Consider the following 115,343-nt stretch of genomic DNA (forward strand, 5'->3'; position numbering starts at 1 on the left):
ACGCTGTTGTCTTCAGTGTTAATGATGGGTTCCTCTTCACAGGAGATATGCCTCCAACGAAGCAGGTATACGACGAAGCCAATAATATAAGAGTGATATAGAAGTGCTGCTAGCAGCAGTGATAGTATGATCCACAATGCGACGATGTCATCGCTGTAGAACGTAATGGATGCACCTGTAGGCAAAGAGGCTTGATAAATCGACTGACTATTTCCACCTAGATTCAAAATATAGTAACCATCCTTTTCGATAGTTACTGAATCAATAAGCAGTGGGATTAACGAATTTCTGTAGCGTGCTTCGATAGCGCGCTTAGCAATACGAGCGGTGAGATCAATATTTTGCTCAGGGAGCACGAATCGTGAATAAGCGAAGTCCAAGCTATTGTAAAATTCGTCAATTTTATCGAGCTCCACTCTTTTTGAGCGTGTGGTGGAGATGTAGCATGAGCCAGAGGGGGTCGTCATCACAATCGAATCAAGATTGAGAGAATGTCTCATCGCGTGTACAGAACCATCGCTTCCGCAGCCATAATTCATGATCTCTTCTACTATAAGCTTAGTGTTTTCACTGTATTCGTCTGCAATCTTTGTCGTGTAAAGGATTTGGAAAAGGTAAACAACGAACAAGAAAAATGCAGAAACTGTGAATACAACGACCAGAGCTCTGATGAAATCTCGGTGGTAAGTGTTGAACATCAGCTTTAACATTTTGATGTGGTTTGGCTTAAATTTGTTGATATTGTACTTTGGGGTTATGCGGTCTGCTGAGCTTTTATCGAGATCAATAAAGTAACCCACTTTATAAAGATTAGAGATAAGTTCATTGTCGTTATTCACTTTTGCTTTCTTGCAGAGATTACGATACTTCTTTCTTATTGAAGCGATAATGTTTTTTAATGCGTATAGGCTGAACTCTTCATCAAAATGTGCTTTAAAAGATTCTTCAACATCTCTCGCGGATTGCGGGTTTGATATTGATGAGTTTTCAATTAAGTATTTAAATACGAAACTCTCTTTACTATTTAGACTTTCCTCTGATATCTTATTACTGTTTCTTTTTATATAGATCTTTTCTTCATTATAAATAAGTTGCAAGCTCTCATTATTGTTGTTTATATTGAAAGAACAGTGCATAGCTCAACTCCTAGGCGATCGTTGTTATATTTTCGTGATTGATGTGTAGTGACTGGGATTTTCATTCAACCCAAGAGTCCTTTCTAAATAACATAACTAAAATGTCACCATTCTCTCTCAAGATGTTGATATTAATCGCAGAATTCTGATTTTAATGAAAGGTTATGGAGATGTTCATCCAAAACCTGAATTTATAAATAAAAGCCGATGATTTACAAGGGATAAAGAGGATTTATCCATTTGTTTTAGCATTTATCCATTTCTCGCGTTACATTTTGCCGCTTTCATGTCGATATTTAGGGTTTGCTAATTTAGATGTTGTTTCTATTATCAAGGTTTATTGTTATGTGAGATTTATCAGAAATTTTCAGGATAAAATTAATTTATTAATATTTACATTACTAATTAGGATGTATAAAATTTAAGCTAATACTTTAAACATACTAGTTTTACGGTATTGATTTAAATATAAATATAAATATAAATATATTTTGTGTGGGTAATTTATAAAAATGGATTTGAAGGGGTTTTATTGGTTGGAGAGTATTGTGCTGATCTTAAGGGTAGATAATTTTAAATTTAACGTAGAATACGTATTGGCTGTATTTTGCTAGCACGTGCATTGCCTTGGATATTTAATAACTTCACCATCGAAGCGGCGGAAATCAACCCTAGAATTAATAAACAGGTGATAATTTACAATAAAGTGAAGCCACGTTGTTTTCTCATTTTCTTTAATTTCTTCTTAATATACAATTATAGGCAAAGGGTAATCTAAAAACTTATATCATTACAGTTAGTAGGTATAATGTTTGAGCTGTTTTCTTATCGTTTTTTTAACTATATTAAACAGTTGCTTATGAAACATTGTAATCTTGTATTTACTTATGCAAGCCTTTGTAAGCGTGACTTATGTGTGTAACAAGTGGTCACTAAGAAAGCGATTTTCTACTTCACTAGATGGTATAGGCTTGCTAAACAAGAATCCTTGCAAGTACTGATAACCACACTCTACTAAGAAAGCCTTCTGTGTTTCTGTCTCGACTCCTTCTGCAATCACTTTGAGCCCTAACTTTTCACATATAGCATAGGTCGCTTGAACAATAGCCTTACTTCCTTTGTGTGACCCGTGGACAAAGCTTTTGTCTAGTTTAACGGTACTAATGGGTAAGTCATGGAGCATTGAGAGCGATGAGTATCCGGTGCCAAAGTCGTCTAGATGAAGTTCTACTCCTAGCTTAGAAATGTCGCTTAATGCTTGTCTAACTTCACCATGTTTAAAAATCATTGACGATTCAGTGATCTCAAGTGCGATATTCTGAGGTTGTATGTTGTAGAAGTTGAGCATCGCAGATAGTTGTTGGGCGAAACTTGCGTGCATCTGGATACTAGAGATATTGATGCTCATCATTAACTGATTATCAAACTCTCTATGCCACATCGAAAGCTGTTTTAGCGCAGAATTAAGAACCCACCTCCCAAGCGGTACAATTTGCCCAGTTTCTTCCGCTAAGGTAATGAATTCATCAGGGCCAATGTCACCTAAGTCTTTGTCAGACCATCGGAGTAGAGCTTCAAACCCTTTCACTTTATTACTGTTAGTGTTCATGATGGCTTGGTAGTGCAAGTTGAGCTCATCATTTTCTAAGGCTTGGGCCAAGCGATGACGGATTTCAGCTTTGCGGTGAAGAGTTTGTGCTAAGTCGGGAGTGAATGTCTGAAAGCGATTTCGACCATTCGCTTTGGCTATGTGCATCGCCATTCCCGCTTGCTTCAACAGTGATTCTTGATCAACGGCGTTATCTGGAAAATGTGCGGTACCAATACTGCATCCTACTGACAGCGTTCCAATACCACTGATATGAAAGCTCCGGTTTAATGCATCAATAATGCGAGAACAGAGTAGTGGGATATTATGATTACGGCAGTTATGAGCGATTACAATGAATTCATCGCCTCCAAATCGGCCGATCATGCAGGTTTCATCTACCAGTTGTTTAAGACGCTCACCAACTTGTTTGAGCAATTGGTCACCGGCACTGTGTCCATACGTATCATTGACTAATTTGAAGCCATCAAGATCGACGAACATTAGTTCAAATGGCGCACGGTAGGCGATGCTGGTTTCCAATAAATTAGTAATGCCCCGCCGATTATACAGTTCGGTTAGACAATCGTGTTCAGCGTTGTACTTAGCCTTTATCAGGCGCTCTTTTTGCTTTGTTGTGCATGTCAGGTTTAGCAGTAATTCACTTTTATCGAATAGCCATTTGCCTTGAACATCAAAGTGATGAGTCTTTTCATCAATTTTACAACTGACTTCTTCTAAAATCTCTCCCCCCTTACGAGCGTAAAACAACCATTGTGCAGCGATCTCTTCGCTTGAAACGAAATCAGAGAGGGTAGTAAATGGGCTACCATAGTTTTGGTAAAATGCTGAGTTAGCGCTCACTACTTTTCCTGACTTATCAAATAGGAGGGATAGGTTCGCACCGTCAGAGCATGCTAGATCATGTTTGAGGCTGCCTTCTTCAGCTATGACTTGAACTAACATACCGGTACGGTCATCGGGCAGTGGAATCCCAGAAAACAAACATAATGCCCGTTTAGAAATGTATCTAGGTGTGAAATTCCACCATGTCTTGATGCTTTCATTGCGCAGAAATTGCCTTTGGTATTCTTCCAGTGTTGCCTCTATCGCTTTTGACATCTCTACACTAAAATCGCGAGATGTTAGCTCAAATAAAGACTCCGATTCCCACAAAGGGAGGGCACTGGTATTTGCCCAAGTTATTCTTTTATTATCAATGTCATAGATCCAGATTGGACATTTGAGATGTTCGAAAGGTTGATAACTGGTCATCATGTTGAGCTCTACATACTGATTTTTTGGTCGCACGATGCCTACCGAACTCATTCATTCAGTTGGTCGCGTATTCAATTGGATTCTGGCGTTTAATAGCCAATGCGAAACCGTGTGTTAATGAAAGAATCTATGAAAGGAAAAGCAATATTTTCAATGAGAACACGTGTTAAAGGTTTAGAGATCGGATGATCTTGGTGACTTTACCGTTTGGATTGGTTTCGATGGCATAGCCTTTCTTATCATCAAAAATTTCACCATCGATGAAGTGCCACCCGTTAGAGACCTCTAAGGTTTCTTTAGTGAAATTATCGTCGAACATAGAATGGTTTGGGTATACCGTTTCAATGGCTTCGAACAACAGTTGAGCTTCATCTCTATTGGTAGCCGTAAAGTCTTCTTTTAGGCACATTGTTAACTCCGGTAGAGGCTGAGTGGTAAAGGGTTCTGTCATTGACCCCAACACACCGTTATACGAGTAAAAGCGGTAGGATCCCGAATTACTTTCACTGCCGTCCGGTGATTTGATGTAAGGCGTTGCATTATAAAAGTCACAGGTGAAGACCATCTTTTGAATAATGCTGCTTTGTGAGATGACTTGAATGTCTATCCAAGACTTAACTTGATCTTGAATCTTACTGACCATTTCTTGCGAATGGGTATCAGCAGCGAGTGGTGTTGATACGAAAGTAGCAGTAGTCAGTAGTAATGACAGTGATTTAATCATTTGAAAAGTGGCCCTGTGAGGAAAGTCATTATTGCAAAATATTGTCTCTATTTGTTATTTGATTGGATGTTACTTGAAGAATATATGTCTTAACAGACGGCGCCTTCTTTCTAACAATCTAAAATACTGCAATGGAAATGACGCAACCGTTTTTATTGCGTTTTTGGTATTCTTGATAAGATTTATAATCTTTTAATTTCATATTTTATGGTGATATTAACTAGTATATAGGTGGTGTATGGATGGTTGATTTGAACGGTTGTTGTAAAGATCTGAAATGTAAGTGTGAGTAAGAAAATAAAGCAAATGTAAGGGCTGTAAAGTTACTTAAAAACTCGAGGAGGTATCCGCTCTAAACTACGGAATTTACGTAAATTAGAGTGAACTGATAGCTCATTGCTATGCTTTGTAAATGTATATTTACAAAAATGATTATTATGTTTTGCGTACGGTAAAATCGATACTCTAATAACAATATTGATGATATATGATCTGTATATATACTGCCTTTGCTTTTAATTAATACGGGTGATATGAATGTTGAAAACCAAAGTGCTCATTGTCGAAGATGACCAAGAGATAGCTCGTTTAACTACACTTTATCTTGAAGCTGAAGGCTACAATGTTAGCGTTGTTCATGAGGGTAATTTTGCTCTTGATGCAATCCGAAATATCGAACCAGATTTGGTCTTATTAGATTTAATGCTTCCAGGTATGAATGGTGCACAGATTTGTCGCCAAGCTCGTGAGTTTTACAATGGGATGATCTTGGTCTTGACGGCTTCTGCTGATGAAATGAGCGAAGTAAGCTTATTCAAATTTGGTGCAGATGATTATGTTGCGAAACCGATTCGTGGTCATGCGTTATTGGCGCGAATTGAAGCGTTATTACGCAGAGCTTCTCCTGTTACTGCTTCTATAGAATCTGCCCCTGAAAAGCAGTGTGATATCGTGATCAACACGACCGCCCAAAGTGCTACTCTGTATGGACAAAACCTCAAACTTACTTCTGCTGAGTTTGAAATCTTAAACCTTCTGGTTAATAACATCAGTCAAGTCGTTACTCGAGATCAATGTTGTCAGTTGTTTAGAGGGATTGATTACGCCTTCAATGACCGTTCGATTGATATGCGAGTCTCTGGTTTACGACGAAAGTTACGTATTCATGCAAAAGATAAGCAGTTGATCCGTACGGTTCGTAATAAGGGATACATGTTAGTTGCGTAAATTCATAGCGGCGAAACTTCGCTCTGTTTCAATGTTTGCCCGCTTGTATCTTGGGATTGTTGTGGGCATGTCGGCAACGATCTTTTTGTTTGTGAACCTAGGCGAAGGCCACATGCGAAGAACTGAGATCGAAACCTTCCTGAATGATGGTATTTACTTCGTTGAGCAGTATACCCGTCAACATAATCAAGAAAACTCTCTGTATAAAGAACTCGACAGAACAGGCTACCAACAATTTTATATTTTCAATTTACGTCTGTTAGATAATTGGTCGGGAGAGGCTCCTTGCCAACGATGCGAGTTATTTACTACTTTAAACGGTGTGCCAATATACCTTAGTGATAACAATCTGTATTCGGCGGTATTCCAACTTCCAAATTCTAAATTTAGTTTCGCATTTAGTGAGGTAGGGGATTTCTTCTCTCCTGAAATTGAATGGTATGAAGATTCAGAAAGGAATTTTTTGCTTGGGCTTTTGTTGGCCGTGATTGTCTCAATTGGGGCGAGTGTCTACTTACCTGTGAGGCGTTTTCAAGAAAGAATAGAATTGTTGGTTGAGAAGCAGAAACAGTTTGGCAAGGGGAAGCTCAGTACTCGCTCTGACCTCGACGACATTCATCCTGTGTCTGATTTAGCCTGCAGCTTTAACTTTATGGCGGAAGAGATCGAGAGCAAGGTGAAACAAAGCCACATCTTTGCTCAAGCTATCCCACATGAAGTGCGAACTCCGCTGAGTCGTATTCAATTGGCAACTGATATTTTGAGAAGAGGCGCGCCTGATCATCATCAAGCGCTTTTCGATGATATTGATACTTACATTGAAGATATCAACGATCTCACTTCAGAAATCATCATGCTGTCAAAATTGAATGTCATGGACAACTCATTCTTTGAACTGGTTAAAGTGACCTCTGATCTTCATGAGTACTGTCTCGATCGGACTCGTTATTCGCAGTTAGATGACGTGACCTTTGATTCCAAAGTAGGTCAAGATTGCAAGATTAAGTGTGACTGCTCGATGGCACGTTTGGTTTTCGATAATATTCTAAAAAACGCTGGTAATTACACACACGATAAAGTGTGGATGACACTGGATGAGAATTCAGAAAATTGGTTGGTGGTTATTGAAGATAATGGTTCAGGAATCCCAGAGGACAGGCGTGATGATGTGTTTCTTCCGTTTGCGCGCCTAGATTCAAGCAGAGCTTCTACAACAGGTGGCTTGGGGTTAGGGCTTGCTATTGCCATGTCGGCGGCTAAAAAACTCACTTGGGATATCAAAGTCAACGATAGTAGATATGGTGGCGCTAAATTTAGTATTGTGATTCCTAAGTGCATATAACGGGTTGATTTAAGAGCTACTTTGGTTCATAAAATAACAAAGTCACGGTTCAATATTGTGGCTTTGTTATTTTTAATCGACATGTGTTTATCGCTTTGAACGATGTAGGCCATAAATAGCATGGTCTATGATTCGGCCATTCAAGTTCTCATTACGAGTGATGATACCTTCTAACGTGAATTGTAAGCGCTCACAAACTTTACGGCTGCTCATGTTCTCAGTCGCGGCTGATATTTCAATCTTTTCCATATCTAACTCTTCGAAAGCAATCTCAATCAGTTTTTGAACTACACGAGTGACAATACCTTTGCCTTGTTTAGTCTCTGATAACCAATAGCCAACCGTTACCTTCTTTGTACTGTGGTCAATTGTATTGAAGCTGCAGTTTCCGACGACGTTGCCTTTATAAATAATCGCACATGTCATGCTTTTACCTTCAGCATAATCGTGTAACGAACGTTGAATGAAGATTCTAAAGTCTTGCGCTGTTTTACAGTGTGGTGGCCACGCAAGCCATTGGCTTAGGTACTCGTTTTGGCTCTGTGAGATTTCCGCGTAATGAGAGGCGAAATTCTCTTCAACCAATGCGATGGATAGTTCGTTATCTATTATAGTCTTAAACATGTCTTTCCCTTTTTGGCTGTTTTGCTCAGTGAATATTTGCCAGCAGAATATAATGTCGGATGATTTTCAATATGCAACCAATTGTGGCACGAATTTTTCGTGATACGTTAGGTCAATCACGAAACTCATTAATCCTCACAATAATTGTGTATATAATCATTAACTATGCATTAGTATTAGCAACCTAAATATATAAAAACTATAAAAATTCTAGGCTTAATTAATGAATCTACATTGCCAAAATGTAACCGTAGACCTAAGGAAGGCTCTATTTGGTATAGCGAAGGCGCTTGATAACGTCGGTTTTGAAAGCAAAAACCATGGACAAAGAGTGGGCTATATCGCCTATCGGTGTGCTTTGAGTGTAGGGTGGGAAGAAGAGCAGGCGCAACTCGCGTTTTCTCTAGGCTTAATTCACGATTGCGGTGTGTCACAAATTGACGAACAACTCAGTTTGACCTCAGTGTTTATTCCAGACTCAAGCTACCACCATTGTCAAAAGGGCTATCAGATTCTAAAAGAGTGCCCCGTCCTTTCAATCTTCTCTAAACCTGTACTTTATCACCATACTCCTTGGATTGAGTTAAAGACAATGCCAATCAGCGAGCTGGAAAAAGAGTTGGCTGCAATTGTGATGCTAGCCGATAGAGTAGATTATCTTTACGGTGTCACTTCTTCAGATCGTTACGGAAACCTGACACCAGATGGCAAGGCGAGCATTATTGAACGTTTGACTGAACAAGCCGATGAGATGTTTGAAACTAACCTCGTTCAACACATGTGTGAGTTAGTTGATTTAGATGATTTCTGGTTTTCGATGGAGATCCCTTACATCGAAAATATGAGGGATAATTTTGAGCCAGTCCCCTTCTTTTCTCAACAAATGTCATTGGATGAGACGGTTGCCTTTGCTGAATTTATTGCTAATGTTGTGGATACCAAAAGTTCGTTTACTTTTAAGCACTCCTTGAAGGTTGGGCAACTTTCAGAATATTTAGCCAAACAGCTTGGTTACTCCTACACCACTCAACGCAAACTCTATTTAGCAGGGTTAGTTCACGACATTGGTAAATTGCAAACGCCAGGTGATATTCTCCATAAGCCTGACTTACTGACTGATGAAGAGTATTGCTGTATTAAGAGGCACGCCACGGACACTCGATTCGCGTTGCAGGAACTGTTTAGCTCACCTCAGGTTTGTCAGTGGGCATCGAATCATCATGAAAGGTTAGATGGATCAGGCTACCCTATGGGAAAAACCGCTGAAGAGTTGGACCAACCGAGTCGAATTGTTGCTGTGGTGGATGTTTTCCAAGCATTAACGCAATCTCGACCTTATCGTAAGGGAATGACACTACAAGAGGCTCTCGCTATCTTAAGAGCTTATGTTGATAGCTATAAGTTGGATCGAGAAGTGTTTGAGTGCCTTGAAAAACACGCACAATATTGCTTTGAATTATCGACTGATAAAAGAATGTATGCGTTTTGATGTTAGTGGATGCTGAAAGCAGTAAAGCATTTGTAAGTCATGTTCGAAGATAAATGACTAGACAATAAAAACAGAAAAGCGATGGCCGAGGCTATCGCTTTTTAATGGGGGCTGTTAGGAGATAAAGATTAAGATCTATAGAGCAAATTAGTATCGTTTTAAGATCTCGATGATCTCTTGCTCTGTTTCCGCTGCAATGATGGCATCAATGTCATCATCATTCTGGAACAACTCTGATAGCGCCATAATGGTGTGGATATGGCTATCTGAATCCATTGCAGCCAGAGTAATTGAAAGGTAAACGTCACCGTTGTCTTCCGACTCTAAATCAACCCCTTTCTTGAACACGGTCACTTGCAGTGATGCCTCGTTCACACCATCTTCAGGGCGAGCATGAGGCATCGCAATCTTTGGTGCTAGCACATAGTACGCGCCAATGTCTTTATGCTTTTGTTTAATAGCATCAACATAGCCTGCCTCGATTTTGTTGTGTGCTAGCAGTCTTGAACAGGTCACATCAAGCGCAGCGTCAACGGTTAGGTTCTCGTCAGAGTTGATGATAACGCCTTGGTTACCAATTAAATCAAACAGGCTCATGAAACAATCCATCCTAGAATCAGACCAACAACGCCGAAGTCGAAGTCAGCAAATGTTGTTGCTTCAAGACCAAGGCCACCCAGTACTGGAAGTAGCAGCATCGGTAGGAAAGAGATACATAGACCTTGCGTGAATGAACCTAGAATTGCACCACGTAGACCGCCAGTAGCGTTACCGTAAACACCAGCTGCGCCACCAACGAAGAAGTGAGGAACCACGCCTGCTACAATGATGGTCCAGCCAAGCGCGCCTTGAACAGCCATTGCTAGTAGGCCAGCTGCGAAAGAACAAAGGAAACCGATAAGTACCGCGTTTGGCGCTACAGGGAATACCATAGGGCAATCAAGAGCAGGTTTTGCACCCGGTACTAGTTTGTCCGAAATACCTTTAAATGCAGGAACGATTTCAGCAATTAGCATCTTCACACCTTGCAGTACGATGTAAACACCACCCGCAAAGATGAGAGATTGCATGAAGGTGAAGACAACCCAGTTCTGACCACTTGATACCGTTTCTACAAACTCACCGCCAGCAATAATAGACGCAAGCATGAAGAATATAGCCATGGTTGTTGCAACAGCAACAGGCGTATCACGTAGGAACATCAGGCTTTTAGGAACTTGAATATCTTCCGTTGTTTTCGATGTGTCACCAAACTTGCTACCAATGAAACCAGACACGATGTAAGAAAGGGTAGAGAAGTGACCGATAGCCAGTTGATCAGTACCCATCACTTTCTCTGTGTACTTTTGGCCTAGTGCTGGCATCACAACCATCAGTGTGCCCACAATGAGCGAGCCGATTGCGACTAGAGCAGTGCCTTCAATGTTTGCTGTAGACAAAATTACGGCTACTAGCATAGACATGAACATTGTGTGGTGACCCGTTAAGAAAATATATTTTAAAGGAGTAATACGAGCCAATAAAATATTCACAACGAATGCGAAGAACATAATTAGAGCCATTTCATAACCGAATGCTTCTTGTGCTAATGCAACAATTGCTTCGTTATTTGGAATAACACCACTTACGCCAAAAGCTTCAGTAAATACAACCGAAAAATTATTTAGTGCGCCAACAAGAGCGCCAGCACCAAAACCTAAAATTAGGAAACCCATCACGGTTTTAATTGTGCCTTTTAAAATGGTGGAAATATCTGCTTTTTGTGCAACAAGGCCAATGAAAGCAATTAAACCTACCATGATTGCTGGCTCTTTTAATAAGCCAAGCATGAACTCGAAAAAGTTTTGCATAAATTTGACCTTACATGAAAGTTTTTAATTGTTCTTCGATGGATGCTTTGTCAAAAATATTTTTAAGGCTGATGATATTCTCTTTTCCGCCTTCTTTTAACTGGTTTGCAACATCTGTTGCTGCTACCCAAATATCAGCATTACTTGAAGCCGCAGATGATAGATCTTCATGATCGACTTCTGCTTCAAAACCCATTTTTTTAGCGACTTCTTTTACTGCCATTTCCATCATAAGTGAAGTACCAAGGCCATTACCGCAAACTACAAGGATCTTTTTCATAATATTTGTCTCAATTGGATTTTAAAGGTTGAGAAGCTTCGTTCTCTTATTGTGTGAGAGCATAGTAATGGAAATATTACGAATTCAATAAGATCTCCATCACAAAGTCAAAATGAGATTGTGATGGGGGTCTCGTTAATTTTCAGCAAAGATACAGAGTGAGACTTTGATCAAATTTAACTTTTTTATTCGAATATGCAATGTATTTTATTCAAAGAGATTGGCTTATTTATTTGAGGCGTGCGGGTGTGAACATCGAGCGGCTTTATTGAGGAAAATAGACAATTAATCGTATCGACCGTAATCGGTAAGCATTTTCTTGAGCATGCTATTAACGTCTTTGGTCTTTTTGCTTCTTTTTGTTAATTGGCTAAGTGAGGTTGGTTTTGGATTTTCAATTTTTTCATTATCTATATCTTCAAGCTTGTCTTTCATTTTTTGTACTGCGGGTAAGAGCATGCGAATTTCTTCATTATTCGCATTAGTCAGCACAACAATATTTTCAGATTCGACTTGGGTGATAGTAAGAATACCGTGTTTTACAGATTCAACTTGTTCACCAATCATAATTGACTCAGGAGCTACTGAACGATCGGTAAGTTGACCTGTACGTAATTTCGCCGCACTAATAGCGCGAATATTTCCAGTATTTTCAAACGCAACAATAACAGTATGTGTATTGTAATATTCAACTACTGTCACATAGCCGTGTCTATTTGTTTTGAATCTAGCTCCATTGTTCATGTCGTGCGGAGCTTCCATTTTCTTCACGTGTGTCCTCTCTTCGTTTTGATGGCTGTTATATCTAATCAGCTCTAATTTTTATAGATAATGAATGGGTGAGTTAATACAAAGTATATACGCATCTAAACTTAAGATGAATCTTGAAGTGGCGGTAAATGAGGCACAACACAGAAAAGGGGTAATAATTACACAGAATTAACTGCACAATTACTCTGCTCACTACAAGGCATAAACATCTCGCGCTCATTTCATAAAGCTTGTTTACAAGTGACTGTTAGGTAGCTTTTTATTAGGTAATTGGTCAATAAATACAGGTAAATATGTGATGAAATCTGCATTGATAGTAGTTTTGTAAATTATTGATTTAATGAATGTTTACTGATTGCGTCTGTTTTTGTTAGAACATCCTATTCAAAACAATAAGATAGGTAAATATAATGAAAAAACTCGTCAGTTTACTGCTCGTTGCAGTATCGCTTGGGCTTTCTGGCTGTGCAACTGTATTAACTGCGGAACAAAGTGCTCCGCAATTGAGTGTGGTCCCACAAGAAAAAGCGCTGACTATTGCTGTCATTGATAAACGTCCATACGTTCTAGACCAAGATAAAGAACCAAAGTTTGAGGGCATTATTCGCAGTTCATTTGGGATACCTTATTCATATAATACGGCGACTCAGCAACCAATGTCTCAGTTTTTGACTGATAGGCTCGTTGCAGGCTTAAAGAAGCAGCAAGTGACGGTGGACTCAGTCGAGACGACACCAAACGAAGACATCACAAAAGTCGTTGAGCAGATGAAAGCGTTCGACAATAAATCTATGATGTTCGTCTTGAATGAATGGAAGTATGATTTCCACGCGTTCACAGATAACTCTTGGTACAACGTTAATGTGATTATTTATGATGAAGCCGGTAAGAAGTTACTGAGTAAAAACTTCCAAGGTGAGAATGATGTTCCGGATGGCGGCGCGATTATCAATGAGATGCAGCTTATCTATAAACAGCGTTTTGAAGAAATCTTTCAAGATGTTGAAGTAAAAAGTGCTTTGCTAAACTAGTTACTGGTATTTTCTTTTATATTCTAGAAAAGCCACGTCCTGTGGCTTTTTATTTTAACAATAGATCTAGTTAACTTATATCTGACTGCTCCGGTCGATCTCACCGATAAACACTCCGTTTTGCGCAATCCTTAACCGCGCGATCGTTTGCGTCAAAATATGTGATGAAAGTCTCATTTAACTGTCTATACTTCTCTTCCGGTTTTAAGCCGGTGCTTAGCCAATACAAGCCGTCACATGGATATGTGAATGACCCCACGGACCGGACCAGCTACGTTCCACTGCTTGTATAAGGTGATCTTTACATGAACAACTCGTTGTTACATTCGCTAACTTTGTTAGCTCCTTCATCGCGTAGCGTTTTGCTTGCGGTTCTTTGTCCTATTCCTTTGATGTCATTTATTTGGCTCATGTTCACTCTTTAAGGGCTACTAGGACACATTATGAATATTCTATTTGGTCTTGTCGGTGTGATTGCACTGATTGCTTGTGCGTGCTTGTTATCTGAAAGTCGTTCTGCGATTAACTGGAAAACGGTCTCTCGTGCACTATTACTTCAAATCGGTTTCGCAGCCCTAGTGTTGTATTTTCCATGGGGACAATTGGCACTAACGAGCATGAGCAACGGTGTTTCTAGCCTGCTTGGTTTTGCGGACGCTGGTATCGCTTTTCTTTTCGGTGATCTAGCCACTGATGGTTTTATTTTCGCAGTTCGCGTACTTCCAATTATCATCTTCTTCAGTGCTTTGATCTCCGCGCTTTACTACTTAGGCGTAATGCAAAAAGTGATTCAAATTCTTGGTGGTGCCGTGCAGAAACTGCTTGGTACCAGTAAAGCAGAATCTTTGGTCGCTACGGGCAACATCTTCCTTTCTCAGGGGGAGTCTCCTCTTCTTATTCGACCGTTTTTAAAATCTATGACTCGTTCTGAACTGTTTGCCGTCATGGCTGGTGGTATGGCATCGGTTGCGGGTAGCGTGCTAGGTGGTTATGCCGGATTAGGTGTTGAGCTTAAATACCTTATCGCAGCAAGCTTCATGGCGGCTCCTGGTAGCCTTTTAATGGCGAAGATCATTGTTCCTGAGCGCAGTACGCCAAGTGATTACGAGCACATTGAGCTAGATAAAGCAGACCAAAGCAATGTGATCGATGCACTGGCAAGTGGTGCAATGAACGGTATGAAAGTGGCAGTCGCTGTCGGTACTATGTTGATAGCCTTCGTGAGTGTGATTGCGATGGTAAACACAGGATTAGAAAGCTTGGGTGAAACGTTTGGTTTTGCGGGTATTACGCTGCAAGCTATCTTCGGTTACCTGTTCTCGCCTTTAGCATGGCTCATTGGTATCCCGAGTGATGAAGTTTTGATGGCGGGTTCATACATCGGTCAGAAGATTGTAATGAACGAGTTTGTTGCTTTCATCGATTTCGTTGAGAACAAAGCGCTGTTATCTGAACACAGCCAAGTCATCGTGACGTTTGCTCTATGTGGCTTTGCTAACATTGGCTCTATCGCAATTCAGCTGGGTTCAATCGGTGTAATGGCACCAGAGCGTCGTGCTGAAGTGGCAAACTTAGGCTTGAAAGCAGTAGCTGCTGGTACGCTTGCAAACCTAATGAGTGCGTGTTTAGCGGGTATCTTCATCCTGCTTTAAGCGAGATTCAGTTGAAGCGAATATCTTTCTTGCGGATTCAACGTGAGAAGGGTGTCCGCTTTTTTGTGCCTGCTCGTTAAGTTGATTCAGATTCAAGCTAACACTTTCATAGCTCTGCAGTGTACAAGGTTCACTCGGAAGAGTAATAGAGCAAGTCTCTCTTATCCTATATACTTGAATATCATTAGGTTGCGATTAATGTCATTCTGTTTCGATTAATAGCATTCGGTTTCGATTAAGCACATCCGTTTTCGACGAAGGATAATGGCAACCAAGTCCAATAAATCAAAGGTCTCCCCATGAACATGCGCGTTCTCATTGGTATTATCACTGCTTTTATCGGCTTGTTTGCGATGGTTTATCTTATTGCCGGTGGCACTCAGTTTCCCATCTACCAGTGGCCGCAAGAAGCGTATCTCGGTTTGGTGTTTAGCGTAGTATGGGGCGCTGGCGTCGCAGCATCGGTGGCTTATGTCTTCTCAGCTTTGGTGTTTGTGACTGTCGCGGTGGTTTGCTATGCGATCGGTTATAAAATCGGTGGGCTCTTTTCAAGCAAGCCGGAAGCTTAAACCATAAGTTCAAACAGACGACTCTTTGCACGTTCTTTTGGGGTTAACACTCGCCTTAACCCTCTCTTAACCCCCAACTCATTATCTTGTCTCCATTCTTACAGGAGACAAGAAGATGAAATTGAATCTTCCTTTAAAACATTCCCTTATTTCACTTGCTCTAATTGGTTTGATCGGTTGCACGACAACCAGTCAGACTGACTATGTTTCGCTAGCTGAGCAAAGCACTAATCAGACACAACAAAGCTTACTCGCAGAGCTGATTCAACTGGCTTCTAGTGATCAAGCGTCTACTCAACAAGATCTAGACGCTAAGAACCTACAACTCACCGATTTAGTGAACGCACCGGAGCTCGATCTCTATATCGAACGCGCTCTGAAGAACAGCCCAAGCCTCCAACAAAACATCACAGCACTCAAAATAGCCTATGCGCAGCAAGGTGTAACTTCAGGTGATCGCTTACCAACCGTCGATGCGAGCTTTTCTGGTCAAGCTGACGAGGGCACTAACGGTTCAAGCACCACTGAAACTTATACCACGGATGTCACCGTTGGTTGGGAGTTGGACCTATGGCAGAAATTAGCAGACACAAACAATGCAGCTTTAAAAGACATTGCGACGTCTCAGGCTAACCTTCAGGGCGCTCAAGATCTTTTGGTCGCGAGTGTGATGAGAGGTTGGCTTGATATCAGTTTGAAGCAACAGCTGGTCGATATTGAAACGCAGCGCTTGGTGATTCTAGAAAACAACGAAGAGCTAGTTTTAGAACGTTACCGCGCAGGGCTGGGTAGCCTTGAAGATTTAGATAACGCGAAAACGAGCAGCGCATCGACTCAGGCAACCTTGGCCGATTACCAAGAGCAACTTGCACAAAGTCGACGTGGGTTGGTTTTGTTAACGGGGCTGTGGAGTGGGGGGTCTGATGAAGCGTCTCTCACTGATCTCGGTTCATTTCCAACCATAATTAATCCATTAGATAACATTCCGACGCAAGATCTGGCAGGTCGTCCCGATCTGCAAGCGGCTTTCTTTAATATCGAAGCGGAAACTCTGCGTGCTGATGCTGCATATAAAGCAATGCTGCCGTCTATTAGCTTATCTGCAAGCCTAACCGATATGGCGGAGTCACCGAGTGAAGCGTTGCTTACCGGGCCTTTGTGGAGTGCGCTTGGCCAAGTATCCGCACCATTGTTTCAAGGTGGAAAGCTCAAAGCCCAAGCTGAGATTGCAGACCTGACTACAGAAACAAGCTACTGGGCTTACCAAGAAACACTGTTAAATGCGGTGAATGAAGTGGAAAACGCAATGGGGCAAGAATCTTCACTGACACTTCAACAGCAGCACCTAGCAAACGCATTAGTAAGCGCACAACGTAGCTTTGCCAGTTATGAAGAGAAATACCGTCAAGGTTTGGTCGATATTTTTGATCTACTTTCTGTTCAGCAACAAACCTACGACCTTGAAGCACAGCTAGCACAAACCATTTATAACCGTCTCGTAAACCGAATTTATTTAGGCCTAGCTCTGGGCTTGGGAGTATCCTCATGAAACTAAATACCATCACTATTGCAATTACTCTAGTTGCTGGTTCAAGCATCTTTGCAGCCCTTGCTTACAATGGTTCTCAAGTGCAACCTTCGCCTCAGAATACGAATGAACTGACAGTTTCAGATCCTCAAACTGAGTCTGTTACCACTAAGTCTATTGGAAGTAAGTCTATTGCAGTAAAGACTTTACCTGTTTCACAACAGCAACAGGTGTCGGTTGTTGCTGCAACTTTAGGCGATTATTTAGCGGAAGTTGTGGGCTATGGAGAAGCGAAGTCACGTTATGAACTGATGTTCTCAACAGAGGTGAGTGGTCGAGTCGAGGCGATCAGTTCACAGTTTGAAACTGGACAAGTAATCGGCAAAGGTGAGGTGATCGCCAATATTGATTCGACTAGCTATCAGCAAGCTGTGACAGAAGCAAAAGCGAATGTTGCTCAAGCTCAACTGGATTTATTAGAAGAACAAAGGGAAGGTGAACAAGCCAAATCTGAATGGAAACGTTCTGGTTTATCTGGCGAGCCTGATTCACCTTTGGTATTGCGTGAACCGCAATTAGCACAAGTCACCGCAGCTCTAGAGAACGCCAAACTCGAGCTAGCTAAGGCTGAACAAGACCTCGAAAAAACAACTTTGGTTGTCCCTTTTGATTCGTTGGTCGTGAGCCGTGATGTTCAACCCGGAAGCTATGCACAAACGGGTACTCAGATCGCTACGCTCTATAGCATTGATGAGGTTGAGGTATCAGTGCCGCTTTCTGAAAGCCAATGGTTGAGCTTACCAAACAGCGATAATTCGCAACTGAAACAGCAACCATGGCCAGTGACTCTGTCAAGTTCTGATGGCCAGTTCCAATGGCAAGGTTATGTCGAGCGAGTTGAGCAGCATTTACAGCAAGACACACGTCAACGTTCTTTGATCGTGAAAGTCGATAATCCTTTGGAACAACAGAAAGATCTTTACCCGGGCACATTTGTAAAAGCAACGATCTCTGGTAAACGACTCACTCAATTGTGGCAGCTTCCCGCTTCCGCAATTTCTCAGCAGGGCGACTTGTGGTTTGTCGATGCAAATGGCCAGCTTTCGAAATCAAACGCGAATGTGGAGTTTGAAAAAGGTGGTTTGATTTATGTCGATCCAACTAAGTTGAATAACCCAAACGTATCAAATAGTGACAGTGTACAAGTGGTAAAACGTCCATTAAGTAGCTTCAAAGTAGGTATGATCGTTCTGGCTAAGGCGGAGGGTTAAATCATGTCGAACGATAACCAAGCACGCGCTAACCAGACGTCGAGCAAGCCACATGCGGGTGCGATTGCCTGGTTTGCCAATAATTCTGTGGCGGCGAATTTACTGTTAATGGGTGTGATCATTACTGGTCTGCTATCGCTTAACACGTTGCGTAAAGAAGCGTTCCCAAGTCTTGAGCCTGATGTCGTGTCGGTATCGGTCACCTATGACAGTGGCGACCCTATTCAAGCGGAAGAAGGCCTTGCGATTAAGATTGAAGACGCGCTAGAAACCGTGCCGGGCATTAAACGTATAACGTCAACTTCTGACGCGAACGGTAGCTATGTTTCTATTGAAAAAAACAGCACTTATGATCTTGATACTTTGTTGACTGACGTGAAGACTAAGGTTGATGCGATTAACAACCTGCCTGCCGACGCTGATAACCCAGTGATTGATAAAGCTCGAATGCAAGATCACGCCTTGTGGGTACAGATTTATGGTGATGCAGACAGAGCAACGCTGCAGAGTTTAGCTGAACAGTTGAAGTCAGACTTATTGAGCCAGTCTGCAATCAGTGATTTGGAAATCAAGGCTAAGGCTGACCCTATGATCTCGGTTGAGGTTGATGAAAACAAGCTTCAAGCTTATGGGTTAACACTGACCGACGTGTCAGAAGCAATCAATGCGGAATCTTCTGCAGCTATCTCGACCAGCCTTCGCAATGGTGAAAAAACCGTTCGTTTGAAGGTGTCTGAACAAGCGTATGAATTACAAGATTTTGATGCGATTCCTGTACTGACGACTACCGATGGCACTCAAATTACCTTGGGTGACATCGCCCATGTTGAAGACATGTTTGCTGATGATACTTTTGTGCTTTCTCGTTATAACCAACAGAATGCGATGGCTATTGAGATTGTGATGGATGAATACGGAGACGTAGTCAGCATTGTTGAACAGGCTCAACAAGTGGTAGAGCGCTGGGAAAACAGCAACATGCTGCCTAGTGATGTTGAAATCGAAACTTGGTACGACAAAAGTACCATGATCAAAGATCGCTTGAGTCTATTGGTAAAGAATGCGTTAACGGGTATTGCTCTGGTATTCATCGTACTAGCGGTATTCTTAAACGTGCGTGTCGCTTTCTGGGTAGCTGCGGGCTTACCGTTTGTCTTTTTTGGCACCATGTTCTTCATGACAGATAGTTTCATGGGGTTAACCATTAATGAGATGACCACCTTTGGCTTTATTATGGCGCTCGGAATTGTGGTTGATGATGCCGTGGTGGTCGGAGAAAGTATTTACTCGACACGTAAAGAAGACGGGGACTCAATAGACAGTACTATTCGCGGTACGATGAAGGTGGCATCTCCAACCATATTTGGTGTTTTGACGACAGTCGTTGCTTTTCTCGCGCTTGCTAGCGTTGAAGGCAAAATGGGGCAGATTTATGCTCAATTTGGCACTGTCGTGACGATCTGTTTACTGCTGTCTTTGGTTGAGTCTAAGTTCATTCTGCCTTCGCACCTTGCACACATTAATACTAAGCGAAGTGAAAAGAAGGGGATGTGGGCTCGTGTTCAACATACTGCCGATACTGGGCTAGGTTGGTTTAACAAGCGCATCTATTGCCCTGTGATTGAATGGGCGCTAAAGCTGCGTTATGCAGTGGTGATGGTTTTCTTATCACTGCTTATCTTGGTGTCCGGGTTGCCTATGACGGGCGCGGTTCGTGTGGCGTTCTTCCCAGATATGCCGGGTGACACAGTGACAGCCGATATGTCGATGCAAAACGATGCCAGCTTTGGTCAAACACAGCAGAACTTGTTGGTGCTTGAAGCGGCAGCAAAACAAACCGATGAAACACTGAGATCTCAATACGGTGCTCAAGGTGAACCATCTGAATTGCTTAGCCTTCAGGTTATCGCCGATGCTGATGATTCGGGTCAGGTAAGAATTGAGCTCGACAGCGACAGTGTTTACACATCCAATGAATTTGCAGATTCGTGGGAAGAAACAGTTGGCCAAATGGAAGGCGTTAAGAAGCTGAAAGTCTTGTCTAAAATGGAGATGGTCGACAACTTTAAAGTTGAACTGAAAGCGTGGAATGAAGAATCAGTAACGGCTGCGGGCAATGAGTTCTTAGCCAAACTGCAAACCATCGACGGTGTGAGTGGCATTGACCACAACTTGGACCTTGGTGAACCTCAGTATCGCTTTGAATTAACACAACAAGGCCGAGCATTAGGGTTTGATACTGCAAGTCTTTCACAACAAGTGTTACAAGCGTTTGGTGGCGACATCGTTCAGCAGTTCCAACGTGGTAAAGATGAGGTGAAAGTTCGAGTTCGTTACCCAGAATCCGATCGTCAAACCATTGCTGATATTAAGCAGTCTAGTGTCAGAACCAACGATGGTACTGTGGTGCCTTTAAGTTCGGTTGCTGAAGTGCATTCAGATTACCAAGTTTCAGAGATTACACGTATTGATAGTCAGCGAGCGGTTTATATTAGTGCTGTATTGGATAAAGATGTAGTTGCACCTGCAGAATTGGTTCATCAGTTGCAAGATACTTTGGTACCCAATTTAGAAGCGCAATACCCGGGGCTAACGGTGGACTTTGCTGGCGAAACCGAAGAGCAAGAAGAGACGGCCAGTTCCATGATGAGTATGTTTGTGCTCGCGATGATCGCTATTTATACCTTACTTGCTATCCCGTTGCGTTCATACATACAGCCAATGATCATCATGACCGCGATTCCATTTGGTATTGTCGGTGCAATCTTAGGACACTGGTGGAATGACTTAACAATCAGTATCCTATCGTTAAATGGTATTTTAGCGTTAAGCGGTGTGGTGGTGAATGATAGCCTGCTATTGGTGTCTCGTTTTAACGAGTTAATCAAAGAAAAAGGCAAGTCAGTTCACGATGCGATTGTGGAAGCGTGTTCTAGTCGTCTAAGAGCGGTGTTACTTACATCTGTCACCACGTTCGCAGGTTTGACTCCACTATTAAGTGAAACGTCTTTACAGGCTCAGTTCCTTATTCCTGCGGCCGCTGCGCTAGGTTACGGTATTTTGTTTGCTACGTTCATTACGCTGATTTTGACGCCAGCGCTATTACTGATTCAATGCGAAATTAAATCGCTGATACTTAAAGCAACTCACCGAGTTAAAGGCGTCGAGCAAACGGCTTAATAAAGGCTAAGCTAATGATGATATCTAGGCTGATGGCTGCCGAGTTAGTCTCAGAAATATCGGTCTAGATTCGTTACAGATCAAAATATTAAATCGCCGCATAACAAGCCACACTACAAACAATAATAGAGGTCGTCACGATGGCAGAATCCGTCACCAATAAACTCACAGATAAGCTCCAATTGCTTTTGGTTGAAGATGACCTCGATTTGGCTACTGCGGTTATTGATTACTTAGATTTGGAAGATATTCAATGCGACCACGCGGCGAATGGATTAGCTGGGCTCAATCTCATCGAAACAAACCGCTATGATGCGGTGATCCTCGATCTTAACCTGCCTAAAATGAACGGATTGCAAGTCTGTGAAAACCTGAGAACGCAAGGTATTGATACGCCTGTATTGATGCTCACAGCGCGGGATACCCTAGACGACAAGCTGATCGGCTTTTCCAAAGGGGCCGATGATTATTTAGTGAAGCCATTTGCGATGGAAGAGCTGATTGTTCGAGCGCAAGTCTTGGCCAAACGACGCAGTGGGCAGGTAAGTCGTTTATCCGTTTGCGACTTAGAAATTGACCTTAAACAACATCAAGCTTATCGTGCCAATTCTCCTTTAAAGCTTTCACCGACCGCATTGAAAATATTAGAGATCTTGATGCGCTCTAGTCCTACCCCAGTTTCACGAGAGACGATAATGCAAGGGGTGTGGGGGGACGAACAACCGGACAGCAACAGCTTAAAAGTACATATCTTTAATCTGCGCAAACAAGTGGATAGCGAGCAAGAGAATAAATTACTGCATACTATTGCTGGCAAAGGGTTTGCGATTAAGGAGTTACCTGAAAGATGAAGATTAGGCCAAGTTTAAGAATCTACGTCCTGCTGGCGATTTTGGTTACTGGAGTGACGACCATTCTGGTGCTATCGGCGTTGAGCATCAATTACTTTATTTCTGGGATGGATGTGGCTATGCGTGGCTCTATGATTGCTCAAGCTCAGCAAGAGGCAGTTAAGCCAGGTGAGCCAATGACCAATCAAGAGTTTACGGTTGCTACGCGCTGGAGCGATTTACCGCAAGGTATTCGAACTCATATTGAGCAGAGTAACGTTGAGTTAAACGTCATCTCGAAAAAGATTCTTGGCAAGTCGATATTTGCACCGCCAAAAGAAGGTTACTTTGTCATGAAGGTGATGAAGGGAGACCAAGTGCGTTACGTTTCGGCTGTGTTTGACCAAAGACAAGACCACTTTTTAGAAGACAAAGCATTGCCTCATTTTGTGACGATTTTTCTGACGGCGTTAGCCGCGATTATTCTGTTTTTTGCCATTTTAGTTTTGATACTACGAAAGGTAGCATCGCCCGTTGAACAACTAAAAAATTGGGCTAAATTGTTAGATAAAGATAACCTCTGCGAACCTACACCAGATTTTCATTTTAGTGAGTTGAATACTTTGGCAAATATCATTCGCGACAGCTTAAGTTCAGTTCAGAGTGGTTTAGAACGAGAGCAGAAGTTTTTAGGCTATGCCAGCCACGAGCTGCGCACGCCGATTGCAGTCACAAGAACCAATAGCGAACTGCTAGAGAAGTTGATTAAAAAGGGCAAGAGCCAAGAAAAGCAGCTTGAAGTGATAGACCGAATCAAGCGTGCAGGCTTTACCATGACAGATTTAACTGAAACCTTGTTGTGGCTAACCCGACAGCAAAATAAAGACCTACCAGTTGAGCACATACATCTTGGCGAATTGCTGCGACAGATAAACCACGACTTAACCTATCTATTAAATGGAAAAGCTGTGGTTGTAAACCTTGAAAGTGACGACACGCACTGCCAGTTACCTGTTGGGCTTACTCGCATTGTGCTGACTAACTTAATCCGAAATGCATTCCAACACACTGGCAGCGGTACTGTGCGTATTGTTCAATCAGGCTCAAAAGTCACCATCGTTAACCACAATACCGATGGCACAATCGAAGATAATCATTTGGGCTTTGGCCTAGGTCTGGAGTTAACTGAAAAGCTTCTGGCACAATATCAATGGCAATACCACAACCAAGAACAGGCTGGTGGACGTGAAGTGTGGGTGGATTTCTCATAATGCATTGGCTTGATCGTTTTAAAGTGTTTCGTTATCACCGAAAACAGACCCATCGTTGGAAAGGTAACAAGGCAAAGTCTTTGGGATGGACCAGCGAAGAGAGCCAACTGTGTCGCTTTGAAGTTATTGCGCGTTCGGCAGACTTTGAGAAAAAGAGTGTTTTAGATTTAGGTTGTGGCTATGGAGAGTTGTTTGAACTGCTTGATAGCATCTATCGAATTCGCTCATACACAGGCGTTGATCAACATACCGATTTTTTAAATAAGGCCAAGCAAAATTACACAGAACAACGCTGCGAGTTTTTATCGGGTGACATGAGCAAGATGAACCTCGAGCCACACGATATGGTTATCGCCAGTGGCTCATTGAACTACATCTCTCGTGATACAGCTTACCTAACCAATATGATCACTCGTATGTTTGGATTAGCGAATCAGACTGTGATTTTTAACCTTCTCAATTCAAGTCAATATCCATCTCGCAATACCTTGATGAGTTACCACCCTGATGGCGTATATCGTTTCTGTAAAACGCTTTGTGATGATGTCTCGTTAATAGAGGGATACGCAGAAGGGGATTTCACGATAGTGATGAACAAAAGCGTATGATGACCTTAATATGAGCCAAAGCAACCACCTGAAATAGACAAAAGCCGCAAACCTAAAGAAGGGTGCGGCTTTTTGGGCTATTTAGACCAACTTATCTGTTACCGTTAACTTAACGAATGTTATTTAGCAAACGTAAATTCATCAACAGTCGTTATTGACTCAGTGGTTTGTTTTCTACGAGCCCATAAGGGATATTACTAAACACCTTAGGGTTGCCTTTTAGGGTTGGCGCTTCGTTTACTTGCTGCCAGTCGAGTAACATGATCGCCAGCACGTTGCGGTGTTCACCGTATTCAAGATCAAAATCACCAGTGATCGAAGGGATCATGCCGCGTTGCTTGTCGATAGCGGATTGTATTGCGAGACGTGTTTTCTCAACAACGGGATCATTTTCTAAGCCTGCCAATAAGAAAGTTAACCCAACCTCAGCAATCACATCTTCTTTAGCACGTAGCAAAATCGTATCAATGTTCTCTTTGAAGTAATCGTAGATCCATTGATGTTCTTGTTCACTCACTTGGTGTTGATAGTACTCTGAGTCACCAAAGATCACGTGTGTCATGCCATAGAGTTTATTGCCGTACTGCTGGGTCGAAAGCTTCTTATCTTGCTCATCTGGGTAGGCCTTTTTGAAGGTATCGATGAACTGCTCGACAACATCTTGCTCTCCTAGTTGGCGTAGCCAATAGACCTGATTAGCTAATTGGGCAGCCCACGCTTTAATCATGTCTTCATTGGTCACGTATCGTGAGAAGTCATAACGACGAATGATTTCACGCAGTTCGGCATCATTGTTGTGTTCTAAACCGTATTCATTGGCTCGCGCCATAGAGCCTAGAAGGTCAACGCCAAGATAAAGGTATTCTGGCATGTGTTTGGTGATGTTGTAGCGTCGAACACTGCGCTCATCGTTATCGCCAACATAAGAAGCAACGCGCTTCTCTGAGTAGAGTACGATTTGCTCCATGGTATGAACGTCGTTCGATAGGGTGCTGAGTTTACTCGCTACACGTGCCATATCACTCCACACCGCAGCCGAATATTTATCGTCTAATGTTTGGCGATACATGCGCAGCCCGTAGTGACCTTCTTTGAAGGCGGGCAGGGTGTAAAGTTGAGTTTCGTATGTAGTGCGAATGAGGTCAGCTGATTGCTTAAAAGATTCTTTCTGAGATTGGAGATCATCAGCTTGGTATTGAGTCTCTGTTGCGCTTGGTTCCTGAAGCGTTTCCTGTGCGTGAACCGCAATTGCAAAGGAGGCTGATAACAAAGTGCATAGGGTTATGGTTTTTAACTTCATGTCGTAAGGTACCAAGCTGATTAATAGTACAAGTAAAATAACATTGATGAATCCTTTAATGTAAGGTTTGGGTCAATACAATGTAAGCTTTATAAGGTTCATTGAGGATTTTTGATTTAACAACCGGAGTGACTAATTGGCTTATCAGTGATGAATGACTCAATAATTAGTGGAGACCGGACGCTAAATGTGGATTTTTAACGACTTGACGGCATACTTGAAGAGTAAGCCAGAAATGAGCCAGTTAAAGGCAGTAAACAGAACAAAAGTGTTAGAGGTTCGTGAATGCCAAGTCGTTCTAGCAAGCAGTGGCCTGCCAAATTATTATCTTTGTTGTTTTTCTTGTTGGTTGTGAGCGCCATAGAGTTCTTTCACACCAAACAGTTAGTCTTCCTACAAAATGAATCCTATTCCGAGGCAAAGAGACAGCTCTCTATTATCCGATCTCGCATAGAAGCGACGATCGTTTCCGATATGTATATTCTCAATAGCTTATCAACCCTTGTATCCGTAAACCCTAATAGCGACCAAAAAGACTGGGAGCAAATTGCGCAAAATATTATTCGAGATGGTTTCCATATTCGATTGATAGCTTTAGCTGAAGATGATGTTCTAAATTTCGTTTATCCAATGGAAGGCAATGAACAAATCCTTGGCATTGACTATCGCGACCACCCAACCCAATGGGAATCGGTTGAAATTGCTCGTAACATCGGCAATACATTTATTGCTGGCCCATTTGAGTTGTTTCAAGGCGGCCAAGCCTTGATCACACGCACGTCTATCTTTAGAGATCCCCCTTTTAATCAAGACTATTGGGGAGTTTTGAGTGCCGTGATCGATTTAGATTCACTGCTCGAGGATGTTGGGGTCGATGGAATAGAAAATAAATATGAGTTTGCGATTTGTGGTGCAAATAGTATGGGCCAAGAGGGCGCTGTTTTCTATGGCAAAGAAGATGTGTTCAATAATGCCTTTACGACCGAGCAAGTAAATTTTCCATACGGTGGATGGTACCTTGCTTTATCTGGGAATGAGCATGTGCTTATGGATGTGCCTTGGTATCGTATCCATGGTGTTAGGCTTGTAGGCTACACTCTGATGCTTATTCTTGCGATTGCTTATATTATGATTTACCGGCTTTATCGTGTTGCGGATAGCCGATCAATGCATGATGAATTGACAATGTTGCCGAATCGACGCTATTTCATGTATAGCCTAAAGCAAGCATTTAAAACGGTTCAAAAACAGAGAACACAGACCTTTGCTGTGGTTAATATTGACCTCGATGGCTTTAAAGCGATTAACGATACTTATGGTCATGCAGCGGGCGACAAAGTTTTAATTGAATGTGCTAAACGGATAAAAAGTAAACTGCGCACCTCTGATATTGTTGCAAGAATAGGTGGGGATGAGTTCTTAGTGTTGTTGCCACGTATTATCGATGATCAACACGTGGCATCGATTACAAGTAAGCTACAAAGTGCGATTTGTGAAACTCCAGTCGTTTACGACGGGCACTCGATTTATCTCAGTATCAGTGTTGGTTGGGTAAGTTATAATGACAACTTCAATGATATAGATGGTCTATTGAAAGCTGCTGACGAAAAAATGTACCAACAGAAGCGCCAAGTCACCTAAGTTGAATCTGGTCTATGATTAGAATTTAGTTGCTGAAAGTGGGGAAAAGCCTCAGAATACCGCGCTTTGCTTCGTATCAATGATTTGATAAGCAAAAGCTGAAGCAACGCATTTTTATCGTGTTGCTCATACTAAATGTTATTCAACTGAGAAAATAATCTATGAGTTTTACCTCCCTTGGCCTTTCTGAACCGATCCTTAAAGCTATTGAAGCACAAGGTTACGATAAGCCATCACCAATCCAAGAGAAAGCCGTGCCTGCTGTCCTAACGGGCAAAGATGTTATGGCCGCTGCTCAAACAGGTACAGGTAAAGCTGCAGGCTTCACGCTACCTATTCTTGAAATGTTATCAAAAGGCCCTCGCGTACGTCAGAACCAAGTTCGTGCGCTAGTGCTAACACCAACACGTGAGCTTGCTGCGCAAGTGAACGGCAGCGTAGTTAAATACGGTATTAATTTACCGCTTACTTCTACCGTTGTGTTTGGTGGCGTGAAAATTAACCCTCAGATGCAAAAATTGCGTAAAGGTAGTGATGTGCTGGTGGCAACACCAGGTCGTCTACTTGACCTATATAACCAAAATGCTGTGCGTTTTGACCAACTTGAAATTCTAGTGCTAGATGAAGCTGACCGTATGCTAGACATGGGCTTCATTCGTGATATCCGTAAAATCTTAGCATTTTTGCCTAAGAAGCGTCAGAACTTACTGTTCTCAGCGACTTTCTCTGATGATATCCGTAGCCTAGCAAAAGGCTTGGTGAACAATCCTGTTGAGATCTCGGTAAGCCCTGCAAACTCGACAGCGAAAACGGTTGAGCAAAGCATCTACCCAGTAGACAAAAAGAAAAAGAGCGCCATGCTAGCTAAGCTGATCAAAGATAACGATTGGCGACAAGTGTTGGTATTCAGCAAAACAAAACACGGTGCAAACAAGCTTGCTCGTTTCCTTGAAGAGCAAGACATCACAGCCGCTCCTATTCATGGTAACAAGAGCCAAGGTGCGCGTACTAAAGCCTTAGAGAACTTTAAAACAGGTAAAGTGCGAGTGCTTGTTGCGACCGATATAGCTGCTCGTGGTATCGATATCCCACAGCTACCTCAAGTGGTTAACTTCGATCTTCCGCATGTATCAGAAGATTATGTACACCGTATTGGTCGTACTGGCCGTGCTGGTGAAGTCGGTAAAGCAATTTCATTGGTGTGTGCTGATGAAGTGGGTGAGCTGTTCGGTATTGAACGCCTGATTCAACAGGTGCTAGAGCGTCGTGAACTTGAAGGTTTCTCCCCAGTAAATAAGTTACCTGAGTCTCGACTCGATTCTCGTCCAATTAAGCCTAAAAAACCGAAGAAGCCTCGTGAACATTCTGATGGCCAACGTTCAGGTGAGAACGCTCGCGGACATAAACCAGCAGGTAAAAACAAGCGTCATGTCTCTGGTTCAGGTTCTGCTCCTAAGCGTAAGCCAAATTCAGCTAAGAAGGCGACTGATGGCAATTCAGCCGTTGCAACGGATGATCAGTCAGTAAGAAATAATGGCAGTAACTATAAACGCGGTAATGCGGCTAACAAGCCTTCTGTGAATAACTCAGGTTCTCAAAGTACATTGGGTAAACCTAATGCTTCTGGTAAACCGAACAACTCTGGCAAGCCAGCAGGCGCAGGGAAACCTAAGAAGACAGGTTACGGTGGTAGCTATGGTTCAAATAAGCCTTCGGCGAATAAGCCAGCAGCGAATAAACCATCTAGAAGCCGTGCTAAGCCAGCACCTCAGAAATAGTTTTTCTTTGGTAAGTCGATAAGCAGATAGGTTAATAAGATAAGTGTTGTAGAGGTTCTGTAACAAGAATTGCTTTTTAGGATAATTCTTGTTCATTAGTCACTTTCTGCTACTTAACTCAAATAAACGCGAATATTGAATTTCAATGTTCGCGTTTTTTTATGGGTGTTGTTTAACAAACTAGCAGGGATTTATTTGTGTTTAAAGTCATTGAATCTAAGGGAAATAAGGTATGTAGAGGAAGGTTAATAAATCTTTAATGGTTCATTAATAACAACATAATCACTAGCGTTTTTGTTGGTTTTTGCAATTTGCAATTTCAGTTTGCAAAACAAACAAGGATTTACGTCTAATACGTGTCCAGATGCGTAGAAAATACGGGTTTTTAAAGTTGGCACGCATAGTGCATTAGTATTAGTGACCCTTCTTAAGCCGAGGGTCACCTAGCCAACTGACGTTGTTAGTGAACCCTTATTGTTCACACAAAATATATGACCAATCACCCTTTTGTGATTGGTTTTTTTTTGCCTGAATTTTAGGTCCCATTTTTTGTTATTACTTTTTACTCCCCGCACTTCGAGTAACAGCTTGGTTGGCGCGGGCATTCTCCTCCTCTTGAGCAGATAAGCCTCGCCTCTGTCTCTATCCCACGTTCAATCCAATTTATATTTAGAATCTTGGCTATTGTCGTGAGATCTTTCTTGATGTTACGTGGGATAACCACAGAACCGCCGTTATTAACGCATGACGCTTTAAGTTGCTCTGCTATGTCTCTTGAATTACCGCCTTGAGCATCAATCGCAGGGTTGAGATCTATACCAGCACATAACACGCGATTGTTGCCGGCAGGATCCGTCATATTGATAGATTCACAGCAGTAGATCCTTGGCTCATCGCCCACATTCAAAATGGAGATTTGAGCCGAGCTTCCCGCTCGAGGTTCTGATAATCGACGGAATACAGCCCAATGTTGACATGGATCAGCCACCGTTCTCATATTTCCCCAAGGTAGCGGAATCCCGTTCCCGCGGTAAACTGCCTTGAGTTTCCCCGGCCCATAAGCATCAAAGTAGTGCCAGTGAGGGTAGGGCGATACTACCGTCATTCGACGCATCGCAACAGAGGGGGAAACCCCTGCTCTTTTGTGAACGTCGATTTCGTAACCAGTACGGTCGAGTAACTGCCTAAACGGGACTTTTGGGCACAACAATGCCCCAGCAAAGAAGCTGGATTCAAAATCTCGCCATGCTTGTAGAATATCTTGAGAGTTGAGCTGTGAAGATCCTGATACCTGGTTGTCGTCCCATGTGTTGTTGTTACCGACCGACAACACACTCTTTAGGCCTTCTTTGCTGTGCAGAATGCAATGGCCGATATAAACCGAGAGGTCGTATTTCAGACGGGTAGGGTACTCTTTAAGAATCTCGTTCAAGAAGATCGTACCGGGAGGCTCAAAAAACGAGGTGACTAACTGCTTGGCATTAATCCCTAGCTCATCAACAACGTCTTGTGGTGTACGAGTTACCCAGCGGATGTTGATTCCTAGGTTTCTAGCGATGTCTATAAGGTCTTCTACGCTGAGGTTAAGGCGTTTTAAGCCCACTTCCTCTGCGGCGCGCTCAAGGTCGGGGAAGTGGTTCTGGTTGCTCTCTTGGTGTGCCCTAATCAAGAGATGCGCAAACTGACGGCCCGAGATTCCCGTTTGTGACAGCATTTCAGGAATAGCAATTTGTAGGATGTCGTTGGAGAAAAGGAAACTAGGCTCAAGTGCCATGCCACTTATCCCACCACGATTCCCTTTATCAGGGGCAATGGCTTGTTGTTCAGATTCATCGTCGAGGAACCAGGTTGGGTTCTTCTGAAAGACCTGTGCTACCACCTCCAGCATATCAATGCTTGGAACCCGCTTTCCACGTTCAATCATTGAGAGGTAAGAAACGGAAGGTGCGTATTCTGGGTTGATTCTAATACAACGCGCAGACAGATCTTCCATCGTTAAATGGTTACGTTTTCTTAGGTTTCGTATTTTCGTACCCAGGAAGTGTGACTGACGAACTAAACTTTTTGACAAGGCCATATTTGTAAAATTCACATTGTAAAATTTTTGTTGTGAAATTGTATGTAAAAAAGCGCTAATCTACAAACTAAGCAATTCACAAAATGACAAATAAATTAAACGTTAGTTTGGAATAATTGCTCTAGGACACATTTTTGCTGTAGAAATCGGTGGTTACCACCGGACTTGTCAAGAGGGAAAGACTATGAATATGCTGACATTCGATAAAACAGAAATCCAAAAACAATCAAAGCCATTTATCGCTGAAGCTGTCTTTGCCGTGGAGACAATCAGTGCCAACCAGCAAACTGAGAAGCAAGTGAAAGCGAAGCAACTGCTTGATAGACTTTTTCCGTTAGAGAACGGCTCACATCAAGATGTGACTAGCTACGTAGTCGATTACCGCCATATCATGGCTTACTTTAAAGATGGCCAGCACAGTGGCTTAAAGCACCCTAAACAGTTTGTAGCGTACATGGGTGAGAAGAATGACCCAGACTCTATCTTGTTCCGCGATAGTAGCGGAAGCCACTTAGAGGTGATGATTGGTTGCCATAAAGGAACGGGTTGTATTGAACTGGTTGAGATTAATGGTATTCAACTTGAGTCTTGCACAACCTTTGGCCAGTCGCCAATGGAAGCTACGACCACAATGCGTGAAGAGACTATCGCAGCAATGCGCCACTGGATAAGTTTGATTCAAGGTGATGCGAAGGGTAAACCAAAGGCATGCAGTGAAGACAAAGAGTTCAGAGCAAAAAGTGGTGAAGATTACTGTCTAAATTATTGTTACCAAATCTAGTTACATGAAATAGGGTTGAGATAACTATAAAGTTAAAGCCAGTAGATAATCAATCGATACGTCTACTAACGAGAAAAGCCCCAAAGATTAACGCAGTAGTTAGTCTTTGGGGCTTTTTGATGCTCTTCTCAACGTATATTGATTAATGCTTCACTGGCTCTAGTTGAGATTTACTAGTGATAACCTTAAAGAGGCATGACTCGGTTACGGCCAAGTGATTTCGCTTCATAAAGTAATTTATCCGCGCGTTCAACTAATGACTGGGCTGATTCGCCTGGTTCAAGTTCAGCAACACCAAACGAAGCGGTAATATTACCAACCTGTTTTCCACTACGGCGATCTTTAATCGACAGCTTTTCTAGAGAACGTCGGTTGGTATCAGCAAGTTGGCGAGCTATGCGTAGTGATTTGTTTGGAACGATAAGAGCGAACTCTTCACCACCAAATCGGTATGCTGAAATACCTTCTCGGCAACTTAATTTCAATTTACGAGCAATTCCTTTAAGAACCATGTCACCAAACAAGTGGCCATACGTGTCATTGAAGTTTTTAAAATGATCGATGTCGAGCAGAATTAAACACAGAGATTGTTTCGCTTCACACAAGGTTTCTATATCACGGTCGAAAGACCGACGATTATAGAGCGTCGTTGTGCTGTCAAAAAGCGCATCTTTCTGTACTTCTACCAATTGGGTCTTCAGCTTGGTGATCTCTGACGTTGCAGAATTCAACTGAGAATTGAGAAATTGGGTCGAGTGACGGATATTCCGAGATTCTGAAACAAGTTGGCGAACCAAAGACATGACTTCATCGATAGACAAACTATCATTGTCAACACGAGCTAGATCCTCGAAGCTTTTATCGATCATATCGGAGAAAGCGGAGGTGTCAGTGAGCGTATCGTTCATCGAGTTCGAGACTTCAGAAACCAACAATTCTAAGTTTGCGCGAAGATCGTTGATGTTGGTTTCGGATTTGCTAGCAACATAATTGTTGTAAAGTTGCTCACCAATAGCTGGTGGGCAAATGCCGTAGCTTTCCAAAATACCATCCATGTCTTGAGTCAGCTGCGGGATAGCATTATCGACATAGGTGTACCAAAGTGCATAATTTGCAGGTGTGGTGGACACTCTGTTCTTCATCATAAGAGGTACCGCTTTTTTTAGATTAGCGGTGGATTTCTGAAATTCGTCTTTTTTCATTATTTTTACTGCAGATACCAAACTAACTCAAGCCACTTTCGGACAAGATTAGCGGATTTCGAAGGTCTTTGCTTCAAAAATTATATGATTAATGGATGAGGGTTGGATAAATTACTTATTTTTATTATGAATATCGATTGCGCATTGATTAATGGCAGGTAATGGATTGTTCTTTAAACATATTTTGGGTTGATTTTTTTGAACGAAGATTGGGTTTTTATAAAATTACAAGTGAATATGAGTGTTGTAATACTTCAATGATTCTCACTAAGTGACGTTTAGAAGCTATGTCCGAATAGTAGACGCCTAATACTAATCAAACTAAATAATGGGTCATCCTAGCTTGTTAAAACACTCGATAACATCGCTAGAAATTTTGATTGATGAAGTTTGACTCGTTAGGTATATACCGATTTAAACTTACATCGAAGGAAGGACAAAGATAGGGGAGATTTATAAGCAGACATAAAAAAGCGCCGATAAAAATCAGCGCTTTAAAATTCTTTTTAGCTAAAAGCTAATTATTGAGCAACAACGTTTGCTGCTTGTAGGCCTTTTTGACCGTTTTCAACTTCGAAAGAAACCTTTTGGCCTTCTTTCAGAGTTTTGAAGCCTTCTGAAGCGATTGCACGGAAGTGTACGAATACGTCAGCACCGCCGTTGTCTTGAGAAATGAAACCGAAACCTTTCTCTTCGTTAAACCATTTTACAGTGCCAGTATTTGTGTTAGACATAATTTGTCCCTTATTCATAAATTTTCTAAATTGTTGATTGCATTACTGCAATGCGCTGATAATTGAATTATTTAATATTGCTAAGAAATAAGGAAAAACTACTTACAAAAACGGGTAACGATTTTACATGTCATTTTTTACTATTCATCTAACTTAAATAACTCCGGCTAACAGAGCGAGTGCATGTTAACACAGTCTTTCCGATTGTACACTCATTGATTGATAAATCATCGAGTTTTTTTGTCATGTTGTGCCAACCGACATAAACTACCCTCAATAGCTGATAGTTTTATAGGGTTTTGCTGCAGTGACAAAGTAAAAAGGAAGCCTGTAGCTTCCTTTTCATCATTAGTATAGACGATCTTAACGTTTGAAGTTGATATCTTCGATTTGATCTAAGTTAATTTTTGTTTTTGCAGGTTGCGTTTCAGCAATTACCTTGCCGTGTCGAACTGAGTATTGAACTGGTACTTGGCGACGAACAGCATCAAAGCCATTGTCAGCAGGCAAGATCAGAAGGCTACCTGGTTTACCTTGTTCAATACCGTAGTTGTTTTGAATGTTTAGAGTACGAGCTGAGTTCTTGCTGATCAAATCAAGTGAGGTATTGATTTGGTCATAGCCCATAACTTGTGTTACGTGCAGCCCCATATGCAAAACTTGAAGCATATTTGCTGTGCCAAGCGGGTACCATGGGTCAAACACATCATCGTGGCCAAAACAAACGTTGATGTTTGCTGCTAGCATCTCTTTCACACGAGTCACGCCACGGCGTTTTGGGTAATCGTCGAAACGGCCTTGTAAGTGAATGTTCACTAACGGGTTTGCTACGAAATTGATACCAGACATCTTCAATAGACGGAACAGACGAGACGCGTAAGCACCGTTGTAAGAACCCATCGCCGTTGTGTGGCTTGCTGTTACCTTTTCACCCATCTCAAATTTATGAGCAAGGGCTGCCAGTGTTTCAACAAAACGAGATTGTTCGTCGTCGATTTCGTCACAGTGAACGTCGATCAGACAGTCGTACTTGCGTGCAAGCTCGAACACGTAATGCAGAGATTCAACACCGTATTCACGAGTGAATTCGAAGTGAGGGATAGCGCCAATAACGTCAGCGCCGATCTTCACTGCTTCTTCAAGCAACTCTTTGCCGTTAGGGTATGAAAGAATGCCTTCCTGAGGGAATGCAACGATCTGAATGTCGACCCACTCTTTCATCTCTTCACGAACTTCAACCATCGCTCTTAACGCAACTAACGTTGGGTCAGATACGTCAACGTGAGTACGCACGTGTTGAACACCGTTAGCGATCTGCCATTTCAGTGTTTGCTTCGCACGAGATTTAACGTCTTCAATTGATAGCAGTTCTTTGCGCTCAGCCCAACGCTCAATACCTTCAAACAAAGTGCCAGAGATGTTCCAGTTAGGCTCACCAGCGGTTTGAGTGGTATCTAGGTGGATGTGCGGTTCACAGAACGGTGTAACTGCAATGCCACCTTCAGCATCAAGAATGTCACCTTGATGATTAATTTGTGCGTCATTATCGAGAATGCGAGAAAATTGACCATTTTCAATCAGAATCTGTTTCAAGCCCTCTTGGTCTTGAAGTTTCGCGTTCTTGATTAATAAGGTTGTCATAGTGTGTCCTTAAGCGGCCTGAGATTTCAGAGCTTTTTTGTTCAATAGAGGATTAAGCACGAGGTAACTGATTGCACCACCTAACACTGCGTTCAAAGGAACAACGCCAGGAAGGAAATGACCAGCGGCTACGCCTGTTGCTACCGCGATAATGCCAGCCCAATTAACGGTTTGGAACTCTGCATTTGCAAAATCTTTGTAACGTTTACGATTCGCAAAGAAGTCGGCGATGATTACGCCACCAATTGGTGGAATCGCCAACGATAGGAAGGTTAGCCAACCTACGAAGTTGTTGTACAACCAAAGCGCGAAAATCGTACCGATGATGCCGTTAATGATAGACATTGTAGTACTTGAGCGACCAGTGATGTTAGATAAACCAAGGCCAGATGCATAAAGAGCGTTTTCATTGGTTGTCCAGATGTTCAAGCCAAGCACGATGATCGCTGGAAGCAGCAGCCCTTGTGCGATCATTACATCTGAAATGTCTGATTGGCCTGTTGCTGCTGCACCGGCTGCACCGAAGATAAACATCAGTGAGTTACCGATGAAGAATGCAACCATTGTGATTAATACTGCGCTCACTGGCTTTTTACCAAAGCGAACAAAATCGGCCGTTAGCGTACCTGCACTAACAAATGAACCTACAACCATTGCTAAGGCCATTGAGAAGTCCATTGGAGTTTCTGGTTTAATCAGTTGTAGCTGTTCTAGTCCGCCAACGCTGTCTACCGCAGTCAACACTGAGTAACCACCTAGAATTGCAATCGCTGGAACAGCAATCGCTGAAAGCACCATTAGCGCTTTAATACCGAAGTACACCGTACCTGTCATCAAAAGGCCTGACACAATAATCAAAGTGTTGGTATCAATGCCCGTCGCTTTCTGTACTGGAATTGCGAACATCGCTACACCTACGCCAAACCAACCGACTTGTGTACCACCAAGTAGAGCAGAAGGAAGCCATGAGCCTTTTGTACCGAAAGAGAAACGAGCTAGGAGGTGAGTAGAGAGGCCAGTAGATGAGCCGATGTAGCCAAGAAAAGAAGTGTAAATACCAAGAATTAGGTTACCGATGAGAACGGCGAGGAAAAAATCGTTGAATGAGAGGCCTGTCCCGAGTGAACCACCTGTCCACATACTTGCAGAGAAGAAAGTGAGTCCAAGCATTACCATGGTGAGTGAAGCAACTCCTTTCCTAGCCGATGCTGGAACCGGCCCAAGACTGTAGTTATTATCCGCAGCCATCTTTTACCTCCGCAATTGATCAAAATTAAAAATAACGGTTGCCGTATTGCAGGCAAACGAGCGCATTATGGTGGTATAAATCACATAGTCAATGCTATTTTTGTCAATAGTTGTACATCTGAGTAGGTTAACGAATTAATTATCTTATATAACATGGGGTTATTTTTTTTATTGTGCCATATAAATAAATAGAAAACGTTTTCTATAACGCATTACTTGTCTAATGTCGGGTGTTGGATGTTAATGTTGGTTATTATTATTTTGAATGGGTGTCTGTATATTTAGGAGGGGGGTTAATCAAACGACAGGCAAAAAAATAGCCAATCGCAATAACCGCAATTGGCTTATATATTTTGTGAACAAGAAAGGTTCACTAACAACGTCAGTTGGCTAGGTGACCCTCGGCTTAAGAAGGGTCAATATATACATTGCAGGTAGTGTGCCAACTTTTAAAACAGCATGAAACGGTTGTTTTATAGCAATTTGGTGCGTATTTGAGCGTTTTGTTCGCTTTTTTGGAATTCGATATCGCATTTTGCAATTGCAATTTGCAAGTGCTGGTCGTTTGGTCGCCAATAAGAGTAAACGGTAGAGGCGCTGAGGTTTCTGCATTTTTAAGTTCTTTTAGACCTTTATTAGATAGAATTTGTAGCCGAAAAAATAGAAAAAACTGAAAGTTAAAAAAACAGAAAGCCCGTAATATCTGAGAACGTACGGGCTTTCTTTTTTTGACTAATGAGGCGTGTTAGATGGAGTAAAAGAAGTATAGTTGAGACTTCATTCGAATGATGATTCCACGAATCACATCTAGGAAACCCATAAAGCTAATTGGCTTTTCACCGCTTACCCATGCTAGTCCAACAGAACCTACTGGTATATCGTAACCTTCCGCTTCATCAATTTTTAGACGGACAAAGTGATGCTTGTTCTGAAGGTTTCGACCTGTCGTTACACGAACTTGCTCATCGAGGCCTAGTAAGTTAGCTTGTGCTTCGCCTGTCGCTTCTACAATACCTTCTACGGTCGCAGAGAATATTTTCCCCGGGTATACGGCGGTAGAAAACTCTGCGGGTTGGCCAACCTTTACGTTACGAATCGCTTGGTGATTCACTCGCATCAATACATACTTTTCTTCGGTATACATTTGGATACGAGGCATCATTGAAACTCGCTGTCCTTCACGAAGGATAAAGTTTGTCACAAAGCCGTCGGTTGGAGCGGTTACCTTGGTGCTGTTCAGATCCCATTGTGCTTGTGCCAACGTAGCCTTTGCTGAATCGACTTCAGTTTGCTTTTTACTCACATTGGTTTCTGCTTTGTGGATGTTTAGTTTCGCATTTTCGGCATCGACTTCTTTTTTACTGAGCTGAGACTCTAGGGTTGTGACATTATGAGTTGCTAAGTCTACCTTTGCCGTTTGTTGGTCGATGTCAGTTTCAGTAATCGTATGTTCTACGACACTGTTTTGCTTCTGGTAACGATCAAGCGTTTTTGATTGCAGTACTAAGTCTGTTTTTGCTGATTCTATTTGTGCAATCGAAGCCTTGATGTCTTCAAGCGCTGATTGGTAACTGATTTTAGCAATACTAACTTCTTGATGAGCTGTGTCTAAAGCGACTTCCGTTGATTCAAGTTGAACACTTGCTTTGTCTCTTGCGATTACATATTTAGTGTCATCAATCTCATAAAGAAGCTGCCCTTCAATGACATCTTGGTTTGGACTGATGTGAACTTTAGTCGTTTTCCCTGTTACCGCTGTTGAGTCCGGACGTAACTGAATATGTGGAGACTGAACAACTGAACCACCCGACAGATCCATCGGAGTGTAGTTGATCAATCCAACCCACACGAACATCAACCATGACGTACCACCGAGATAAGCGAACGCCTTAGTGCCTTTGTTCCACGGCATGCCCACTAGTCTCAGTAAATAAATGAACAGTGCCCAAATAGCTAAACCTTCTAACATACTGGGTTCTCCTCATTTTTATCGTTTTGTTCTGGTTGAACGTCAGGTTTAGCTGGCGCTTTCCATGTGTCCCTCAGGTTAATAATGGCTTTTTCCATATCAACAAAGGCCAATATGACGGCAAGTACCCATACCCAATGCCAAATAAAACCAATCCATGTTAATGCGGTGATTAAGCCGAGTTGTTGATGCTCTTTACTGTGAGCTTTATTGATTGGTAATTCATGAACACGCCAGAATCCGTAACATGCAGCCGCGATAGTTGCGACTAATACAACGCCTGCTACGACGTGCAATGCGGTATCGGCACCGGTTCCGACAAATGGGACACTTAATAAACTCATTGATAAATCCTAAGCTAAATGATGCGCCGAGTGTGATGGACGTCGGATTTATAGGTTGTAAATTTACCAATTATTTCGATAATAGTGTTTATATGATTTGATCTATCATTAAACTTCTAGGGGGCAGCGACGAATGAACCATTGTAACTTCTTAAGAGCGTTAGGAATTTTGGGTATTTATCAGCATGCAGTGACGAATCCCATGGTTAATGTGGAGCGTTTAGGTATTCCTAAGTCGGTATTTAGTAACTCGATGAACCTCATTCCGGTGAATGAAGTTGATAAATGGTATGACTTGCTTGAACAGCAAACTAATGATCCGGATATCATATTGAAATTGGCCGATCGTGTCGATATTGAAAGATTAGGCCCGTTAACGAATTGGTTTTTTTCTGGTCACGATCTTGCGTCGACGATTCGTAGAGTCAACATCGGACTGCACTGTTTACAGTCGGGTGCTTTCTTATACGGTGCTCAAGTCGGGACCATGATTAAATGGTGCTACGACAATCCCGCTTACACGGAAACGGGCAAAGTACACGACTCAATAAGAGTGGCAATTTTCATTATGAAGATTTTGCGCCGTTATTTAGGGGATGATTTTAAACCTGTGGCGGTATCAATTGCCGGCCATCGAGATAACGTTGATCTTTACCATGAGTATTTCGGTTGCACGGTTCAATGGGGGCAGCCGCGTACAGAGGTTTGGATACGGAGTGAGTCTAGGTTATCCATTAATCAATCACCATCGAACAGTAAAACGAATCTGGCGATGAATTTTCATGACTTAGACAATTATCTCAATATGCCGGATGCTGGTGATGAACATAAGGTGACTTATGAGATGATCAATTATAGTCGTCATTTTGGTTTGCCTACCTTACATAAAGTTTCCAGTTTACTCGGTCTATCTGAACAGCAGTTCCAGCGACGATTACACAAATTGGGTGTTAACTTTTCTACCATAATGGGATACGCGTTAAGCAACGTGGCCGTGGAACTGTTGTTGTATTCAGTGCCGATAGAAGAAGTTGCAACGAGATTAGGTTATACCAATGTCGCGAGCTTTAATAGGATGTTCAAAAAACACCGAGGACTAACACCTAAGCAGTATATTGAACGTTTTGATAGTGAATGCTGATCATTACTTTTATTAGCCTTTGACTCGCTTTTGAAAGTGAGTGGTTAAATAAACGATAACCCAAGTACTAAGGATAAAAGGAGCCGTCAGCGGCAGTAGTGACAATTCATGAAAACCGAGTGTGATGAGGCTGCTCAAAAGAATGCCTAATAGGATTAACGGCCATGGGATTCGTGTATAAAGCACAAGCGCAAGAGTCGAAAGAATGGCATTGTACCCATAAAGACCTTGCTCAATTAGCGCGCCAGAAGCGCCAATTATATGGCTAAAAGCTGTGCTGAGAACGACCGAAGCAACGACCCACAGAGCATGTTTTAGGTTGTTAAGTGCGATGGCGATTAAGATAACTAGCCCCGACAATGCATTTTCGATAAAGCTGACTTGGCTGATCCCTTTTAAGAGCGGGATCACCACTGCTGACAAATTAAACCATGAACCTTGCTCAATACTGATTATTGGAACGAATACAGAGGTGGGGGTAGCAAAGGCCGATAGATCTAAGGTCGATTGGATAACATAAATTAGCCAAGATGTGAGGACAAAAGCGCTGGTGTAAGCGCGATACTTCTTAAAGCTGAATACAATGTTGGCTATGGGAACGGTGAGCAACGCGCCGAACACAGTGACTAGGACCAATAATGGTGTGACACCAAAAAAGTTACCGATAAACAAACCAATTAAAGCGCCATTTAATGCGTACATGCCGCTACTAATGTTGTCAACTGACTTGTTTGTGTTGCTGAAGGTAAATATATAAAAGACCAATGCATAACTGCAACTTGCACCAAGCAGGGTTAGGCAAGCCAGTGCCAGTGATTCAATAGAAATAGCAAGCAACAGCAGAAGTGACGTCATGACGGACGGTGTGAAATAGACTTGCCCAATACCATTGAGCAAGCCTTTAAGTGGGAGAGTGTCCTTATTCATCGTCATCATCTGATTACATTATTGAGCCATGTTAATTTTCTGTAAGTCAGATTGTATATAACTCCGTTCCGTTGACCATATTGGTGTGTTAATTTTGATACCAACGTTCGCCATAGGCTGCTTGATAATCTGGTTTTTCGATGAGGCCTTTCTGCTCGGGAACCGTTTCCAGTGGCCCTACAACGGTGCGATAAGGCAACACACCCGCCCAGACGGGAATATCCATATCAGTTTTATCATCATTTACACCATGTTTACCAATCTTCACGGATGCTTCCGTTAAAGGTATCGCCAATAACTCGGTCGCCTTGAGCTCTTTCTCATTACTGAGCCTGACTTCGCTGGTTCTTCCCGGTGCGATTTGCTCGATAAAGATATTCAACAAGCGATCCTTTTCTTGATTGTCATCGATGACTGAGAATGACCCCAATACAACAGCAGAACGATAATGCGCGCTGTGATGAAATGCAGAGCGTGCTAGCACCCATCCATCAAACAAAGTGAACGTTAGGCAGGTTGGTTCTCCCTTTTTTAAGCCTTTTAATAATCGACTGTTTTTAGCGCCATGAATGTAGACCATGTCATCTACTCGCCATGCGAGCATCGGAATTATCATCGGACCTTGATCACCCTGTAATGCGATATGTGCGATTAAGCTCTCGTCGATGATTTGATGCAGTTTTTCTGTGTTAAATACGGCCTTGTGAGCCCCTTTCTTAATCGTTGTTCTTTTCGTGTTAGATAACATAATCGCTCCTTAATCATTGCCTTTTGATCAATGTATCGATTAACTGGTCTATTAAATAGAGCCACTTTTAAACACTATTTGGATCCAGTTATGCAGCCTATTGATGTCGGTGACCTACAGTTAAACGATCAACATGAAACTCGTCAAACCGCCTTGTTTCATGCAATCAGAGAGAAGATCGTTCAAAATTTATGGAGCAGAGGCTATAAGTTACCTTCAACGCGTAAATTGGCTATTGAGTTGTCTGTGAGCCGAAATACGGTGATTTACGCGTATGAACAGCTGGTCACAGAAGGCTATATCGAGAGCAAGAAAGGTTCAGGCTTTTATGTGTCGGTTGAGCAGCCAGAGTATTTCTTGAGTTTATCTCAATCGAACGGTATTCAGAGTTCACATGATGTGAGTGCAGAGGTTGATATGCCAAGTAGCGCGCGAGTGACACCCAATGATATCAACCGAAGTTTTGCACCGGGAGTTCCTGACTTGAATGCTTTCCCTTTTACTAAGTGGCAAAGACTGTTACAACGCCACTCTGAGCGTCAGAGCATCGCGGGGAATCAAGACGTCCAGGGAAGTTTGGCATTGAGAGAAGCGTTGAGCGGTTACCTTGCAAGTAGCCGTTCAGTTCGCTGTCATGCCGATAGAATTATTATTACGGCAGGTGCGCAGCAAGCGATTTCAATAGGTTTAATGGCGACGTTGGAGGTGGGCGATAAGATTCTTATGGAAGAGCCTGGCTATCGACAAGTACATAAAATTGTTGATCTATTCAAGCTTGAATTGGATGGTGTGAGTGTCCGAGAAAAAGTTGGCCTTGATATTGAAAAAATACTCGCCAGCGATGCTAAGGCCTTGTATGTCACCCCCAGTAATCAATACCCGATGGGTACAACACTTAACACAGATCAGCGTTTAAAACTTATCGATTGGGCCAACAAACATGAGTCTTGGATCATTGAGGACGACTACGACAGTGAGTTTCAGTTTGCTCATCGCCCTTATACCAGTATGCAAGGCTTGGCAGGGAAACTGGGGTTTGATGATCGAATCATTTATGTTGGCTCGATGAGTAAGGTGATGTTCAATGGCCTTCGCTTAGGTTACTTGGTGGTACCAGAACAATTAGTTACTAAGTGTTTGGAGATTAAAGACGCGCTCAGTGGAGACACGGCCTCACATACGCAAGCAGCATTAGCTGATTTTGTTCGTGAAGGTGACTTATTAAGACATATCAGAAAGATGCGTCGTTTATACAAACTCAAATATGAAGCGATGATCGAGGCCATTGATAGCGAATTTAATGGTGATCTTGAGGTGGTCAGTCAAGCGGCAGGGCTACATGTTATGGTTAAATGGTTAAATGGGATATCAGAGCAAGAGTGGAGCCGTAAAGCAGAGCAAGAAAATATTGTGATTCGACCGTTTGATTTTTACGAATATGGATCGAGTGCTGGGCGTGATTGGAGCGCGGTGGTATTGGGTTTTGGCAACATCTCGTTAGATGATGTGAAGCCGAAGATCAAAGAGATCGCTCGGCTTTTTTATCAATAGTGCTCTGATTTTGACATTATTGCTGTGAATTTGATAGGCGGCTTCTAAGCTTTATCAAGAATGGTTGCGAACGTTACCTTACAATTTGTCGATAGAAACCGTTGGTTTACCTAGCCACTTGCGCCAAGGGAGTGACAGTGTCACAAAGGTGATAACCGCGTAGAGCATTGACCAACCTAAGCAGATAAAAACCAAGGTACAAATAACGAGAGCAACCATAGCTGTGTATCTCGATGTTCCAGTTAACAAGCGACAAGCCGCTAACATTGCGAGCAGATAAACCAGAACAAAAATACCATTAGCAAGCTTGAGAAAGAATTCAAGATCCAAATCAGATAGTTCACCAATTACGCACGATATAAGCGCAATAAAGCCAATCGCTAGGGTTGGGTAAAGCGGCACGCCATGGCTGTTAAGTTTTGCCATTCGGCTTTCTGGTCTGTGTTGGCGTGCCTGAGCCCAGATCATTCTAGATAAGCTTTGAGTATAAAGGTTTAAGCTCGCAAAACATGCGAAGAATCCTAGAACGCTTATCACCGTTTTAAATCCATTACCAAACAGTTGTTCCGTAACCCATGGGATTGAAGTCGCATCAAACTCAGGCGAACCGTAAGCACCCACTTTGATGATGACCACCGAGCAAGCCCAATAGACGATGCCCGCGACAAAGCACCCAGCGATGATCGCGATTGGAAAATCACGTTGTGGGTTTTTAAACTCTTCACCCATGTGAGCAAAAGCTTCTATGCCAACAAAACACCAAAACATCACCGCAAGCGCTGCACCAATTGACCATATTGAATCTGATGTAATTGCAGGAATAACAACATCAGTAGCCCCGATATCAGCTTTCCAGACAAAAGCGCTGACTAAAGCAAATATTGAAAGTGCAATAATCGTTTGCAGTCGGCCAGACGACTTGCTGCCCATGAGGTTAACCACAATAAGCAGTGCAACGGTAATGAATTGCGCTCCAAGAGGCGTATCTAGTGGCGCAGGTAATAGCTGTTGAGCAAAACCTCCGGCTAATGCAATGGCGGCAGGTATACCCACAGGAACGACACTTACGAATAACCATGCAACACTTGTTTCTAAACGTTCGCTGAATGCCTGACGGACAAAATAAGCTGTGCCACCCGCATTCGGGTAGCGTTTCCCTAACGCTGCAAAGGTAAGCGCAATTGGACAGATTGCGATAAATAATATCAACCAAGCTAACAGTGATAATTGTCCTGCGATTCCTGCGGCGATGGCTGGAATCATAAATAACCCAGTACCTAGTAAAGTGGTTGAGAGTTGTCCGATTCCTGAGATCAAGGTGATCTCTTGTTTGAGTTGCGTCATTCGCTGTCCTTGCTGATGGTGCGGTGTTGTTTTCAGTTAGAATTGAGGTGCAGAGTGCATATTCTGCATTGTGATTGAAAGCATACATTGTCGCTATCAATAATGCAGCTAGCGAAACGTCTTAAGAGGCGGTCATTTTAACGGTATTGATTCAATTCAACGTGAAAGTGTCGGCTGTTCTATCGAGGAAAACTGTGTCAAATTAGTCCCTATAAATAGAACAATAATGGAAGTCATCGCAATCATGGATAAATTTGATCGGCAAATTTTAGATATCCTCAAAATTAATGCTCGATGCTCAGTGAGCGATATTGCTAGAGACGTGAGCCTTTCTCGCTCTGCAGTCAATGCTAGAATCAAGAAATTAGAAAACGATAAGGTGATTACAGGGTATTGCGCGCAGATAGCGGAACCTGATCAACCTAAGAATGTGTGCGCTTATATTACATTGAAGTTTGATCTAGCGAGTAGTAACCACAGTTGTGAGTCTTACGCGAAACGTATCCAGAGTATTGACGGGGTTCAATGGTGCCATTCGATCAGCGGTGAGACTGATATGATGTTGTACATCGAAGTGGAAAGCATGAAGCACTTGAATCAAGTCCGCGATCAATTGCAAAGTTACCCAGATCTTCGCCACCTAATGACGCATACGGTTTTGACCGAGTTTTTTAACAAACAGAATTCGTTAGGCCGTTCATGTTAGGAGTGATCGACTGCGCTAAGAGCGTCAACATGGTTAGGAGCTTCAATCTTGCTAGGAGCCTAAATTTTGCTAAGTAATGTAAATTTAAACTTGCTGCGCTCGCTGCATGTGCTCCTTGAAGAGTGCCATGTAAGCCGTGCAGCTCAGCGCCTGCACATAACGCAATCGGCGGTGAGTCGCCAATTGGCTCAACTTAGAGACTTGTGTGGTGACCCTCTCCTTGTTCGTGATGGCAACAAGCTGGTTCCTACCAATCGAGCTCTGCTTCTCAAGGGAAAACTGGATGATTTGTTGGGTGAGTTCGACCATTTATTGGATGATAAACCCTTTGAACCACAAGACTGGCAGGGTGAATTGGTGTTATCGTCCAGCGATTATGTTGCTCAGTATATTCTTCCTGTCATTGTCTCTGAAGTCTCTGCAGAAGCCCCAAATATTAATTTGGCTTACCGTTTATGGCAGCCCAATTATCTTGAAGCGCTAAACGAGTCGGGTATTCATTTAGCTTCCAGCATGTTTCCCAAAAAACCAGAGCAAGTATCGAGCATTAAGCTTGGTGAAGATAAATCGGTGTGTTTGATGCGTAAGTCTCATCCGCTCGCTCAGCAATTAGCCTTGAGTGCGAAGGATATCGTTAATTACTCACATATTAAAGTGACGGGTGGCGGAGACAAAGACAGTTACGCGGATATTGCATTAAAGAAACAAAATCTTAAACGTAGAGTTGCTTTACAGGTTCCGTTTTTCTCGTCGGCAGGTACGGTGTTGATGCAAGAGGATTATCTAATGATTGTGCCTGAACATATCGCTCATAACTTAGGACGACACCTAGAGACTACTTATTTTTCTTTGCCGTTTGATACTGAAATGCATACCTATTGGCTGATGTGGCACCCTAAGTATGACAACGACTCTGCACACAAATGGGCACGAGAGAAGGCATTCCAGGCTATGCAAAAATCGAGTTACAATATAAGTATGATTTCAAATCATAACTATGATGATGATCTTTGATTTCAAAGAATACTTTCTGCGAATTATTGTAAATAGCAAGTACAAGGCGTTCAGTCAGAGCGTATGTTTTTACTAGGAATGGAATGATGACAGTAACAATTTGGTTTTCTTTATTGGCGATTTGTTTATTGGGCGCGATGTCTCCAGGCCCAAGCTTAGCGATGATCGCTAAGCATAGTTTGGCTGGTGGCCGTATGAATGGGCTTGTTGCTGCTTGGTCACACGCCGCTGGCATTGGTATTTATGCGTTCGCAACGATTGTTGGTTTGGCGGTGTTACTTGAACAATCACCAATGTTATTTAAAGGTATCAGTATAGCGGGCGCTGCGTATCTGCTATATCTTGGTGTGAATGCGTTGCGTTCGAAAGGTGGCGTAGCTGCGAAATTGGAAGCGGGTGAGCAGATGAGCTACATGCAATCTGCGCGTGAGGCTTTCTTGATCTCTATTCTGAGCCCAAAGATCGCGCTGTTCTTCATCGCCCTGTTTAGCCAATTTGTTGCACTAGGTAATGAGCTAACTAATAAAGTAATTATTGTTTCAACCCCGTTGATTGTTGATGGCCTTTGGTACACCTTCATCACATTGGTGTTGTCTAGCCCATTGATTGTTGAGCGTATTCGCTCGAAAGCTCAATTGATCGATCGACTGTCTGGTGTAGTTTTGATTTTGTTGGCTGTTCGTGTGGTGTGGACGATTTAGAAGTAAGTCATTTCTCGCGATAACAGGTTTCTATTAAAAAGGCTCACTAGACGTTGTCCAGTGAGCCTTTACTTTTCAAATCAATGGATGTACTAGCCTTCCGAGTTCAGCACTGCATCAAGCTTCGTCATTGAGTCCGAAAAGTAAGGGTTGTAGGTTAGGCGTGCATGGTTTTTCCCATCCTCAATATAACCCCACGCTGAGTACCAAACTTCACTATTATCGATACATTGCTCTTCATAACCTTCTGCTTGTCCGTTAGAACAAATTCTCTTACTACCATTGACTCCGTAGTACGGGTTGTTGGGTGAGAACAGTAAGCCCATGTGAGAACCATTAGAAATGCGCTGATCTGGAATCTTCATACTGTATTGAATAGCGCGAGGATCTTCGAGTGTCGCTTCCCCTAGCCAAATCAACACATTGTTTGGGTTTGGCATCGATCGACTAAACGCTTGCTGGACAAATTTGGTGTCAATGACACTATCGCCTTCGCTCATCATAATAAAAACAGGTTTGTTGAAGTGTTTATCTTGTAGATCTTCACGAACCACTTCTGATGTTTCATAGTAAACCGAAGCGCCATTCATTGGCAGCGAGTTATAGCGCAGTATATTGTCTTCAGGATCTTGGTCAGCCCAAGTAATAAAATAACTTGCTAGACCTGCGTATTGCACGGCTGATGAGCTTGGTTGAAATGCAGGGGAGAATAGCAATAGCCCTGAGATCTTTGGGTCGTTCATCGCCTGTGAAGTCACTAGATTTGCACCTGTTGAATAACCGCCAAGCCACACAGAATCATATTCCTGCTCAAGTAACTGAGTATGGTGAGCTACGACACCTTGCCAATCTTCCAAGCTTGGTTGCATTAAGTCGCCCACACGACTGCCGTGACCGGGAAGTAATACCGTTCTCACAAGGTAACCTTGTTCTGCTAGATGCGTGGCGATGTCTTTAAATGAGTAGGGTGAGTCGCCTAATCCATGGACTAACAATACGGCTTTCCCGTTAGGAGAAACGGGTTGATATTCTGCCGGAGAATTAAGTTGAATCTCTAACTGCTTATTTTCGGTCATGAACACGCGATTTCTCAGCAACCAATCTTGAGTGTCACTGATGTATGCGTCAAAAGTATCTTGTTGATATTCAGGCAAGTTTGGGGAGGTTTCGTAAGCGGGTTCAATGGTCTCGCTGGAGCAACCAACGAGACCTAAAGTCGTTAAGGCAATGAGCGTAATAATGGTCTTTCTGGTCATTATTTAATGTTGTCTCTATCGTGTTTTATTTTGAAGCAAAAGCTTAGACTATTTTTTGTTTGAAAGGTCTTCGTATTCGCCTTCAATAACACCAGCATCACTGGTTGATGACTGACGAGTGTTCATATGAGCTGAGAAACCTTGTTTCTTCATTTGATTCTGAATGCGCTTGCCAGTAATTAAAGCTGCAATAGCTAAAGGAATAGCAAGGAGCAAGCTAGTGAATAACGCCAATAGGCCAGTAAACAGCGCAACAATCGTAACTAATATATTTTTCATATTCATTCCTCTTTTCTCTATGTTGTTACTATATCGCTTCTATTCTGAACGAAACATGAACATCGTTAATTAATCTCATAGAGTCACTATGACACAGGTGTGTTTGAATTGAGGGTTTATATGTAGTCATAATCACGCACTAAAAATATGGGATTTACTTTAGCTGTTTAAAATCAGCCACTTAAAAGTTGGCACGCTTGATGCTCTATAGGGTTTGGAATAAGTCACTGTAAGCAAAGTACTTACAGCTAATAAAAATTACTGGGAGCCCTATATGTTCTGTATTCAATGTGAACAAACCATTCAAACCCCAACCTTAAAAGGCTGTTCTTTCGCACAAGGTATGTGTGGAAAAACGTCTGAAGTATCCGATCTTCAAGATGTGTTGGTGCATTCTCTTCAAGGTGTTTCTTTTTGGGCAAATTTAGGTCGCGCTTGCGATGTTATTGATACTGAAATTGATGAGTGGGCGCCAAAAGCATTCTTCGCAACACTGACTAACGTTAACTTCGACCCTGCGCGTATTATCGAGTTTGCACAACAATCTCACGAGTTTAAGCAGCGTCTAGAGCAACAGGTACGTGCGGCTGCTACATTGATCGGCTTTGAAATCCCAACACTTTCGGCTGCTGCGCAATTCGATCTTCCAACAGATTCTTCAGAGCTATTGGCACTTGCACCTCAAGCTGCGGTAAACCGTGGTCACGACTCTCAACATGAAGATGTGATCGGTCTTCGCCTTCTTTGCCTATACGGTCTAAAAGGTGCGGCAGCATACATGGAGCACGCGCGTGTTCTTGGTCAAACTGACAATGCTATTTTTGCTGAATACCACGAAATCATGGCTTTCTTAGGTACTGATCCATCTGACCTAAAACAACTGCTAGATACATCTATGCAGATTGGCTTGATGAACTACAAAGTAATGGAAATGCTGGATAAAGGTGAGACAGATACATTTGGTCACCCTCAACCAACAACCGTGAACGTGAAGACTAAGAAAGGTCACTGTATTCTTGTTTCTGGCCACGACTTGCATGATCTAGAAAAGATCCTTCAACAAACGGAAGGCAAGGGTATCAATGTTTACACTAACGGTGAGATGTTACCTGCACACGGCTACCCTGAACTGAACAAGTACCCACACCTTGCGGGTAACTACGGCAGCGCTTGGCAGAACCAGCAAAAAGAGTTTGCGAACTTCCCTGGTGCCATCGTAATGACATCTAACTGCCTACTTAACCCAGATGTAGGTTCTTACGCAGACCGTCTGTTTACGCGTAGCATCGTAGGCTGGCCGGGTGTTGCACACCTTGAAGGCGACGATTTCAGCGCAGTAATCGACTGTGCACTGGCGCAAGAAGGTTTTAAACACGACGAGATCGAGCAAATGATCACTGTCGGTTTTGGTCGTAACGCATTGATGGAAGCGGCACCTGCGGTTGTTGAGCAAGTGAAAGAAGGCAACATCAAACATTTCTTCCTAGTCGGTGGTTGTGACGGTGACAAATCTGAACGTAGCTACTACACAGACTTCACAGCTCAAGCGCCAGAAGATTCAGTCATCTTAACGCTTGCGTGTGGTAAATTCCGCTTCAACAAAAATCAATTCGGTGACATTAACGGTATCCCACGTCTGCTCGATGTAGGTCAATGTAACGATGCTTACTCAGCTATTCAGCTTGCTCTAGCACTGTCTAAAGAGTTTGATTGTGGCATTAACGAACTTCCGTTAACGCTGGTTTTGTCTTGGTTCGAGCAAAAAGCGATTGTTATCCTGCTTACTCTGTTCGCTCTTGGTGTGAAAGGTATTTACACGGGCCCAACAGCGCCAGTTTTCCTAACAGAAAATCTACTAAAGATTATTCAAGACGAGTTCGATATGCGTTCTATCTCAACGCCAGAACAAGATCTTAAAACAATCTTAGCGGCTTAATTTAGGCCAACTCAAAGCCCCGTTGTTGTGACGTTTTTCTAAAACAGACAACGGCGGGGTTTTTTAGATTTAAATCTTTAGTCATTTAATCATTAGCAAGGTACACGAACTATGTATGCATGGTCGGATAGCGATTCAATCAATTTAGTGTGTTTAAAGAAATGGCACGAGACGCCAGATACGGTCAGCTTTGAGCTTGGCCGCATTCCACAAGACTTACATTTCAACTTTAAGCCAGGGCAGTTCATTACCTTGGGTTTGGATATGCCGACGAAAACCGATTACCGTGCCTATTCTGTAGCATCTTGTCCTGAAGATAACCGCCTGAAGCTGACGGTAAAGCGTGTGGAAGGTGGTTTGGTTTCGAACTTTATTGTTGATGAACTTGATGAAGGTGATGAGGTTTCTGTATTGAAGCCAGCAGGTACGTTTAACTGTATTGATTGCATGCCAACGGCAACACAGAAAGTAACGCTAGTGAGTGCAGGTTGTGGTATCACACCTGTGATGGCGATGGCAAAGTATTGGTTGGCTCAAGGTAGTGATATTGAAATCGATTTTGTTCACATGGCACGTAATCGACGCGAGACCATCTACTTTGAAGAGCTTAACCAACTTGATGAGACACATGCGAACTTCAATTTAAGATTACTGCTGAAAGACAGTGAAGGAACAAAGGCTCCTCAAGGCCGATTAGATAAGAATTGGTTAGTGAAACTGAGCCCAGATATCTTAGATAGAACGGTTTATCTGTGTGGGCCTGTAGGCTTCATGCAAGACATAGAAAACTACCTGAAAGAACTTGAGTTCAACATGGATAACTTTTATCAAGAAAGTTTTACTCCAGCGACTCAAACTAATGATTCACTAGCCAATAGCAATACTGCTTCAGAAGAATCACAAGCGGAAGCGTCTGCAGATTCAAATGGTGCCGTTAAGGTGTTTGTTCCTGCCTTTGGCGCAGAAGTAGAAGCGGAGGCGGGCACACCACTCGCTGATTCATTAGAGAAAGCAGGCGTTCCGATTATTATTGCTTGTCGCAGTGGGATTTGTGGTTCGTGTAAGTGTAAAGTAACCAAAGGTTCGGTGGAGTCAAGCAGCCAAGAGACTTTGACGCCAGAACAGATTGAGCAAGGTTATGTACTCGCGTGTTCGAGCTCGATTCAGTCAGATGTTGAGATTGAGTTGTAACAGACGTGAAGTGAAGCTTTCCAAGAGTGATGAGGATAAAGTTCTTGTAATAGCGATAAAAGTTAGCTTGCCAGATGTAAAAAGGCCACTTAGATCAGATAGAGAGAGCAGATCTAAGTGGCAACCTTCCTATTTATACGGGGGAGTAAAACAAGAAGGGTTGCAAAGCCCGTTACAGACCCTGCAGATATAATTATTATGTTGTGGAGCTGGTTACCTAAAACTGTTTATAGAATCTAAGGAAGTCATAGAATCTAAGCAATTTACAGGTTCTAAGCAGTTTTTATACTTCAGGGTAAGTCTTGTAGCGCACACCCATCATTTGTTCCATACAGTGAACAACCTGACAGCTGTAGCCAAACTCGTTGTCGTACCAAATATACAACACGGCGCGGTTGTCTTGTGCGATAGTCGCAACACCGTCAACCACACCAGGGTGGCGAGAGCCAACCAAGTCCGTCGATACAATCTCAGTCGAGTCTGTGTAATCGATTTGTGCAGACAAAGCAGAAGACAGCGCCATTTCACGCAGGTACTCGTTCAACTCTTCTTTGTTTGTGCCTTTCTCAAGGTTTAGGTTCGCAACTGCCATTGAAACGTTTGGCGTAGGTACGCGAATCGCATTACCTGTTAGCTTACCTTCCATTTCCGGCATCGCTTTTGATACTGCTTTAGCAGCGCCAGTCGATGTCAAAACCATGTTCAGTGACGCAGCACGACCACGACGATCACCCGAGTGGAAGTTATCGATTAGGTTTTGATCATTGGTGAATGAGTGCACCGTTTCGATGTGACCAGACAGCACGCCAAACTTGTCGTGAACCGCTTTCAATACTGGAGTGATTGCGTTAGTAGTACAGCTTGCTGCAGAGATGATGGTGTCTTCTGGCTGAATAACATTTTCATTCACACCAAATACCACGTTCTTGATATCGCCTTTACCTGGCGCAGTCAGTAGAACTTTCTTCGCACCATTACACGCAACGTGTTGGCTTAGGCCTTCCGCATCACGCCATACGCCTGTGTTATCAACCACAAGTGCGTTTTCAATACCGTAAGCCGTGTAATCCACGTCTTCTGGTTTGTTTGCGTAGATAACTTGGATGAAGTTACCGTTAACGATGATCGCTTTGCGTTCTTGGTCTACAACAATGCTGCCGTTGAATTGGCCGTGTACAGAGTCACGACGAAGCAGGCTAGCACGTTTTTCTAGGTCGCCATCTTTGCCGCCACGTACAACGATTGCACGCAAACGCAGTGGATAACCCGGGCCACTTTTCTCGATCAACAGACGAGTGAGCAGTCGGCCAATACGACCAAAACCGTATAATACAACGTCACGAGGTTCTGTCATCGCATCGCCTTTAAGCGATTCAATGAGTGCAGTTTGTAGGAAATCATCCAACCCGTTTGTGTCTTCGCGATCTTGCCAGAATGCATGAGCAAGACGACCAACATCGATGCGACATGGAGATAGATCCATAGAGATAAGGTGTTGAATGATTGGTTGAGTCTGTTCTGCTGTAAGAGGAGAACCAGTGTAACGTTTTGCGATACGGTGAGCTTTGATGATGTCGATAGTTGTCGCGTTAACCAGGGTCTTACCGAAGAGGATAACCTCTACGCCTTTTTGACGGTATAACTGACCTAAAGTTGGGGCGATGGATTCAGCAATAGTTTGACTAGTTTGCCAGTCTAGGAGGTGCTTTTCGGGACTCATCTTTACTCGGGACCTTTCACGTTAAGTTTCTGCATTCATGGCGGTTGTAGGGAAGCCAATCAGCATAGGGGATTTGAGGCATCAGGCTGTGGTCTTTATTGCCACTTAAATGTGCTTGATATGCCTTGTGTGCAACTTGTAATTTTTATGTGGCAGGATTGTAAGGTACGACGGGTTATTCTGCTAGGAAAAATAAATGCAGATAAATTATCTATAAAATTCCGATAGAGTAGCCAGAAATCAACATTTTAGTGTTAATAAAGGCTATTGACTTTAACAATCTGTAGTACTTATTTTTCGACAAAAAATACTTATCTCAAAATATGATATGAAAACCTGGCCATGGTGAACACTAAAGGTGTGATCATGAACACGAGTTACACGTAAAAAGTAAACGACAAATAAGGCAATCAACGAGTTTTCCTATTCGACCTTTGAACAAGCTGAAGTTGAGTGCGGAAAGTACGTAACGCAAGCGTTTAGGTGTCACAAATTTAACCCAACTAACGGCTTGGTTAATATGTAGAATTATTATTGACTGCTGAATCAAACCAATGAGCTTTCCGGTCCACGCGTTCTATGAGTGATAATAACTCGATAATGCGTCGTTTCTTTAAGCTTCAATTGTTTAAAGCTCAGTTATATACACTCTTCATGCTGATACCTCATTTGTTTTTGGGAGTCGTTCTCCCTTTACCCTCTGATATGGATACCAGCGGCGGCTAATTTGTCATTCTGGGCTCGGAGTATCGTTTGTTCATATCCAATTTGATCAATAACTCCGGTTAATGTCCTATTCTTAACTTAGGCTAGAAAAAATCACTTACGGGAAGGGAGTCGTTATAAAAATGATAAACATGTCAATTAGATGGCGTCTTATTTTTCTTTCCACCGTTTCTGTATTCATCATGCTTGGATTTACAGTCAATGAAGTGTTGAAGAACGATAAAAAAATGAGTCACCTTGAGACAACCCGCATTAAGGTTGAAGCGCTTCAATCTTTTAATACTATTTCAAGTGATGCGTATCGATGGTTGGTTCTGTCTAATGATTCCCCCGAAAAAAGCCAATTACTATCAAGACTGCAAACTGAACTTGATAGGCTATCTCAGTTCGAGAGAAGACTTCAATCGCTCGACATTACTTGGACCGTCGAACCACAATTGTTAGAACTGAAGCGTGTGTTAGTTAGCCTAGGTGGAGCTGTAAAAAGTACAGGCGCAATTCCAAACAATGACAATACACAGCTAACAGAGCGCGCTTTCGATTTGCTAAAAGATGTATTAATGGAGTTGTCCGAATATCACATTAATTTAGTCGATGAAAAAATCAGTCAAACCGATGCGGTGTTTATCAATCTCACTAATTACGTATTTTGGACACAGAGAGAAGCGTGGTTAAGTTACCGCTTATATCGTTCTCCAGAACTGAAAGATCAATATCTGTTGAGTTATGTGGGTGCTTTAGAAAGGCAGCAACAGCTGCTAGCGACGTTTTTTCGCTCGGGTAGTCGCTCGCCTGAAATTAGAACACTATTAAAGACGTTTTCCAAAGACGAATTTCAAGACAGTTTTACTGCACGAATTCTGAAAGGAGATTTCTCGTCACCTGAAATATATGAGCATGTTGAAGGTTTAGAACGAAAGAAGCAGGCCATTTCAGAAGCGGTGAGTGCTTACACTCAACAACTTCAATCTGATTTGACTAGAAATATTGCGTTGCAGAAAAGACAAACTTTGATTATGACATTATTGATTCTTGTCGTTTCAGGTGTTTTGCTATGGTTGGGTATCGCGACTTCTTTACGTTTAAACCGAAACTTATCACTCATTTTAAAAGGGGTTTCTGAATGTGCGGATAGTTACGGTAAGCCTACGGTTATTGAAGTGAAAGGTAACGATGAGCTAGCCGAGTTTACTCAAACCCTGAATCGAGTAATGGAGCGTAATCATCAACACAATAAAGAGCTAATTGAAGCAAAAGAGGATGCGATTTCGGCAAACAAAGCGAAAAGTGCGTTCTTAGCTAATATGTCTCATGAGATACGAACGCCGCTCAATGGCATTATCGGTATGGCCGAGATCTTATCCCAGAGCCAACTGAGTGCTAACCAACAAGAGGTACTCGAAGATATAGAATCGTCTTCACATTCGTTGTTGGTGCTGCTCAATGATATTCTCGATCTTTCTAAGATAGAGTCTGGCAACCTAATGCTGTCGCCACATAATGCCGATTTGCGAGAAGCGGTTTATGACTCAGTGAGTGTGATTTTGTCGAAAGCGATAAGTAAAGATATTGAACTCGATATCAATATTGACGCTCAAACCCCACGACAACTGTTTTTCGATGAATACCGCGTTCGACAAGTGCTGACAAACCTGTTGTCTAATGCCATCAAATTTACGTCTAAGGGAATCATTACAACGGATATTGCTTATACACCGATGTCTATGGGCAGAGGTAAGCTCGAGTGTAGTGTATCTGATACCGGGATTGGAATTGAGCCTGAGAAGTTAGAATCCATTTTCGAACCCTTCACCCAAGAAGATGGTAGCATTACACGCCAATTTGGCGGCACAGGGTTAGGGCTTGCGATTTGTCGTCAACTTGTGGATTTGATGGGCGGTTATATTACCGCGCGTTCGCTGAAAGGAGAGGGCTCGACGTTTACTTTTTGTCTGTATGTCGATGTCGTTGAAACTCATGTCCAAACTTTCGAGACTTTAAGTTATGCGACTATTATCTCGAACTCTTTTAATTATCTCGATCAACTGGTTAAAGAGTGTGGTCGCTTGAACATCAAACCTAACGTTGTTTCATCTATATCGGCACTTGATGAGAGCTTAAAAGAAAGTGACTTGGTTTTTTATTGTCACACGCTACATCACTCTATGAGGAAAGATCTTGCAGCGTTAAAGGAGTTATATCCACTGACACGCGTCATTGTGTGTCAGCATCATTTATTTAAAACCAATCTCATACCAGAATCGGTCCACTCGACCCATACATTACCTTTTTTAGGAAGACGATTCCTAAACAGCCTGCAGTCTCTTGATATAGGTGAAGAGCAAGCACCACAGGTGGTATCAAAGGATGAAGAAGTTCGTGCCTTGAATCGACGTATTTTAATTGTTGAAGATAACCTGATGAATCAGAAAATAGCCAGTTTCTTCTTGGAGCAAGCGGGCTATGAATATTTGATTGCCAGTAATGGGCAAGAAGCGGTCGATGTGATAACCCAAGGAGCTCAGTTTGATGCAATCTTAATGGATTGTATGATGCCGGTTATGGACGGTATAACGGCAACTCGAGCGATCCGACAGTGGGAACTCGATCAGCAAGCTATACCACTGCCTATTATTGCGTTAACCGCTAGTGTATTAGAAGAAGACATCAAAGATTGCTTTGAAGCAGGAATGAACGCTTATTTACCGAAACCTTATAAGTCTCATCAGCTTTATGATCTCTTTAGTAGTCTTGATATCGTCTAGTCGTTTTGTTGCCGAGCTCAGTTTTCATTGAGTGATGTTATTGTGAAGCGCCTTTAACGTTCTCTATAGCGCCATAGAGCTTCATTATTAAATGAAGAATAGGGTTATCTCCAAACGACTGCTAAGTATCTAGCGAACTTCCAAGCCAAGGTTGTACTGGGCAAGGCAACGACCTACGTAACTTATTTTTAGTAATGCAGCTACCAATATGGTACTGATGTGTGCGACGATCTGGATGGACAAAGAGAAATGGTCGGCCAAAGGATAGGCAATGATAATGCTCAGTAGCATGAGCAAGGCAGTAATCGCTAAACTGAAGTTTGATACAGAAAGTAGAGTTTGAAAGCGTTGAGTCATTGTCTTCATATTGAATTCCTAATTGCCAATAATAATTATGATACTTGTTATCAATAGCAATTAGCGTTCCAGTTGTTCTAAATTAATATTATCAATGCTTTATATTGAATTTAAATACCAATAGGGTCAAATTGACTCTGGTGGGTTTGCGGTCAATGTGACTCGATCGTGTGCTTAATTACCATTGTCTAAACCCGCAAGTATCGATATGGAATCGAACTCCAGAATATAGCCCCAATCCAACGTTGTTTTTTTGCCCGAATTCAGCATGAATCTTTTTAAGTTTAACGTGCAGATCGCTTCGAGAAATGCCGTTGGCAGGAACGAGATCTAAGGCACAGAATTCCAAATGTTTGCTTTGCAGAGCCCCTCCAGCCTGCTGGTTGTAAATCTTAGAACGTTCGCCTGAAACAGGGATAACAATACCAATTTCAGGCTCGATGTATTGTTGTATGTATTTCAAGGTATTGATCATGTTAGGCACGTTTTTCTTATTGGGAAGGGTAAACAAAGTGGTGTTACTCATTGCCCAGTCTGTTCCTTGAAGTAGCACTAAATGCAATGGCATACTTTTGGTCACACCAGCATCTTTGAGCTGTTGCCCAACTTCCTTTACTTTATCTTCTGCATGATTAAGAAGCATCCAACCTCGAAATGCCGATCGAGTCGGAACCTTGTACCCATGAACATCGACAACGAGATCGTCATAAGTAATTTCTGTCTCTTCGGTATACAGTCGTTCAAATTCTTCAGGGTAGGGCTGTGCGGTTGATAAAGCTAAGGTAATCAGAATACTTGCGTACATAAGGTCTCTCCATCGCTGATGTTCACCTAGTTATTTTTGTTCCTACGGTTGCTCTGTTTTCTTTAGTTTTTCAGTGTTCTGTAGTTGTTCAGTTTCATGCGGTTACTTAGGTATGCTTAAGTATAGACGTTAGAATCTAGGTACAAAAAAACCCACTACAAAGAGTGGGTTATGAGGGCGTGTTGACCTTTCGAGCTGGTTTTTGCAGCGAGTTGCTGGGTATTTATACAAGACAGAGGCGTCGATGTGTAGACAGCCTACATGAGAAGCCGATAACGCAGTAGAAATGACCAGCAAACGCTGCCCGAAGGGTTCGGCTAAAAGCGCTTTACTCTTTGTTGAGGGAGATTTGCTTAGAATGACTAGGCTACTTCTCCCTTGCCGCGATTAAAACGCTTTTATCTCGAACAAAATTTAACCTCGAAAGGTCAACACGCCCTAACATTATTGCAAGTAAATTCGCTAGGTTAGATTACTTCTTACCTTGGGTTTGCTTGTCTTCTTCTGTTAGTTCACGAATACGACGGCTGATATCGCGACGCGCTTTAGAAATCTCTGCGCTCTTAATGATGTGGTCATCAACACGGTCTTCGTAGTCTGCTTTCATGTTTTTGATAATGCCTAAGATTTCGTCATGAGTCATTTCTGGCTTGATGTAATCAAGTAGGTTATCAAGGAGGTCGACACGCTTGCGGTTGTCGCGAACTTTCTTTTCGTTGTCTAAAAGTTCACGCTTAAGTTTGTTCTTACGTCGTGCTTGGTTAACAATTTCAAATACGCTGCTCATAGATTCCTTTTCCTATTCGTCAAATACGTTGTCTGGTTCTGATTAAAGCACATCAATTGATGATGTAACAGTCTTTAGATCAAAGCGAAAGTAAGCTTGTATAATTATTCGGCAGTCTCGCTGATACGTGATTGTTTTTATCTAAGTGTTCACGTTAGTATCCAGTATAGATACTGCATTGATACGAAATGTTAAATGAAAGAACAACAATTGGAAATAGTAGATTCGGTGGAGCATGCGACTGAATCTTCAGTAGAGAAAAACAAGCTTCGTGAAGCATATGTCCAAGAGCGTACTTATTTGGAAGTCGTGGAAATAGAGCTTAATCGTTCTAAGATCATATTGATTGATGAGCAAGGTAGAAAGAAACGAGTACCAATTTTGTCTGAGCACTAGCTATTACTGGCTGAATTGTTAAGTGTTGAGGTGGAATTATCAAAAATAATAAAAAGGAAAAACGATGAACACAGTACTTTCCCCAATTGAAGCGAGAATCATTGGTTGTTTGATCGAGAAAGAAGTGACTACTCCCGATCATTACCCACTGACACTGAATAGCTTAACAACGGCTTGTAATCAAAAGAGCAATCGTGACCCAGTTCTTTCTCTGTCAGAGTCAGATGTTTTAGATGCGGTTGATGGTTTGATTGCGCGTCGCATGGTGAGTGATGAAAGCAGCTTCAACAGCCGTGTTAATAAGTATCAACATCGTTTCTGCAATACTGAATTTGGTGATCTGCAGTTTACCGAGCAAGAGCGTGCGATTATTTGCTGTATGTTACTTCGCGGTGCGCAAACACCCGGTGAACTTCGAACTCGAACGGGCCGCCTAGCGAATTTCAATGATGTGAAAGAAGTGGAAGCTACGTTAGAGAAATTAGCTGCAAGAGAAGCTGGTGCATTAGTGGTCAAACTTCCTCGCGAAGCGGGTAAACGTGAATCTCGTTACCAACACTTGTTGAGTGGAGAAGTTGATGTTGAAGCGTTTGAGACGGCATCTGTTGGCGCGGCTACGCCATCTGCGACGAGCGAAAAGTTTGAAGAACTTGAATCTGAAATCGCAAGCCTAAGAGCAGAAGTGGCGGAGTTGAAAGAGTTGGTTGAATCACTGCTTTAAATGACGACGTCTAATAAAGATGCGGATTGGGTCGTGTATCTGATCCGCAATAAAAACAACGCGCTCTATTGTGGAGTAACTAACAATTTAGAGCGTCGTTTTGAACAACATCAGCAAGGTAAAGGTGCAAAGGCCTTAAAAGGTAAAGGTCCACTTAAGCTAGTTTGGAGTTTTAGTGTCGGGTCTAAAAGTGAGGCATTGAAAACCGAATACGCGATCAAACAATTGCCCAAATCTCGTAAAGAAAAATTGGTATCACTCAAATTAATCATTGAGTGGCAAGAAGATAAAATTCAATATACCGAAGTCTCATAAATCATAGCTAAAATATTCACTATTGAACTAATTATTAAGAATGAAGAATTGTACGATACTTTTTAAGTTATTGATTTTTAATAAATATAAACCGTTTTGTTGTCTTTTTGATACTTGCATTAGGGCCATCAGTTTTTATATCAATATCAGATTGACTAATTACTAATTTGGAATGTCGTTCTAATTAGTTTTAGACGCTATCATTTATCGTCGTTGTCCTACATAATATATTTCAGCCATACAAAGAGATGGTGTCATGCTAGGTTAAAAAATGAGCCAAAGTAGCTCATATAAAACGAGAAAAATATGAAACGTTTATTGATGTTGTTTGGACTTGCCGTATTTTCTGCGTCCGCTCTCTCCCACGGTACCCGTGTCCTCAATGGGTATTGGGAATACCAGGATTATCTTGCTAAATTTCCAGAACAAAAAGCGCTGACGGATAAGATGGTCGAAGCTGTACAAAACCACCCCGTGCCATTAAAGCGAGCTCAAGATAGACCGATCACAATTTCTGTTGTTTACCCTGGCCAACAGATCTCCGATTATTGGGTCCGAAATATCCAAGCCTTTGAGAAACGTCTCGACAGGTTAAGAATTAATTACCAAATAAACCAAGTGTTTACTCGTGTCAATGCGGATATATCTCAGCAGAGTATTTCTTTGCAAGAGGCGATTGAAAACAAGACGGATTACTTAATTTTTACGCTAGATACAACTCGACACCGTAAATTTATTGAGCATGTATTGAGCTCTACGGATACCAAGTTGATCCTGCAAAACATCACCACTCCAGTACGTGCGTGGGCAGACAGGCAGCCATTTATGTATGTGGGTTTTGACCATGCAACAGGCAGCTTGAAGTTGGCGGACTATTTTAAACAAGTGACACCTCCTAACAGTAAGTACTCGGTTCTATATCGTTCAGAGGGCTACATTAGTGATGCTCGTGGCGATACCTTTATCCATGATGTAAACACAGATACTAATTTTGATCTCAAGTCTTCTTTCTACACTAAATCAGATAAGGAAAGTGGTTACCAGGCAGCTAAAATCAGCATTGCGAACAATAAGGATCTAGACTTTATCTATGCATGTGCAACTGATGTCGCTCTAGGTGCTGTAGAAGCGATTCGTGAGTCGCGTAAAGATATCTTAATTAATGGCTGGGGAGGCGGTTCTGCTGAACTTGAAGCGATTGAGAGAGGTGACTTAGATGTTACTGTCATGCGAATGAATGACGATACGGGTATTGCGATGGCAGAAGCTATCAAATGGGACCTTGCTGGGTTGGAAGTTCCTACCGTTTATTCTGGTGAGTTCGAAGTTGTCACCAAAGAAGACTCTCCAGAACGTATTTCAGAACTTAAGAAGCGTGCATTTAGGTACTCAGGCCAATAATGAAGAAAAGCTACGCCAATACACCAAGAAACACTTTAGCCAAATTAATTACCCGTATTATTATTTTAGTGATAGGGGTGATGGCGCTTGGCGTGCTTATTCATAATTATGAGACCAGTAGTAATATTGTGAAACAAGAGACCAATCGAACCGTTCAGCAAACATCAAGCCTGATCCAAAACATGTTCGACTACCGTTTGTCTGTTCTTCAAATTCACCAAGATAGTAGTTCACACAGTCAAACTTTAAGAGGGTATTTTGATACTCATAATGAAGAGGCGTTGAGCTATTTTTTCTTTGGTGTTGATCAGCGGGAGCCTGCTCACGCGCCAGATTTACGCTTTATTTCTACTCATAATGGTCTAGTTTGGGACGATGGAAATGGTCAGTTTTATGGTTTAGACAATACGTCATTAGAGAGTATCTCTAATGAAGTATCGTTCAGTAGTAATTGGCATTTTTTGAAGCTAGCCACCGATATTGGCGACCGCCATTTATTGGCACGAAGAACACCCATTATTGATAACGCGACCGGTGAGGTTCTTGGTCAGTTATATATTGCCATTGTGCTAGACAATAACTTCTCTCTTGCAGAATCTATCCAACAAGGAAGTAATTGCGAAAATATTGTCATCGAGGCTAATGGAGCGCCAGTTACTTCAACGTTCAGTGGTGACGAAAGCTATACGATAACGGATATTCTTGCTTACGAAGTCCATGATGAATTACCTCTCCACTTCGTCACTATCACGACGATTCAGATAAACGCCGTTGATACACCACTCACTATTCGAGCGGTGCAAAAAAACACCAATTTTATTGAGTTAGAAGAGAATTATGAGCGCGCCATTATTGTCGTGATCGTTGTGATCGTCTTTATGTCCTTCTTTACGCGAGCTTGGATTCAAAGAAGAGTCGCGGCTGAGCTCGATAAACTGATGAACTTTACCCGTTCCGCAAGTGACAATGATGAATACAACAAGTTTGATGGTTCCAATATTTTCGAGTTCCATCATATTGGTTGCACGCTAGAAGATACCTTTGAACGTTTATCTGAACAGAACCAAAAGTTCCAAGATCTGTTCAATTTTGCTCATTCACCCATTTTGGTCTGGTCTGAAAAAGGCGATTTGATTCAGATGAACCCGGCAGCTCGCATGGCTTTATTTGATGACGATGACAACTATGGTGCGATGGCTCAAGAGTTTGAGAGTCGTATGTTGCCGAACATTCAAATGGTCGTTCAAGGCGCGAAACTGACGGGGATTAATGTGCCAATCGGTGAAAAGGTGTTCCGTTGGAACATGTCTGCGATTCGCGTTGAACACGGTATTACAGGAGTGGTGGTTCAAGGGCAAGATATCACTAAGCTGATAGAAGCAGAGAGACAGGCTGATCGAGCAAGAGAAGAAGCTGAGCATCTTGCGAATGTACGAGCCGACTTTTTAGCTAAGATGAGCCATGAGATTCGTACGCCGCTAAACGGTATTCTAGGTGTTTCCCAGCTGCTTAAACGTTCTTTACAGGGAGAAGATAATCGGGGCCAAGTCGATGTACTTTGCAACAGTGCTGAACACTTACTGGCGGTACTTAATGACATCTTGGACTTCTCTAAAATCGAACAGGGTCAATTTAATATACAGAAAAAAGACTTTCGCTTAACGGAGTTGGTTAATACGTTGGATAGTATTTATCGACCGTTATGCGAGGATAAATCAGTTGTCTTTAGTATTGTGAATCATTTAGTTGATGACGTTGAGATATACACTGATCAAGTTCGACTTAACCAAATTATGTTTAACCTATTGAGTAATGCATTGAAGTTTACTCATCAAGGCAGCATTTCAGTCAACTTTGAGCTAGAAAGTATTTTTAACTCCGACAAAGCCAGCTTAATTGTGCGAGTCAAAGACAGTGGTATTGGTATTGATGAAAACAAGATCGATGCAGTTTTTGAACCGTTTGTACAAGCAGAGGAGACCACAACTCGCGAGTATGGCGGCACTGGTCTCGGATTAACGATTGTAAAAAACCTAGTCGATATGCTTGAGGGAGATATTCAAGTTCGCAGTGTCATGGGTCAAGGCTCTGAGTTTATTGTTGAATTACCGGTTGAATTGCATTCAAAGTCGTTGTTAGGTTACAAACCACAAGCAGAGATTGATCCTGAAACGCTTTTTAGTCGACCTTTAGAAGTATTGTTGGTAGAAGACAATCACACGAATGCATTTATCGCACAAGCTTTCTGTAAAAAATATGGAATGATCGTGACTTGGGCTAAAGACGGTTTAGAAGCAATAGAAATGGCAAAGGCGAATACGTTTGACCTCATTCTAATGGACAACCAACTGCCTAATTTAGGAGGGGTCGAAACCACTCAGAAATTGAGAGATGAGATTGTTTTGTCAACACCTATCTATGCCTGTACCGCTGACGCTCAGAAGTCGACTAGAAACAGCTTCCTAGCCGCCGGGGCAAATTACGTGATTGTAAAACCGATCAAGGAAGAGTCTCTACACCAAGCTTTTGTACATTTTAAAAACTCTTACTGGGAGCAACAGGACTAATCTTTAGCAAAAGCAAAAGCAAAAGCAAATAGTCGTATGGGATTCCTTTATGAAATTGTGGTGAAATATCGTTTTTATTCCTAAAATTTTATAATCACAACATCCCAATAATAAAATGCTACAAAGAACTTGCGATAAAGGCTTGTTCCAACAGTAGTGTTTTTAGCTCATCACTCATGCTTAAGTGTTCGGGAAATTGGATACCAAAAATCCAGCCTTGACCTTGCTTTTTCTTACTCACCACTTTGTAGACCAACTCACTTTCTAAATGCTCGCTCAGTACTGAATTGACTTTGATCTTCCAACCTATATCGATATCAGATTGCTGTGTAATGTAAACACCACAGCCAGAGACAGAAAAATCCACTAACGTTGCGTCAAGTGACAGCGTATCAAAGGTCACTTCACACCCTAGGTGCACTTTGTATCTTTCGTGTTCGCGGATTGGTTTAGTCGCAAAATTAGACGGCGGGCGAAGAAAAATAAGATGCGCTGGCGAAGTGATATGAGCCAGTACATTGGTTTTAAATGCAATGATATGTCCAAGCTCAGTATCGGTAATAGCACGGACAATCATATCAACATTAGTGAGCTTTCTGAGAGTGAGTGCCTCGGTTGCTTTTTGGGAGAGCTCTAAGATCAGGTACTGATCTTCCTTATAGCCAATATACAGGGTGCTTATTTGGACTGAGTCGTCTGGGCCGAATTCCAACACACCTGCTGTTTTTGTACCGGGTTTAAGGTATCTGAACAGTTCTATGTTTTTATCTTTATGCATATTCGTTATTGAACAATGTTAACCATCTGATGAAATAATATAACGTCCTGATAATACTATGTCATTAGTTTCATTAAGGTAATTGCAGGTGTCGAGTAAAAAGGTGAGGTGTTTTCAACAGGAAACAACAGCTTACTCTTGCCGTAAAACAAGATAGACTATTGTTAGTTGTGTACTTAATGGAGAATGAGTAAATGGAACTGGAAACTTTCTTAGAAAACCTGAAACAAGCACCGGAAAGCGTTCAATTTGAAGATACAATGCAAGTGATAGAAGCTAGCTATGATTTTTCTGAGAGTGAATTTCGTAATGGCGATGTGGTTAATGCGGCAGGGCAGAACAATGGTTCGTGTAAGATTTTTGCCTTTGGTTTAGCGTTAGGCCTCTCAGTAGATCAAACGTTGGCTTGTTTTGGTCAGTTTTACCGAAATGACGTACTAGATTTTCCTGAGAATACCGACCATCAAAATATTCGAAACTTCATGATACATGGTTGGGGGGGAGTCGAGTTCTCTCAGCCGGCATTGGTTGCAAAAGCTAAGTAATCACTCATTTAGTTAATCGTGTCTTGAAGCGAGATAATGGTATCTCGCTTCTTTTTGCGTTCTAGTGCAAGTTCATAGGCACAAAAACTACTGAACAGGTAAGGCTGATAGGCACTTACGACACAGACAAACACCTGCTTTTGGAATATTGTCGGTGTCTCGCTTCTCTAATTCAAAGCACCAACACGTCTCTTTTCCCGCACTGATATCACATTGTGCAGGCTCATTGCATTCTGGGCATTGATGAGTTGAGCTAATGCCACTCAGATTATTCATCACTGATTCTCTTTCGTTTTCAGATAACCCTTTCCAGCCGATAATCTCATCCATTGTTCGATGGCATCCACTGCATATGCCGCCATTATTTTTACAAGCCGCTCGGCAAGGTGTTTTCATTTATCTGACCCATGATTCATTTGTGCTGAAATGTAGCATATTTGTTTTCCTTTGCAGAGCCCTGTTAACCAAGAATTGACTCAGTAAAATTAACAAAGCAACTCGTAATTTTAAGGTTTTTCATGTAGCATCTCGCCCCTTTTGTCGAGTGGGGGATATTATGTTTATTGGATTTGATTATGGAACGGCAAACTGTTCTGTTGCAGCAATGGTTAATGGAGAACCAAGCCTATTACCGTTGGAAGGTAACAACCACTATATTCCCTCAACTGTGTTTGCTCCGACTCGTGAAAGCGTTTCTGAGCATCTATTTCGCCATTTGAATATCAAACCGAGCGATGTGGTTGGCGAGCAGGTGTTACGACGTGCGATTGCGTTGAACCGAGAAGAGAGTATTGATTTAGTGCCTGAAGATATGGCATTTGGTCAGGCAGCGTTGGATCTTTACTTAGAAGACCCTCGTGACGTTTACTATGTGAAATCGCCGAAATCTTTCCTTGGTGCGAGTGGGCTACATGATGTTCAGGTGAGTTTTTTTGAAGATTTAGTCTGTGCAATGATGGCGAATATTAAACACCAAGCCGAACTGACGACTCAAGAACAGATTAAACAAGCCGTTATTGGTCGTCCGATTAACTTTCATGGTCGAGGTGGTGAAGAAGCAAACCGACAAGCCGAACATATTCTTTCTCGTGCAGCTAAGCGTGCAGGCTTTACTGATATTGCTTTTCAATTTGAACCTGTTGCGGCGGGGCTTGATTACGAAAGTACCCTAACTGAAAACCAAACGGTATTGGTGGTGGATATTGGTGGTGGTACGACCGATTGCTCATTGTTAGAAATGGGACCAACTTGGTCGGGTAAGGCGGATCGTACTCAAAGTTTATTAGCCCACAGCGGGCAAAGGGTAGGAGGGAATGACCTTGATATCTACCTTGCTTTTAAACAACTGATGTCACCTTTCGGTATGGGTAGTAAAGGCATTTCAGGTATCGATATGCCGCTGACTCAATTCTGGAATCCAATTGCGATCAATAATGTTGAAGCGCAAAAGAACTTCTATTCTCGCGAAAACCTAGCGGCCTTGAAGTTACTTCGTAAAGAAGCTTCAGATCCTCAAAAGTTAGATCGCTTGATGAGGGTTTATCACGATACTCTAGGCTACAGCATTGTGCGTCGAGCTGAAGAAACCAAAATTGCTTTAGCTGAATGTGCTCAATACCGAACGGCGATTAATGTCGCTTCTGAGTTAGTGGAAGTTGATATCTCTGTTGAACAGATGATCGAAGCTATTGAAACACCAAAGTCTAAGATGATTGAGTTAGTAAAAGAAGCCATTCAACAAGGTCAGAAAAAGCCAGATGTTATCTACATGACCGGTGGTTCGGCTCGATCTCCAATCCTTCGCCAAGCAGTAGAAGAAGCTGTACCGAATGTACCGATTGTGAGTGGTAACTATTTCGGCTCAGTAACAGCAGGTCTGGCTCGTTGGGCTGAGGTTTGCTTTAAATAAGAACGAAAGCTATGAGTTATTGAAGGCAACCCATCACTGATTGGTTGCTTTTTTTGTATCTGGCTTCGATGAATTTCCGCTGAGTTACTTTTTCTTCTCTAAAGCAGTGGAAATTATTTTACCGGGTTAAATGTTTCAAATGCATTCTAGATGTTACAAGGTGTTTCAAGGTTAAAAGTTTGTCATATAATGGTCTGATGAGTAATTTTAAATTTTGATTTTTAATGTTTATTTGGTGATTAGAAAACCAAAAATTTTGATGTTTTTATCTCAAAAAGTAACAGTTCGCATTTGTGTTTTTAGTTTAATTTATTGTTTAAAAAGGTTTTTTTGTTTTTTATAGTGCGAATTTTTTTATTTTACATATTTTAATGCAACTTTTTGTCATTCGTATATTAGTGTTTGTCCACTTGTTAAATGCAGGTAACAACTTCTCCGTAAGCACGAGGTTGTTAGTGAATAACTCACCCAGTTACATAATGGATATGACAATGAATAAGAAACTTTTAGCGCTAGCAATTTCTGGTGCAGTATTTGGTACACAGGCAGTTGCAGTAGAGCTTTACAACGAAGACGGCACAACATTCTCAGTTGGCGGTCACGTTTCAGTCGCAGTTGGTGATGTAAACAGCGATGACCGTCTTAACAGCGATGATATCGGTGTAGAATCTGTTTCTCCACGTATCAACTTCGGTGCAACTCACGATCTTGGTAACGGCTTTACTGCTGATGCTAAAGGTGAATGGGCGCTAAACATGCTTGACGGTGGTGAAGAGTCATTCACAACTCGTCTTGGTTACGTTGGTCTTTCTCATGACGATTACGGTCGTGCAGCAGTAGGTACTCAATGGGCACCTTACTACAACGTTGCTGGTGTAGCAGATATGTCAATCGCATTCGCGAATGACTTCATCTACGAAGATCACGGTAACCTAGGTACTGGTCGTGGCGAAGAAATGGTTAGCTACGGCAACGCTATCGACTTCGGCAACGCTGGCTCTCTAAACGCAGCTGTTGCATGGCAAGGTCGCAAAGCTGATGGTGCGAACGAATACGGCAACCGTGCTCAAATTGCTTTGAATTACGCGATTGCTGACGTTACTGCGAACTACGCATACAACACCGGTGATGTTAACTACTTTGGTGTAGTGGGTTCAAAAACTGCTGATTCTCACGTATTAAGTGCAACTTACGGTTCATACGGCGCTGAAGGTCTTTACCTTGCTGGTGTATACGCAATGAACAACTACATGAACTCAGGTAACGGCCAGATTCTTGAAGAGTCAGTTGCAATTGAATTACTAGCTTCTTACGCTCTTTCTAACAGCCTTAACCTAAGCGTTAACTACGAAGCGGTAGAAGACGACAAGCTAAGCGATACAGTATTTGCTACTACTGCTCTACAAGCTGAATACAACTTCACGTCTCAGTTCGTAGGCTTTGCTGGTTACCAGTTCGACCTACAAGGTTCTGGCGTTTACAAAGAAAAAGCTGACGACCAGTGGCTACTTGGTGCTCGTTACTACCTATAAGTCGCAGACTAATTTAGCATAGTGTTTACTCCTTAAGTTTACCTTTTAGGATACTGTCCTAGACACCATGCTAAGCCCTCTCTGATCTCTTGATTAGAGAGGGCTTCTTTCGTTCTATACGCATCTGTTTTAGTTTTTCCTTCATGTTACCTAGCCATTCATTTCATCTACGTAGCTATGCTCTTGTCATCAGTTCTTATATGTCGCGATCTTCGGATAAAAGTATTTAAATCATTAAATTGAGCTAAAGATCAGAATTTAGATGTTGATAACCATCTTGTCGAAGATTCTCTCTTTATGTTGCGGTAAACTTTGCACTCCAAAAAATAGTTCAGGGACAAACTATGAGCAGCGTTGTAGATCAGGAACAATTGATGAATTCGAAACGAACAGCAACTCCAACTAAGGTGCTGTGTGTTGGGCGTAACTATGTCGATCACATCGAAGAACTCAATAACGCAATTCCAGACTCAATGGTGGTTTTCAATAAACCGAGCACCAGTGTTACGTCATCTCTGTCTTCTTTTCATCAAGAAGCGCTGCACTACGAGTCAGAAATCTGTTTTATCGTTGAAAATGGTCAGTACTCCGCTGTGGGTTTAGGGCTAGATCTCACTAAACGTGAATTGCAAAGTAGCTTAAAAGCGAAAGGTTTACCTTGGGAGCGCGCCAAAGCATTTGATGGTTCAGCCGTATTTAGTCGCTTTGTTCCAACTGATAACTTAGACCTCGCGGACTTGAATATAGAACTGTTTATCAACTGTGTCCGCGTTCAAAAAGGACACGTTGAACAGATGCTCTATTCCCCGAAAACTATCCTCGAAGAGTTGTCTTCTTACACGACATTACTCGACGGTGATGTCGTGATGACGGGTACCCCTAAAGGCGTTGGAGAAGTACACCGCGGCGATATATTCCTTGGTCGCCTTAAGTGTGGAGAAACGACATTGATTGAGATTGAATGGGTAGCGAGTTAACCACATTGGTTTTTTTAGTTAATAAGTTGGTTTTACTGGCTGTTGGTGGTTGTTAATTCGAATAATTAACCATCAAGCAACGGGTTGCATCTAGAATGGCGTTTGTAATTGATATAAAATCCGGCTCCGTTTTTATCAATACTGAAGCTCATGATCGACTTAGCCATTTTACCTGTTTACCTGACAGCCGTTGTTGCACTTCTCCTTTTACCTGGTCCTGATATGTTACTGATCGCGAGCTCAAGTATGAGCTATGGTCGTAAGGTCGGTGTGTTTGCGAGCCTAGGTAACGCGACTTCTGGAATTATTCTGACAGTGCTGGCGGCGATGGGTGTGTCGGCATTGATCGCTATGAGCCCTATTGCTTTGAAAGCGCTGCATTTATTAGGTGGTGCATACTTACTTAAAATGGGATGGGACTGCCTTCGAACCGATCAGGGAGAAGCGGCCGGACTCAGTGACAATGCTGCCGCTAAGTCGTATTACCAAAGAGCGTTAATTAGTAATCTGCTTAATCCAAAGGCGTTGGTTTTTTTTGTGATGTTTTTGCCTCAATTCGTTTCTACAAATATTGAAGCGACCTCTGGTGAACAGATGCTGTTTTTGGGCCTATTATTGAACGTTCTTGGTTTGACGTTTAATTTTCTTCTTGTGGCTTTGGTGGGTACTATTGGTAAGCCTCTCGTAGAAAACGCAAAGTTTCGTACTTATCAGCAGAAAGTGATGGGCGGCGTGTTTATTGTGTTAGCGGTTTGGATGCTTTCTTCTTTCTTTACTGCTTCAATTACCTAAGTAAAGCACATGATAACGGCTCATTGCCGATAAAAAATGGACGCTTAATGCGTCCATTTTTGGTTCTGCTAAGTACGAATTGTCTTATTCGAATATCGAGTAAACTCTCGCTTCACCGACTAAGAATTCAGCTCTTTTTGGTGCTGTTCAATTAGTTTCTCCATGAACTTTTCACCACGTAAACGAGTGTCTTCATACGTCTCTGTTTCTTCAAACTTTGTCACTGTTTCATAGTAGACTTTCACTTTTGGCTCTGTGCCAGAAGGGCGGACGATAATACGTGAGCCATCTTCAAGGTGATAAATCAGCACGTCACTTGTTGGTAAGTTAATGGTTTCAGTATCGCCACCAACGATGTATCGCGAAGAGGATTGCAGATCTTCAATCACAGAGATAGCGACCTCGTTTATAGCTTTAGGTTGAGCAGCTCTGAGTTTAGAACCAATAGATGGCGAGTCAGGGTCAAGCGCAATACTTCTCTGAGCGTTAGTATGGACGCCATGCTCACGCGAAATTTGAGCGAGGAGATCCCAGATGGTTTGACCTTGAGATTTCAACTCTTCAACTAATTGAGCGAAGACAACGATAGCCGATAGGCCATCTTTATCTCGTACCTGAGTGCCGATTGTGTAGCCAAGGGCTTCTTCATAGGCGAACAAGAACTCATTCTGCTCATCCTCCAACTGCATCCCAATATTCGCCAACCATTTAAAGCCCGTTAGCGTTTGGAAGTAAGTCGCGCCGTGGGATTGAGCCACTTTTTCAAGCAAGGTTGAAGATACAATACTGTTACCAACTAATTGGTTTTTGGTGTGCGGCTTCGATAATAAATAGTGAGCGAATAACACACCTACTTGATCCCCAGTCAGCATCTTGTAAGAAGCATCATCGGTTCTAATTGTATCATCGATTCTAACTGCAACGGCAAATCGGTCTGCATCTGGGTCATTAGCGCAAGCGATGTCGGCATCAACACTTTTGGCGAGGTTAATAACGAGATCCATTGCCCCTTTTTCTTCGGGGTTCGGGAAGTTAACGGTCGGGAAGTGACCATCGGGCTCTCTTTGTTCCGGTACACTGAATACTTTGTGGAATCCAGAATCATGGAGAAGATCTTCAGCCATTTGTGCACCTACACCATGCATGGCGGTATAGGTAATGGTTGTTTTAGCGGCTTCGGTACTGTTGTTTACATGCGGGCTCTGATTAATCGCAGCTCGATAGGTTTGATAATATCCCTCGGTGAGCCACACTAATTTGCCTTGCTGTTCTGCATCACTCAAGTTCATTAAAGGAATAGGTTTGGCTGCAGCAGTGTCGATTTCAGCTGCAATGCCTGCATCGTGAGGGGGAATAATTTGCGCGCCATTTTCCCAGTACACCTTGAAGCCATTATATTCTGGTGGGTTGTGGCTAGCCGTTACGACAACAGCAGCCGCCGCATTAAAATGCTCAATACCGAAAGCCACAATAGGTGTTGCTGCCACGTTAGAGGTTAGGTAAACCTTGATCCCCAAAGCCGTAAGCACGGAAGCTGTATCAATGGCGAACTGCTTTGAATCTAAGCGCCCGTCATAGCCAACAACGACACCGCGAATGGTGGCATTAGCGACATGCTCGATTAAATAGTGGCCAAGTCCGGTTGCTGTTTCCTGTATTACTAACCGGTTCATTCGATTTGGACCGCATCCAACTTTGCCTCGTAGACCTGCTGTACCAAATTCTAACCGTTGAATAAAGCGATCTTCTAATTCGTCGTTCATCCCCTCATCGATGAGGTACTGTAGCTCTTCACGAGTTCTTGGATCTGGGTCTCTCGCTAACCAGTTCATTGCATCTTGCATAATCACTAAACCTTTTCATATCGGGATATCTTTCTGTTGATTTAATTTAAGTGATATTGATTATCATTTCCATGAAAGCAATCGTAAAACTCGATTTAAAATAAATTCCAACAGCAAGGGAAGGGCATATGGATAAAGCTACTTCAATAATTGTCTGTTTAGTAAGCACACTTACCTTGAACAATTGGATATCACTAACTAGCCTTTTACATAAATATAACAAAGTTTGACAAGTTCGCCGTTTTTGAATCTTTCGTAGAAACTTCCAATGTCTCTTAATCGGAAAGTACATAGGTTGTTTATGGGTCAGTGGTCACTGAGACTGTATCACTTTAGTCGTCGCGTGAGTTGTAGATTGAGATTCAGCCTTTTCATATGTAATCGGAATAACAATGTATGTTGCCCTGCTAGTAATGACTTATAGCCCGCAACAACATTTAAGTCGCAATTATCCAATTAGGAAGGATGAGGAGAGATCTTTTGAAAAGATTATTGGTCAGTCTAGCGTGGCTTTTGAATATTTTTGTTGCGGCCTTAATATCGCCTTTAGTGCATGCAAGTACTGAATACAACATGACACAAGGTGTTACTGAGATTAGCGGTAAAGTGTATGAACTCCATATGCTGATCTTCTATATCTGTTGTGCGATCGCTTTCGTCGTCTTCGGTGTGATGTTTTACTCTATTGTGAGACACCGAAAGTCGAAGGGTGCAGTAGCGGCTCATTTCCATGAAAGTACTAAAGTTGAAATTCTTTGGACGATCATCCCAATCATTATTCTCATCGCTATGGCCATCCCAGCCACCAAGACCTTGATAGCGATGGAAGACACCTCTCAATCAGAACTCACTGTCAAAATTACAGGCTCGCAATGGAAATGGCATTACAGCTATTTTGGCGAAGATGTTGAGTTTTTTAGTCTTTTGGCGACAAGTGATAAAGAGATTGAAGGAATCGAAGTTAAAGGGGCACATTACTTGTTAGAAGTGGATAATCCGCTCGTACTGCCTATCGATCGTAAAGTCCGTTTCTTGATGACTTCTGATGATGTTATTCACTCATGGTGGGTACCAGCTTTTGCGGTAAAAAAAGATACCATTCCCGGTTTCATCAACGAAGCGTGGACAAAGATCGATGAGCCCGGTGTTTATCGAGGGCAGTGTGCAGAGTTGTGTGGTCGTGCTCATGGTTTCATGCCGATAGTGGTGCATGCAATGGAGGAGGATGACTTTGATGGATGGCTTGCGGAACAGAAAGAATTGGCGATAGCCGCAAAGCAAGCGGCTCAAGATGCACTAGATGCGTCACTTTCCTTAGATGAATTGAACGTCATCGGTGAAGAAGTTTACAAAACCCGTTGCGCAGTTTGTCACCAAGCCAATGGGGAAGGTATTCCCGGCGCATTTCCTGCCATTAAAGGAAGTCCTATTGCACTTGGTGATGTGGGTGTTCATATCGATACCATTGTTTATGGTCGCGGAGGTACCGCAATGCAGGCGTTCGATAATCAGTTAACCGAAAAAGAGATTGCTGCGGTAGTGACTTATCAAAGAAATGCTTGGGGTAATGACACTGGCGATGTGGTTCAGGCTTCAGATGTGAACGCTTATAAGGCGAAGCAAGAAGGTGGGTCTGACAACGAACAAAGTGAAACGAACAGTGAACAAGGCCCAACGGATGAGGCACAAAACGATGCTAAGGAGCAGTTATGAGTTCGCCAATCAATAAGCCGGTGAAATCGGCTCCCGCAGAAGGTCAAGCACTGAGTCATTCAGCTGAAGGTTCATTGGACAGCCATGATTTAACTCATGATGATCACGACTCACATGCTGCTCCCAAAGGTTGGGCGCGTTGGCTTTACTCAACCAACCACAAAGACATCGGTACACTTTACCTTTGGTTTAGCTTTGCCATGTTCTTAACAGGCGGCGCCATGGCGATGGTGATCCGTGCGGAGTTATTCCAACCGGGGTTACAGCTCGTTGAGCCAGACTTCTTTAATCAGATGACTACCGTTCACGGTTTAATCATGGTGTTTGGTGCCGTGATGCCTGCATTCACAGGTTTGGCTAACTGGATGATCCCAATGATGATTGGCGCTCCAGACATGGCGCTGCCGAGAATGAATAATCTCAGTTTCTGGATTCTACCTTTTGCTTTCTTGATCTTAATTGGTTCTTTGTTTACTGAGGGAGGCGGCCCGAGCTTTGGTTGGACATTTTATGCGCCGCTCTCGACAACTTATGGTCCTGATAGTACGGCGTTGTTTGTATTTTCTGTCCATATTATGGGGATCAGTTCGATCATGGGGGCGATCAACGTCATCGTAACCATAGTGAACATGCGCGCACCGGGTATGACTTGGTTCAAGTTACCAATGTTCGTATGGACATGGTTAATTACCGCTTTCTTGCTGATAGCCGTGATGCTCGTTCTCGCGGGTGCGGTGACTATGGTACTGACTGACAAATACTTTGGAACAAGCTTCTTTGATGCCGCTGGTGGTGGGGACCCGGTGATGTTCCAGCACATATTCTGGTTCTTTGGGCACCCCGAAGTGTACATCATGATCTTGCCGTCGTTTGGTATCGTCTCGGCTATCATCCCAGCCTTTAGTGGCAAGCGCTTGTTTGGTTACCATTCGATGGTGTACGCGACCTGTAGTATCGCCATTTTGTCTTTTTTAGTGTGGGCACACCACATGTTCACAACGGGTATGCCAGTATTTGCCGAACTGTTCTTCATGTATTGCACCATGTTGATAGCGGTGCCGACCGGTGTGAAAGTCTTCAACTGGGTGGCGACTATGTGGCGGGGGGCTTTGACCTTTGAAACACCAATGTTGTTTGCGATTGCCTTCATTGTTCTGTTTACGATTGGTGGGTTATCTGGATTGATGTTGGCAATAGTGCCTGCTGATTTCCAATACCACGATACCTATTTTGTGGTGGCTCACTTTCATTATGTTCTGGTAACAGGTGCTGTGTTCTCGATTATGGCTGCCGCCTATTATTGGCTGCCTAAGTGGACAGGGCATATGTACGACCACAAGCTCAGTCTGTGGCATTTCTGGACGTCGGTAATCTCAGTGAATGTGCTGTTCTTCCCGATGCACTTTTTAGGGTTAGCGGGCATGCCACGTCGTATTCCAGATTACGCTATTCAATTTGCTGACGTTAACCAAGTGGTGTCGATTGGTGGTTTTGCCTTTGGGTTGTCTCAGCTGATCTTCTTATGGTTGGTTATTAAGTGCGTAAGAGGCGGAGAGCCCGCACCAAGCAAGCCTTGGGATAGAGCTGAAGGGCTAGAATGGACAGTTCCAAGCCCTGCGCCTCATCATACCTTTACTCATCCACCTAAAGTGGATTAGAGGGCAGAGCCATGAGTGATAAGCAAAGCGATCAAGATAAAAACCAACCTAAACGTTCATCCAAAAAGCTGACGGGTTATTTGGTGTTGAGTGTGGTTGCGATGTTTGGTTTCGGTTTTGCTTTGGTGCCGCTCTACGATGTGATGTGTGACGCCCTAGGGATCAACGGCAAAACCAATACGGTTTCTGCCGTTCAACCTCAGGGAATGCAGCCCGACTATTCTCGTACGGTACGCGTTGAATTCATGTCCCACATCAAGCCAGATATGCCGTGGCAGTTCTCGCCCGAAGTTCAAGTGTTAGAGGTTCACCCTGGTAAGGTGATTCAGACTAACTACATCGCTAAAAACCTATCCGGTGCCTCATTGGTTGGCCAAGCCGTACCATCGGTTTCTCCAGGCATGGGAGCCACTTACTTTAACAAAATGGAATGTTTTTGTTTCAATCAGCAACCATTAGAGGGGCACAAGAGTGCCGAAATGGGATTAATATTTTACATTGATCCTGACATTCCTGAATCAATACATACGCTTACACTCTCTTATACGCTGTTTAACATCACGAGTCAGGTGAGTGGAGAGGCAAGTAAGCCTGAGCCTAACGTGCTCGCAAGTAACTAGGGATTTACAGAACCAGTATCAACATAAGGAGTTGAGCGATGAGTTCTAAAAAGGAAGTTTATTTCGTTCCACATCAAAGCCACTGGCCATTGGTGGGTGCTGTAGCACTGTTTTTGGTCGCGGTTGGTGCTGGCTTGACGGTGCAAAATATGGGCACCGACGCAGCCGGTGGTGTATTTGGAAAAGCGGTGTTGTTAGTCGGGTTTGCTGTGCTGCTTTACATGCTCGCAGGTTGGTTTAGCAATGTGATCACGGAATCATTGAGTGGTCTTTATTCTGAGCAGATTTCTCGATCTTTTCGACAAGGTATGAGCTGGTTCATTTTCTCTGAAATCATGTTTTTCGGTGCTTTCTTTGGCGCTCTTTTTTACGCTCGTATGATTTCAGTGCCGTGGATTGGTGGCGCAGGCAACAATGCGATGACCCATGAAGTGTTGTGGCCGATGTTTCAGTCGATATGGCCATTAACGACGACGCCTGATGGTGTGACGACACAAGCCATGCCTTGGCAAGGTATCCCGCTTAAAAACACTATTATACTGCTGCTTTCATCTGTGACGCTGCACATGGCACATATCAGTCTTGAACAGAATAAACGTATGGCTTTAATCGTGTGGTTGGAAATAACCATTGTTCTGGCTGGCTTCTTCCTGTTCTTCCAAGTTGAAGAGTACCTTCACGCTTATCAGGAGATGGGACTGACACTTCAGTCTGGTATCTACGGTAACACCTTCTTTTTGCTGACTGGATTTCACGGCTTGCATGTTTGTTTAGGAACGATTTTTTTGGTTGTATTACTGGCAAGAGTTGCGAAAGACCATTTTTCTCCAAAAGATCATTTTGCGTTTCAAGCGGGCAGTTGGTATTGGCATTTTGTTGATGTGGTTTGGTTAGGTTTGTTTGTGTTTGTGTATGTGCTCTAACGAAATATGCTGGTTTAGCTGCTGGATTTGTATGGGCTTAATAAGGGCGAGGGTTGGGCGTTATCATTCCTGAACCTAAAGCCAGTAATAACAGTAGTACGACAACGACTGACCACATCACTCGACGACCCAAAAAGTGACTGAGCCTTTTTCCATTGTGTTTGCCCGAGGCGATTTGGATTAGACCTTTCATCAAATTGAAAGCGATAAAAAACAGCAAAGCGACCAGTACAATTTTAAATAACAACACAAAGGTAGATAACGCCATAGTGATAACTCCAAACCGATTGATTGATGATGAACACAAGTTCCGCAGTAAAGGTTTTTGGATAGCGGTTGTTTTAACTGTGGTTTCAGTCGGCATTTTAATCAAGTTGGGTTTGTGGCAGTTAGATCGAGGTAACGAGAAATTGCGTTATGAACAGCAATTGACAGAGAGAGCACAGCTATCGCCACAACCTTTAGATGTCGTTATTTCTGAGTTGCGAGAGCAGGGTTTATCTGGCCAAGAGTCATTAAATCCTCAAACCCTAAGCGGGTTAAAGGCTGATGTTGATTTGGTAAATACGAGTGGCTTGATGTTCTTGTTAGACAACCAGATAAACCAAGGAACGGTAGGGTATGTGATTTACATGTTGGGAAAGGTTCGTCTTGAAGATGAAAACAACTCATTAGTGGCTGAAAAACAGTTGTTGATCGATCTTGGGTTTGTTGCGGCAAGTAATGACAGAAGAGAACTACCGCAATTAGGAAGCATTACTGTACCAAGCAAAATGTCAGGGCGCTTGTATACACGCTCAGTGAATCCTTTAAGTCATGAATTGGGTTTAGAAAATACGACACCGAATAGAATCCAAAACCTAAACATAGCAGCGTTATCACAATACACCGGGCAAGAAGTGCTGCCCTTTGTCTTCCAACCTCAGAGCTTAGGTTCCTGGCCTTATGAGTTGTTATGGCGACCGACGGCAATGAAATCTGAGAAGCACTTCGGTTACTCATTTCAATGGTTTGTAATGGCAGCGGTACTTTTGTTTTTGATGTTGTTAATTGGCTATCGGTACTTAAAAGCGACACCTATCACGGAGAACGACGATGGATAAATCTCAAGCACAAGTGAACAGTGAAAGTACGGAGGCAAACATGGCTGAGCTTAGAAGCCGTCGTACTAAGGGACGTTTGGTATTAATCGGACTCGTTCTAATTTTCACTTTGCCTGCGATTATCGCCAAAACTGTGTTGGACCAGAATTGGTATACCTCAGGTGTCACTAACTCAGGCGAATTGGTAGAACCAAGAGTCACGCTAGCGGATTTTGGCGTAACGGTACCCATGGCTGGAGAGGGTTGGTTAGTGGGTTATATCGCACCGATGGAGTGCGAAAGCTTGTGTGAACAACAGCTTCATTATTTGAATCAAAGCTACTTAGCGTTAGGAAAAAACAAAGAACGCGTGACCGCCGTTGTTTTCGTCTCAGAAGGTAATTCGTTATCGGGTTCTCTTGATAAGCCTGATCTATCTTTGTTAGCTGGTGGTGATCAGTTAAGTTCCGAGTTTGCGTCAGCTTCCATTGTGATAATTGACCCACTCGGGCAATTGGTTATGGAATACAAAAGCGTTTCTGATCCTTCGCAGTTAGTCAGCCAATCTAAAGGCATGATTCATGATTTACGAAAATTACTCAAGTTGTCGAGAGTGGGGTAAAGGCCAGTAATTAGTCGGCGTTGATGATTCTAGATAGGGAGATAAGCAATGCAAAAAGGAGCTCCAAAGTTACTCATGTTGATTATGAGAGTGACTATATTCCTAACTTTGACTGTGATTGTACTCGGTGCTTACACTCGTTTGTCTGATGCCGGTCTTGGCTGTCCCGACTGGCCTGGTTGTTATGGAAAGATCACGGTGCCTTCTGATGTATTGGCGGTGACTGAAGCGAATCTGCAATTTCCAGAACGAGCTCTCGAAGCAGACAAAGCTTGGATAGAGATGATCCATCGCTACTTTGCAGGAACATTAGGGCTGCTTATCTTTGTCGTTGTTGCTTGGTGTATTAAAAAGAATATAACAACTGCTGGTCTGCCGTTACTTATTTCTGCAACCGTGATATTTCAGGCTTTGCTTGGAATGTGGACGGTGACTCTCAAGTTGATGCCCGTTGTGGTTATGGCGCATTTGATGGGGGGCTTCACGTTGCTGTCACTGTTGTGTTTGCTCTACTGTCGTTTGTCTCAATTCCAAAGCCGTTTTGGAGAGGTTGCCTATTCTTCACCACTTAAAATTTCGGCACTATTCGGATTACTCATTGTAGTCGGGCAGATACTGCTAGGTGGCTGGACATCGTCAAACTATGCCGCTTTGGTGTGTACCCAATTGCCGATTTGTGAAGGTAACTGGATGAGCTACCTCGACTTCAAAAATGCGTTCGATTTTGCTCAACATGGACACGATAACTATGAGTTTGGTGTGTTGGAATATCCCGCGAGGCTTACCATCCATGTCATGCACAGGTTCGGGGCTATTGTGGCGACGTTAACGGTGCTGATGATCGTGTTCCAGCTATGGAAATTTGGCCAAGCGCCTCACCAAAAGCTGAGCGTGATTGTCGCAATAGTCTTGTTTACTCAAATCGGCCTTGGGATCAGTAATGTATGGTTTCATCTGCCAATTTTAGTTGCGGTTTTGCATAACCTAGTCGCAGCGATGTTGCTCATCAGCATGGTTGTAACCAATTTTGTCGTGTGGCAACGCAAACCGAGTGAGATCTTGGTGAAGAACAGCGTATTACAAGGAGGTAATCATGGTCAGTAGAACGTCAACACAGTATGAAGTGGTGGCTCAAGACGCAGCCTTAACTCATAAGATAGCAACCAACAATGACACAGCTTTAAGTAACAAAATTGCTACAAAAAACAAAGCCACTTGGAAAGTCTATTTAACGCTGACCAAACCAAAAGTGGTGGCTTTGATGTTGCTTACAGCACTGGTTGGGATGTGTTTAGCGGTACCCAATGGATTGCCCTTACAACAAACTCTGTTCGGAATGATTGGGATAGGGCTGATGGCAGGTTCGGCAGCTGCATTCAACCACTTGATCGATAAAAAGATTGATGGGCAAATGACTCGAACAAACCGACGTCCTTTGCCATCGGGTGAACTGAGCAGTGTGCACGTGTTCAGCTTTGCTGCTGGTATCGGCTTACTTGGCTTTGTCACGTTAGTGGTGTGGGTCAATCAACTGACCGCTTGGTTAACCTTTGCAAGCTTATTGGGTTATGCCGTGATTTATACCATGTACTTGAAACGAGCAACGCCGCAAAACATCGTGATAGCAGGCATCGCTGGCGCTATGCCCCCTTTATTAGGTTGGACGGCAGTAACTAATGAATTGCATTCAAATGCTTGGTTGTTGGTGATGATCATCTTTATTTGGACGCCTCCGCACTTTTGGGCGTTGGCGATTCATCGTCGTGATGAGTATGCCAAAGTGAATATCCCCATGCTGCCTGTGACTCACGGAATCGAATACACCAAGACTTCTATTTTTCTCTATACCTTGTTGCTTAGCATCGTGTGTATATTGCCGGTATTGGTCGGCATGAGTAGTTGGATATATCTAAGCGCTTCATTGGTGCTCAACGGTGGGTTTGTTTATCATGCTTGGGTACTTAAATATCGTGATGAGCCCAATATGGCGATGAAGACCTTTAAGTTCTCCATTTATCACCTAATGATCTTATTTGTCGCTCTGTTGGCGGATCATTATTTGCTTTGACAGCTTTGCGCTGAACTACATAAGGTTTTCCTTATATCAGACCAAACCTTTGGCTTCCACTAACCTAACTCTGACATGTTATGTATGAAAAACCGGACAATTGATTGACATGAATTATATAAAGGAACCGGTAATGGAATTCACTGAGCAAGATAGAGACGCGTTATATCAAACGTGGATGTCACAAAAATCGCGCATGAGAATTACGCAAATGGAGTTTTCAAAGAAGCTAGGAATGAACCAACTTGATTTCTCAAGAGTGCTAAGAGGGGAAACGGCACTAACCATGTCCTTCATTAGCCATTTCTGCCGCTTACTTCATTTAGAACCTAGAAATGTGTTCCCTTCGTTGAAAGAAGCGAATAATTCAGGGCCTAAAGTAGTCTATCTGAAAAGTCGTATGAGTGTTGATGGTGAGATTCAAAATGCTTACATCGAAGGTAATCAAGTGATAGTAGAGTATGCCCACACTGTTCAGCGAGACTAATTTTAGATCTAGCTCTGAGTTTTAAATCCTTTTTCTACAATATTTTCTCTTAGGGTATGGCATACTTATGTCGAGTGTTAAATTTAACCTAAGTGCGCTATGAACCCTTCAAAACTTCTTGTGCTTGTCGCAACCAGCATTTTCTTGTTTGGTTGTGCAGGCGGTCCGATTATAACCGAAACCAAATTCACCACCTACGAAGACTTTCAGCCTGGTCCTGATAGCGGTGTCGATTTAGTTTGGGCAAGGATTGGACTACGTGACGCCCAACGATTGAAATCCAAATTAAACTCTTATGATTCTGTGGTGATCGACCAAATTTTTGTTCTTGCAGAAGAAGGGACACTAGATCCGGAAGAGATCGAAGAGCTCATTGATCATATGGTGAGCTGTTTGGAGGCGAAGATATCGCCTCATAAAGCGATTGTTGGTGAACCTACGGGTAAAACACTACGTTTAAGTATTGCCTTGAGTAACGTTGAAACCCCAAATCCTATCTTAGCTGTGACAAGTAGTGTTTTGCCATTCGGCCTCGCTATGTCTACGATATCCAAGGTGACAACGGGTGAGCACACCAATGTTGGAAGCGCGAGTGTTGAACTCCTGGTGAGCGATGCACAAGATGGCACACCATTGTTTGCAGCAATAGACCGTGAAGCAGGCAATAAAGATTTTTCGACGATGATTGACTCTTTGGACGATGCCAAAGATGCGATCAACTACTGGATTGAACGTTTAGGTGATACTCTACAGAATATCGACGACGCATAGAAAGAGCACGTAATGCTAGAGAAAGAGAACCTGATTAAGTTAGCTAGAATGCAAATGCCATTTGGCAAATACGCTGGCCGCGCATTGATTGACTTACCTGAAGAATATTTGCTCTGGTTTGATAAGAAAGGCTTCCCGTCTGGCGAGTTGGGCGACTTATTAAAACTGTGCCTTGCTTTGAAAATTGAAGGGCTTGATAGTGTCGTCAAGCCTCTAAAATACCACTTCCCTGAAGATCTATAATTATGGCTGCGTCTAAGCTCTTAAACAAAAGAAAGGTTTAAGGGGGAAGATGCATATTAATGGAAATGCCTTAATCGTTCTTTCAACGAATACAAACGACCTATAGCAAATGAAACTTATCAGGAGCTTGGCAGATATGCATTCAGGAGAGAACACATTAAAAATGAATTGGATCTGGTGTTGATCACCGTTTCTACTATGCACGTAACGCGGATGATTATATTATTCCCCCCCTTTGAACAAGCCCATACATTACCCTATCAACTCTCTACCTAACCATAATCTATTGCAAGTCAATTATTTGTTCAAAATCTAATATAGATCTTGAATCCATATCATGTAAGAAGGCAAACTACGCGTGTAATTATTATAAATACTAGAGTCAACGTCATAATTGGACTCCATAGAAATAAGTAGTAATAGGTATCTGATGCGTTTTTTAACTTGCTTTGCTTTAACTTGTTCTATTCTTTTTTCAGTTCAGAGTTTTGCTGAAGAGATCAAGATTTTCACTTGGGAAGACTATATCTCTGATACCGTGATAGAAAAGTTCGAAAAGCAATATGGACATACCGTATCTCAGGTCTATTTTGAAAGTGAAATGCTGCGAGATGTTGTGGTGTATTCTGGGAAAGCTCTAGCCTACGACTTGTTTATCATTGATGGGCTAACCATTGATGAGCTGGGCAGAGAAGGTATTTTAGGGGATTTGTCCAATGTTCTGGAGGGAGATAATTCATATTTCACCGATATATCTCGCGGAGTATGTGGGTCGTACGGTATTCCATATTCTAACGGTACAATGGGGGTCGCATTTCGCTCTTCAAAGGCTACCGAAGGGATAACCTCTTGGATGGATGTTTTCGATTACGCATTACAGAATCCCCAGACCGTCGTGATCCCCGATGATGATGTGGACACCATAGCAATCGCATTATTGGCGTTAGGGTTTGATCCTATGACCGAAAATGAAGTTGAACTAGCCCAAGCGTACAAACTATTGATGAAGGTCCGTGATCAGCTATTAGTAATGAGAGCCGGTACTGGCTATGCTCTAGATAAAAGATCTGCTTCTAAAATGGAAGTTACCGTTATCTACTCAGGAGAAAAAGAACAAATTGCGTCGTATACAGAGCAAGATGATTGGACCTACACGATTCCTCAAGAAGGAACTCTGATGTGGCATGAATGCTTCAGTGTTCATAAAGAAAAGCCTGTTAGTAAGGCGTCAATTGAGTTTCTCAACTTTATTAATTCACCAGAGATAGCAGCAGTAAATGCCGAGGAGATGTGGTTCGCAAGCTCGAATAGACACGTATTGGATTTCGCAACTGATGAGTATCTGCAAGATGAAGAGTTGTTCCCAATGGCATTAGATAACACTTCATCGTTTACCTATAAAACATTGAGTAAAGAAGCTTCAGATCTGAGAAGTCAAATACTCACTGTTATTCATAACCAAAAATAAAAGACAGAAAATGAAACTGTCGCTAAAGATCAATTATATTTTGCTTCCCGTTATGGTGGTTATCTTCTCCATCGCCGGTGTGTTTTCGTATACCAGTCAAAAAATGCATCTGAATTCGTCGCTATCTGAAAAATTACATAACGAGCTTGGTTATATCTCTCATGACCTTAATGAAGCGTTTAGAGAGTTAGATTTCGCAATTAGAATGAGTCTAGAGAGCTACTATATTCAAAAGTATCTTTTTGAAATATATGATGACACCACTCAGTATTACATGGAGAAAGAGTTAGCGAGGTATATTAATCAGTTGAAGCTCAACCACGGTGCGATCGAAAGCTTTGCTCTGGTGGATATTAATGGCGAAGAGCTTATATACTTTAATACGTCAGATCCATTTAAAAAATACTCTGCTGATACGGTTGTGACGGACCACCTTGCTACGATTAAACAAGCATTAGATTTGAAAGGTGTTGCTCGCGTTAACGCCTCTACTTACAAACTAGACGACGGGGTTGAAGGCCCTGAGTTTTTTATCATAAAGACATTTACACCCGAACAAAGTTTTACTATCCCAACTTTTTCTAAAGGCCAGACGTTACTAACAGCAGTGATTCGCGCTAAAGCGGGACACTATGACGAATTCCAAGAGTCGGTAAAAAGTAAGGTTGGTCCATATGCCCAGCTAATACTTAAACCTAATTCTACCTCGCATTCGCTGACGAACGCAGAACAGATAAAAGAGATTACCCAGCCAGACTATGAATTTGGTTTTCAATTAGTGCATGACTTATGGTCTATTAAAATTTGTCTCCCCCAAGAACAACTCAATGAGTGGTATAAACCCTTTCAGCTTCTTTATGCCGTTATTGTATTGTTAGTCACTGTGGTTAGTTTCTTAATACTAAAATGGCTTATCGTAAAACAGGTTATTAAGCCAGTAGAGAGGCTTAGTGAGCAAGTAGAGTCCGTAAATTATGATGATTTGGTCTACATAGAACGTTCTAAAAGTAACGACGAAGTCTCCATCCTTACTAATAAGTTTATTAACTTGATCACTGAGCTCGATGGATTAGCAAAAAAAGATTCTCTGACGGGCTTACCAAATAGAAAAAAATTCAATCTAGATATCACACGCATAATGAATAACTGCACTAAAACGGATAAAAAGGGCGCGGTTATTTACTTTGATATCGATAACTTTAAACACGTGAATGACAAATATGGGCATCATATAGGGGACCACTTACTCGTCGTGTTTGCAGAGCGCCTCGTCGAGAGCTTTGTTGATTTTGAGTGGGAAACACTAACTATATCTGATGTTGAGTTTGCGAGGTTATCAGGTGATGAGTTTGCCATCATCGTGGGAGGGTTGGACGACTTAAATATACTTACTGAGTTTGCTGATCGAATTCTATCTCTCTTTGAGAGCGGCTTCGAAGTGGATGGGATTCAATTTGATGTTGGTGTTAGTGTGGGTATTTCGGTATACCCTGATGATGCTAAAACGGTCACCAAATTGGTCAACAATGCAGATTCAGCGATGTATAGTTGCAAAAAGATTGCGGGAAAAAATCATTATCAATTCTATTCAAAGGAGATGGATAGGGAGATAAAGCGTCATGCTCAAATCAATGAAGATCTGAAAGAGGCGATTAGAACTAATCAGATGTATCTAACCTATATGCCTGTTTATGATATAGAAAAGGGCAAGATAAAAGGTGCTGAAGTTTTAATACGAACGAACTACGAGGCTTTACGGTCATATGGGCCAGCCGATTTTATACCAATAGCAGAATCGTCAGGCTTAATTAAACATATTGATTATTGGGTTTTAGAGAATGCTCTGCAGAGGCTATCAGTTTGGATACAAGACCTGGACTTCGATGGTACGTTAGCGATTAACTTCTCATCTTGGCAGCTTTCTAATTCCGACTTTGTCAATGTACTTTCTGGAATGCTAATGCGCTATGAAATTCCAGCCCACATGGTCGAAATGGAAATCACTGAAACCTGCTTTATACCTGGAGATAAACAGAACATCGAGAGGCTTAAGGAATTGAAAGAGCTAGGAGTAAAGGTTTCTCTCGACGATTTTGGTACTGGCTATACGGCCTTTAGTCAATTGATAAGTTACCCTATCGATACGCTTAAGATCGACCGTATGTTTGTTAACGCTATTGATTCTGAATCAACAGATAAACAGCTCATCGAAGTGATCATAGAAATGGCCAAAATTTATGATCTCAATATCATTGCAGAAGGCATAGAAACAGCAAGTCAGCTGGATTACGTTCGAAGCAAAGGGTGTCAGGCAGTACAAGGATTTTTACTATCCAAACCTTTAAGAGAAAATGATTTTATCGATGCGTGGAAAAGAGGGTCTTTGCCTGAGTACAGTTAGAGATCCGACACTATAAAATCATACTGGTTTTGAGTTTTGGAATGATACATCGCTTTTCCTGCTTTCTCGGTGACGTTAGGCTGCTCCTTATCAAGCGATGCAGGTCTATTACATACATGCAGAATAGATGCTCTTCCTTCCCTATAAATTACGCAATCGATAGCGTGTAAATAATGTTGTACAGGGTGTTTTAAATATAAAACACAAAAAAAATTGCGTTTATTTTCAATTAGTGATTGAAACTAGAGTTTTTACTAGTTAAGTTACAGGGAACAAGAAGATTAGTGCTGATAGAAAGTTACGTGAGACAACGTACATTCAGCTCAAGGATAGAAAAAAGGAAGAAGTAAGCAATGTTCCAGACTGATGATGTAAGAATTAACAAAGTAAAAGAGTTATTACCACCTGTTGCTGTTTTAGAAAAGTTTCCAGCGACAGAAATTGCTTCTTCTACAACCTTTGAAAGCCGTAAAGCGATTCACAATATTTTAGAAGACAGCGATGATCGCTTACTTGTTATCGTAGGCCCATGTTCTATTCATGACACAGAAGCGGCACTTGAATACGGTAAACGTTTGAAAGTACTGCGTGATGAACTAGGCGATAAGCTTGAAATCGTAATGCGTGTTTACTTTGAAAAACCACGTACAACTGTTGGTTGGAAAGGGCTAATTAATGACCCGTACATGGATGATACATTCAAACTAAACGATGGTCTTCGTTTAGGGCGTAAACTACTGCTTGATCTAACCGATCTTGGCATGCCAACGGCAAGTGAATTCCTAGATATGATTACGCCTCAATATGTGGCTGATCTAATTAGCTGGGGCGCAATTGGCGCACGTACGACTGAATCTCAAGTTCACCGTGAACTAGCTTCTGGTCTGTCTTGTCCAGTTGGTTTTAAGAATGGTACTGATGGCAACATCAAGATCGCAACAGATGCGATTCGTTCGGCAGGTGCTTCTCACCACTTTTTATCAGTGACTAAGTATGGTCATTCAGCTATCGTTGAAACGGCAGGTAACCCTGATTGTCATATCATTCTGCGTGGCGGTAAAGAGCCAAACTACAGTGCTGAGCATGTAGGTAAGATCAAAGCGGAACTGGCGGCGTCTGGTCTACCACAAAAAGTAATGATTGATTTTAGCCACGCAAACAGCTCTAAGCAGTTCAAACGTCAAATGAACGTATCTGACGATGTAAGTGCACAGGTTGCTGGCGGAGACAAAGCAATTTTCGGTGTGATGATTGAGTCTCACCTAGTTGAAGGTCGTCAAGATTTGGTTGATGGCAAGGCGGCAACATACGGTCAGTCTATTACCGATGCTTGTATTGGCTGGGAAGATACTGAAACAGTACTTCGTCAACTAGCAGACGCTGTTGAAGCGCGTCGTAATAAATAGAATAGCCACCGAAAGGTAGCTTAGACATAAAAAGCCCTCATTAGCGAAAACTAATGAGGGCTTTTTATGTGGGTTACACCGCTTAGGTTAGGCTCTAGGTTTGGGGGTTAAGCTCGTTTATACGAGAAAAGACAGTAGCTCTTTTACTTTGTCTGATAATAAAGTTGGATTTTGCTTGGTCTCTACATTGAGACGTATTAATGGCTCTGTATTCGATTGTCTTAAATTGAAGCGCCACGATCCCATATCCATACTAAGACCATCGACGTAATCGATCGAAACGGCGCAGTCTTGGTAGTATGCTAATACCGAAGCTATGACTAGATCTGGGTTGGATACTTTTCGATTTATCTCCCCAGATGACGGGAATTTACTAATACTGACACTAGTCAATTGATAAAGGGACTGTTGAGTTTTCGAGACCAGTTCGATAACTAATAGCCAAGGTATCATTCCTGAATCACAGTAACCAAAATCACGGAAATAATGGTGAGCACTCATTTCTCCGCCATAAATAGCGTTGGTTTGCCGCATTTTTTCTTTTATCAGTGCGTGTCCAGCTTTAACTGCAATAGCGTTTCCATCAAGTTGCTTGGCGACTTCAATCGTGTTCCATGTCATACGCATGTCGTGCAATACGGTTGCGTTACGCTCCTTCATTAAGAATGCTTCAGCTAACAAACCAACAATATAATAACCCTCAATGTAATTGCCTTTTTCGTCAAAGAAAAAACAACGGTCGAAATCGCCATCCCACGCAATTCCTAGATCTGCGGAATGTTCTAAGACTGCATTTCGAGTCGCTGTTTGATTTTCTTTAATCAATGGGTTGGGAATGCCATTTGGGAATTTTCCATCAGGTGTATGTTGAACCTTGATAAAAGTAATAGGGGTATCGAGTGCAGTAAAGCGGTCTTCTAAAGCATCTATTATATGCCCGGCAACGCCGTTTCCTGCGTTCACCACAATTTTCATTGGTAACAGTTTAGAAGGAGCTATATATGAAAGCAGGTGGTCGATATAAGGTTGTAAAGTAGATAGATGTTCAGCATCGGCGTGCTGAGCCACGGTTGGGTTATCGCAAAGGTTAACTAGCTTAGACTCGAGATTGAGAATTCGCTGCTTTATCTCATTCAAACCGCTATGTTTACTGAGCGGACTGGCACCTACGCCTACCAATTTCATTCCGTTGTAATTGATTGGGTTATGGCTGGCTGTGATTTGTATTCCGCCAATCGCTTTTAGGTGACGAGTCGCAAAGTAGACTTCTTCAGTGCCAGTCATACCTAGGTCTATGACGGCTATCCCAGACTCGATTAAGCCTTTGGTCATGGCTTCTTGTAATGAAGGGGACGTTTCTCGGTTATCACGACCAATCACCACTTGAGCTAAGCCATCGAATGATGTCTCAGGTGTCGTGGATAGGGTGTATTCGCCAAATGCCTTGCCGAGCAAATAGGCGAACGGCTCACTGATTTGAGATCCGATGATGCCACGAATATCGTTGTTCTTAAAGCAACTGAGATCTAATGTTGGTTTCATTATGCAGTCGTCACTTTATTCCGTGGTGCTTTTAGATTGATGGTCGTCTAAAACTTCTCGTCCATAGCTGTCTTGATATCGGATGATATCGTCTTCACTCAAGTGACTCCCTGTTTGTACTTCAATCATCTCGAGTGGGAGCCTCCCTGGATTCTCTAGGCTGTGAATATGACCTAAAGGGATGTAAGTGGAGTGATCTTCTTCGATTAAATACGTTTTGTCGTTATTGGTTACTTTTGCAGTACCTGCCACCACCACCCAATGCTCAGCTCTGTGATGATGCCTTTGTAGCGAAAGCTTATGGCCAGGCTTCACGGTAATACGCTTCACTTTGTCGCGCTTTCCTAAATCAACAACATCGTATTTCCCCCAAGGCCTAAATACCTCTCGGTGTTGAAGATGCTCTGTTCGACCAGCTTGGTGGAGTTGGTTTACTATCGATCTAACACCCTGGACTTTGTTCTTATCAGCAACCAGTATGGCGTCTTTGGTTTCTACAATGATAAGGTTATCAACCCCCACAGTCGCCACCAGTTTATTCTCAGAATGAATGTAGTTGTACTGAGAGTCGACGGTTAACACATCACCTTCAATGACGTTGTTATGTTCATCTTTATCGCTTACGTCCCAAATAGCAGACCATGAGCCGATATCATTCCAACCGACGTCCATTGGGATCACTGCAGCGTGTGAAGTTTTTTCCATCACCGCATAATCGATGGAATCGCTTGGGCTATGTTTGAATGCTTCGGCATCGATACGAATAAAGTCGAGGTCGGTATTTTGCTTTGCAAGAGCTCGCTTGCAGGCTGTTAAAATTCTTGGGTGATGTTCGGCTAGTTCTTCAAGATAGCGTGACGCCTTGAACATAAACATGCCGCTGTTCCACAAGTATTGCTCAGAGCTAACGTAACTTTCTGCTGTTGATTTATCTGGTTTTTCAATAAAGCACTCAATGGTATAAGCATGATGGACGGGTTGTTCTGTAGTTTTGTTGTCTGTCGCTGTAGTGCTGTTGTTTGCCTGGTTAATAGAGGAAATAGGCAGACCCTGCTTGATATAACCATAACCTGTCTCAGGGGAGCTAGGAGTAATGCCGAATGTGACCAGTTTGCCTTGTTCGGCATACTCGACACCACGACTCACGGCTTGTTGAAACTCCAATGTTTTAGCGATGTGATGATCGGCAGCCAATACTAACAAGATCGGGTCAGAATCATTTGTTTTGTTATCTGTCGAATTACCTAAAGCTTGTAAGGCTGCTAATGCGATCGCGGGAGCCGTGTTTCTTCCAACGGGTTCCAACAGAATACCACTGTGTTGAAGCTCTGCCGATCGTACTTGTTCGGCAGCGATAAAACGATGTTCTTCATTGCAGATGATGAAAGGGGCATCACAATTAGTATCAACAACAAATTTTTCTAGACCGTGTAAGCGTTGCAGTGTTTGTTGCAACATTGAATGCTCACCAGCAATACTTAGAAATTGCTTGGGGTAGAGTTCGCGAGATAATGGCCAGAGGCGACTACCAGAGCCGCCAGCTAAGATGACAGGTAAAATCATAAAGTGGTAATGAGTTATATAGGACTACTACCACCATGTTATCACGCCTTACACATCTTTTTTATCGACCTTGGCTATCTATTAGTCTCAGGGTGTGAATTACTAAGATCTTGAGAGCGACTAATGTCTTGAGAGCGATCAATGTCTTGAGGGTCAATCTTAAGTGTCTGAGTTGGGAATGCAATATCGGCATCGTGCTTATGAATAATATCTAATACCTGTAACAGCACATCCTGTTTAACTTTGTGGTACCTCACCCAGTTGACGGTTTTTGTAAAAGTGTAAATAAAGAAGTTTAGCGTTGATGGCCCAAATTTATCAAAGTTGACGATGAGTGTTTGCTTGGCATCGATATCTTTGTGGTTTTCAAGCATGGTTTTTACGTCATCAACAATGAGGGCGAGTTTGTCTGCATCTTGATAACGAAGTCCAAAGGTCTCATTGATTCTGCGGTTTAGCATTCTCGATGGGTTCTCTACTACAATACTGCTGAATACTGAGTTTGGAACATAAAGAGGACGCTTATCAAAAGTGCGAATTATCGTCATACGCCAGCCAATGCGTTCTACGGTTCCTTCAATTTGACGGTCGGGAGAGCGTATCCAATCGCCGACTTTAAACGGTCGGTCGAAGTAAATCATCATGCCGCCAAAGAAGTTAGATAGTAGATCTTTCGCAGCCAGACCGACAATTAAACCACCGACACCACCAAAGGTGAGTAAACCAGATAGGCTGAGCCCAAACGCCTGCATGATAGTTAGGCCACCCATCACCATGAAGAACAGCCGAGCGACCTTCGCGATAGCTTGAACTGTGGTTTCATCTCTGTTTTTTTGCTCTAAAACATACGCTTCAGAGTTGCTGATCATCCGTAATGTAAACCATACAAATGTACATATAATCAATATATGCTTAAGTGTTTTTAACCAGTTGATCTCATTACCAAATTGATCTTGAAGGACTAAGCCGATAGAGACAGTTGCAGGCCAACACCAAAGTAACGTGCTGACAGGTGCTTTTAGTGCTTCAAGTAATAGATCATCCCAATGAAATTGGGTCTTCTGAACCAGTAGTTCTAGACGGTTATGGATAAGTCGCCAAGCTACCCAAGCGAAAAAACTCGCAATGGTGATAAATAGAACACTATTTGCCCAATCACTATGGCTCTGGTTGATGTAGGTTTGAACTTGGGTTACGAATTCATTCATTGTGTGTACTGCCGCAGAAATTATGGGTTAGAAATTAGCAGAAATCACTTTTGTTCTCTACCTTTATAAATCAAGCGATTAGCTGACATTTTTATTTATCTATGCATATATAGTCGTTTTTCGGTATGAAGACAATTTAGTCATCGGTTTTCGACGTTAAGTAGCTTTTTAAATGGAGCGGTGAATGAGTGACAAACAATTTGCAGTTATTGGATTAGGGCGCTTTGGTCTGTCTGTGTGTAAGGAGCTTCAAGATTCAGGAGCTCAAGTTCTTGCTGTTGATATTGATGAAGAGAAAGTGAAAGAAGCGGCCGCTTTTGTGTCGCAGGGGATTGTTGCTAACTGTGCCAATGAAGAGACTGTGGTTGAGCTTAGATTGGACGACTATGACATGGTCATGGTCTCTATCGGGGCGGATGTTAACTCTAGTATTCTAGCGACACTGGTCGTCAAAGAAGCTGGGGCTAAAACGGTTTGGGTTAAGGCCAATGATAAGTTTCACGGCAAGATTCTCTCTAAGATTGGTGCCGATCATATCATTATGCCAGAGCGAGATATGGGAATACGTGTTGCCCGAAAAATGTTAGACAAACGCGTGCTTGAGTTTATCGACCTGGGCAGTGGACTAGCGATGACAGAAATCGTAATCGGTCATAAATTCTTAGGCAAACGACTTTGCGATTTAAGTCTGTGTAAAGAAACTGATGTACAAGTCTTGGGCTTTAAGCGTGGCCCGAACTTAACCAAAGCGCCATCGTTAGACATCAGTTTGGAAATTGGTGATGTGGTCATTATTGCGGGACCTAAGACGCTGTTGGCTCATAAACTCAAAAACTTATCGTAAGGTGAGTCTATGAATTCGTTAAATCGAAGAGGGCTGTTTTACGCTTTAGAGCAAGATGAAAAGCGCAAGAAAGGTTCTGAACCTAAGGTTATCCTGACGAGCTTTCTCGCGGTGCTTATTCCTTCGGCGATACTACTTACGTTACCTGTTTTCTCTGTGACAGGGCTCAGCTTTACAGATGCACTGTTTACAGCGACGTCAGCGATCAGTGTGACAGGTTTAGGTGTGGTTGATACTGGTGAGCATTTCACTCTATCTGGAAAGATCTTGTTGATGTTTTTGATGCAAGTTGGTGGGTTGGGGCAGATGACGCTGTCTGCGGTATTGCTCTACATGTTTGGTGTTCGGCTAAGTTTGAAACAACAAGCGTTAGCGAAAGAAGCGCTTGGGCAAGATCGTAAGATAAACCTTCGGAAATTGGTGAAGAAGATCATCATTTTTGCATTGGTTGCAGAGTTTATTGGTTTTGTGTTGCTCTGTTTTCGTTGGATTCCTGAAATGGGCTGGACAACGGGAAGTTTTTACGCACTTTTCCATGCGATATCCGCATTCAATAACGCTGGTTTTGCTCTGTTTTCAGACAGTATGATGAGCTTTGTTGACGATCCATTGGTGATCTTCACTCTGGCTGGTCTATTTATTTTTGGTGGTTTAGGTTTTACGGTCGTTGGTGACTTATCTAGTAACTGGCGCAAGGGTTTCAAGCATTTACATTTGCATACCAAGATAATGCTAACGGCGACTCCTACCCTATTGTTAGTTGGTACTGTGTTGTTTTGGTTACTGGAGAGAAGTAACCCTGCAACGATGGAAGGTTTGTCTATCCAAGGTCAGTGGTTAGCGGCGTTTTTCCAGTCTGCGAGTGCACGTACTGCTGGGTTCAATAGTGTCGATTTGTCTCAGTACACTCAGCCCGCATTGTTGGTGATGATAGTACTGATGTTGATAGGTGCAGGCTCTACCTCAACAGGGGGTGGGATTAAGGTCTCGACCTTTGCTGTGGCATTTGTCGCGACGTGGACGTTCCTGCGTCAGAAAAAGCATGTAGTGATGTTCAAACGCACGGTAACTTGGCAAGTGGTAACAAAGTCTTTGGCCATTATTGTGGTCAGCGGAGCGCTATTAACGACCGCGATGTTTTTGTTAATGCTGACTGAAAAGGCGGCGTTTGATCGAGTGATGTTCGAAGTGATCTCTGCTTTTGCTACGGTTGGGTTGACGGCAGGGTTAACGGCTAATCTTTCTGAACCGGGAAAATACATTATGATTGTAGTGATGGTGATTGGACGGATTGGACCTTTGACTTTGGCCTACATGTTAGCTCGCCCAGAGCCTTCTTTGTTGAAATACCCAGAAGATACGGTGTTAACAGGTTAAGTTTGTGGGTTTTACGGTAACTAAAACAAAGCCAGCGATATGCTGGCTTTGATGTTTAATATCTAGCTTTATTTATTAGCTATTAGCCCTCGAATAGTTCTACATATTCTTCGTAGCCTTCGTCTGCCAGTTTGTCCGCTGGGATAAAGCGCATGGCGGCTGAGTTCATACAGTATCGTAGACCCGTTGGCTTTGGACCATCTTTAAATACATGTCCTAGGTGAGAATCACCAAACTTACTGCGAACCTCTGTTCTTGGGTAAAGCAGTTTGTAGTCAGTGGTGGTTACGACATATGCTTCACTGATTGGTTGAGTAAAGCTCGGCCAACCTGTACCAGACTTGTATTTGTCTTTTGAAGAGAATAGCGGCTCACCCGTTACAATATCGACATAAATACCTTCCTGCTTGTTATCCCAGTATTTGTTATCAAACGGACGCTCTGTTGCATCATCCTGTGTCACATCGTACTGCAGTGAGGTTAGCGTTGCTTTAATCTCTGCATCAGACGGCTTAACGTAGGTCTTAGTATTGGTTGTCGTATTTTTGCTGTCTATGAGCTGACGGATAGTTTTCGGGTTTTCTTTTCTATCTTCACCGAAGATCTTATCTAGATACTGATCACGACCCGATGCATAGCGGTAGTAGTTGTAACGAACTTTGCTCTTCTTGTAATAATCTTGGTGATAATCTTCTGCTGGCCAAAATTTTTCAAATTTAATCAGTTCGGTTTTCAATGGCTCTCCAAAGATCTGAGCTTTGTCGATTTCCATCATGAAATTCTGAGCTACGTCTTTTTGCTCTTGGCTACGATAGAAAATAGCAGGTCGATATTGTGGACCTCTATCGACAAATGATCCTTTGTCATCAGTTGGGTCTATGTGTCTGAAGAATTGGTCAAGTACCTGCTCGTAGCTAACGACATCAGGATTATAAGTCACATTAATCACTTCGATGTGCCCTGACTTACCGGATGAGACTTGCTTGTAGGTTGGATTCTCTAATTCGCCACCAGAATATCCAGAGATAACGTCAGTTACGCCTGGTAGTTTTTCTAGATCAGATTCTGTACACCAAAAACAACCTCCGGCCAGTGTTGCTATTTCATTTTTTCCCGAATTGGCCGTTTTATCCATTGTATTGGCAGTGCCAGCTTGGCTCACAAATAGCGAAATCAGTGGCAGGGCAACCACGAGTGATACCAATATTTTAGATAATTTATTCATAAATACCTCATCTTGACGTTCTTTCATCCGATTTTGAATGTACGTATAGAGACAGGTTTTGGATGGAAAAAATTACATCATTTACAAAAAAATATGCCATAGAGAAAATCTTGCTCCTAAATGCCGCCAGTAGTAGGGTGTAGGCATTGATATAAAACACTAGATAATGATGACGTTTGTACATCTAAGGAACAACATGCAAGCAGAAGTTAAATGGGTCGAAGACTTTAAATTCTTGGGTAAGTCTCAATCAGGGCACTCTGTGGTGATGGATGGAAGTGGCGGTGCTACGGCGCCAAGCCCTATGGAAATGGTATTAATGGCCGCAGGTGGTTGTAGCTCTGTTGATGTGGTTGATGGTTTGAAATCTGCAGGTCAGAACATCACAGGTTGTAACGCAAAACTAACAACGACACGTCGTGAAACCGCACCAAAAATCTTTACCGTAATTAATATTCATTTTGAAGTGTCTGGTGATAATCTTACTCCTGAGCTTGTCGCTAAGGTATGTGCAGATTCGTTAGAAAAGTACTGTTCAGTGTGCCTAATGCTGGGTGAGGGCGTAGAAATGACCCACAGTTGGGAAATCGTCTAGTCTTCTGATTGTACCGTTTTGGCGTGAGGCTGATTTTTACGGCTTACAGCTTACGGTTTATGGGCAAAGGCAGATAAAGAAAAGGGCAGAGCACTTTCAAGTACTCTGCCCTTATTATTGCAATTAAGGTAGAGTGCTATTACTCAGCAGCTTCTACGATAACTTCTTCTACTTGTACTTCTTGCTGGTATTCAAAAGCAGGGATAGTTGCGTCAACACGGCGGTTTTGAGCGCGGCCTTCTGCAGTATCGTTTGATGCAATAGGATTCTCTTCACCTTGGCCAGACGCTGAAATGCGGTCTGATTCAATGCCTTGCTCTTCGATGTATGCAGCTACAGCAGCAGCACGTTTCTTAGAGATCATCATGTTGTATTCTGCTGAACCTGTTGAATCGGTGTGACCAACAACATCAACTGATGATTGTGGGTGAGCTTTAAGTACTTCAACGATTGGCATTAGAGCAATTTTTCCGTCGGTAGACAGTTCAGTGCTGTTTGTTTCAAACATACCTTGAGAGAAGCTTTCAGTTTGCGCTTTAGTAACAACTACCGTTGTTTTCTCTTCCACAACAACTGCAGGCTCTGTGATTGGCTCAGATGGTGCTTGTGTTACAGCAACGGCAGAAGCTGCTGCTGCAGCCGCTGATGCCGTTGTGTTGCCTGTACCGAAATTGTAGCTAACACCAACAGACAGTAGGTTTGAGTTCAGATCTTGAACATAGTTGTCGTCGAAATCATCGAAGTATTGGTATTCAGCACGCACCGCCCAATTAGAAGACAGCTGCTTCTCTAGGCCGATACCAGCAGCGAAAACAACATCATCTTCACCACCGTGAGAAATGTAAGCAGGACCCGCTTTGAAGAATACGTCAAACTCTTGCTGTACCGGTAGGCGGTACATTGGAGTTAAGGAAATTGCGATCAAAGGATCGCTAAACGATGATGTAGTGCCATTCTTCGAAAAGCTAGTTTTGTAATCACCTAAGAAATCAGAACTCAACTCAATGCCAAGTCTTTCTGTGAAATTATAACCAGAGTAGATACCAGCACCAATTGCATCATCATCACATTTAGTACCGCTTACACACGCGCTGTCTAACCAGCCTAGGCCGACTTTTGCACCAACATAAGTGGTTGCAGCAATTGAAGGAGCAGCAGCTAAGCCTGAAGCGGCAACAACAGCACACATGATTTTTGACAGTCTTTTCATAATCTTATCCTTGGATTAACTATTATTGTTATCTGAACTTGCCAGTAAAACGATCACTTATTAGTTGATGACACTGCTTATAATAAGTAAATCAAGGCGTTGGTCCAGCTGGATCTATTTTTTACTTAGTACTTATATTGTTAATCTGATTGCGTATCGTAGTCAATGAAATTGTTAAAAATTATATATTTAAAGTGCTATTTACTGTTTTATTTGTCAATAGTATGTTGTCTCAAATGTTGGAAATGAAGAAACCTCGTGCCATTGTTCGGTTCTCGAGGTTTAATTTTTACTTTTTGTGTGTATTTACTGCTCGTGTTTTATAAATTTTATGGGCGTTCGCCGGCGAGTAAACGCTTCTCTATATCGGCAATTGCACCAGGTAAGTCTGTAATAGTATCAATCAGGTAGTGAGGGTTTGATTTGTTTAGCTTCAAGCTCGCTTTTTCACGTGCCAATGCAAGTGTTGCTTCGTCTGCGTCTAAGTATTCTTGGTACGTCAATCCAGCCTCGTTACCTGATAGTACAAGGCCTACTGTCCACATACCTGCATTGTGACCTTCATCGATCCCCGGTGCAGCGTCGTCTACTTTCACACATGCAGCAACGCTAGTTACACCTAGATCAATGACGTTTTTAAGCGCCATGAATGGAGCCGGACGGCCACCTTGCGGTAAGTCATCCGTTGCTACTACATTGTCTGGTTGGTAACCGTAATCTGCAGCAGCAGGAATTAAAACATCCATCACTTCGCGCGGATAACCTGAGCAAGAACCGATTTTTACGTTCTTCTCCTTTAGGTTATTCACAACCTCTATTGCATTCAAGATTGGTTCGGCATGGTCGGCTACTTTTGCTTTCTGAAGAGGCATGAATGCCGCGTAGATCGCATCAACGTCTTCACTGGTCATCGAGCGTCCGAACTGAGCATTCCAACGAGCGTCAACAGCTGGAATTCGACCGACCGCTTGGATATGATCCCATTTGCCGATCCCCATAGGTTCACGCGCTTCTGCTAGGTCTATATCAAAGTCAAAACCTTGTCTGAATGCTTCAACGAAGATGCTTGTTGGAGCAAACGATCCAAAATCAACGATAGTGCCAGCCCAGTCAAAGATAACCGCTTGGATAGGTGATGTAGTGTTCATAATAATGTCCTATTGTGTGTCACTTCCCGCCTGTTTAAAATTCAAAGGTTCAGTCGGGAGGTTACGGGTTGCTTTAGGTTATTGGTTGCTTGAAATTATTGCTTCAAGACGTGCTTTAAAAGGTGATTCAAAGGTATTCAAAGTCTTTGCAGACTTTTGCTATCGCTTTTTCGAATACAGACATCGCGACTTCTAGTTCGCTGCGGCTGATGATCAATGGTGGGCTCAATTGAATCACGTTACCTTGTGACACCTTGAAGCTCAGACCATCGTTTAGACATTGGTAAAGTACTGCTTCCGCTTCATCGAACGCTCGGGTTTTGGTGATATGATCTGTGACCAATTCCACCCCCCAGAGCAGGCCGATGCCGCGAACGTCACCAATGACTGGGTACTTCTCTTTCATTTGAAGCAGCTGTTCACGTACGAATTCGCTGTCCGCTTGTACTTTTTCAAGTAGGTTTTCTTGTTCAATTACTTCCATGGTTGCGAGTGCTGCCGCGCAGCCAATAGGGCTTTTCTCATGGGTGTAATGACCCAGTGAGACTTGCGCTGCCGTGTTGTATTTATCTTTGGTGACCATGGCTGCAATTGGAACCAAGCCGCCGCCAAAACCTTTACCGATACAAAGAATGTCAGGTTCGATATCAAAAGCTTGGTGTGTAAACCATTCGCCACTGCGACCCATGCCGTTTGGAATGTCGTCGATGATCAACATGACGTTATGCTTATCGCAGATCTCACGGATGCGCTTCCAGTAAGCTTTGCTTGGTACTTGAACATCGGTGTTACGCACTGCTTCGGCAATGAAGGCACCAATGCCACCTTCTTTTTCAATCACATACTCAAGGAAATCGGCGTAGTGCACATCACATGCGGTCTCGTTCGCATCGCCTGGGTTTTGCCCGCGAAGCGAAAAAGCACCACGATAAGAGACCGCTGGTGGGATACGTTCTACGCCAGCCATTAACGGGCCCATACCTTTACGAAAACAGGCTTCACCACCCACTGAAATTGCATCGAGTGACGCACCATGGAATGAGTCCCACAATGAAACGACTTTGAAGTTGTTGGTGACATGTCGAGCCAGTTTGAGTGCCATACCAATAACTGAAGTACCACCTGGAGCAAACAACACACGGTTCAATTCACCACCACAGATCTGCGTGAGTTTTTCAGCGCACTGAACGGCTGTTTCATTGGTGAAGCGACGCGGTGAAAACGGTAATGACGCCATTTGTTGAGTCACTTTATTAATGATGTGTGGGTGGCCGTAGCCCAATTGATGAACATTGTTACCGTGAAAGTCCATGTACTTCTTGCCAGTTGCATCTTGTATGTAGATGCCTTCTGCAGCTTCAAGTGTGTCTAGGCAAGGCGTTGACATCGCTTGATGAAGAAACACGTCAGAATCGCGCTTTAACATCGCTTGAGTCGCATCATCGTTTAGCGACTCATTCCACTTTTCACGCGCTGGCGTGGTGTTCACATCGCCTTCACTTCGAAAGTGTGTTGCCTTTAGAACAGGCTCTTGATTGGTCGTCGTCATTATTTGATGTCCCAGTAAATAGCGTTTTTCACTGCGCCAATGAGGGCTTCAATGTCTGACGGGTAAACTTCACCGATGTTACCGATGCGGAAGCAGTCTGCGTTTGAAACCTTGCCCGGATAAATCACAAAACCTTGTTCTTTCAAACGGTCATAGAATTCCTTGAATTGGTAATCGCTATGAGTTGGAGAGTAGAAAGAGGTGATGATTGGCGAATGAAGGTCATCATTTAGCAAAGGTTCAAAGCCAAGAGAACGCATGCCAGCAACCAATGTGGTTTGGTTGGTTTGGTAGCGATTGTGACGAGCTTCGATACCGCCTTCCTGTTCTAGTTCAAGCAGGGCTTGGTAGAAAGCACGTACCGTGTGAGTCGGAGAGGTGAAGCGCCATTTACCATGGTTGCTTTCCATGCAGTGCCATTGGTCAAACAAATCAAGGCTTAATGAGCGAGCTTGGCCTTTACACTTCTCCAGTTCTGACTGCTTGGCAATAACAAAGCCGAATCCAGGTACACCTTGAATACACTTGTTTGCTGAGCTGATCATGTAATCGATACCCAAGTCAGCAATATCCATAGGAATACCGCCAAAGCTCGACATCGCGTCAAGAATGACGGTTTTGTTGTGTTGTTTTGCCAATTTGGCAATCTCTTCAATTGGATTCAGCATGCCTGTGGTGGTCTCACAGTGCACAATCGCCACGTGAGTAATGTCTGAATCCATGGCCAATGCCGTTTCCATTTTGTTCAAGTCAGGCTGTGATGTTTCACCTGGGGAAACGACATGGCATGGAATGTTTAAATATTCTGCGATTTGAGCAATGCGAGCACCATACGCCCCGTTATCGACAACAAGAAGCTTACCGCTGTTAGAGATAACGCTACCGATTGTTGCTTCAACTGAAGCAGTGCCGCTGCCTTGCATTAATACACTTGTATATCCCGCCTGCTTAGTCGCCAAAGTCACAAGCTTGCTACGAATCACTTCAACAACGTCTTTGTTGTATTCATCATCCCAAGTACACCAGTCTTTTAGCATCGCTTGGCGAACGGTTTCAGAAGTAGATAGAGGACCCGGTGTCAGTAGTAGGTATTCGTTTCTCATGTTCAATTCTCGTGATTTGTATTTTGGACTATACCAGTATTTCTGGTTACTTTAACAACCAATTTAAGCAGTCGTAAATAGCCCAAACGTTATTTTAACAAAAGCTTAATATTCAAATTTGTCACTTGTGTTGAGAAATTTTCCGATCTTTAAATTGCCATTTTTTGTTCATTTAACCGTCATAAAAGTCGATTAGGTTAATACTCTCAATCTGGTACATACCAATGTAAAGGCGTGTACTAACAACCTAAATGAATTTATGGATATAGGCGCCTCTTAATGAGGCTTCTAATTTAAGAAACGTTAAACATTGGTTGCTTCCAAAACTAGGCAGCTTTAAACCTCGATAACTTTTAATTTTGGCAACTGCTCACTTTAGAGTTGGGCCTGACTGGAGAAAATGATGAAAAACCGTTTTATGAAAGGATCACTTGCAGCATTAGTTACTCTATTAGCTGGTAATGCTTATGCAGCACAGGAAGTGACGGTTTACACCGCTTTTGAAACTGACATTTTAGCGAAGTACAAAAACGCATTTGAAAGTGAAAACCCAGACATCAACATCAAATGGGTGCGTGATTCTACCGGGATCATGACGGCGAAATTATTGGCTGAGAAAAACAACCCTCGTGCAGAAGTAGTATGGGGTCTTGCGGGTTCTTCTATGGCTTTGCTTAAAGAAGAGGGCATTCTCAAGCCTTACACACCTCAAGGTGTAGAAGCGTTGCGTGCAAACCTTAACGACCCACAATCTACTCAAGCTTGGTATGGTAATGATGCATTCTTCAATGCAGTTTGCTTTAACGAAATAGTTGCTAAGCAATTGAACCTACCGGCACCTAAGTCTTGGGATGACCTAACGAAACCTATCTACAAAGGCCACATTGCTATGCCAAATCCAGCCTCTTCTGGTACGGGTTACATGCAGGTTTCGGCTTGGCTACAAAACATGGGTGAAGACCAAGGTTGGAACTACATGCAGAAGCTAGATCAAAATATTGCTCACTACACGCACTCAGGTTCGAAGCCATGTGTTCAAGCGGGCATGGGTGAAGTGGCTATCGGTATTTCTATGGCGAGCCGTGGCGCTAAGCTGAAAACTCAAGGTGCGCCACTTTCTGTGATTACGCCTGAAGGTATCGGCTGGGAATCTGAAGCGGTAGGTCTTGTTAAGGCTTCTGATGCGGCGCAGCGCGTTGTTGATTGGTCTATCTCTAAAGCCGCAAACGAGCTTTACATCGAAATGTACCCAGTTGTTGGTCACCAAGATGTGACAGCAACAATTGAAAACTTCCCTAACGTAGAAAAGAACATGGCAAAAATGGACTTTGCACGCATGGGCAGCGAGCGTACAGACGTATTGAAAACATGGTCTGAGAAGTTTGACGCTAAATCAGAGCCTAAATCTTAATCTGATGACCTATTCAGTTAATTAACTATTGAGTTCATTAGAAGTTAGAAATCAGTAAAGGAAGGCTTCGGTCTTCCTTTTTTAGTTTTACGCCTTTAGATTTTAAGTAAGGTACAACAAATGACAAAGCACTACTCATATTGGTTCAAGCAAGCGTTGGAACAAGAGTTTGGCAATATTAACGCGGGGCTAGAATCCGCGAAGCCACTGAAAAAAGACGTCAACTGTGATATCGCTATTGTTGGCGGTGGCTATACGGGTTTATGGACGGCGATTTTAATCAAACAACAGCAACCCGAAAAGCATGTTGTGGTGATTGAAAAAGACCTATGTGGTAGCGGTGCTTCTGGAGCGAACGGCGGTTGCATGTTGACGTGGTCGACTAAGTATCCGACGCTGAAAAAGCTCTACGGAAAAGAACAAGCGAAATGGTTGGTTAAGGAATCGGAAAAGGTTATATACGAGATCGAAGCCTTCTGTAACGAACACAAGATTGACGCGCATCTATATCGCAGCGGAACTTACTACACGGCAACCAATGATGCGCAAAAAGGTGGAATGGAACCTGTCGTTAATGAGTTGATCAAGCAGGGTATCAATAGTTGGAAGAAGTGCGATAATTCTTTGGCTGATAAAGCGGGATCTGAACGCCACATTGAGGGTTATTACTCAGAAGCTGCAGGCAGTGTGCAACCCGCTTTATTGGCTCGAGGCTTACGCCGAGTGGCTATTGATCTAGGTGTCGAAATTCATGAAAACACAGAGATGACTTCGCTCGATTATGGCTCTCTGGCTCGGATCCAAACTAAGGGCGGATCTATCTTTGCCGATAAAGTTATTTTGGCGCTCAACGCGTGGATGCTCGATCATTTCAAAGAGTTCAAACGCAGTATTGTGGTTGTCTCGTCAGATATGGTTGTAACCAAGCCAATCCCGGAAAAACTCAAGCAGTTTGGCCCCGAAAAAGGAGCTGCAGTGGTGGATTCTCGAATCTTTGTTCATTACTACCGAGACACCCAAGATGGACGACTCATGTTGGGCAAAGGCGGCAATAAATTCTCATTTGCGAATAAAGTCGAAAGCATGTTCAACCAAACCACCAATTATCTGCCGATTCTCAATCAATCCTTCCAAAAATTGTTCCCTAAACTTGAGCAAAGTGAATTCGATTACAACTGGTCGGGTGGTTCAGATCGTTCCGTCACCGGATTGCCATTTTTCGGTAACCTAAAAGGCCAAAACAACATTTATTATGGGCTCGGTTACTCAGGTAATGGTGTTGCTCAAACTCGTATGGGAGGGAAAATTTTGTCTTCATTGGTGTTAGGAGATGATAACGAATGGACACGTAGTGGTTTAACTAGCGGTCCACGAGGCTACTTCCCTCCAGAGCCATTTCGTTGGGTTGGGGCTATGATGGTTAGAGATGCTGTTCGAAGAAAAGAGAACGTGGAAGATTCTGGTAACACGCCATTATGGCTAGATAAGCAATTGGCAAAGCTCGCGGGTGCGGCAGGTAAAGCCGACAAGGTTGAATCGTAAACTAATCTAGCGTTTACATTTAGGCTCTCAGTGATTTATGGGCAAGTCACTGAGAGCTTTTAACGTTGAACGAACTGTTAATTCTGAATAAATAGCAACCTTTAATGCTTATTATATCTGCAATATAACTGTCATTTAGCTACTATAAATTTGTCACTCAACTGCAATATTCTCAGTTTAAATTTGGTATATACCATATGGAGAGTGCTGTAGTATGAGCAACCAAACTTATTTGAATATTGAAAACGTTGTAAAGCAATTTGGCCAATTTACAGCGTTAAAAGACATTTCCTTATCAATAGATAAAGGCGAGTTCGTCTGCTTCCTTGGCCCATCTGGCTGTGGAAAAACCACCTTATTACGTGCGATTGCAGGTCTAGATTTACCGACCTCTGGTTCTATTGAGCAGAACGGTAATGATACGACCTTCTTGCCACCAGAAAAGCGCGACTTTGGTATCGTGTTTCAATCTTATGCTTTGTTTCCCAATCTCACAGTGGAAGAAAACATTGCGATTGGTCTGAAGAATCAAGGGATATCGACCAAAGAAGCTCTGGAAACAGTAGAGTCTTGGTTAGAAACGATTGGTTTACCGACGTCTGGCCAAAAATATCCGAATCAACTGTCTGGTGGACAACAGCAGCGTGTTGCTCTGTCTCGCGCATTGGCGTTGTCTCCAGGTTTGTTATTACTTGATGAGCCGCTTTCTGCGTTGGATGCGAAGGTAAGAACACACCTGCGTGATGAGATCTGCCGACTGCAACGTAAGCTGGGTATCACCACTATTATGGTGACGCACGACCAAGATGAAGCCCTAACGATGGCCGACCGTATTGTCGTGATGAATCATGGCGTTATCGAGCAGGTCGGTGCTCCACAAGAGATCTACCAAAAACCTGTCAGTCGTTTTGTTGCTGAGTTTGTTGGCAGCATGAACTTCATTCAAGCTTCTGTTGCGGCTCAAGGCAAGATACGCATTGCAGAGTCAATGCTACCATTACCTCGCTTAGATAATCTCACGCCAAATCTAGGTGATGTTTTTGATATTGCCGTTCGTCCAGAGCAAATCCAATTTGTTGATCGTTTTAGTGAGTCATTACCCGTGAGAATCGTATCCAGCGAATTCTTAGGGGCGTTTTATCGTGTTGAGTGTCAATTGCAACATGACTCAACGGCGAAAGAGATCATCGTTGATGTATCAGTTAAAGAGTTTAATCGATTGAAACTGCGTCGCAGCGATATTCGTTACGTAGCGTTTGATGAAGAAGGCCTTAGAGCTTACCCATCTGAAAGCCTGCAAGTGATGAAAGACGAGGCGGCGTAACTATCATGGAATCGACTCAAATGATGCAATCTAAGCTGCTAATTCAACGACGAGTAACGCCTTTCCTTGCTCGGTTAAGTAAAGACAACGTAATCCTATTCGGGCTTCTAGCTTTTTTGTCTGTGGTCATGACGCTATTTATTCTGATGCCACTGTGGGCAATGTTGAAAAAGAGTGTTCAGAACGCAGACGGTGATTTTGTAGGATTACAAAATTTCGCAACGTATTTTGCTTCTCAAAGCCTTTGGCAATCTGTAGGGAACACTTTTACTTTGGGTCTGCTAGTAACGGTTGTTGTGGGTGTATTAGCGTTTGGTTATGCCTATGCATTGACTCGTTCATGTATGCCTTTTAAGGGGCTTTTTCAGGTGTTGGGATCAGCGCCGATTCTAGCTCCGTCGTTGCTTCCTGCGATCAGTTTGATCTTCTTATTTGGCAACCAAGGTATCGCTAAAGAAGTCTTAGGGGGGAACTCGGTGTACGGCTTGATTGGTATCTCGCTGGGCTTAATATTCTGGACGTTTCCACACGCCCTAATGATTTTAACTACTTCATTGAGAACCTCTGATGCTCGTCTGTATGAGGCGGCACGAGCACTCAATACTTCATCATTAAAAACCTTTTTCATGGTGACGCTACCGGCGGCAAAGTATGGTTTGATCAGCACTCTGATTGTTGTATTTACGCTGGTGGTTTGTGACTTTGGTGTGCCAAAGGTGATTGGTGGCAGTTATAACGTTCTATCGACTGACATCTTTAAGCAGGTGGTTGGTCAACAGAACTTCTCTATGGGAGCGGTAACCAGTATCTTGCTGCTATTGCCTGCGTTGCTTGCGTTTTCCGTTGATCGCTGGGTTCAAAAGAAACAAAAGAGCTTGTTTGATACTCGTTCTGTTGCGTACCAACCTGAACCTAGCTCTCTACGTGATGGCTTATGTTTCCTCTATTGCACCATCATCTCTGCTGCCGTGGTTATCGTGTTGGGCATGGCGATATACGGATCTATGGTCACCTTCTGGCCTTGGAATAAAACGCTAACGCTAAATAATTATAACTTCGCAGAGATGAGTACTTATGGTTGGACGCCATTTTTCAATTCATTAACCCTCGGCGCTTGGACTGCTATTATCGGTACGGTTCTGATTTTCCTAGGGGCATACTGTATTGAGAAAGGCCGCGCATTCGGCCTTGTTCGTCAAGCAATGCAGATGCTCAGTGTGGTGCCGATGGTCGTTCCGGGTATGGTTCTGGGTTTGGGTTATATCTTCTACTTCAATGATTTGAGCAACCCACTCAACTTCTTGTATGGCACGATGGCGTTCTTGGTGATCAACACCGTGGTTCACTATTACACGGTGGGGCACATGACGGCATTAACCGCATTAAAACAGCTGCCTGAGGAGATTGAAGCAACCGCGGCCTCAGTTAACCTACCGCAATACAAGTTGTTCTTTAAGGTGACGGTGCCTGTTTGTCTGCCTGCGATTTTAGATATTGCGACATACCTGTTTATTAATGCACTTACCACAACATCTGCGGTAGTATTCTTGTATTCTACCGATACGATACCTGCGTCAGTTTCAGTTCTGAATATGGACGATGCGGGACAAACCGGTGCAGCAGCGGCTATGGCAGTCATGATCATGATATCGGCAGCGAGTGCGAAGTTGATTCATATGCTAATCAACAAGTTATTCGAGAAGCGCACCCAAGCTTGGCGTAAACGCTAGCAAACCATTTTATATTGCAGTTGGCCAAGGAGTGGCTGACGACAAGAACAAGAATAAAAGGAAATGAAGTGCAGTACGTAAAAATCAAAGATGTCATCGTAGAGCAGATAGAGTCGGGGATGTTAACGCCGCGACAGAAACTGCCTGCTGAGCGTAAACTGGCTGAATCGTTCGATACCACACGTGTTACGTTACGTGAAGCGCTGTCTTCACTTGAAGTTGAGGGGCGTATTTATCGAGAAGACCGCCGTGGTTGGTTTATATCGCCAGCTCCACTGCGTTACGACCCAACACAAACACTGAACTTCACTAATATGGCTTTGTCGCAGAATCGTAAGCCGAAAACAGAATTAGTGGCAGCGAAAGGCATGTTAGCAACCAAGGAAGCAACTAGGCTTCTTGAGCTGCAACCTTTTTCGGATGTTTATCGAGTAGACAGAGTTCGTTATCTTGAAGACAGGCCCGTTGTGTATGTGACCAACTACATTCGACCAGAGTTGTTCCCTAACTTGCTGGATTATGACTTGTCTAAATCGTTGACTGACATCTACCGTGAGCACTTTGGTGTGGTATATCAGAAGATCCGTTACCGAGTGAGCACAACGTCTTTGCTTGGCGAAACCGCGCAAGCTCTGCGTGCGACTTCTGGGTCTCCAGCGATGGTGGTTGAGCGTGTTAACTACAACCAAGACGGTGATTTGATTGACTGCGATATTGAATATTGGCGTCATGACGCGATCAGCATTGAGTCGATAGCACAGCTAGAGCGCTAGTTTATACGTTAGAATGCTGGCATATCTGCAATTATGCACGATCGCCTAATTGAAACGATCAAAGGTCTCTTACTCGGAGGCCTTTTTTATCATCCGTTGTCAGCCGTTGCGCTTATTCATCAATAATTTAGGAATGAAATGGAATTCTCTGCCATTGTCATCGTGATCATTTCGGCTTTGCTTCATGCGGGTTGGAACGTTCTAGGTAAATCTAATCAAGGATCGGGTTCGTCATTCTTCTTAGCCTCTGGCTTTGCCGCCGCAGCGATATTGACGCCATATTTGATTTGGTATGTTCACAGTGTAGGGCTATCAAATATCTCACTTCCATTCTGGCAACTGGTTTTCTTGAGTGGGATCTGTCAAATCATCTATTTGATTGGGTTAGGCGCGGCCTATAAACAGGCTGATATCGGTGTGATTTACCCAATGGCACGAGCACTGCCTGTGTTGATGGTAGGTTTAGGCACGGTGTTGATCGGCTATGAATTGTCGGCGAATCAATGGATTGGGTTCACTTTAATAACCTTAGGCTGCTTGTTTGTACCACTTAAGCAGTTTTCAGATCTTAGGTTAAAAGCGTATCTCAACCTCGGCGTGTTGTGGGCGTTAATTGCCGCTATTGGTACCACGGGCTATTCCATCATTGATAAAGAGGCGCTTCTATTATTAGAGCCTCTAAGCACACCCACCGTTACTAACAAACACACTGCGATTTTCTACCTAGGCATTCAGTTTTGGGCGATTGTGATTCCGCTGAGTGTTTGGTTATTCGTAACCAACCAAAGAATCGAGTTTACTAATGCTTGGATACTGCGAAAGAAAGCCACAGTGGCCGGCATCATGATGGCTTCGACTTATGGTTTGGTGTTGTTTGCGATGACCATGACTGAGAACGTCAGCTTGGTTGTGGCACTTAGGCAAGTAAGCATCATCTTCGGCGTAGTGATGGGGATCTACTTTTTAAAGGAAAAGTGGCACGTTACACGCGGTGTAGGCGTTGTTTTTATCATTGCAGGTTTAGTTATCTCACTGACTTAAAAAGAAATTAAATCCTACCTCCAACCTATAATGTGACTTTTCAGTCGCATTTTTCTTATTGATAGCAAACGTTTTACTAATGTTAAAGATGTGATCCTTCTCATAGACAAGGCTGTAAAGTTACCGGTAACATCCACCTCAACGTTACCGGTAACATATAATTACAAACCGGACTCTGTGAAACTCATAAGGATACCCAAATGAAAGCTCTGACTAAAACGCTGATTGCTGCCTCCCTCACTGGTCTATTTGCTACTTCAGCAATGGCTGCAGACTTTAAACTTAAAATTCAATCTTCAGATCCTTCTGGTGACTTGAACTTCAAAGTTCAGCAGAAGTGGGCTGAGCGCGTAGAGACGATGTCTAACGGACGTATTGATATCGATCTTCTGCCTGTAGGCGCTGTGGTTAAGCACACAGAAACGCTAGGCGCGATCAAAATGGGCATCCTAGATGGTCACATCACAGCAACAGGTTACTTCTCTGGTAAAGATCCAGCATTCGGCCTAATTGGTAACATGGTTGGTGCATGGTCGGACACAACGCAACTGCTTCAGTACATGAACTACGGCGGCGGTAACGAGCTAATGACTGAACTGTACAAGCCTTACGGGGTTCAGTTCGTCGGAGCATCTACAACGGGTGTTGAGTCTTTCATCTCCAAAAAACCAATTGATGGTGTCGCGGATCTTAAAGGTCTTAAATTACGTGCACCTGAAGGCCTAGTACAACAAGTGTTTGCAGCCGCGGGTGCGACTCCAGTAAACCTGCCGGGTTCTGAAGTATTTACTGGCCTGAGCAAAGGAGTAATTGATGCCGCGGACTACACGGTATTCTCTACCAACCAAAAAGCGGGTATGAACGACATTGCAACACACCCAGTTCAACCGGGCTTTCACTCACTGCCGCTTATCGATATCTCTGTTTCTCAGAAGAAATGGGACAAGATGCCTGCTGACCTACAAACGATTCTGCAAACATCCGTTCGTGACTTCTCTTACGACATGACAACTCAGCTGAAAATGGCTGACCAAGCTGCGCTGAAAGAAGCTCAAGCGAACCCAGAAATCACTATCCACGACTGGTCTCAAGAAGAGCGTAAAAAGTTCCGTGAAATCGCAAAAGGCCAATGGAAAGTATTTGCAGAGCGTTCTGACAACGCACAAAAAGTTTACACTTCAGTAACTACGTTCCTAGAAGAAAACGGCTTGCTGTAATTTAAACTTAGCTTATTGAAGGGGGAGGGCGTTGCTCTCCCGTTATTTCCCAGGAAATTTGCCCCATGACAGACAAAACTCCCCATTCCCCAGCTGAAAACGACGAGCAACCAAGAAATGCGCTCGATCGTTTTGTTATAAAGTTCAGTAATCTCGTGAGCTGGTTTTTTATCTTTACTGTATTGATTTCATTTTATGAAGTTGTGATGCGTTACGCATTCGATGCCCCGACCACATGGGTACATGAAACAGCTTCTTTCATCGGTGGTTCTTTATTCATTATTGGTGGTATCTACGCGTTTGCTGCGAATAAACACGTGCGTGTGGTTCTTATCTACGATTCAGTGTCTAACCAAGCACGTAAATATCTTAATCTTGTTCACCACATTGTTGGTTTGGCCTTTGCAGGCATGCTCGCTTACGCCGCTTACTTCACTGCGGAAGAAGCGTGGTTTGCACCTTGGGGTGAATTCCGTCTTGAGACATCTGGTTCAGTGTTAAACGCGCCTTATCCTGCATTGTTGAAAGGCCTGATCTTTGTCGTTTTGTGTGTTCTTGTTGTCCAGTTTGTATTGCACCTAATCCAAGAGTTGATGGGTCTAAGGAAGAATGACGATGTTTGATTTATCTTCTATTGGTATCGCATGGGGCAGTTTGCTCATGTTGGTTATGATGATTGGCTTGCTACTGACTGGTATGCAGCTGGCCTTCGTAACAGGCTTTGTCGCGATTTTCTTCACTCTATGTTGGTTCGGTCCTGATGCTTTACCTTTGATTGCGAGCCGTACCTACAGCTTTGCTTCTGGTTATGTTTTCCTCGCGGTTCCAATGTTCGTATTGATGGCCGCTTTGTTAGACCGCTCGGGCATCGCACGAGATCTGTTTGATGCAATGAAATCTGTCGGTCGTAAAGTTCGTGGTGGTGTGGCAGTACAAACCTTATTAGTCGCGGTTCTATTGGCTTCGATGTCGGGCGTTATAGGTGGTGAAACGGTACTACTGGGTATTCTCGCACTGCCACAAATGCTTCGTTTAGGTTACGACCGTAAGCTTGCTATCGGTACAACCTGTGCGGGTGGCGCACTTGGAACTATGCTTCCGCCAAGTATCGTATTGATCATCTACGGTATGACAGCCAGCGTATCGATTGGCGACCTGTTTAAAGCGTCTTTCTTACCAGCGTTTATCCTTGCGGGCTGTTACATCGGTTATGTATTGATTCGCTGTAAGCTGAATCCTTCTCTTGCGCCAATTCCAAGCGATGATGAGACAGAAGAAGACATCGCCAATCAGCCAAGCTACTTCAAAGCTCTGTTCTTCCCACTGCTTTCTGTCGCAACGGTTTTGGGCAGTATCTACACAGGCATCGCTTCAGTAACAGAAGCGTCTGCATTGGGTGTAGTCGGCATCATGATCAGTGCGCTGATCCGTGGTGAACTGAACTTCAGTATGTTGAAAGAGAGTGCCATCGCAACTATGCGTACCTGCGGCATGATTATGTGGATTGGTATCGGTGCAAGTGCATTGGTTGGTATCTACAACCTGATGGGTGGTATTGATTTTGTTGAAGAAACCATCCTTGCACTCAGTGGCGGCAACGCGACAGTAACATTGCTAATCATGATGGCTATCTTGCTGGTACTAGGTATGTTCCTTGACTGGGTAGGTGTGGCACTACTGACTATGCCAATCTTCGTTCCAATAATCACTGGCCTTGGTTTTGACCCAGTATGGTTCGGCGTTGTGTTCTGTCTAAACATGCAGGTGTCGTTCTTGTCACCGCCGTTTGGTCCTGCGGCATTCTACTTGAAATCAGTAGCACCAAAAGACATCAGCTTAGGTGAGATTTTCTCTTCACTACTGCCGTTCATTGCACTTCAAGTATTGGTTCTGGCACTGGTTATTATCTTCCCTCAGCTCGCGCTTTGGTGGCAATAACAGCGAAGGTTCCTGAGCGAGTTTAATGTTCAGGAACCTATCAACGGCAACACAAGTTTAACTATTAGATTCGATTGTCAGCCCCTGTTTTGGTTGGGGCCTAGGGAAGGCTTGCCTTATGAAAAGCAAAAAAATACTCGTGATGGGCGTATCTGGATGCGGAAAGAGCCTGATTGGTAGCCGTATCGCAGAAGCATTAACGCTTCAGTTTTTTGATGGGGATGACTTCCATCCCCAAAGCAATGTAGAAAAGATGCGTCAAGGTATTCCACTGACAGACGAAGATCGTCAAGGATGGCTAGAAACACTGAATAAGCAATATATCGAACAACCGAGTGCTGTGATTGCATGCTCTGCACTGAAACCTCAATACCGCGAAATTCTGCGAGAGAACAATGAAGATTTAGTGATTGTGTATCTTCAAGGCAGTTTCGATACGATTTGGAATCGCCATAAAGCTCGTGAAAACCATTACTTTAATGGTCAAGAAATGTTGAAAAGCCAATTCGCAACCTTGGTTGAACCTGAACTAGATGAAGCGTTATTTGTCGATATATCGCAAGATGTTGAGCAAGTCGTAGAAAGTGCACTCAAACAAATTAAGCAGATAGGCTAAACCATGACTCAGATAAAAAATGACATCGCGATGATTGGTTTAGGAGTGATGGGCAAAAGCCTTGCGCTCAACCTATTGGATAACGGCTTTAATGTTGCGGGCTTCGATCTAAACATCGACAACATTGATCGCGCTTGTGTGGAAGCTAAGCAACTCAATGAGACGTTTGAAGGTAAAGGGCGGTTCACAAAAGGCACTAGCCTTGAACATGTGCTGCAGGGCTTAGCAAAACCGCGTGTTATTGCGTTGTCGGTTCCTGCTGGAAACCCTGTCGATATCGTCTTGAATAGCTTGCTTGATGCTGGCCTAGAAAATGACGACATTGTTATCGATACGGGTAACAGCCTTTGGACAGATACCGAAGCACGCGAAGTGAACTACAAAGGCAAGCTTCGTTTCTTTAGCACCGCCGTTTCTGGTGGTGAAGAAGGCGCTCGTGTTGGCCCTGCGCTAATGGCGAGTGGCGACCAATCGGCTTGGCAATATGTGAAACCGATGTGGGAAGCGATTGCTGCAAAAGTGGATGCTAATGGGCTACCGGTTGCTCAGTTTAAAGCGGGTGAAGCGTGCGCGGCGTATGTTGGTCCTTCTGGCACTGGGCACTATGTAAAAATGGTACACAACGGTATTGAATATGCCGATATGCAGCTTATTTGCGAAGTGTACCAGTTCATGCGTGGTGTGCTTGATATGCCAGCTCAAGAGATTGGACAAGTCTTTGAGCAATGGAACAACGGTGTGCTGAACAGCTATCTGATGGAGATTAGTGCCGACATCCTTCAACAAGAAGATGTTGTAACGGGTAAGCCATTTGTTGATGTTGTGCTTGATAAAGCGGGACAGAAAGGCACGGGATTGTGGACAGCAGTTAACAGCCTTCAAGAAGGGTGTCCGACTCCAACGATTGCACAGGCGGTTTATGCGCGTGCAATGAGCGGTCAAAAGTCGCAACGAGTGCAGGGAAGCAAACTCTTGAAAGGTAATATTGCGGATGCGAGTCAGTTGGATAAAACAGAGGTTGTCTCTGAACTTCATGATGCTTTGTATTGCGCCAAACTGTCTGTTTATGCGCAAGGTTTTGATTTACTGAAAACAGCGTCAGACAAAGAGGGATGGAATCTCGATTTCACTCAAATTGCTAAGATTTGGCGAGCGGGTTGTATTATTCGTGCCGCTTTCCTGCAAAGCATCACATCGGCTTACCAACAAAATGCTGAGCTAGCGAATCTATTGTTTGATGAGGCTTTCATCAAACAAGTGGAAGAGCGCGAGCTTGCTTGGCGCATCGCGGTAGCGAACTCAGCTCTGTACGGTGTGCCGATGCCGGGGATCTGCTCTGCTCTGAGTTACTTCGATTCATTACGTTGTGAGGTGTTGCCTGCAAATCTTTTGCAAGCGCAACGTGACTATTTTGGCTCTCATACTTATTCGCGAGTCGATAGAGATGAAGCTGAAAAATTCCATGTCACTTGGAGTCAGTCTCCAAGAACTGAAGTCAAAGTGAACGTTTAAACAATCAATAACGCCCTCAACAAGAGGGCGTTTGTAATTATGAGGCTGTATCAATATTTTACTAAATTAGGCTTCAAATTCCACGTCAGTCGGATACACTGTTACCAGTAACATAACTCAAAAATAATAATTACTAATTATGTCGAATAAGAAAAAACGTCCTACATTACAAGATGTTGCCAACCTCGTTGGTGTCACTAAAATGACCGTCAGTCGCTGCCTGCGAGACTCTTCTCAAGTATCAGAAGCGCTGCGAGATAAGATCAGCTATGCAGTAGACGAGCTAGGTTATATCCCTAATCGTGCGCCAGATATTCTCTCCAACGCTAAAAGCAATGCGATTGGTGTGCTAGTTCCCTCGTTAACCAACCAAGTTTTTGCTGAGGTTATTCGTGGTATTGAGCAAGTTACCGCACCTGCAGGCTACCAAACCATGATTGCTCACTATGGCTATAGCGCTGAACTCGAAGAGCAGAGCATTGCTTCACTGCTTTCTTACAACGTTGATGCGATTATCCTTTCAGAAAACGTGCACACCGATAGAGCGCGTAAAATGCTGCAGACTGTTTCTATCCCTGTGATTGAAATTATGGATTCAGTGTCGCCAAGAATTGAACAAGCGGTTGGCTTTGATAACTTCGAAGCGGCTAGAGCGATGACCAAAACCATGCTCGAACGAGGGCGTACCAATATAGCTTATTTGGCTGCTCGAATGGAT

The 115,343-nt window shown here is 42.8% G+C and carries 99 protein-coding genes (2 of these 99 cut by a window edge); 62 read left to right on the forward strand and 37 right to left on the reverse strand.

Annotation, left to right across the window (positions count from 1 at the left end; translation table 11 throughout):
* The 3 genes from OCW38_RS16095 to OCW38_RS16105 all read right to left on the reverse strand — a co-directional run.
* On the reverse strand, positions 1 to 1,136 hold the 5' portion of the coding sequence (locus tag OCW38_RS16095) for an EAL domain-containing protein (RefSeq protein WP_261896259.1). The gene continues 607 nt to the left of window position 1, outside the view; 1,136 of the gene's 1,743 nt are visible here — the first part of the coding sequence; it begins with the start codon at positions 1,134 to 1,136; the stop codon falls past the left edge of the window.
* A 910-nt stretch (positions 1,137 to 2,046) separates the two neighbouring features.
* Positions 2,047 to 4,053, reverse strand: a complete 2,007-nt coding sequence (locus OCW38_RS16100; RefSeq protein WP_010428526.1) for a putative bifunctional diguanylate cyclase/phosphodiesterase — start codon at positions 4,051 to 4,053, stop codon at positions 2,047 to 2,049.
* 115 nt (positions 4,054 to 4,168) lie between these two features.
* Positions 4,169 to 4,726, reverse strand: a complete 558-nt coding sequence (locus tag OCW38_RS16105; RefSeq protein WP_010428529.1) for a hypothetical protein — start codon at positions 4,724 to 4,726, stop codon at positions 4,169 to 4,171.
* Between the two features lie 537 nt (positions 4,727 to 5,263).
* Here OCW38_RS16105 and OCW38_RS16110 point away from each other — a divergent pair.
* Together OCW38_RS16110 and OCW38_RS16115 are read left to right on the forward strand one after the other, a co-directional pair.
* Positions 5,264 to 5,953 (forward strand): response regulator transcription factor, encoded by a 690-nt coding sequence (locus OCW38_RS16110; RefSeq protein WP_010428531.1) that lies wholly within the window; start codon positions 5,264 to 5,266, stop codon positions 5,951 to 5,953.
* Positions 5,946 to 7,295, forward strand: a complete 1,350-nt coding sequence (locus tag OCW38_RS16115; protein ID WP_010428532.1) for a sensor histidine kinase — start codon at positions 5,946 to 5,948, stop codon at positions 7,293 to 7,295. Before OCW38_RS16110 ends, OCW38_RS16115 begins: the two co-directional genes overlap by 8 nt.
* Before the next feature lie 87 nt (positions 7,296 to 7,382).
* On the opposite strand, the gene OCW38_RS16120 is transcribed toward OCW38_RS16115, so the two are convergent.
* Positions 7,383 to 7,919 (reverse strand): GNAT family N-acetyltransferase, encoded by a 537-nt coding sequence (locus OCW38_RS16120; RefSeq protein ID WP_016769107.1) that lies wholly within the window; start codon positions 7,917 to 7,919, stop codon positions 7,383 to 7,385.
* Positions 7,920 to 8,142: 223 nt separating this feature from the next.
* On the opposite strand from OCW38_RS16120, the gene OCW38_RS16125 reads away from it, so the two are divergent.
* Positions 8,143 to 9,408 (forward strand): HD-GYP domain-containing protein, encoded by a 1,266-nt coding sequence (locus tag OCW38_RS16125; protein ID WP_010428535.1) that lies wholly within the window; start codon positions 8,143 to 8,145, stop codon positions 9,406 to 9,408.
* A 147-nt stretch (positions 9,409 to 9,555) separates the two neighbouring features.
* On the opposite strand, the gene OCW38_RS16130 is transcribed toward OCW38_RS16125, so the two are convergent.
* From OCW38_RS16130 to OCW38_RS16145, 4 genes are all read right to left on the reverse strand, one after another.
* Positions 9,556 to 10,005 (reverse strand): PTS sugar transporter subunit IIA, encoded by a 450-nt coding sequence (locus OCW38_RS16130; protein WP_010428538.1) that lies wholly within the window; start codon positions 10,003 to 10,005, stop codon positions 9,556 to 9,558.
* On the reverse strand, positions 10,002 to 11,258 hold the full coding sequence (locus tag OCW38_RS16135) for a PTS ascorbate transporter subunit IIC (RefSeq protein WP_010428541.1): 1,257 nt from the start codon (positions 11,256 to 11,258) through the stop codon (positions 10,002 to 10,004). The genes OCW38_RS16130 and OCW38_RS16135 overlap by 4 nt, the downstream gene beginning before the upstream one ends.
* A 10-nt stretch (positions 11,259 to 11,268) precedes the next feature.
* A complete protein-coding gene (locus OCW38_RS16140; protein ID WP_010428543.1) occupies positions 11,269 to 11,538 on the reverse strand; it encodes a PTS sugar transporter subunit IIB in 270 nt (89 codons plus the stop codon).
* Positions 11,539 to 11,823: 285 nt separating this feature from the next.
* On the reverse strand, positions 11,824 to 12,300 hold the full coding sequence (locus OCW38_RS16145) for a hypothetical protein (protein ID WP_016769108.1): 477 nt from the start codon (positions 12,298 to 12,300) through the stop codon (positions 11,824 to 11,826).
* A 419-nt stretch (positions 12,301 to 12,719) separates the two neighbouring features.
* Between OCW38_RS16145 and OCW38_RS16150 the strand changes: the two genes are divergently transcribed.
* From OCW38_RS16150 to OCW38_RS16190, 9 genes are all read left to right on the forward strand, one after another.
* Complete coding sequence (locus OCW38_RS16150; RefSeq protein WP_010428546.1) at positions 12,720 to 13,340, forward strand: YajG family lipoprotein; 621 nt, start codon at positions 12,720 to 12,722, stop codon at positions 13,338 to 13,340.
* Positions 13,341 to 13,783: 443 nt separating this feature from the next.
* Complete coding sequence (locus OCW38_RS16155; RefSeq protein ID WP_010428547.1) at positions 13,784 to 14,992, forward strand: NupC/NupG family nucleoside CNT transporter; 1,209 nt, start codon at positions 13,784 to 13,786, stop codon at positions 14,990 to 14,992.
* 299 nt (positions 14,993 to 15,291) lie between these two features.
* Positions 15,292 to 15,561 carry a hypothetical protein gene (locus OCW38_RS16160; RefSeq protein WP_016769111.1) on the forward strand — a complete coding sequence of 90 codons (270 nt, stop codon included), beginning with the start codon at positions 15,292 to 15,294 and terminating at the stop codon, positions 15,559 to 15,561.
* A 115-nt stretch (positions 15,562 to 15,676) separates the two neighbouring features.
* The gene (locus tag OCW38_RS16165; protein WP_016769112.1) at positions 15,677 to 17,110 is read left to right on the forward strand and encodes a TolC family protein; all 1,434 of its coding nucleotides are present in this window, start codon (positions 15,677 to 15,679) and stop codon (positions 17,108 to 17,110) included.
* The gene (locus tag OCW38_RS16170; protein ID WP_016769113.1) at positions 17,107 to 18,360 is read left to right on the forward strand and encodes an efflux RND transporter periplasmic adaptor subunit; all 1,254 of its coding nucleotides are present in this window, start codon (positions 17,107 to 17,109) and stop codon (positions 18,358 to 18,360) included. The genes OCW38_RS16165 and OCW38_RS16170 overlap by 4 nt, the downstream gene beginning before the upstream one ends.
* A gap of 3 nt (positions 18,361 to 18,363) precedes the next feature.
* A complete protein-coding gene (locus OCW38_RS16175) occupies positions 18,364 to 21,540 on the forward strand; it encodes an efflux RND transporter permease subunit (RefSeq protein ID WP_016769114.1) in 3,177 nt (1,058 codons plus the stop codon).
* A 140-nt stretch (positions 21,541 to 21,680) separates the two neighbouring features.
* Positions 21,681 to 22,391, forward strand: a complete 711-nt coding sequence (locus tag OCW38_RS16180) for a response regulator transcription factor (RefSeq protein WP_010428552.1) — start codon at positions 21,681 to 21,683, stop codon at positions 22,389 to 22,391.
* Positions 22,388 to 23,641 (forward strand): sensor histidine kinase, encoded by a 1,254-nt coding sequence (locus tag OCW38_RS16185; protein ID WP_016769115.1) that lies wholly within the window; start codon positions 22,388 to 22,390, stop codon positions 23,639 to 23,641. The genes OCW38_RS16180 and OCW38_RS16185 overlap by 4 nt, the downstream gene beginning before the upstream one ends.
* On the forward strand, positions 23,641 to 24,249 hold the full coding sequence (locus OCW38_RS16190) for a class I SAM-dependent methyltransferase (protein WP_016769116.1): 609 nt from the start codon (positions 23,641 to 23,643) through the stop codon (positions 24,247 to 24,249). Before OCW38_RS16185 ends, OCW38_RS16190 begins: the two co-directional genes overlap by 1 nt.
* 151 nt (positions 24,250 to 24,400) lie before the next feature.
* On the opposite strand, the gene OCW38_RS16195 is transcribed toward OCW38_RS16190, so the two are convergent.
* The gene (locus tag OCW38_RS16195; RefSeq protein WP_016769117.1) at positions 24,401 to 25,549 is read right to left on the reverse strand and encodes a DUF3541 domain-containing protein; all 1,149 of its coding nucleotides are present in this window, start codon (positions 25,547 to 25,549) and stop codon (positions 24,401 to 24,403) included.
* Positions 25,550 to 25,834: 285 nt separating this feature from the next.
* Between OCW38_RS16195 and OCW38_RS16200 the strand changes: the two genes are divergently transcribed.
* Complete coding sequence (locus OCW38_RS16200) at positions 25,835 to 27,190, forward strand: diguanylate cyclase (RefSeq protein ID WP_010428560.1); 1,356 nt, start codon at positions 25,835 to 25,837, stop codon at positions 27,188 to 27,190.
* Between the two features lie 161 nt (positions 27,191 to 27,351).
* Entirely contained in the window at positions 27,352 to 28,968 is a 1,617-nt protein-coding gene (locus OCW38_RS16205; RefSeq protein WP_261896268.1) for a DEAD/DEAH box helicase, read from the forward strand.
* A 562-nt stretch (positions 28,969 to 29,530) separates the two neighbouring features.
* On the opposite strand, the gene OCW38_RS16210 is transcribed toward OCW38_RS16205, so the two are convergent.
* Entirely contained in the window at positions 29,531 to 30,961 is a 1,431-nt protein-coding gene (locus OCW38_RS16210; protein WP_016769119.1) for a DUF3612 domain-containing protein, read from the reverse strand.
* 268 nt (positions 30,962 to 31,229) lie between these two features.
* Here OCW38_RS16210 and OCW38_RS16215 point away from each other — a divergent pair, with 268 nt between their 5' ends.
* Positions 31,230 to 31,826 (forward strand): aldolase/citrate lyase/malate synthase family protein, encoded by a 597-nt coding sequence (locus OCW38_RS16215; RefSeq protein ID WP_261896270.1) that lies wholly within the window; start codon positions 31,230 to 31,232, stop codon positions 31,824 to 31,826.
* A 185-nt stretch (positions 31,827 to 32,011) separates the two neighbouring features.
* Here OCW38_RS16215 and OCW38_RS16220 read toward each other — a convergent pair whose 3' ends face one another.
* From OCW38_RS16220 to OCW38_RS16245, 6 genes are all read right to left on the reverse strand, one after another.
* Positions 32,012 to 33,028: a GGDEF domain-containing protein gene (locus OCW38_RS16220; protein ID WP_010428574.1), complete on the reverse strand. Its 1,017-nt coding sequence runs from the start codon at positions 33,026 to 33,028 to the stop codon at positions 32,012 to 32,014.
* Between the two features lie 521 nt (positions 33,029 to 33,549).
* Entirely contained in the window at positions 33,550 to 33,762 is a 213-nt protein-coding gene (cspE, locus tag OCW38_RS16225) for a transcription antiterminator/RNA stability regulator CspE (protein WP_004730009.1), read from the reverse strand.
* Between the two features lie 363 nt (positions 33,763 to 34,125).
* On the reverse strand, positions 34,126 to 35,403 hold the full coding sequence (locus OCW38_RS16230; RefSeq protein ID WP_010428579.1) for a cytosine deaminase: 1,278 nt from the start codon (positions 35,401 to 35,403) through the stop codon (positions 34,126 to 34,128).
* Between the two features lie 9 nt (positions 35,404 to 35,412).
* Complete coding sequence (gene codB, locus OCW38_RS16235; RefSeq protein ID WP_032545041.1) at positions 35,413 to 36,651, reverse strand: cytosine permease; 1,239 nt, start codon at positions 36,649 to 36,651, stop codon at positions 35,413 to 35,415.
* A 745-nt stretch (positions 36,652 to 37,396) separates the two neighbouring features.
* A complete protein-coding gene (locus OCW38_RS16240; protein WP_065612687.1) occupies positions 37,397 to 38,620 on the reverse strand; it encodes an HlyD family secretion protein in 1,224 nt (407 codons plus the stop codon).
* A complete protein-coding gene (locus tag OCW38_RS16245; protein ID WP_010428586.1) occupies positions 38,614 to 38,964 on the reverse strand; it encodes an MFS transporter in 351 nt (116 codons plus the stop codon). The genes OCW38_RS16240 and OCW38_RS16245 overlap by 7 nt, the downstream gene beginning before the upstream one ends.
* A 133-nt stretch (positions 38,965 to 39,097) precedes the next feature.
* On the opposite strand from OCW38_RS16245, the gene OCW38_RS16250 reads away from it, so the two are divergent.
* A complete protein-coding gene (locus OCW38_RS16250) occupies positions 39,098 to 40,105 on the forward strand; it encodes an AraC family transcriptional regulator (RefSeq protein ID WP_010428587.1) in 1,008 nt (335 codons plus the stop codon).
* A gap of 12 nt (positions 40,106 to 40,117) precedes the next feature.
* On the opposite strand, the gene OCW38_RS16255 is transcribed toward OCW38_RS16250, so the two are convergent.
* Positions 40,118 to 41,041 (reverse strand): urea transporter, encoded by a 924-nt coding sequence (locus tag OCW38_RS16255; protein WP_016769123.1) that lies wholly within the window; start codon positions 41,039 to 41,041, stop codon positions 40,118 to 40,120.
* Between the two features lie 79 nt (positions 41,042 to 41,120).
* Positions 41,121 to 41,780, reverse strand: a complete 660-nt coding sequence (locus tag OCW38_RS16260; RefSeq protein WP_010428593.1) for a pyridoxamine 5'-phosphate oxidase family protein — start codon at positions 41,778 to 41,780, stop codon at positions 41,121 to 41,123.
* A gap of 90 nt (positions 41,781 to 41,870) precedes the next feature.
* On the opposite strand from OCW38_RS16260, the gene pdxR reads away from it, so the two are divergent.
* The gene (pdxR, locus tag OCW38_RS16265; RefSeq protein ID WP_016769124.1) at positions 41,871 to 43,331 is read left to right on the forward strand and encodes a MocR-like pyridoxine biosynthesis transcription factor PdxR; all 1,461 of its coding nucleotides are present in this window, start codon (positions 41,871 to 41,873) and stop codon (positions 43,329 to 43,331) included.
* Positions 43,332 to 43,409: 78 nt separating this feature from the next.
* Here the strand turns inward: pdxR and yjeH are convergent, their stop codons facing one another.
* A complete protein-coding gene (yjeH, locus tag OCW38_RS16270) occupies positions 43,410 to 44,675 on the reverse strand; it encodes an L-methionine/branched-chain amino acid transporter (protein ID WP_016769125.1) in 1,266 nt (421 codons plus the stop codon).
* 244 nt (positions 44,676 to 44,919) lie between these two features.
* Here yjeH and OCW38_RS16275 point away from each other — a divergent pair, with 244 nt between their 5' ends.
* The 3 genes from OCW38_RS16275 to OCW38_RS16285 all read left to right on the forward strand — a co-directional run bounded on the left by OCW38_RS16275 (position 44,920) and on the right by OCW38_RS16285 (position 47,096).
* A complete protein-coding gene (locus tag OCW38_RS16275) occupies positions 44,920 to 45,381 on the forward strand; it encodes an Lrp/AsnC family transcriptional regulator (protein WP_029189134.1) in 462 nt (153 codons plus the stop codon).
* A gap of 66 nt (positions 45,382 to 45,447) precedes the next feature.
* Positions 45,448 to 46,395 carry a LysR family transcriptional regulator gene (locus OCW38_RS16280; protein ID WP_016769126.1) on the forward strand — a complete coding sequence of 316 codons (948 nt, stop codon included), beginning with the start codon at positions 45,448 to 45,450 and terminating at the stop codon, positions 46,393 to 46,395.
* 86 nt (positions 46,396 to 46,481) lie between these two features.
* Complete coding sequence (locus OCW38_RS16285; protein ID WP_010428606.1) at positions 46,482 to 47,096, forward strand: LysE family translocator; 615 nt, start codon at positions 46,482 to 46,484, stop codon at positions 47,094 to 47,096.
* 92 nt (positions 47,097 to 47,188) lie between these two features.
* Here OCW38_RS16285 and OCW38_RS16290 read toward each other — a convergent pair whose 3' ends face one another.
* Together OCW38_RS16290 and OCW38_RS16295 are read right to left on the reverse strand one after the other, a co-directional pair.
* Positions 47,189 to 48,352: an alpha/beta hydrolase gene (locus OCW38_RS16290; RefSeq protein ID WP_261896276.1), complete on the reverse strand. Its 1,164-nt coding sequence runs from the start codon at positions 48,350 to 48,352 to the stop codon at positions 47,189 to 47,191.
* A 48-nt stretch (positions 48,353 to 48,400) separates the two neighbouring features.
* Positions 48,401 to 48,631 (reverse strand): hypothetical protein, encoded by a 231-nt coding sequence (locus OCW38_RS16295; RefSeq protein WP_010428611.1) that lies wholly within the window; start codon positions 48,629 to 48,631, stop codon positions 48,401 to 48,403.
* Between the two features lie 274 nt (positions 48,632 to 48,905).
* Here OCW38_RS16295 and hcp point away from each other — a divergent pair, with 274 nt between their 5' ends.
* Together hcp and OCW38_RS16305 are read left to right on the forward strand one after the other, a co-directional pair.
* Positions 48,906 to 50,567 carry a hydroxylamine reductase gene (gene hcp / locus OCW38_RS16300; protein ID WP_016769128.1) on the forward strand — a complete coding sequence of 554 codons (1,662 nt, stop codon included), beginning with the start codon at positions 48,906 to 48,908 and terminating at the stop codon, positions 50,565 to 50,567.
* Between the two features lie 111 nt (positions 50,568 to 50,678).
* Entirely contained in the window at positions 50,679 to 51,758 is a 1,080-nt protein-coding gene (locus tag OCW38_RS16305; RefSeq protein WP_016769129.1) for a hybrid-cluster NAD(P)-dependent oxidoreductase, read from the forward strand.
* A 283-nt stretch (positions 51,759 to 52,041) separates the two neighbouring features.
* Here OCW38_RS16305 and OCW38_RS16310 read toward each other — a convergent pair whose 3' ends face one another.
* The gene (locus OCW38_RS16310; protein WP_016769130.1) at positions 52,042 to 53,478 is read right to left on the reverse strand and encodes a glyceraldehyde-3-phosphate dehydrogenase; all 1,437 of its coding nucleotides are present in this window, start codon (positions 53,476 to 53,478) and stop codon (positions 52,042 to 52,044) included.
* A gap of 908 nt (positions 53,479 to 54,386) precedes the next feature.
* Between OCW38_RS16310 and OCW38_RS16315 the strand changes: the two genes are divergently transcribed.
* Positions 54,387 to 56,969 carry an ATP-binding protein gene (locus tag OCW38_RS16315; protein WP_261896512.1) on the forward strand — a complete coding sequence of 861 codons (2,583 nt, stop codon included), beginning with the start codon at positions 54,387 to 54,389 and terminating at the stop codon, positions 56,967 to 56,969.
* Positions 56,970 to 57,098: 129 nt separating this feature from the next.
* Here the strand turns inward: OCW38_RS16315 and OCW38_RS16320 are convergent, their stop codons facing one another.
* The 3 genes from OCW38_RS16320 to OCW38_RS16330 all read right to left on the reverse strand — a co-directional run bounded on the left by OCW38_RS16320 (position 57,099) and on the right by OCW38_RS16330 (position 58,918).
* A complete protein-coding gene (locus OCW38_RS16320; protein ID WP_010428622.1) occupies positions 57,099 to 57,335 on the reverse strand; it encodes a hypothetical protein in 237 nt (78 codons plus the stop codon).
* 169 nt (positions 57,336 to 57,504) lie between these two features.
* Entirely contained in the window at positions 57,505 to 58,131 is a 627-nt protein-coding gene (locus OCW38_RS16325; protein WP_065612688.1) for a D-Ala-D-Ala carboxypeptidase family metallohydrolase, read from the reverse strand.
* 472 nt (positions 58,132 to 58,603) lie between these two features.
* Positions 58,604 to 58,918, reverse strand: coding sequence for a DUF496 family protein (locus tag OCW38_RS16330; protein WP_004730049.1), 315 nt, complete (start codon positions 58,916 to 58,918; stop codon positions 58,604 to 58,606).
* Positions 58,919 to 59,113: 195 nt separating this feature from the next.
* Here OCW38_RS16330 and OCW38_RS16335 point away from each other — a divergent pair, with 195 nt between their 5' ends.
* From OCW38_RS16335 to luxQ, 5 genes are all read left to right on the forward strand, one after another.
* Complete coding sequence (locus OCW38_RS16335; RefSeq protein ID WP_016769134.1) at positions 59,114 to 59,314, forward strand: hypothetical protein; 201 nt, start codon at positions 59,114 to 59,116, stop codon at positions 59,312 to 59,314.
* Positions 59,315 to 59,378: 64 nt separating this feature from the next.
* Positions 59,379 to 60,035, forward strand: a complete 657-nt coding sequence (locus OCW38_RS16340; protein WP_010428637.1) for a YceH family protein — start codon at positions 59,379 to 59,381, stop codon at positions 60,033 to 60,035.
* Positions 60,036 to 60,350: a GIY-YIG nuclease family protein gene (locus OCW38_RS16345; RefSeq protein WP_010428640.1), complete on the forward strand. Its 315-nt coding sequence runs from the start codon at positions 60,036 to 60,038 to the stop codon at positions 60,348 to 60,350. It begins immediately after the preceding gene.
* Positions 60,351 to 60,656: 306 nt separating this feature from the next.
* Positions 60,657 to 61,751 carry an autoinducer 2-binding periplasmic protein LuxP gene (locus OCW38_RS16350; protein WP_010428642.1) on the forward strand — a complete coding sequence of 365 codons (1,095 nt, stop codon included), beginning with the start codon at positions 60,657 to 60,659 and terminating at the stop codon, positions 61,749 to 61,751.
* On the forward strand, positions 61,751 to 64,318 hold the full coding sequence (gene luxQ / locus OCW38_RS16355) for a quorum-sensing autoinducer 2 sensor kinase/phosphatase LuxQ (RefSeq protein ID WP_016769136.1): 2,568 nt from the start codon (positions 61,751 to 61,753) through the stop codon (positions 64,316 to 64,318). The genes OCW38_RS16350 and luxQ overlap by 1 nt, the downstream gene beginning before the upstream one ends.
* A 118-nt stretch (positions 64,319 to 64,436) precedes the next feature.
* On the opposite strand, the gene OCW38_RS16360 is transcribed toward luxQ, so the two are convergent.
* A complete protein-coding gene (locus OCW38_RS16360; RefSeq protein ID WP_010428648.1) occupies positions 64,437 to 65,096 on the reverse strand; it encodes a PilZ domain-containing protein in 660 nt (219 codons plus the stop codon).
* A gap of 194 nt (positions 65,097 to 65,290) precedes the next feature.
* Between OCW38_RS16360 and OCW38_RS16365 the strand changes: the two genes are divergently transcribed.
* Entirely contained in the window at positions 65,291 to 65,641 is a 351-nt protein-coding gene (locus OCW38_RS16365) for a HopJ type III effector protein (RefSeq protein WP_010428650.1), read from the forward strand.
* Positions 65,642 to 65,728: 87 nt separating this feature from the next.
* Here the strand turns inward: OCW38_RS16365 and OCW38_RS16370 are convergent, their stop codons facing one another.
* Entirely contained in the window at positions 65,729 to 66,037 is a 309-nt protein-coding gene (locus OCW38_RS16370; protein WP_080573667.1) for a DUF1289 domain-containing protein, read from the reverse strand.
* Between the two features lie 160 nt (positions 66,038 to 66,197).
* Here OCW38_RS16370 and yegD point away from each other — a divergent pair, with 160 nt between their 5' ends.
* From yegD to OCW38_RS16390, 4 genes are all read left to right on the forward strand, one after another.
* Positions 66,198 to 67,550 (forward strand): molecular chaperone, encoded by a 1,353-nt coding sequence (yegD, locus tag OCW38_RS16375; RefSeq protein ID WP_010428653.1) that lies wholly within the window; start codon positions 66,198 to 66,200, stop codon positions 67,548 to 67,550.
* A 491-nt stretch (positions 67,551 to 68,041) separates the two neighbouring features.
* The gene (locus OCW38_RS16380; protein WP_261896283.1) at positions 68,042 to 69,082 is read left to right on the forward strand and encodes a porin; all 1,041 of its coding nucleotides are present in this window, start codon (positions 68,042 to 68,044) and stop codon (positions 69,080 to 69,082) included.
* 344 nt (positions 69,083 to 69,426) lie between these two features.
* Positions 69,427 to 70,059, forward strand: coding sequence for a fumarylacetoacetate hydrolase family protein (locus OCW38_RS16385; protein WP_016788887.1), 633 nt, complete (start codon positions 69,427 to 69,429; stop codon positions 70,057 to 70,059).
* Between the two features lie 150 nt (positions 70,060 to 70,209).
* Positions 70,210 to 70,851 (forward strand): LysE family translocator, encoded by a 642-nt coding sequence (locus OCW38_RS16390; protein ID WP_010428658.1) that lies wholly within the window; start codon positions 70,210 to 70,212, stop codon positions 70,849 to 70,851.
* 119 nt (positions 70,852 to 70,970) lie between these two features.
* Here OCW38_RS16390 and OCW38_RS16395 read toward each other — a convergent pair whose 3' ends face one another.
* Entirely contained in the window at positions 70,971 to 72,695 is a 1,725-nt protein-coding gene (locus tag OCW38_RS16395) for a phospho-sugar mutase (RefSeq protein ID WP_102421090.1), read from the reverse strand.
* A 480-nt stretch (positions 72,696 to 73,175) separates the two neighbouring features.
* Here OCW38_RS16395 and coxB point away from each other — a divergent pair, with 480 nt between their 5' ends.
* The 4 genes from coxB to OCW38_RS16415 are packed head-to-tail and all read left to right on the forward strand — an operon-like array spanning position 73,176 to position 77,609.
* A complete protein-coding gene (gene coxB, locus OCW38_RS16400) occupies positions 73,176 to 74,408 on the forward strand; it encodes a cytochrome c oxidase subunit II (protein WP_102421091.1) in 1,233 nt (410 codons plus the stop codon).
* Entirely contained in the window at positions 74,405 to 76,066 is a 1,662-nt protein-coding gene (ctaD, locus tag OCW38_RS16405) for a cytochrome c oxidase subunit I (RefSeq protein ID WP_261896288.1), read from the forward strand. The genes coxB and ctaD overlap by 4 nt, the downstream gene beginning before the upstream one ends.
* A gap of 11 nt (positions 76,067 to 76,077) precedes the next feature.
* Complete coding sequence (locus tag OCW38_RS16410) at positions 76,078 to 76,686, forward strand: cytochrome c oxidase assembly protein (RefSeq protein ID WP_102357123.1); 609 nt, start codon at positions 76,078 to 76,080, stop codon at positions 76,684 to 76,686.
* A 38-nt stretch (positions 76,687 to 76,724) separates the two neighbouring features.
* Positions 76,725 to 77,609, forward strand: a complete 885-nt coding sequence (locus OCW38_RS16415) for a cytochrome c oxidase subunit 3 (RefSeq protein WP_010428687.1) — start codon at positions 76,725 to 76,727, stop codon at positions 77,607 to 77,609.
* 37 nt (positions 77,610 to 77,646) lie between these two features.
* Here the strand turns inward: OCW38_RS16415 and OCW38_RS16420 are convergent, their stop codons facing one another.
* A complete protein-coding gene (locus OCW38_RS16420) occupies positions 77,647 to 77,877 on the reverse strand; it encodes a DUF2909 family protein (protein ID WP_010428690.1) in 231 nt (76 codons plus the stop codon).
* Here OCW38_RS16420 and OCW38_RS16425 point away from each other — a divergent pair.
* The 10 genes from OCW38_RS16425 to aroG all read left to right on the forward strand — a co-directional run bounded on the left by OCW38_RS16425 (position 77,765) and on the right by aroG (position 88,157).
* Entirely contained in the window at positions 77,765 to 78,712 is a 948-nt protein-coding gene (locus OCW38_RS16425; protein WP_261896292.1) for an SURF1 family protein, read from the forward strand. The two genes, OCW38_RS16420 and OCW38_RS16425, sit on opposite strands and share 113 nt — an antisense overlap.
* Positions 78,705 to 79,313, forward strand: coding sequence for a hypothetical protein (locus tag OCW38_RS16430; RefSeq protein WP_010428693.1), 609 nt, complete (start codon positions 78,705 to 78,707; stop codon positions 79,311 to 79,313). Before OCW38_RS16425 ends, OCW38_RS16430 begins: the two co-directional genes overlap by 8 nt.
* 48 nt (positions 79,314 to 79,361) lie before the next feature.
* Positions 79,362 to 80,417, forward strand: a complete 1,056-nt coding sequence (locus OCW38_RS16435) for a COX15/CtaA family protein (protein WP_010428695.1) — start codon at positions 79,362 to 79,364, stop codon at positions 80,415 to 80,417.
* Positions 80,407 to 81,381, forward strand: coding sequence for a heme o synthase (gene cyoE, locus OCW38_RS16440; RefSeq protein ID WP_010428697.1), 975 nt, complete (start codon positions 80,407 to 80,409; stop codon positions 81,379 to 81,381). The genes OCW38_RS16435 and cyoE overlap by 11 nt, the downstream gene beginning before the upstream one ends.
* A gap of 133 nt (positions 81,382 to 81,514) precedes the next feature.
* Positions 81,515 to 81,868 (forward strand): hypothetical protein, encoded by a 354-nt coding sequence (locus tag OCW38_RS16445; protein ID WP_010428699.1) that lies wholly within the window; start codon positions 81,515 to 81,517, stop codon positions 81,866 to 81,868.
* A gap of 99 nt (positions 81,869 to 81,967) precedes the next feature.
* Positions 81,968 to 82,639, forward strand: coding sequence for a DUF3313 domain-containing protein (locus tag OCW38_RS16450; protein ID WP_016788892.1), 672 nt, complete (start codon positions 81,968 to 81,970; stop codon positions 82,637 to 82,639).
* A 12-nt stretch (positions 82,640 to 82,651) separates the two neighbouring features.
* Positions 82,652 to 82,882 carry a DUF3820 family protein gene (locus tag OCW38_RS16455; protein ID WP_010428703.1) on the forward strand — a complete coding sequence of 77 codons (231 nt, stop codon included), beginning with the start codon at positions 82,652 to 82,654 and terminating at the stop codon, positions 82,880 to 82,882.
* A 430-nt stretch (positions 82,883 to 83,312) separates the two neighbouring features.
* Positions 83,313 to 84,350 (forward strand): polyamine ABC transporter substrate-binding protein, encoded by a 1,038-nt coding sequence (locus OCW38_RS16460; RefSeq protein WP_010428706.1) that lies wholly within the window; start codon positions 83,313 to 83,315, stop codon positions 84,348 to 84,350.
* A gap of 10 nt (positions 84,351 to 84,360) precedes the next feature.
* Positions 84,361 to 86,751 (forward strand): putative bifunctional diguanylate cyclase/phosphodiesterase, encoded by a 2,391-nt coding sequence (locus OCW38_RS16465; RefSeq protein WP_102421092.1) that lies wholly within the window; start codon positions 84,361 to 84,363, stop codon positions 86,749 to 86,751.
* Positions 86,752 to 87,104: 353 nt separating this feature from the next.
* Positions 87,105 to 88,157 carry a 3-deoxy-7-phosphoheptulonate synthase AroG gene (gene aroG, locus OCW38_RS16470; RefSeq protein WP_016767690.1) on the forward strand — a complete coding sequence of 351 codons (1,053 nt, stop codon included), beginning with the start codon at positions 87,105 to 87,107 and terminating at the stop codon, positions 88,155 to 88,157.
* Positions 88,158 to 88,274: 117 nt separating this feature from the next.
* Here the strand turns inward: aroG and OCW38_RS16475 are convergent, their stop codons facing one another.
* The 3 genes from OCW38_RS16475 to OCW38_RS16485 form a co-directional block, all read right to left on the reverse strand.
* Positions 88,275 to 89,699: a phosphohexomutase domain-containing protein gene (locus tag OCW38_RS16475; RefSeq protein ID WP_016789428.1), complete on the reverse strand. Its 1,425-nt coding sequence runs from the start codon at positions 89,697 to 89,699 to the stop codon at positions 88,275 to 88,277.
* Between the two features lie 15 nt (positions 89,700 to 89,714).
* Positions 89,715 to 91,262 carry a mannose-1-phosphate guanylyltransferase/mannose-6-phosphate isomerase gene (locus OCW38_RS16480; protein WP_016789429.1) on the reverse strand — a complete coding sequence of 516 codons (1,548 nt, stop codon included), beginning with the start codon at positions 91,260 to 91,262 and terminating at the stop codon, positions 89,715 to 89,717.
* A 74-nt stretch (positions 91,263 to 91,336) separates the two neighbouring features.
* Positions 91,337 to 92,470 (reverse strand): mechanosensitive ion channel family protein, encoded by a 1,134-nt coding sequence (locus OCW38_RS16485; RefSeq protein WP_016789430.1) that lies wholly within the window; start codon positions 92,468 to 92,470, stop codon positions 91,337 to 91,339.
* A 184-nt stretch (positions 92,471 to 92,654) separates the two neighbouring features.
* Between OCW38_RS16485 and OCW38_RS16490 the strand changes: the two genes are divergently transcribed.
* Positions 92,655 to 93,314 (forward strand): potassium channel family protein, encoded by a 660-nt coding sequence (locus tag OCW38_RS16490; protein ID WP_010428726.1) that lies wholly within the window; start codon positions 92,655 to 92,657, stop codon positions 93,312 to 93,314.
* A gap of 9 nt (positions 93,315 to 93,323) precedes the next feature.
* Positions 93,324 to 94,691, forward strand: a complete 1,368-nt coding sequence (locus OCW38_RS16495; RefSeq protein ID WP_010428729.1) for a TrkH family potassium uptake protein — start codon at positions 93,324 to 93,326, stop codon at positions 94,689 to 94,691.
* 82 nt (positions 94,692 to 94,773) lie between these two features.
* Here OCW38_RS16495 and msrB read toward each other — a convergent pair whose 3' ends face one another.
* Positions 94,774 to 95,916: a peptide-methionine (R)-S-oxide reductase MsrB gene (msrB, locus tag OCW38_RS16500; RefSeq protein ID WP_022570982.1), complete on the reverse strand. Its 1,143-nt coding sequence runs from the start codon at positions 95,914 to 95,916 to the stop codon at positions 94,774 to 94,776.
* Between the two features lie 196 nt (positions 95,917 to 96,112).
* Between msrB and OCW38_RS16505 the strand changes: the two genes are divergently transcribed.
* A complete protein-coding gene (locus OCW38_RS16505) occupies positions 96,113 to 96,511 on the forward strand; it encodes an OsmC family protein (protein WP_010428733.1) in 399 nt (132 codons plus the stop codon).
* 139 nt (positions 96,512 to 96,650) lie between these two features.
* Here the strand turns inward: OCW38_RS16505 and OCW38_RS16510 are convergent, their stop codons facing one another.
* The 4 genes from OCW38_RS16510 to phnW all read right to left on the reverse strand — a co-directional run bounded on the left by OCW38_RS16510 (position 96,651) and on the right by phnW (position 101,521).
* Positions 96,651 to 97,721 carry an OmpA family protein gene (locus tag OCW38_RS16510; RefSeq protein WP_016791788.1) on the reverse strand — a complete coding sequence of 357 codons (1,071 nt, stop codon included), beginning with the start codon at positions 97,719 to 97,721 and terminating at the stop codon, positions 96,651 to 96,653.
* 329 nt (positions 97,722 to 98,050) lie between these two features.
* Positions 98,051 to 98,869 (reverse strand): phosphonoacetaldehyde hydrolase, encoded by an 819-nt coding sequence (phnX, locus tag OCW38_RS16515; RefSeq protein WP_010428750.1) that lies wholly within the window; start codon positions 98,867 to 98,869, stop codon positions 98,051 to 98,053.
* A gap of 127 nt (positions 98,870 to 98,996) precedes the next feature.
* Entirely contained in the window at positions 98,997 to 100,418 is a 1,422-nt protein-coding gene (locus OCW38_RS16520) for an aspartate aminotransferase family protein (protein WP_010428752.1), read from the reverse strand.
* Positions 100,418 to 101,521 carry a 2-aminoethylphosphonate--pyruvate transaminase gene (gene phnW, locus OCW38_RS16525; RefSeq protein WP_010428755.1) on the reverse strand — a complete coding sequence of 368 codons (1,104 nt, stop codon included), beginning with the start codon at positions 101,519 to 101,521 and terminating at the stop codon, positions 100,418 to 100,420. The genes OCW38_RS16520 and phnW overlap by 1 nt, the downstream gene beginning before the upstream one ends.
* A gap of 400 nt (positions 101,522 to 101,921) precedes the next feature.
* Here phnW and OCW38_RS16530 point away from each other — a divergent pair, with 400 nt between their 5' ends.
* The 12 genes from OCW38_RS16530 to gntR all read left to right on the forward strand — a co-directional run.
* Complete coding sequence (locus OCW38_RS16530; RefSeq protein WP_022570983.1) at positions 101,922 to 102,932, forward strand: putative 2-aminoethylphosphonate ABC transporter substrate-binding protein; 1,011 nt, start codon at positions 101,922 to 101,924, stop codon at positions 102,930 to 102,932.
* Positions 102,933 to 103,052: 120 nt separating this feature from the next.
* Positions 103,053 to 104,474, forward strand: a complete 1,422-nt coding sequence (locus OCW38_RS16535) for an FAD-dependent oxidoreductase (RefSeq protein ID WP_016789431.1) — start codon at positions 103,053 to 103,055, stop codon at positions 104,472 to 104,474.
* A gap of 214 nt (positions 104,475 to 104,688) precedes the next feature.
* Entirely contained in the window at positions 104,689 to 105,798 is a 1,110-nt protein-coding gene (locus OCW38_RS16540; RefSeq protein ID WP_065612437.1) for a putative 2-aminoethylphosphonate ABC transporter ATP-binding protein, read from the forward strand.
* A gap of 20 nt (positions 105,799 to 105,818) precedes the next feature.
* The gene (locus OCW38_RS16545) at positions 105,819 to 107,528 is read left to right on the forward strand and encodes a putative 2-aminoethylphosphonate ABC transporter permease subunit (protein ID WP_261896303.1); all 1,710 of its coding nucleotides are present in this window, start codon (positions 105,819 to 105,821) and stop codon (positions 107,526 to 107,528) included.
* Positions 107,529 to 107,596: 68 nt separating this feature from the next.
* Positions 107,597 to 108,301 carry a phosphonate utilization transcriptional regulator PhnR gene (phnR, locus tag OCW38_RS16550; RefSeq protein ID WP_102270142.1) on the forward strand — a complete coding sequence of 235 codons (705 nt, stop codon included), beginning with the start codon at positions 107,597 to 107,599 and terminating at the stop codon, positions 108,299 to 108,301.
* A gap of 138 nt (positions 108,302 to 108,439) precedes the next feature.
* Entirely contained in the window at positions 108,440 to 109,342 is a 903-nt protein-coding gene (locus tag OCW38_RS16555) for an EamA family transporter (protein ID WP_010428773.1), read from the forward strand.
* Positions 109,343 to 109,542: 200 nt separating this feature from the next.
* Positions 109,543 to 110,559 carry a TRAP transporter substrate-binding protein gene (locus tag OCW38_RS16560; RefSeq protein ID WP_016792332.1) on the forward strand — a complete coding sequence of 339 codons (1,017 nt, stop codon included), beginning with the start codon at positions 109,543 to 109,545 and terminating at the stop codon, positions 110,557 to 110,559.
* Between the two features lie 65 nt (positions 110,560 to 110,624).
* Positions 110,625 to 111,182, forward strand: coding sequence for a TRAP transporter small permease subunit (locus OCW38_RS16565; protein WP_016792333.1), 558 nt, complete (start codon positions 110,625 to 110,627; stop codon positions 111,180 to 111,182).
* Entirely contained in the window at positions 111,175 to 112,497 is a 1,323-nt protein-coding gene (locus OCW38_RS16570; protein ID WP_010428786.1) for a TRAP transporter large permease, read from the forward strand. Before OCW38_RS16565 ends, OCW38_RS16570 begins: the two co-directional genes overlap by 8 nt.
* 118 nt (positions 112,498 to 112,615) lie before the next feature.
* Entirely contained in the window at positions 112,616 to 113,113 is a 498-nt protein-coding gene (locus tag OCW38_RS16575; RefSeq protein WP_010428789.1) for a gluconokinase, read from the forward strand.
* A gap of 3 nt (positions 113,114 to 113,116) precedes the next feature.
* On the forward strand, positions 113,117 to 114,625 hold the full coding sequence (gene gndA, locus OCW38_RS16580; RefSeq protein ID WP_010428792.1) for an NADP-dependent phosphogluconate dehydrogenase: 1,509 nt from the start codon (positions 113,117 to 113,119) through the stop codon (positions 114,623 to 114,625).
* A 139-nt stretch (positions 114,626 to 114,764) separates the two neighbouring features.
* Positions 114,765 to 115,343, forward strand: the 5' portion of a protein-coding gene (gntR, locus tag OCW38_RS16585) for a gluconate operon transcriptional repressor GntR (protein ID WP_261896307.1). Its footprint extends 423 nt past the window's final position; 579 of the gene's 1,002 nt are visible here — the first part of the coding sequence; it begins with the start codon at positions 114,765 to 114,767; the stop codon falls past the right edge of the window.

This window comes from Vibrio cyclitrophicus (genome assembly GCF_024347435.1).
In the GTDB taxonomy this organism is placed as follows: Bacteria; Pseudomonadota; Gammaproteobacteria; order Enterobacterales; family Vibrionaceae; genus Vibrio; species Vibrio cyclitrophicus.

Excerpts from the sequence above, each read along its gene's own strand:
- OCW38_RS16100 (WP_010428526.1), bottom strand. The coding sequence starts at position 4,053 with ATGAGTTCGGTAGGCATCGTGCGACCAAAAAATCAGTATGTAGAGCTC.
- OCW38_RS16105 (WP_010428529.1), bottom strand. The coding sequence starts at position 4,726 with ATGATTAAATCACTGTCATTACTACTGACTACTGCTACTTTCGTATCA.
- OCW38_RS16110 (WP_010428531.1), top strand. The coding sequence starts at position 5,264 with ATGTTGAAAACCAAAGTGCTCATTGTCGAAGATGACCAAGAGATAGCT.
- OCW38_RS16120 (WP_016769107.1), bottom strand. The coding sequence starts at position 7,919 with ATGTTTAAGACTATAATAGATAACGAACTATCCATCGCATTGGTTGAA.
- OCW38_RS16125 (WP_010428535.1), top strand. The coding sequence starts at position 8,143 with ATGAATCTACATTGCCAAAATGTAACCGTAGACCTAAGGAAGGCTCTA.
- OCW38_RS16130 (WP_010428538.1), bottom strand. The coding sequence starts at position 10,005 with ATGAGCCTGTTTGATTTAATTGGTAACCAAGGCGTTATCATCAACTCT.
- OCW38_RS16135 (WP_010428541.1), bottom strand. The coding sequence starts at position 11,258 with ATGCAAAACTTTTTCGAGTTCATGCTTGGCTTATTAAAAGAGCCAGCA.
- OCW38_RS16140 (WP_010428543.1), bottom strand. The coding sequence starts at position 11,538 with ATGAAAAAGATCCTTGTAGTTTGCGGTAATGGCCTTGGTACTTCACTT.
- OCW38_RS16145 (WP_016769108.1), bottom strand. The coding sequence starts at position 12,300 with ATGGAAGCTCCGCACGACATGAACAATGGAGCTAGATTCAAAACAAAT.
- OCW38_RS16150 (WP_010428546.1), top strand. The coding sequence starts at position 12,720 with ATGAAAAAACTCGTCAGTTTACTGCTCGTTGCAGTATCGCTTGGGCTT.
- OCW38_RS16155 (WP_010428547.1), top strand. The coding sequence starts at position 13,784 with ATGAATATTCTATTTGGTCTTGTCGGTGTGATTGCACTGATTGCTTGT.
- OCW38_RS16160 (WP_016769111.1), top strand. The coding sequence starts at position 15,292 with ATGAACATGCGCGTTCTCATTGGTATTATCACTGCTTTTATCGGCTTG.
- OCW38_RS16165 (WP_016769112.1), top strand. The coding sequence starts at position 15,677 with ATGAAATTGAATCTTCCTTTAAAACATTCCCTTATTTCACTTGCTCTA.
- OCW38_RS16170 (WP_016769113.1), top strand. The coding sequence starts at position 17,107 with ATGAAACTAAATACCATCACTATTGCAATTACTCTAGTTGCTGGTTCA.
- OCW38_RS16175 (WP_016769114.1), top strand. The coding sequence starts at position 18,364 with ATGTCGAACGATAACCAAGCACGCGCTAACCAGACGTCGAGCAAGCCA.
- OCW38_RS16180 (WP_010428552.1), top strand. The coding sequence starts at position 21,681 with ATGGCAGAATCCGTCACCAATAAACTCACAGATAAGCTCCAATTGCTT.
- OCW38_RS16185 (WP_016769115.1), top strand. The coding sequence starts at position 22,388 with ATGAAGATTAGGCCAAGTTTAAGAATCTACGTCCTGCTGGCGATTTTG.
- OCW38_RS16190 (WP_016769116.1), top strand. The coding sequence starts at position 23,641 with ATGCATTGGCTTGATCGTTTTAAAGTGTTTCGTTATCACCGAAAACAG.
- OCW38_RS16195 (WP_016769117.1), bottom strand. The coding sequence starts at position 25,549 with ATGAAGTTAAAAACCATAACCCTATGCACTTTGTTATCAGCCTCCTTT.
- OCW38_RS16200 (WP_010428560.1), top strand. The coding sequence starts at position 25,835 with ATGCCAAGTCGTTCTAGCAAGCAGTGGCCTGCCAAATTATTATCTTTG.
- OCW38_RS16205 (WP_261896268.1), top strand. The coding sequence starts at position 27,352 with ATGAGTTTTACCTCCCTTGGCCTTTCTGAACCGATCCTTAAAGCTATT.
- OCW38_RS16210 (WP_016769119.1), bottom strand. The coding sequence starts at position 30,961 with ATGGAAGATCTGTCTGCGCGTTGTATTAGAATCAACCCAGAATACGCA.
- OCW38_RS16215 (WP_261896270.1), top strand. The coding sequence starts at position 31,230 with ATGAATATGCTGACATTCGATAAAACAGAAATCCAAAAACAATCAAAG.
- OCW38_RS16220 (WP_010428574.1), bottom strand. The coding sequence starts at position 33,028 with ATGAAAAAAGACGAATTTCAGAAATCCACCGCTAATCTAAAAAAAGCG.
- cspE (WP_004730009.1), bottom strand. The coding sequence starts at position 33,762 with ATGTCTAACACAAATACTGGCACTGTAAAATGGTTTAACGAAGAGAAA.
- OCW38_RS16230 (WP_010428579.1), bottom strand. The coding sequence starts at position 35,403 with ATGACAACCTTATTAATCAAGAACGCGAAACTTCAAGACCAAGAGGGC.
- codB (WP_032545041.1), bottom strand. The coding sequence starts at position 36,651 with ATGGCTGCGGATAATAACTACAGTCTTGGGCCGGTTCCAGCATCGGCT.
- OCW38_RS16240 (WP_065612687.1), bottom strand. The coding sequence starts at position 38,620 with ATGTTAGAAGGTTTAGCTATTTGGGCACTGTTCATTTATTTACTGAGA.
- OCW38_RS16245 (WP_010428586.1), bottom strand. The coding sequence starts at position 38,964 with ATGAGTTTATTAAGTGTCCCATTTGTCGGAACCGGTGCCGATACCGCA.
- OCW38_RS16250 (WP_010428587.1), top strand. The coding sequence starts at position 39,098 with ATGAACCATTGTAACTTCTTAAGAGCGTTAGGAATTTTGGGTATTTAT.
- OCW38_RS16255 (WP_016769123.1), bottom strand. The coding sequence starts at position 41,041 with ATGATGACGATGAATAAGGACACTCTCCCACTTAAAGGCTTGCTCAAT.
- OCW38_RS16260 (WP_010428593.1), bottom strand. The coding sequence starts at position 41,780 with ATGTTATCTAACACGAAAAGAACAACGATTAAGAAAGGGGCTCACAAG.
- pdxR (WP_016769124.1), top strand. The coding sequence starts at position 41,871 with ATGCAGCCTATTGATGTCGGTGACCTACAGTTAAACGATCAACATGAA.
- yjeH (WP_016769125.1), bottom strand. The coding sequence starts at position 44,675 with ATGACGCAACTCAAACAAGAGATCACCTTGATCTCAGGAATCGGACAA.
- OCW38_RS16275 (WP_029189134.1), top strand. The coding sequence starts at position 44,920 with ATGGATAAATTTGATCGGCAAATTTTAGATATCCTCAAAATTAATGCT.
- OCW38_RS16285 (WP_010428606.1), top strand. The coding sequence starts at position 46,482 with ATGACAGTAACAATTTGGTTTTCTTTATTGGCGATTTGTTTATTGGGC.
- OCW38_RS16290 (WP_261896276.1), bottom strand. The coding sequence starts at position 48,352 with ATGACCAGAAAGACCATTATTACGCTCATTGCCTTAACGACTTTAGGT.
- OCW38_RS16295 (WP_010428611.1), bottom strand. The coding sequence starts at position 48,631 with ATGAAAAATATATTAGTTACGATTGTTGCGCTGTTTACTGGCCTATTG.
- hcp (WP_016769128.1), top strand. The coding sequence starts at position 48,906 with ATGTTCTGTATTCAATGTGAACAAACCATTCAAACCCCAACCTTAAAA.
- OCW38_RS16305 (WP_016769129.1), top strand. The coding sequence starts at position 50,679 with ATGTATGCATGGTCGGATAGCGATTCAATCAATTTAGTGTGTTTAAAG.
- OCW38_RS16310 (WP_016769130.1), bottom strand. The coding sequence starts at position 53,478 with ATGAGTCCCGAAAAGCACCTCCTAGACTGGCAAACTAGTCAAACTATT.
- OCW38_RS16315 (WP_261896512.1), top strand. The coding sequence starts at position 54,387 with ATGCTTGGATTTACAGTCAATGAAGTGTTGAAGAACGATAAAAAAATG.
- OCW38_RS16320 (WP_010428622.1), bottom strand. The coding sequence starts at position 57,335 with ATGAAGACAATGACTCAACGCTTTCAAACTCTACTTTCTGTATCAAAC.
- OCW38_RS16325 (WP_065612688.1), bottom strand. The coding sequence starts at position 58,131 with ATGTACGCAAGTATTCTGATTACCTTAGCTTTATCAACCGCACAGCCC.
- OCW38_RS16330 (WP_004730049.1), bottom strand. The coding sequence starts at position 58,918 with ATGAGCAGCGTATTTGAAATTGTTAACCAAGCACGACGTAAGAACAAA.
- OCW38_RS16335 (WP_016769134.1), top strand. The coding sequence starts at position 59,114 with ATGAAAGAACAACAATTGGAAATAGTAGATTCGGTGGAGCATGCGACT.
- OCW38_RS16340 (WP_010428637.1), top strand. The coding sequence starts at position 59,379 with ATGAACACAGTACTTTCCCCAATTGAAGCGAGAATCATTGGTTGTTTG.
- OCW38_RS16345 (WP_010428640.1), top strand. The coding sequence starts at position 60,036 with ATGACGACGTCTAATAAAGATGCGGATTGGGTCGTGTATCTGATCCGC.
- OCW38_RS16350 (WP_010428642.1), top strand. The coding sequence starts at position 60,657 with ATGAAACGTTTATTGATGTTGTTTGGACTTGCCGTATTTTCTGCGTCC.
- luxQ (WP_016769136.1), top strand. The coding sequence starts at position 61,751 with ATGAAGAAAAGCTACGCCAATACACCAAGAAACACTTTAGCCAAATTA.
- OCW38_RS16360 (WP_010428648.1), bottom strand. The coding sequence starts at position 65,096 with ATGCATAAAGATAAAAACATAGAACTGTTCAGATACCTTAAACCCGGT.
- OCW38_RS16365 (WP_010428650.1), top strand. The coding sequence starts at position 65,291 with ATGGAACTGGAAACTTTCTTAGAAAACCTGAAACAAGCACCGGAAAGC.
- OCW38_RS16370 (WP_080573667.1), bottom strand. The coding sequence starts at position 66,037 with ATGAAAACACCTTGCCGAGCGGCTTGTAAAAATAATGGCGGCATATGC.
- yegD (WP_010428653.1), top strand. The coding sequence starts at position 66,198 with ATGTTTATTGGATTTGATTATGGAACGGCAAACTGTTCTGTTGCAGCA.
- OCW38_RS16380 (WP_261896283.1), top strand. The coding sequence starts at position 68,042 with ATGAATAAGAAACTTTTAGCGCTAGCAATTTCTGGTGCAGTATTTGGT.
- OCW38_RS16385 (WP_016788887.1), top strand. The coding sequence starts at position 69,427 with ATGAGCAGCGTTGTAGATCAGGAACAATTGATGAATTCGAAACGAACA.
- OCW38_RS16390 (WP_010428658.1), top strand. The coding sequence starts at position 70,210 with ATGATCGACTTAGCCATTTTACCTGTTTACCTGACAGCCGTTGTTGCA.
- OCW38_RS16395 (WP_102421090.1), bottom strand. The coding sequence starts at position 72,695 with ATGCAAGATGCAATGAACTGGTTAGCGAGAGACCCAGATCCAAGAACT.
- ctaD (WP_261896288.1), top strand. The coding sequence starts at position 74,405 with ATGAGTTCGCCAATCAATAAGCCGGTGAAATCGGCTCCCGCAGAAGGT.
- OCW38_RS16410 (WP_102357123.1), top strand. The coding sequence starts at position 76,078 with ATGAGTGATAAGCAAAGCGATCAAGATAAAAACCAACCTAAACGTTCA.
- OCW38_RS16415 (WP_010428687.1), top strand. The coding sequence starts at position 76,725 with ATGAGTTCTAAAAAGGAAGTTTATTTCGTTCCACATCAAAGCCACTGG.
- OCW38_RS16420 (WP_010428690.1), bottom strand. The coding sequence starts at position 77,877 with ATGGCGTTATCTACCTTTGTGTTGTTATTTAAAATTGTACTGGTCGCT.
- OCW38_RS16430 (WP_010428693.1), top strand. The coding sequence starts at position 78,705 with ATGGATAAATCTCAAGCACAAGTGAACAGTGAAAGTACGGAGGCAAAC.
- OCW38_RS16435 (WP_010428695.1), top strand. The coding sequence starts at position 79,362 with ATGCAAAAAGGAGCTCCAAAGTTACTCATGTTGATTATGAGAGTGACT.
- cyoE (WP_010428697.1), top strand. The coding sequence starts at position 80,407 with ATGGTCAGTAGAACGTCAACACAGTATGAAGTGGTGGCTCAAGACGCA.
- OCW38_RS16445 (WP_010428699.1), top strand. The coding sequence starts at position 81,515 with ATGGAATTCACTGAGCAAGATAGAGACGCGTTATATCAAACGTGGATG.
- OCW38_RS16450 (WP_016788892.1), top strand. The coding sequence starts at position 81,968 with ATGAACCCTTCAAAACTTCTTGTGCTTGTCGCAACCAGCATTTTCTTG.
- OCW38_RS16455 (WP_010428703.1), top strand. The coding sequence starts at position 82,652 with ATGCTAGAGAAAGAGAACCTGATTAAGTTAGCTAGAATGCAAATGCCA.
- OCW38_RS16460 (WP_010428706.1), top strand. The coding sequence starts at position 83,313 with ATGCGTTTTTTAACTTGCTTTGCTTTAACTTGTTCTATTCTTTTTTCA.
- OCW38_RS16465 (WP_102421092.1), top strand. The coding sequence starts at position 84,361 with ATGAAACTGTCGCTAAAGATCAATTATATTTTGCTTCCCGTTATGGTG.
- aroG (WP_016767690.1), top strand. The coding sequence starts at position 87,105 with ATGTTCCAGACTGATGATGTAAGAATTAACAAAGTAAAAGAGTTATTA.
- OCW38_RS16475 (WP_016789428.1), bottom strand. The coding sequence starts at position 89,699 with ATGAAACCAACATTAGATCTCAGTTGCTTTAAGAACAACGATATTCGT.
- OCW38_RS16480 (WP_016789429.1), bottom strand. The coding sequence starts at position 91,262 with ATGATTTTACCTGTCATCTTAGCTGGCGGCTCTGGTAGTCGCCTCTGG.
- OCW38_RS16485 (WP_016789430.1), bottom strand. The coding sequence starts at position 92,470 with ATGAATGAATTCGTAACCCAAGTTCAAACCTACATCAACCAGAGCCAT.
- OCW38_RS16490 (WP_010428726.1), top strand. The coding sequence starts at position 92,655 with ATGAGTGACAAACAATTTGCAGTTATTGGATTAGGGCGCTTTGGTCTG.
- OCW38_RS16495 (WP_010428729.1), top strand. The coding sequence starts at position 93,324 with ATGAATTCGTTAAATCGAAGAGGGCTGTTTTACGCTTTAGAGCAAGAT.
- msrB (WP_022570982.1), bottom strand. The coding sequence starts at position 95,916 with ATGAATAAATTATCTAAAATATTGGTATCACTCGTGGTTGCCCTGCCA.
- OCW38_RS16505 (WP_010428733.1), top strand. The coding sequence starts at position 96,113 with ATGCAAGCAGAAGTTAAATGGGTCGAAGACTTTAAATTCTTGGGTAAG.
- OCW38_RS16510 (WP_016791788.1), bottom strand. The coding sequence starts at position 97,721 with ATGAAAAGACTGTCAAAAATCATGTGTGCTGTTGTTGCCGCTTCAGGC.
- phnX (WP_010428750.1), bottom strand. The coding sequence starts at position 98,869 with ATGAACACTACATCACCTATCCAAGCGGTTATCTTTGACTGGGCTGGC.
- OCW38_RS16520 (WP_010428752.1), bottom strand. The coding sequence starts at position 100,418 with ATGACGACGACCAATCAAGAGCCTGTTCTAAAGGCAACACACTTTCGA.
- phnW (WP_010428755.1), bottom strand. The coding sequence starts at position 101,521 with ATGAGAAACGAATACCTACTACTGACACCGGGTCCTCTATCTACTTCT.
- OCW38_RS16530 (WP_022570983.1), top strand. The coding sequence starts at position 101,922 with ATGATGAAAAACCGTTTTATGAAAGGATCACTTGCAGCATTAGTTACT.
- OCW38_RS16535 (WP_016789431.1), top strand. The coding sequence starts at position 103,053 with ATGACAAAGCACTACTCATATTGGTTCAAGCAAGCGTTGGAACAAGAG.
- OCW38_RS16540 (WP_065612437.1), top strand. The coding sequence starts at position 104,689 with ATGAGCAACCAAACTTATTTGAATATTGAAAACGTTGTAAAGCAATTT.
- OCW38_RS16545 (WP_261896303.1), top strand. The coding sequence starts at position 105,819 with ATGATGCAATCTAAGCTGCTAATTCAACGACGAGTAACGCCTTTCCTT.
- OCW38_RS16555 (WP_010428773.1), top strand. The coding sequence starts at position 108,440 with ATGGAATTCTCTGCCATTGTCATCGTGATCATTTCGGCTTTGCTTCAT.
- OCW38_RS16560 (WP_016792332.1), top strand. The coding sequence starts at position 109,543 with ATGAAAGCTCTGACTAAAACGCTGATTGCTGCCTCCCTCACTGGTCTA.
- OCW38_RS16565 (WP_016792333.1), top strand. The coding sequence starts at position 110,625 with ATGACAGACAAAACTCCCCATTCCCCAGCTGAAAACGACGAGCAACCA.
- OCW38_RS16570 (WP_010428786.1), top strand. The coding sequence starts at position 111,175 with ATGTTTGATTTATCTTCTATTGGTATCGCATGGGGCAGTTTGCTCATG.
- OCW38_RS16575 (WP_010428789.1), top strand. The coding sequence starts at position 112,616 with ATGAAAAGCAAAAAAATACTCGTGATGGGCGTATCTGGATGCGGAAAG.
- gndA (WP_010428792.1), top strand. The coding sequence starts at position 113,117 with ATGACTCAGATAAAAAATGACATCGCGATGATTGGTTTAGGAGTGATG.